This is a genomic window from Vibrio sp. ED002, assembly GCF_023277445.1.
Lineage (GTDB): Bacteria > Pseudomonadota > Gammaproteobacteria > Enterobacterales > Vibrionaceae > Vibrio > Vibrio jasicida.
Genome location: NZ_CP080238.1, coordinates 980,416 through 1,095,758 on the forward strand (window position 1 = coordinate 980,416; position 115,343 = coordinate 1,095,758).

Annotated in this window: 109 protein-coding genes, 1 pseudogene, 1 riboswitch and 1 other annotated feature (1 of these 112 running past the window's edge); of the genes and pseudogenes, 41 read left to right on the forward strand and 69 right to left on the reverse strand. The window is 44.7% G+C overall.

Annotated features, from left to right (window positions below):
* The 4 genes from cls to ITG12_RS04600 form a co-directional block, all read left to right on the forward strand.
* On the forward strand, positions 1–475 hold the end of the coding sequence (cls, locus tag ITG12_RS04585) for a cardiolipin synthase (RefSeq protein WP_038873594.1). Its footprint begins 986 nt before the window's first position; only the last 475 of its 1,461 coding nucleotides appear in the window; its start codon lies off the left edge, out of view; the stop codon is at positions 473–475.
* 194 nt (positions 476–669) lie between these two features.
* Positions 670–1,875, forward strand: coding sequence for a cystathionine beta-lyase (locus ITG12_RS04590; protein WP_038881407.1), 1,206 nt, complete (start codon positions 670–672; stop codon positions 1,873–1,875).
* A 280-nt stretch (positions 1,876–2,155) separates the two neighbouring features.
* On the forward strand, positions 2,156–3,058 hold the full coding sequence (locus ITG12_RS04595; protein ID WP_038881409.1) for a triacylglycerol lipase: 903 nt from the start codon (positions 2,156–2,158) through the stop codon (positions 3,056–3,058).
* Between the two features lie 13 nt (positions 3,059–3,071).
* Positions 3,072–3,929, forward strand: coding sequence for a lipase secretion chaperone (locus ITG12_RS04600; protein WP_038881411.1), 858 nt, complete (start codon positions 3,072–3,074; stop codon positions 3,927–3,929).
* 8 nt (positions 3,930–3,937) lie between these two features.
* On the opposite strand, the gene ITG12_RS04605 is transcribed toward ITG12_RS04600, so the two are convergent.
* From ITG12_RS04605 to pspA, 7 genes are all read right to left on the reverse strand, one after another.
* Positions 3,938–4,498: a DNA-3-methyladenine glycosylase I gene (locus ITG12_RS04605; protein ID WP_038881413.1), complete on the reverse strand. Its 561-nt coding sequence runs from the start codon at positions 4,496–4,498 to the stop codon at positions 3,938–3,940.
* A gap of 71 nt (positions 4,499–4,569) precedes the next feature.
* Entirely contained in the window at positions 4,570–7,674 is a 3,105-nt protein-coding gene (gene vmeI / locus ITG12_RS04610; protein WP_038881415.1) for an efflux RND transporter permease subunit VmeI, read from the reverse strand.
* Entirely contained in the window at positions 7,671–8,756 is a 1,086-nt protein-coding gene (locus tag ITG12_RS04615) for an efflux RND transporter periplasmic adaptor subunit (RefSeq protein ID WP_038881417.1), read from the reverse strand. Before ITG12_RS04615 ends, vmeI begins: the two co-directional genes overlap by 4 nt.
* Position 8,757: 1 nt before the next feature.
* Complete coding sequence (locus ITG12_RS04620; protein ID WP_038873611.1) at positions 8,758–9,789, reverse strand: efflux RND transporter periplasmic adaptor subunit; 1,032 nt, start codon at positions 9,787–9,789, stop codon at positions 8,758–8,760.
* Positions 9,790–9,945: 156 nt separating this feature from the next.
* On the reverse strand, positions 9,946–10,335 hold the full coding sequence (gene pspC, locus ITG12_RS04625; protein WP_038873614.1) for an envelope stress response membrane protein PspC: 390 nt from the start codon (positions 10,333–10,335) through the stop codon (positions 9,946–9,948).
* The gene (gene pspB / locus ITG12_RS04630) at positions 10,328–10,561 is read right to left on the reverse strand and encodes an envelope stress response membrane protein PspB (protein WP_038873617.1); all 234 of its coding nucleotides are present in this window, start codon (positions 10,559–10,561) and stop codon (positions 10,328–10,330) included. Before pspB ends, pspC begins: the two co-directional genes overlap by 8 nt.
* 14 nt (positions 10,562–10,575) lie before the next feature.
* A complete protein-coding gene (pspA, locus tag ITG12_RS04635; RefSeq protein ID WP_038873620.1) occupies positions 10,576–11,247 on the reverse strand; it encodes a phage shock protein PspA in 672 nt (223 codons plus the stop codon).
* A 233-nt stretch (positions 11,248–11,480) separates the two neighbouring features.
* Between pspA and pspF the strand changes: the two genes are divergently transcribed.
* The 6 genes from pspF to ITG12_RS04665 all read left to right on the forward strand — a co-directional run bounded on the left by pspF (position 11,481) and on the right by ITG12_RS04665 (position 18,028).
* On the forward strand, positions 11,481–12,491 hold the full coding sequence (gene pspF / locus ITG12_RS04640) for a phage shock protein operon transcriptional activator (RefSeq protein ID WP_038881419.1): 1,011 nt from the start codon (positions 11,481–11,483) through the stop codon (positions 12,489–12,491).
* 307 nt (positions 12,492–12,798) lie between these two features.
* The gene (gene sapA / locus ITG12_RS04645) at positions 12,799–14,418 is read left to right on the forward strand and encodes an ABC transporter substrate-binding protein SapA (RefSeq protein ID WP_038881421.1); all 1,620 of its coding nucleotides are present in this window, start codon (positions 12,799–12,801) and stop codon (positions 14,416–14,418) included.
* The gene (locus tag ITG12_RS04650; protein ID WP_038881423.1) at positions 14,418–15,380 is read left to right on the forward strand and encodes an ABC transporter permease subunit; all 963 of its coding nucleotides are present in this window, start codon (positions 14,418–14,420) and stop codon (positions 15,378–15,380) included. Before sapA ends, ITG12_RS04650 begins: the two co-directional genes overlap by 1 nt.
* The gene (locus tag ITG12_RS04655) at positions 15,367–16,254 is read left to right on the forward strand and encodes an ABC transporter permease subunit (protein WP_038873629.1); all 888 of its coding nucleotides are present in this window, start codon (positions 15,367–15,369) and stop codon (positions 16,252–16,254) included. Before ITG12_RS04650 ends, ITG12_RS04655 begins: the two co-directional genes overlap by 14 nt.
* A complete protein-coding gene (locus ITG12_RS04660) occupies positions 16,254–17,249 on the forward strand; it encodes an oligopeptide/dipeptide ABC transporter ATP-binding protein (RefSeq protein ID WP_038873632.1) in 996 nt (331 codons plus the stop codon). Before ITG12_RS04655 ends, ITG12_RS04660 begins: the two co-directional genes overlap by 1 nt.
* Entirely contained in the window at positions 17,246–18,028 is a 783-nt protein-coding gene (locus ITG12_RS04665) for an ABC transporter ATP-binding protein (RefSeq protein WP_038873635.1), read from the forward strand. Before ITG12_RS04660 ends, ITG12_RS04665 begins: the two co-directional genes overlap by 4 nt.
* 94 nt (positions 18,029–18,122) lie before the next feature.
* Here ITG12_RS04665 and ITG12_RS04670 read toward each other — a convergent pair whose 3' ends face one another.
* The 10 genes from ITG12_RS04670 to torE all read right to left on the reverse strand — a co-directional run bounded on the left by ITG12_RS04670 (position 18,123) and on the right by torE (position 29,280).
* Entirely contained in the window at positions 18,123–18,512 is a 390-nt protein-coding gene (locus tag ITG12_RS04670; protein WP_005437260.1) for a DUF2750 domain-containing protein, read from the reverse strand.
* Positions 18,513–18,589: 77 nt separating this feature from the next.
* Positions 18,590–19,495 carry a manganese-dependent inorganic pyrophosphatase gene (locus ITG12_RS04675; RefSeq protein ID WP_038873640.1) on the reverse strand — a complete coding sequence of 302 codons (906 nt, stop codon included), beginning with the start codon at positions 19,493–19,495 and terminating at the stop codon, positions 18,590–18,592.
* 263 nt (positions 19,496–19,758) lie between these two features.
* Positions 19,759–20,613 (reverse strand): metal ABC transporter permease, encoded by an 855-nt coding sequence (locus tag ITG12_RS04680; protein ID WP_038873643.1) that lies wholly within the window; start codon positions 20,611–20,613, stop codon positions 19,759–19,761.
* Entirely contained in the window at positions 20,606–21,514 is a 909-nt protein-coding gene (locus ITG12_RS04685) for a metal ABC transporter permease (protein WP_104027555.1), read from the reverse strand. The genes ITG12_RS04680 and ITG12_RS04685 overlap by 8 nt, the downstream gene beginning before the upstream one ends.
* A 12-nt stretch (positions 21,515–21,526) precedes the next feature.
* Positions 21,527–22,381, reverse strand: coding sequence for a manganese/iron ABC transporter ATP-binding protein (locus ITG12_RS04690; protein WP_042601838.1), 855 nt, complete (start codon positions 22,379–22,381; stop codon positions 21,527–21,529).
* The gene (locus ITG12_RS04695; protein WP_248873760.1) at positions 22,381–23,289 is read right to left on the reverse strand and encodes a metal ABC transporter substrate-binding protein; all 909 of its coding nucleotides are present in this window, start codon (positions 23,287–23,289) and stop codon (positions 22,381–22,383) included. The genes ITG12_RS04690 and ITG12_RS04695 overlap by 1 nt, the downstream gene beginning before the upstream one ends.
* 146 nt (positions 23,290–23,435) lie before the next feature.
* The gene (locus tag ITG12_RS04700) at positions 23,436–25,178 is read right to left on the reverse strand and encodes an alpha-galactosidase (protein WP_248873762.1); all 1,743 of its coding nucleotides are present in this window, start codon (positions 25,176–25,178) and stop codon (positions 23,436–23,438) included.
* Between the two features lie 199 nt (positions 25,179–25,377).
* Positions 25,378–27,840, reverse strand: coding sequence for a trimethylamine-N-oxide reductase TorA (torA, locus tag ITG12_RS04705; protein WP_038873657.1), 2,463 nt, complete (start codon positions 27,838–27,840; stop codon positions 25,378–25,380).
* A gap of 25 nt (positions 27,841–27,865) precedes the next feature.
* Complete coding sequence (gene torC / locus ITG12_RS04710) at positions 27,866–29,050, reverse strand: pentaheme c-type cytochrome TorC (protein ID WP_038873660.1); 1,185 nt, start codon at positions 29,048–29,050, stop codon at positions 27,866–27,868.
* A gap of 50 nt (positions 29,051–29,100) precedes the next feature.
* Positions 29,101–29,280, reverse strand: coding sequence for a trimethylamine N-oxide reductase system protein TorE (gene torE, locus ITG12_RS04715; protein ID WP_005450728.1), 180 nt, complete (start codon positions 29,278–29,280; stop codon positions 29,101–29,103).
* A gap of 464 nt (positions 29,281–29,744) precedes the next feature.
* On the opposite strand from torE, the gene ITG12_RS04720 reads away from it, so the two are divergent.
* The gene (locus ITG12_RS04720; RefSeq protein ID WP_038873662.1) at positions 29,745–30,539 is read left to right on the forward strand and encodes an ABC transporter permease; all 795 of its coding nucleotides are present in this window, start codon (positions 29,745–29,747) and stop codon (positions 30,537–30,539) included.
* 255 nt (positions 30,540–30,794) lie between these two features.
* Positions 30,795–30,932, forward strand: a complete 138-nt coding sequence (locus tag ITG12_RS04725; protein ID WP_095759865.1) for a hypothetical protein — start codon at positions 30,795–30,797, stop codon at positions 30,930–30,932.
* Positions 30,933–30,990: 58 nt separating this feature from the next.
* Here ITG12_RS04725 and focA read toward each other — a convergent pair whose 3' ends face one another.
* Positions 30,991–31,851: a formate transporter FocA gene (focA, locus tag ITG12_RS04730; protein WP_038873665.1), complete on the reverse strand. Its 861-nt coding sequence runs from the start codon at positions 31,849–31,851 to the stop codon at positions 30,991–30,993.
* Positions 31,852–32,151: 300 nt separating this feature from the next.
* Here focA and ITG12_RS04735 point away from each other — a divergent pair, with 300 nt between their 5' ends.
* Positions 32,152–32,388 carry a TIGR02647 family protein gene (locus tag ITG12_RS04735; RefSeq protein ID WP_038873668.1) on the forward strand — a complete coding sequence of 79 codons (237 nt, stop codon included), beginning with the start codon at positions 32,152–32,154 and terminating at the stop codon, positions 32,386–32,388.
* Positions 32,389–32,470: 82 nt separating this feature from the next.
* Here the strand turns inward: ITG12_RS04735 and ITG12_RS04740 are convergent, their stop codons facing one another.
* On the reverse strand, positions 32,471–32,896 hold the full coding sequence (locus ITG12_RS04740; protein ID WP_038867149.1) for a PACE efflux transporter: 426 nt from the start codon (positions 32,894–32,896) through the stop codon (positions 32,471–32,473).
* A gap of 89 nt (positions 32,897–32,985) precedes the next feature.
* Between ITG12_RS04740 and ITG12_RS04745 the strand changes: the two genes are divergently transcribed.
* From ITG12_RS04745 to ITG12_RS04755, 3 genes are read left to right on the forward strand one after another with little or no spacing between them, the layout of a single operon-like run.
* Positions 32,986–33,861: a LysR family transcriptional regulator gene (locus ITG12_RS04745; protein ID WP_248873764.1), complete on the forward strand. Its 876-nt coding sequence runs from the start codon at positions 32,986–32,988 to the stop codon at positions 33,859–33,861.
* A gap of 28 nt (positions 33,862–33,889) precedes the next feature.
* Positions 33,890–34,717 carry an NAD(P)H-binding protein gene (locus ITG12_RS04750; protein ID WP_248873766.1) on the forward strand — a complete coding sequence of 276 codons (828 nt, stop codon included), beginning with the start codon at positions 33,890–33,892 and terminating at the stop codon, positions 34,715–34,717.
* Positions 34,714–35,352, forward strand: a complete 639-nt coding sequence (locus tag ITG12_RS04755) for a YdcF family protein (RefSeq protein ID WP_104038465.1) — start codon at positions 34,714–34,716, stop codon at positions 35,350–35,352. The genes ITG12_RS04750 and ITG12_RS04755 overlap by 4 nt, the downstream gene beginning before the upstream one ends.
* A 75-nt stretch (positions 35,353–35,427) precedes the next feature.
* On the opposite strand, the gene ITG12_RS04760 is transcribed toward ITG12_RS04755, so the two are convergent.
* A complete protein-coding gene (locus tag ITG12_RS04760) occupies positions 35,428–36,006 on the reverse strand; it encodes a thymidine kinase (RefSeq protein WP_038867139.1) in 579 nt (192 codons plus the stop codon).
* A gap of 87 nt (positions 36,007–36,093) precedes the next feature.
* Positions 36,094–37,476: a cysteine--tRNA ligase gene (gene cysS, locus ITG12_RS04765; protein ID WP_038867137.1), complete on the reverse strand. Its 1,383-nt coding sequence runs from the start codon at positions 37,474–37,476 to the stop codon at positions 36,094–36,096.
* Positions 37,477–37,680: 204 nt separating this feature from the next.
* Between cysS and ITG12_RS04770 the strand changes: the two genes are divergently transcribed.
* The 4 genes from ITG12_RS04770 (at position 37,681) to ITG12_RS04785 (ending at position 40,882) form a co-directional block, all read left to right on the forward strand.
* A complete protein-coding gene (locus ITG12_RS04770; protein WP_038867134.1) occupies positions 37,681–38,175 on the forward strand; it encodes a peptidylprolyl isomerase in 495 nt (164 codons plus the stop codon).
* 58 nt (positions 38,176–38,233) lie between these two features.
* A complete protein-coding gene (lpxH, locus tag ITG12_RS04775; RefSeq protein WP_038881441.1) occupies positions 38,234–38,971 on the forward strand; it encodes a UDP-2,3-diacylglucosamine diphosphatase in 738 nt (245 codons plus the stop codon).
* Between the two features lie 99 nt (positions 38,972–39,070).
* A complete protein-coding gene (locus tag ITG12_RS04780) occupies positions 39,071–40,285 on the forward strand; it encodes an EAL domain-containing protein (RefSeq protein ID WP_038867130.1) in 1,215 nt (404 codons plus the stop codon).
* Between the two features lie 87 nt (positions 40,286–40,372).
* The gene (locus tag ITG12_RS04785) at positions 40,373–40,882 is read left to right on the forward strand and encodes a YchJ family protein (protein ID WP_063344748.1); all 510 of its coding nucleotides are present in this window, start codon (positions 40,373–40,375) and stop codon (positions 40,880–40,882) included.
* Between the two features lie 281 nt (positions 40,883–41,163).
* On the opposite strand, the gene hisIE is transcribed toward ITG12_RS04785, so the two are convergent.
* From hisIE to tet(35), 9 genes are all read right to left on the reverse strand, one after another.
* Positions 41,164–41,799 carry a bifunctional phosphoribosyl-AMP cyclohydrolase/phosphoribosyl-ATP diphosphatase HisIE gene (gene hisIE, locus ITG12_RS04790; RefSeq protein WP_038867126.1) on the reverse strand — a complete coding sequence of 212 codons (636 nt, stop codon included), beginning with the start codon at positions 41,797–41,799 and terminating at the stop codon, positions 41,164–41,166.
* Positions 41,796–42,569 (reverse strand): imidazole glycerol phosphate synthase subunit HisF, encoded by a 774-nt coding sequence (hisF, locus tag ITG12_RS04795; RefSeq protein WP_004749837.1) that lies wholly within the window; start codon positions 42,567–42,569, stop codon positions 41,796–41,798. Before hisF ends, hisIE begins: the two co-directional genes overlap by 4 nt.
* Positions 42,551–43,288 carry a 1-(5-phosphoribosyl)-5-[(5-phosphoribosylamino)methylideneamino]imidazole-4-carboxamide isomerase gene (hisA, locus tag ITG12_RS04800; protein ID WP_038881445.1) on the reverse strand — a complete coding sequence of 246 codons (738 nt, stop codon included), beginning with the start codon at positions 43,286–43,288 and terminating at the stop codon, positions 42,551–42,553. Before hisA ends, hisF begins: the two co-directional genes overlap by 19 nt.
* Positions 43,289–43,300: 12 nt before the next feature.
* A complete protein-coding gene (gene hisH, locus ITG12_RS04805; protein WP_038867122.1) occupies positions 43,301–43,915 on the reverse strand; it encodes an imidazole glycerol phosphate synthase subunit HisH in 615 nt (204 codons plus the stop codon).
* A gap of 26 nt (positions 43,916–43,941) precedes the next feature.
* Positions 43,942–45,015 (reverse strand): bifunctional histidinol-phosphatase/imidazoleglycerol-phosphate dehydratase HisB, encoded by a 1,074-nt coding sequence (hisB, locus tag ITG12_RS04810; protein WP_038881446.1) that lies wholly within the window; start codon positions 45,013–45,015, stop codon positions 43,942–43,944.
* Positions 45,016–45,086: 71 nt separating this feature from the next.
* Positions 45,087–46,127, reverse strand: coding sequence for a histidinol-phosphate transaminase (gene hisC / locus ITG12_RS04815; protein ID WP_038881448.1), 1,041 nt, complete (start codon positions 46,125–46,127; stop codon positions 45,087–45,089).
* Between the two features lie 12 nt (positions 46,128–46,139).
* Entirely contained in the window at positions 46,140–47,450 is a 1,311-nt protein-coding gene (gene hisD / locus ITG12_RS04820; RefSeq protein ID WP_038881450.1) for a histidinol dehydrogenase, read from the reverse strand.
* Between the two features lie 5 nt (positions 47,451–47,455).
* Complete coding sequence (gene hisG / locus ITG12_RS04825; RefSeq protein WP_038867112.1) at positions 47,456–48,352, reverse strand: ATP phosphoribosyltransferase; 897 nt, start codon at positions 48,350–48,352, stop codon at positions 47,456–47,458.
* Positions 48,353–48,405: 53 nt separating this feature from the next.
* Positions 48,406–48,544: a sequence feature (His leader region), on the reverse strand.
* Between the two features lie 180 nt (positions 48,545–48,724).
* Positions 48,725–50,326, reverse strand: a complete 1,602-nt coding sequence (tet(35), locus tag ITG12_RS04830) for a tetracycline efflux Na+/H+ antiporter family transporter Tet(35) (protein WP_038881452.1) — start codon at positions 50,324–50,326, stop codon at positions 48,725–48,727.
* Positions 50,327–50,435: 109 nt separating this feature from the next.
* A riboswitch (Lysine riboswitch) is annotated at positions 50,436–50,616 on the reverse strand.
* A 599-nt stretch (positions 50,617–51,215) separates the two neighbouring features.
* On the opposite strand from tet(35), the gene ITG12_RS04835 reads away from it, so the two are divergent.
* Entirely contained in the window at positions 51,216–51,623 is a 408-nt protein-coding gene (locus ITG12_RS04835) for an H-NS family nucleoid-associated regulatory protein (RefSeq protein ID WP_038867108.1), read from the forward strand.
* 133 nt (positions 51,624–51,756) lie between these two features.
* Here ITG12_RS04835 and ITG12_RS04840 read toward each other — a convergent pair whose 3' ends face one another.
* Together ITG12_RS04840 and ITG12_RS04845 are read right to left on the reverse strand one after the other, a co-directional pair.
* Positions 51,757–53,061, reverse strand: a complete 1,305-nt coding sequence (locus ITG12_RS04840; protein ID WP_038881454.1) for an inosine/guanosine kinase — start codon at positions 53,059–53,061, stop codon at positions 51,757–51,759.
* 116 nt (positions 53,062–53,177) lie between these two features.
* Complete coding sequence (locus ITG12_RS04845) at positions 53,178–53,447, reverse strand: hypothetical protein (protein ID WP_038867102.1); 270 nt, start codon at positions 53,445–53,447, stop codon at positions 53,178–53,180.
* A 190-nt stretch (positions 53,448–53,637) separates the two neighbouring features.
* Between ITG12_RS04845 and mnmA the strand changes: the two genes are divergently transcribed.
* From mnmA to purB, 3 genes are all read left to right on the forward strand, one after another.
* On the forward strand, positions 53,638–54,780 hold the full coding sequence (gene mnmA, locus ITG12_RS04850) for a tRNA 2-thiouridine(34) synthase MnmA (RefSeq protein ID WP_038867100.1): 1,143 nt from the start codon (positions 53,638–53,640) through the stop codon (positions 54,778–54,780).
* Between the two features lie 10 nt (positions 54,781–54,790).
* Positions 54,791–55,408 carry a high frequency lysogenization protein HflD gene (gene hflD, locus ITG12_RS04855; RefSeq protein WP_038867098.1) on the forward strand — a complete coding sequence of 206 codons (618 nt, stop codon included), beginning with the start codon at positions 54,791–54,793 and terminating at the stop codon, positions 55,406–55,408.
* 153 nt (positions 55,409–55,561) lie between these two features.
* A complete protein-coding gene (gene purB / locus ITG12_RS04860) occupies positions 55,562–56,932 on the forward strand; it encodes an adenylosuccinate lyase (protein WP_038867096.1) in 1,371 nt (456 codons plus the stop codon).
* 252 nt (positions 56,933–57,184) lie between these two features.
* Here purB and ITG12_RS04865 read toward each other — a convergent pair whose 3' ends face one another.
* The 9 genes from ITG12_RS04865 to htpX form a co-directional block, all read right to left on the reverse strand.
* Entirely contained in the window at positions 57,185–57,703 is a 519-nt protein-coding gene (locus ITG12_RS04865) for a DUF3833 domain-containing protein (protein WP_038867167.1), read from the reverse strand.
* 17 nt (positions 57,704–57,720) lie between these two features.
* Positions 57,721–58,305, reverse strand: coding sequence for a chalcone isomerase family protein (locus ITG12_RS04870; RefSeq protein WP_248873768.1), 585 nt, complete (start codon positions 58,303–58,305; stop codon positions 57,721–57,723).
* Entirely contained in the window at positions 58,265–58,777 is a 513-nt protein-coding gene (locus ITG12_RS04875; protein ID WP_045403484.1) for a DUF2878 domain-containing protein, read from the reverse strand. Before ITG12_RS04875 ends, ITG12_RS04870 begins: the two co-directional genes overlap by 41 nt.
* A 6-nt stretch (positions 58,778–58,783) precedes the next feature.
* Positions 58,784–60,040: a cyclopropane-fatty-acyl-phospholipid synthase family protein gene (locus ITG12_RS04880; protein WP_248873770.1), complete on the reverse strand. Its 1,257-nt coding sequence runs from the start codon at positions 60,038–60,040 to the stop codon at positions 58,784–58,786.
* Complete coding sequence (locus ITG12_RS04885) at positions 60,034–60,852, reverse strand: DUF1365 family protein (protein WP_038867076.1); 819 nt, start codon at positions 60,850–60,852, stop codon at positions 60,034–60,036. Before ITG12_RS04885 ends, ITG12_RS04880 begins: the two co-directional genes overlap by 7 nt.
* A 1-nt stretch (position 60,853) precedes the next feature.
* A complete protein-coding gene (locus ITG12_RS04890; protein ID WP_248873772.1) occupies positions 60,854–62,164 on the reverse strand; it encodes an NAD(P)/FAD-dependent oxidoreductase in 1,311 nt (436 codons plus the stop codon).
* Between the two features lie 12 nt (positions 62,165–62,176).
* Positions 62,177–62,902 carry an SDR family oxidoreductase gene (locus ITG12_RS04895; RefSeq protein WP_042601855.1) on the reverse strand — a complete coding sequence of 242 codons (726 nt, stop codon included), beginning with the start codon at positions 62,900–62,902 and terminating at the stop codon, positions 62,177–62,179.
* Positions 62,899–63,318 carry a nuclear transport factor 2 family protein gene (locus ITG12_RS04900; protein WP_038867072.1) on the reverse strand — a complete coding sequence of 140 codons (420 nt, stop codon included), beginning with the start codon at positions 63,316–63,318 and terminating at the stop codon, positions 62,899–62,901. Before ITG12_RS04900 ends, ITG12_RS04895 begins: the two co-directional genes overlap by 4 nt.
* A gap of 222 nt (positions 63,319–63,540) precedes the next feature.
* A complete protein-coding gene (gene htpX, locus ITG12_RS04905) occupies positions 63,541–64,410 on the reverse strand; it encodes a protease HtpX (protein ID WP_038867070.1) in 870 nt (289 codons plus the stop codon).
* A 389-nt stretch (positions 64,411–64,799) separates the two neighbouring features.
* Here htpX and ITG12_RS04910 point away from each other — a divergent pair, with 389 nt between their 5' ends.
* On the forward strand, positions 64,800–64,967 hold the full coding sequence (locus ITG12_RS04910; RefSeq protein ID WP_095759866.1) for a hypothetical protein: 168 nt from the start codon (positions 64,800–64,802) through the stop codon (positions 64,965–64,967).
* Positions 64,968–65,060: 93 nt separating this feature from the next.
* Here ITG12_RS04910 and bioD read toward each other — a convergent pair whose 3' ends face one another.
* The 4 genes from bioD to bioB are packed head-to-tail and all read right to left on the reverse strand — an operon-like array spanning position 65,061 to position 68,737.
* Positions 65,061–65,744, reverse strand: coding sequence for a dethiobiotin synthase (gene bioD, locus ITG12_RS04915; RefSeq protein WP_038867069.1), 684 nt, complete (start codon positions 65,742–65,744; stop codon positions 65,061–65,063).
* The gene (bioC, locus tag ITG12_RS04920; RefSeq protein WP_063345220.1) at positions 65,741–66,547 is read right to left on the reverse strand and encodes a malonyl-ACP O-methyltransferase BioC; all 807 of its coding nucleotides are present in this window, start codon (positions 66,545–66,547) and stop codon (positions 65,741–65,743) included. The genes bioD and bioC overlap by 4 nt, the downstream gene beginning before the upstream one ends.
* Entirely contained in the window at positions 66,547–67,698 is a 1,152-nt protein-coding gene (bioF, locus tag ITG12_RS04925; protein ID WP_063345221.1) for an 8-amino-7-oxononanoate synthase, read from the reverse strand. The genes bioC and bioF overlap by 1 nt, the downstream gene beginning before the upstream one ends.
* Positions 67,685–68,737, reverse strand: coding sequence for a biotin synthase BioB (bioB, locus tag ITG12_RS04930; protein ID WP_038867063.1), 1,053 nt, complete (start codon positions 68,735–68,737; stop codon positions 67,685–67,687). Before bioB ends, bioF begins: the two co-directional genes overlap by 14 nt.
* Before the next feature lie 130 nt (positions 68,738–68,867).
* Between bioB and bioA the strand changes: the two genes are divergently transcribed.
* A complete protein-coding gene (gene bioA, locus ITG12_RS04935; protein WP_248873774.1) occupies positions 68,868–70,145 on the forward strand; it encodes an adenosylmethionine--8-amino-7-oxononanoate transaminase in 1,278 nt (425 codons plus the stop codon).
* Positions 70,146–70,249: 104 nt separating this feature from the next.
* Here the strand turns inward: bioA and ITG12_RS04940 are convergent, their stop codons facing one another.
* From ITG12_RS04940 to lrp, 8 genes are all read right to left on the reverse strand, one after another.
* A complete protein-coding gene (locus ITG12_RS04940; protein WP_005437185.1) occupies positions 70,250–70,516 on the reverse strand; it encodes a DksA/TraR family C4-type zinc finger protein in 267 nt (88 codons plus the stop codon).
* A 122-nt stretch (positions 70,517–70,638) separates the two neighbouring features.
* The gene (locus tag ITG12_RS04945) at positions 70,639–71,079 is read right to left on the reverse strand and encodes a hypothetical protein (protein WP_248873775.1); all 441 of its coding nucleotides are present in this window, start codon (positions 71,077–71,079) and stop codon (positions 70,639–70,641) included.
* On the reverse strand, positions 71,073–71,645 hold the full coding sequence (locus tag ITG12_RS04950; protein ID WP_248873776.1) for an ATPase: 573 nt from the start codon (positions 71,643–71,645) through the stop codon (positions 71,073–71,075). Before ITG12_RS04950 ends, ITG12_RS04945 begins: the two co-directional genes overlap by 7 nt.
* A 366-nt stretch (positions 71,646–72,011) precedes the next feature.
* Positions 72,012–73,319, reverse strand: a complete 1,308-nt coding sequence (gene serS, locus ITG12_RS04955; RefSeq protein WP_042605009.1) for a serine--tRNA ligase — start codon at positions 73,317–73,319, stop codon at positions 72,012–72,014.
* A 91-nt stretch (positions 73,320–73,410) separates the two neighbouring features.
* A complete protein-coding gene (locus ITG12_RS04960) occupies positions 73,411–74,700 on the reverse strand; it encodes a replication-associated recombination protein A (RefSeq protein ID WP_216611227.1) in 1,290 nt (429 codons plus the stop codon).
* 66 nt (positions 74,701–74,766) lie between these two features.
* Positions 74,767–75,393 (reverse strand): outer membrane lipoprotein chaperone LolA, encoded by a 627-nt coding sequence (gene lolA / locus ITG12_RS04965; protein WP_039975081.1) that lies wholly within the window; start codon positions 75,391–75,393, stop codon positions 74,767–74,769.
* A 74-nt stretch (positions 75,394–75,467) separates the two neighbouring features.
* On the reverse strand, positions 75,468–78,737 hold the full coding sequence (locus ITG12_RS04970; protein WP_248873777.1) for a DNA translocase FtsK 4TM domain-containing protein: 3,270 nt from the start codon (positions 78,735–78,737) through the stop codon (positions 75,468–75,470).
* Between the two features lie 151 nt (positions 78,738–78,888).
* Positions 78,889–79,383, reverse strand: coding sequence for a leucine-responsive transcriptional regulator Lrp (lrp, locus tag ITG12_RS04975; protein WP_009842652.1), 495 nt, complete (start codon positions 79,381–79,383; stop codon positions 78,889–78,891).
* 156 nt (positions 79,384–79,539) lie between these two features.
* Here lrp and ald point away from each other — a divergent pair, with 156 nt between their 5' ends.
* A complete protein-coding gene (gene ald / locus ITG12_RS04980) occupies positions 79,540–80,664 on the forward strand; it encodes an alanine dehydrogenase (protein ID WP_038867050.1) in 1,125 nt (374 codons plus the stop codon).
* 93 nt (positions 80,665–80,757) lie between these two features.
* On the opposite strand, the gene ITG12_RS04985 is transcribed toward ald, so the two are convergent.
* Together ITG12_RS04985 and cysB are read right to left on the reverse strand one after the other, a co-directional pair.
* The gene (locus tag ITG12_RS04985) at positions 80,758–81,954 is read right to left on the reverse strand and encodes a methyltransferase (RefSeq protein WP_248873778.1); all 1,197 of its coding nucleotides are present in this window, start codon (positions 81,952–81,954) and stop codon (positions 80,758–80,760) included.
* Positions 81,955–82,007: 53 nt separating this feature from the next.
* Positions 82,008–82,982: an HTH-type transcriptional regulator CysB gene (gene cysB, locus ITG12_RS04990; RefSeq protein ID WP_038867045.1), complete on the reverse strand. Its 975-nt coding sequence runs from the start codon at positions 82,980–82,982 to the stop codon at positions 82,008–82,010.
* Between the two features lie 354 nt (positions 82,983–83,336).
* Here cysB and ITG12_RS04995 point away from each other — a divergent pair, with 354 nt between their 5' ends.
* Together ITG12_RS04995 and ITG12_RS05000 are read left to right on the forward strand one after the other, a co-directional pair.
* Entirely contained in the window at positions 83,337–84,101 is a 765-nt protein-coding gene (locus ITG12_RS04995) for a hypothetical protein (protein ID WP_038867041.1), read from the forward strand.
* 123 nt (positions 84,102–84,224) lie between these two features.
* Positions 84,225–85,004 (forward strand): tRNA isopentenyl-2-thiomethyl-A-37 hydroxylase MiaE, encoded by a 780-nt coding sequence (locus ITG12_RS05000; RefSeq protein WP_042605013.1) that lies wholly within the window; start codon positions 84,225–84,227, stop codon positions 85,002–85,004.
* A 70-nt stretch (positions 85,005–85,074) separates the two neighbouring features.
* Here ITG12_RS05000 and ITG12_RS05005 read toward each other — a convergent pair whose 3' ends face one another.
* From ITG12_RS05005 to ITG12_RS05020, 4 genes are all read right to left on the reverse strand, one after another.
* Positions 85,075–85,917 carry an IS3 family transposase gene (locus tag ITG12_RS05005; RefSeq protein ID WP_244179738.1) on the reverse strand — a complete coding sequence of 281 codons (843 nt, stop codon included), beginning with the start codon at positions 85,915–85,917 and terminating at the stop codon, positions 85,075–85,077.
* Positions 85,901–86,422 carry a transposase gene (locus tag ITG12_RS05010; protein ID WP_248873779.1) on the reverse strand — a complete coding sequence of 174 codons (522 nt, stop codon included), beginning with the start codon at positions 86,420–86,422 and terminating at the stop codon, positions 85,901–85,903. Before ITG12_RS05010 ends, ITG12_RS05005 begins: the two co-directional genes overlap by 17 nt.
* Positions 86,423–86,560: 138 nt before the next feature.
* Positions 86,561–87,589 carry a metal-dependent hydrolase gene (locus tag ITG12_RS05015; protein WP_104037290.1) on the reverse strand — a complete coding sequence of 343 codons (1,029 nt, stop codon included), beginning with the start codon at positions 87,587–87,589 and terminating at the stop codon, positions 86,561–86,563.
* Between the two features lie 158 nt (positions 87,590–87,747).
* Positions 87,748–88,005, reverse strand: a complete 258-nt coding sequence (locus tag ITG12_RS05020) for a hypothetical protein (protein ID WP_038867037.1) — start codon at positions 88,003–88,005, stop codon at positions 87,748–87,750.
* Positions 88,006–89,360: 1,355 nt separating this feature from the next.
* On the opposite strand from ITG12_RS05020, the gene ITG12_RS05025 reads away from it, so the two are divergent.
* From ITG12_RS05025 to guaD, 8 genes and pseudogenes are all read left to right on the forward strand, one after another.
* Positions 89,361–89,606, forward strand: a complete 246-nt coding sequence (locus tag ITG12_RS05025; protein ID WP_248873780.1) for a hypothetical protein — start codon at positions 89,361–89,363, stop codon at positions 89,604–89,606.
* A 282-nt stretch (positions 89,607–89,888) separates the two neighbouring features.
* Entirely contained in the window at positions 89,889–90,155 is a 267-nt protein-coding gene (locus ITG12_RS05030) for a hypothetical protein (RefSeq protein WP_248873781.1), read from the forward strand.
* Entirely contained in the window at positions 90,155–90,304 is a 150-nt protein-coding gene (locus ITG12_RS05035; RefSeq protein ID WP_248873782.1) for a hypothetical protein, read from the forward strand. Before ITG12_RS05030 ends, ITG12_RS05035 begins: the two co-directional genes overlap by 1 nt.
* A 125-nt stretch (positions 90,305–90,429) precedes the next feature.
* Complete coding sequence (locus ITG12_RS05040) at positions 90,430–90,780, forward strand: hypothetical protein (RefSeq protein WP_248873783.1); 351 nt, start codon at positions 90,430–90,432, stop codon at positions 90,778–90,780.
* A gap of 85 nt (positions 90,781–90,865) precedes the next feature.
* Positions 90,866–91,177: a hypothetical protein gene (locus ITG12_RS05045; RefSeq protein WP_248873784.1), complete on the forward strand. Its 312-nt coding sequence runs from the start codon at positions 90,866–90,868 to the stop codon at positions 91,175–91,177.
* Between the two features lie 115 nt (positions 91,178–91,292).
* A complete protein-coding gene (locus ITG12_RS05050; protein WP_248873785.1) occupies positions 91,293–91,442 on the forward strand; it encodes a hypothetical protein in 150 nt (49 codons plus the stop codon).
* Positions 91,429–91,956: a hypothetical protein gene (locus tag ITG12_RS05055; protein ID WP_248873786.1), complete on the forward strand. Its 528-nt coding sequence runs from the start codon at positions 91,429–91,431 to the stop codon at positions 91,954–91,956. The genes ITG12_RS05050 and ITG12_RS05055 overlap by 14 nt, the downstream gene beginning before the upstream one ends.
* Positions 91,957–92,610: 654 nt before the next feature.
* Positions 92,611–94,029: pseudogene (gene guaD, locus ITG12_RS05060) on the forward strand (guanine deaminase).
* Between the two features lie 94 nt (positions 94,030–94,123).
* Here guaD and ITG12_RS05065 read toward each other — a convergent pair.
* The 4 genes from ITG12_RS05065 to ITG12_RS05080 all read right to left on the reverse strand — a co-directional run bounded on the left by ITG12_RS05065 (position 94,124) and on the right by ITG12_RS05080 (position 100,588).
* Positions 94,124–96,562, reverse strand: a complete 2,439-nt coding sequence (locus ITG12_RS05065) for a M9 family metallopeptidase (protein WP_248873787.1) — start codon at positions 96,560–96,562, stop codon at positions 94,124–94,126.
* A gap of 260 nt (positions 96,563–96,822) precedes the next feature.
* The gene (locus ITG12_RS05070; RefSeq protein ID WP_248873788.1) at positions 96,823–98,496 is read right to left on the reverse strand and encodes an ATP-binding protein; all 1,674 of its coding nucleotides are present in this window, start codon (positions 98,494–98,496) and stop codon (positions 96,823–96,825) included.
* Positions 98,496–99,713 carry a DUF4297 family anti-phage-associated protein gene (locus tag ITG12_RS05075; RefSeq protein WP_248873789.1) on the reverse strand — a complete coding sequence of 406 codons (1,218 nt, stop codon included), beginning with the start codon at positions 99,711–99,713 and terminating at the stop codon, positions 98,496–98,498. The genes ITG12_RS05070 and ITG12_RS05075 overlap by 1 nt, the downstream gene beginning before the upstream one ends.
* A gap of 20 nt (positions 99,714–99,733) precedes the next feature.
* Entirely contained in the window at positions 99,734–100,588 is an 855-nt protein-coding gene (locus ITG12_RS05080; protein ID WP_248873790.1) for a YDG/SRA domain-containing protein, read from the reverse strand.
* Positions 100,589–100,928: 340 nt separating this feature from the next.
* Here ITG12_RS05080 and ITG12_RS05085 point away from each other — a divergent pair, with 340 nt between their 5' ends.
* The gene (locus ITG12_RS05085; RefSeq protein WP_248873791.1) at positions 100,929–102,257 is read left to right on the forward strand and encodes a sphingomyelin phosphodiesterase; all 1,329 of its coding nucleotides are present in this window, start codon (positions 100,929–100,931) and stop codon (positions 102,255–102,257) included.
* Positions 102,254–103,213, forward strand: coding sequence for a chromosome partitioning protein ParA (locus ITG12_RS05090; RefSeq protein WP_248873792.1), 960 nt, complete (start codon positions 102,254–102,256; stop codon positions 103,211–103,213). The genes ITG12_RS05085 and ITG12_RS05090 overlap by 4 nt, the downstream gene beginning before the upstream one ends.
* 514 nt (positions 103,214–103,727) lie before the next feature.
* Here ITG12_RS05090 and ITG12_RS05095 read toward each other — a convergent pair.
* Together ITG12_RS05095 and trpS are read right to left on the reverse strand one after the other, a co-directional pair.
* A complete protein-coding gene (locus tag ITG12_RS05095; RefSeq protein ID WP_248873793.1) occupies positions 103,728–104,282 on the reverse strand; it encodes a hypothetical protein in 555 nt (184 codons plus the stop codon).
* 194 nt (positions 104,283–104,476) lie between these two features.
* On the reverse strand, positions 104,477–105,499 hold the full coding sequence (gene trpS / locus ITG12_RS05100; protein ID WP_038875645.1) for a tryptophan--tRNA ligase: 1,023 nt from the start codon (positions 105,497–105,499) through the stop codon (positions 104,477–104,479).
* Positions 105,500–106,298: 799 nt separating this feature from the next.
* Between trpS and katG the strand changes: the two genes are divergently transcribed.
* On the forward strand, positions 106,299–108,479 hold the full coding sequence (gene katG, locus ITG12_RS05105) for a catalase/peroxidase HPI (RefSeq protein ID WP_038875647.1): 2,181 nt from the start codon (positions 106,299–106,301) through the stop codon (positions 108,477–108,479).
* 356 nt (positions 108,480–108,835) lie between these two features.
* The gene (locus ITG12_RS05110) at positions 108,836–109,726 is read left to right on the forward strand and encodes an NAD(P)-dependent oxidoreductase (RefSeq protein WP_258071118.1); all 891 of its coding nucleotides are present in this window, start codon (positions 108,836–108,838) and stop codon (positions 109,724–109,726) included.
* 1,052 nt (positions 109,727–110,778) lie between these two features.
* Here the strand turns inward: ITG12_RS05110 and ITG12_RS05120 are convergent.
* The 4 genes from ITG12_RS05120 to ITG12_RS05135 all read right to left on the reverse strand — a co-directional run bounded on the left by ITG12_RS05120 (position 110,779) and on the right by ITG12_RS05135 (position 115,261).
* On the reverse strand, positions 110,779–112,536 hold the full coding sequence (locus tag ITG12_RS05120; protein ID WP_038866999.1) for a sodium:solute symporter family protein: 1,758 nt from the start codon (positions 112,534–112,536) through the stop codon (positions 110,779–110,781).
* 720 nt (positions 112,537–113,256) lie between these two features.
* Positions 113,257–113,880: a bifunctional 4-hydroxy-2-oxoglutarate aldolase/2-dehydro-3-deoxy-phosphogluconate aldolase gene (locus tag ITG12_RS05125; RefSeq protein WP_038875652.1), complete on the reverse strand. Its 624-nt coding sequence runs from the start codon at positions 113,878–113,880 to the stop codon at positions 113,257–113,259.
* 78 nt (positions 113,881–113,958) lie between these two features.
* Positions 113,959–114,891: a sugar kinase gene (locus ITG12_RS05130; RefSeq protein ID WP_005437155.1), complete on the reverse strand. Its 933-nt coding sequence runs from the start codon at positions 114,889–114,891 to the stop codon at positions 113,959–113,961.
* A 34-nt stretch (positions 114,892–114,925) separates the two neighbouring features.
* On the reverse strand, positions 114,926–115,261 hold the full coding sequence (locus tag ITG12_RS05135) for a cupin domain-containing protein (RefSeq protein WP_005450851.1): 336 nt from the start codon (positions 115,259–115,261) through the stop codon (positions 114,926–114,928).
* Positions 115,262–115,343: the final 82 nt, after the last annotated feature.

A 115,343-nucleotide genomic window follows, 5' to 3' on the forward strand; every position in this document is an offset into this window, starting at 1 on the left:
CATCAACCAAGCGAATCGTTCCGTCAGAATCACCACGCCTTACTTCGTGCCAAGTGCCGATCTATTGGAGACTCTGAAAATGACCGCGCAGCGCGGCATCGAAGTAGAACTTATCATCCCACACAAGAATGACTCTATGATGGTTCAATGGGCTTCGCGGGCATTCTATGACGAGTTGCTCGTCGCTGGGGTGAAGATTTACGAATTCTATGGCGGGTTACTGCATACAAAATCAGTCGTGATTGACGAGCAATTCTGTTTGGTGGGTACCGTAAACATGGACATGCGCAGTTTGTGGCTTAACTTCGAAGTAACACTGGCTGTCGATGATGAAGAGTTCACAAAACAGATGTCGTGGCTGCAAGACAGCTATATCAAACAGTCCCATACCGTTGATAGAGATAAGTGGGAAAAACGCAGTATTTTCTCTCGCTTCTTAGAGCGTGTTTTCTACCTGTTTAATCCATTGCTGTAGCAAATACCCAAAATAACAAAACTTCCTCGAAAACCGACAGCCATAAACTGTCGGTTTTCTTTTTCTTATTCAATCAATGCTTCTGTTTTTCGACCTATCCTCGGAGGAGTCGTTTGAAGTTAAGTTTTCCCTTGCAAACCACCCATCGTCCATGTTTTAAATATTGAAAATCGTAAATTAGACAGGGAAATTTTATGTCAGAGGGCAAAAAGACCAAATTCGTTACTGCAGGCCGTGATAAGAAGTGGACGAATGGCGTGGTCAACCCACCAGTACAACGAGCTTCAACTATCGTGTTTGATACAGTTGCTGAAAAGAACCAAGCAATGATTAACCGAACCAACAAAACACTGTTTTACGGACGTCGTGGTACGAATACTCACTTTGCTTTCCAAGATGCGATGGTGGAAATCGAAGGTGGTGCTGGCTGTGCACTTTACCCTTGTGGCACGGCCGCAATCTCGAATGCGATTCTGTCTTTTATCGAAACCGGCGACCACATTTTGATGGTGGATACTTGTTACGAACCAACCCGCGATTTCTGCGATACCATTATGAAAAAAATGGGTGTCGAAACGACTTATTTTGATCCTATGATAGGCGAAGGTATCCGCGACCTAATTCAGCCAAACACCAAGGTACTTTTCCTTGAGTCTCCGGGTTCTATCACTATGGAAGTCATGGACGTTCCGACTTTAGCAAGCATTGCACACGAAAAAAACATCATCGTAATGCTTGATAACACTTGGGGTGCCGGTGTGAATTTCTCACCATTCGAGCACGGTGTTGATATCTCTATCCAAGCAGCAACCAAGTACATTGTTGGTCACTCAGATGTAATGCTGGGTACGGCGGTTGCGTCTGAGAAATACTGGGACCAGCTGCGTGAACAAAGCTACCTTATGGGACAATGCGTTTCTCCTGATGACGCATATCTTGGTCTGCGCGGTATTCGTACTTTGGATGTTCGCTTACGCCAGCATGCAGAGAACAGCCTGAAAGTTGCACAGTGGTTGGCAAGCCGCCCTGAAGTCGATCACGTTCGTCACCCTGCCCTAGAAACCTGCCCAGGTCATGAGTTCTTTAAACGCGACTTTACTGGTGGGAATGGCTTGTTCTCATTCATATTAAAAAGCTCGTACCCGAAAGCAACCACAGCATTGTTGGATGGCATGAAACACTTCAGCATGGGTTACTCATGGGGTGGCTTTGAGAGTTTGATTTTAGCTAACGAACCAAAGAGCTTTAACAGTTTGCGCACAGTGGCGAATCCAAACTTCGAAGGCACACTTGTCCGCCTGCACATCGGTCTTGAAGATGTTGAAGATCTCATTGCCGATCTTGAAGCAGGCTTCGAGCGATACAACGCACTCGTACTAGAAAAAGAAGCCTCTTTATAAGCATTCAGAACAATTATTAAATAGCCTCGTACTGCGAGGCTATTTTTTTGCCGCTCATTACAGAGTTACTAACCCATTGTCTTAATTAGAATTAACTAACATTCTAATATTCATAAATTCAATGTTAATCATATCTGTTGATTTTCTTTTGAGTAATCACAGATTAAAACAATGTGCCACAAACGAACTTCTCAACCGCAAAACTTATCTCCTATTTTATAAAACTCACAAGAGGTCATACCACAAGGAGATCGTTTTGAAACTCAGATTCATAACAACAATGCTTTTCGTTTTAAGCACCCTACCCTTTGCATCTGCCAACGCCAGTGGGTACACGGAGACTAAATATCCCATCGTTCTTGTTCATGGGTTGTTTGGCTTTGATACCTTAGCCGGTGTCGATTACTTCTATGGCATCCCACACTCTCTGACCAAAGATGGCGCAACGGTTTATGTTGCCCAAGTGTCTGCGACCAACAGCAGTGAAGCTCGCGGTGAGCAGCTATTAGCACAGGTTGAAACGCTGCTTGCTGCAACAGGCGCACAGAAGGTCAACTTGATTGGACACAGTCACGGTGGTCCAACAACACGTTATGTCGCCTCCATACGCCCAGACTTAGTAGCATCCGTTACCAGTATCGGAGGAGTAAATAAGGGCTCTAAAGTTGCAGATATTGTGCGCGGTACGGTACCTGAAGGCTCTATCAGTGAAGGCGTGGCTGTGAAGTTGGCAGAAGGGCTCGTGACATTGATTAACCTACTTTCTGGTGGTACAGACCTCGACCAAGATCCATTGGCCTCTTTAGAAGCTCTAACCACCGAAGGTTCTTTGGCGTTCAACCAATATTATCCGGAAGGTATCCCTACCAGTGAATGCGGAGATGGTGATTTGTTGGCATCGAATGGCGTGTATTACTACTCATGGACGGGCTCTTCGAACTTTACCAATCTATTTGACCCTACTGACGGCGCAATGGTCGTCTTAGGCTTAGCATTTGATGGTCCGAACGATGGCCTTGTCGGGGCATGCAATACTCACCTAGGTAAGGTGATTCGAGACAACTACAAGATGAATCATCTGGATGAAATCAACGGATTGCTTGGTATTCATCACTTGTTCGAAACTGACCCAGTCACACTGTATCGTCAGCATGCAAATCGCCTGAAACTGCAAGGTCTATAAAAAGGAACTTATCATGAAGAAAGCCGCTCTTGTCATTGTGTCCGTTGTATCACTCATTAGTGTAGGAGCGGTTTATTTGTATCAACATCAGTCAGCGCAGCCAATAAAGGCGCATTCACAACAAGACACTACAGTTGATCTTTCCTCCCAGAAAGACTTCTTTGAGTACTCATTGAGCAGTCTTGGGGAGCAAAGCCTTGAAGAAATCAAAGCCAACGTAAAAACCGGCGAATCACAATCAAATTCACTGGGTATCAACGCAGAACTGTTCGAAACTTACCTCGCCTACAAAGAAGCGTTATCCAAGCTAGAACCGTTTGAAGGAAATTCATTGTCATTGATGGAGTTGAAACAACTGAACAACGCCATCTTGTCGATGCAGAGCGAATTTTTTACTGACGAACAAATCGCTCAACTTTTCGATGAAGAAAATCGCTTACGTCAGTTAGCAATAGATAAACTCGCCATTCGGGAAACCCAATTAGACGCTGACTCTCAACAACAAATACTCGAAGAAAACCTCGCCTCTCAACCTGATTACATTCAACAAAGTGAACGCAACAACGCGCTAGTGATTGAACTAAATCAGACCTCAGAAATGACTGCACAGGAGAAGTATTTGGCTCGTATTGATTTGGTGGGCGAAGAAGGCGCCGAACGACTACAAGCTCTGGATGAACAACGAGCCTCGTTTAATGCATCACTCAACGAGTATTTAGAGAAACGAGCGGAGATCATCAACAATGATTTCCTCGGCGAAGAAGAAAAGAAAACAGAAATCGCCGGATTAAGAGAACAAAGCTTCGAGCAAAACCAATGGCGTCGCGTGGAAGCTTTAGAGAGAATTCATGATAGTGAAGCGAACAACTAGTTCGATGTCTAATTAGGCTTCTTAGGACAACCAACAATGTGGTCATCGACCATGCCTACGGCTTGCATAAAGGCATAGCAAATCGTCTCGCCCACAAACTTAAATCCTTTCTTTTTAAGGAATTTGCTCATCGCTTTGGACTGTTCTGTCGATACTGGCACTTGGCTCATATCTGTCCAGTGATTCACGATTGGCTTGCCATCAACAAATTGCCACAGCGCAGCGGAAAGGCTTCCGTATTCTTCAATCAATTGCTTTGCCGCTTTGGCATTGCTAAATACCGAGTTGATTTTACCGCGATGCTTGACCACATCGAAATTCTCAACGATGAACTCTGTACGCTCTTCATCGCGTTGAATCAACTTCTCTAAATCATAGCGCTCAAACGCTTCACGATAGCCTTCTCGCTTTTTCAGAATCGTAATCCAACTCAAGCCGGCTTGCGCGCCTTCTAGCGTAATGAACTCGAATAATACGTTGTCATCATGAACAGGCACTCCCCATTCCGCATCGTGATATTCACGTTCAAGTGGGTGGTTCATCGCCCATGCACACGTTCTATGTTCCATACTTTTATCCTTATAAAAACGCCCCTGACAATCGGTCAGAGGCGTTTTTCAAACTTAACTGAGTTAAGCGGTTACTTTGGTAATGCTACTCTGTGGAATAGACGATACAACACTGGTACAACAATTAGTGTCAGTACGGTCGCAAAACCCAAACCAAACATGATGGTTACTGCCATTGGTTTGAAGAAGATATCCGGTAGTAGAGGAATCATACCAAGAATGGTAGTGATTGCCGCCATACATACCGGGCGCACACGACTCACCGCGGCATCAACTACGGCATCGTACGCTTCTTTACCCGACTTCATCTCAATCTCGATCTGGTCAAGCAGTACAATACCATTCTTCAGAACCATACCAGACAAGCTCAAGAAGCCCAGCAGCGCCATAAAACCGAATGGTGTATTCAAGGCCAATAAACCTGTCGTCACACCAATCAATGCCAGAGGCACCGTTAACCAAACAATCAAAGGTTCTTTGATTGAGTTGAACAAGAAAATGGTGATCAAGAACATGAACAAGTAACCCATCGGCATCGTGGTGAACAACGATGCTTTAGCATCACCAGAAGACTCATATTCACCACCCCACTCTAGAGAGTAGCCTGGTGGCATTTCGATCGCTTCAATCTGAGGTTGTAGGCGTTTTTGCAATGTTGCCGCCGTCTCTTCACCCAAGATATCTGGATCTGCCATCACCGTTAGCATACGCTTGCGGTTCTTACGCACAATGATTGGATCTTCCCAACGCATATCGTAACCCATGGTCACTTGTTGCAATGGAATAAACTCACTCTGTGCTGGACTCCAAATCTTCATCCCTTCGATGTTGCGAATATCGATACGCTCATCTTCTGGTAGACGAGCAACAATTGGCATTAGCGTTGTACCATCTCGGTAAAGACCGATGCTCATGCCCGAAAACGACATTGAAAGGAAATCGTCCACATCTGATTTGGTGATACCGTAACGGCGTGCTTGGCTTTCATTAAACTGAGGCTCAAGTACCTGAGTACGTTCACGCCAATCATGACGAATGTTTGTTGCACCTGGGTCGGCGTACATCACATCCATCACTTGCGCAGCGATAGTACGTAGCACTGTTGGATCAGAACCGATAACACGTGCTTCAATTTTCGCACCGCCACCAGGGCCCAATTCAATTTGTTTCAGCTTGTAGTTGATCTCTGGGTAATCAGATTTCAAATGCTCTCTAAAACGTTCCATTAACGGGGCTAGTGCTTCGTAGTTATCAACTCGAGTAGTGATCTCACCATAAGCCGCGTAGCTTTTTTCTGGTGCGTAGGTCAGCATGAAACGTTGCAAACCTTTACCCGCCGTCGTCGTGATGTGGTCTACATGGTCCTGTTCTGCCAACCAACCTTCTAACTCCTGCAACGTATCGTCAGTCGCTCGAATATCGGTGCCTTCCGGTAACCAAACATCCAATTGGAAGATAGGTGTCGTTGAAGATGGGAAGAATGCTTGTTTCACGTGCGTAAAGCCGTAAACGCTCGCGGCCAAACCTGCCACCAAAACAACCACTGTGAACCAAGCTCGGCGCATACAGAAGCTGAGGAACTTCTTGTACATGACAAAAACAATACCGTTGTATGGGTCATTGTCTTCGCCTTCACCACTTTTGATTTTCTGCCCTTTAAAGAAGATATCAGCAAAAAATGGGGTTAACGAAATCGCCGTAAACCAACTTAACATCAGAGAGATAAGCAACACGGTAAACAGGGTGCCACAATATTCACCCGTCGAGTCTTCTGATAAACCGATTGGTGCAAACGCCGTCACCGCGATCACCGTTGCACCCAATAGCGGCCATTTAGTTTGCGTTACAATATCCGTTGCAGCTTGCAGTCTCGTTCTCCCTTTCTGGGTACCTATGAGTATCCCTTCCACGACAACGATGGCATTATCCACCAGCATACCTAGAGCAATAACCAAGGCACCTAACGAAATACGCTGCAAATCGATGGCCAGATACTTCATGAAGATGAAAGTGCCAAGCACGGTCAAAAGCAGAATTAGACCGATAAGCAGACCCGAGCGCAGCCCCATGAAAAACAGCAAAACGATAATTACGATACCAACCGCTTGAGCTAGGCTGATAACGAAGCCGCTCACTGACTTATCTACTTCTTTCGGCTGGTTGTAGATTTCTGAAATTTCAACACCAACGGGTTGTTGGTATTTCAGTTCTGCAACACGGCGATCAAATGCTTTACCCACTTCCACAACGTTCACACCTTGAGCGAATGAGACGCCCAAGTTCAACGCCAGTTCACCGTTGTAGTTGATGATGTTCGTCGGGACTTCCATGTAGCCACGTTTAATTTCAGCAACGTCTTTTAAGAAGATAAGACCTTGAGCACCTGATTCCGTGATCAACAAATCACCTAGCTCATCAACACTTTGGAACTCACCCGTCGGTTGAATACGAATGTACTCATTACCAATTCGAATTGCACCGGCATCGGAAACGACGTTTTGAGTCGAAAGTAAATTGAAAACCGTATTTGGTGATAGGCCAAGACTGCTCAACTTCTTCATCGAGATTTCAATGAAGACTTGCTCTTGTTGCTGGCCAGAAACCGAAACTTTGCTGACGCCGTCAACAAGTTCGAGTTCCCGCCTTAAATAATCAACATAGTCGAGCAACTCTTTGTAACTGTACCCATCACCAGTAACCGCGAGCAAAATACCGTATACGTCGCCAAAGTCATCGATAACCGATGGGTCATTTACACCCGGAGGCAGGGAGCCCTTTAAGTCATTTACTTTTCGACGCAGTTCATCCCATATCTGTGGTAAGTCATCTGGACCATAGTTGTTTTTCATGGACACGGTGATTTGCGACAAGCCTCGACTGGAGATGGAATTGACCTCATCAACATAAGTCAGCTGTTGAATCGCTTTTTCTATCGGATACGTTACCTCTTCCTCAACCTGTTGAGGCGTTGCGCCCGGATAAGAAGTAACAACCATTGCATCTTTGATAGTAAACGCAGGATCTTCTAAGCGTCCCAAGCCAAAGAATGCTGACACACCGCCGATCAAAAAGATCAGCGACACCATCCAACTGATAACACGGTTGCGAATAAAATAGGCCGCAATGCCAGTTACGTTATCATCATCTTGAGGCGCAGTATTTTTTTGTTCACTCATTGCGTTGCCTCCTGCTTAACCACTTCCACTTTTATGCCATCTCTTAATCGGGATACACCAGCAACAACGACTTTGTCATCAAGTTCTAGGCCATCAAGAATCTGAACTGAGGTTTGTGACGCTTTACCTGCACGCACTTGTTTGCGGCTCACGGTATTATCATCATTCAAAACCCAAACGAATTTATTTTCACGGCTCAGCTCATCTCCATCGGCATTAAAGATCGCTTCAATGGGAACGTTAATGCCAACGTTAAGCTCAAGACCCACCTTTTCATCTTTCGATGTCACGTCTACCGCCATACCATCAAGAATGTATTCGTTTTCCGGCATTGGCAGTGATAGCGTCACCGTAAAGGTGCCTGTATCAGGGTCAGGTTCTGTCGTGAACTCTTTGATTTTCGCCTTGTATTCATTGCCACTTGGCACACGAACGACAGCATTAATTGCCGTCAAACGCTCTTCAGTAGGAGGTTGGTTCACGTAAAGACGATCGGGGAGCTGAATAAGGACTTCAACGCGATCAACACTGTGAATGTTAACGATATATTGACCAACTTGAATATTTTCAAATTGATCGACATTAACACGGGAAATAATGCCGTCGACTGGCGCTTTAAGCTCGGTGAAAGACAAACGCAACTTGGCCAATTCAAGCTCAGCGAGCGCGATTTGGCGTTGTGCCGCAATTTCATCAAATTGAGACTTAGCTAATAAACCTTTTTTAACCAGCGGTGCGGAACGACGATATTGGCTGTCTACCACAGAAAAACGCGCAGATGCGTTATCTACGTCCAATTGATAATCGGTTGGGTCAAGCCTAGCAATGACATCACCTTTAATGACCTTATCGCCTTCTTTGACCAAAACACGGCTTACCTCGCCTGCCACACGGAAACTCAAATGTGAACGATCGGCAGCGTTGGCTATCGCAGGAAAATATAAGTTGTCATCAACGCGCTGCCCTTCTAAAGAAGCAACACGAACACGAGGGGTCTCCAATTCTCTTTCTGGGCCTTTTTCACCACAGCCTGCAAGTAACACGGCAGAGCAAAGCATGGTTAAAGCTATGATTCCTTTCATACTATAATCCTCGCTCCTTAACCCACTCACGAACCTTAATACCCGGCTCAATGACATTGACACCAGAGATAATGATTTGATCTCCATCCTCTAGCCCTTTTTCAACTTGCTGCTTGTCGTTCAAAGAAACCGAGACTTTTTCAACAATGCCTTGATCATTAACACGCCAAACGCAGGTTTTGCCATCTTCGGTAAACAGGGCTGAATCAGGAATTTTAGTCGCACCCGCGTTTTCAGACACAAGATGAACATTACCGGACATTCCTGGTAGGATGCCAACACCCTCAGGACGCTCCATTACCATTGTGACTTTGTAACTGCCGGTTTTAGGATCGGCTTCGGTATCAATTTCTTGGAATGTCACCTCAAAAGCGCGCTCAGGAAACGCATCAAATGTCATTGATGCATAAGCATTCGCACCCTGTGTGAATTTGCTGAGTAGATGATCAGGAAGCTGGAACAACACCTTCATGACTTGATTGGTTTGAATATTCATGACGCCTTCTTTTGCCGCCACATACTCATGATTTTCTGCTGGCAGATACGAAATCGTGCCATCGTAAGGCGCAACAAGCTTTGTGTACCTCAGGTTAGCTTTGGCCTGATTCCACTGAGCTTTCGCTGAATTGTGATTGGCTTTCGCCGCATCGAAGTCTTGTTCCGAAACCACTTGCTCTTTACGAAGCTTTTTCGAGCGTTCGTATTGAACATCAGCAAGGGTGTAATTTGCTCGAGCTTGTTTTTCGAGTAGCGAATATTCGTCAGGGTTGAGTACGGCAAGCACATCACCTTTATTCACCATTTGTCCGGCATTGACTTCGATCGATTGAAGCAAACCAGGCACTCGGAATGCGAGAACGGCTCGGTCTCCGGCTTCTGTAGTGGCAGGAAAGTGTCTTTCAAACTGTGCATTGCCTACAGTAACCGTAAAGAGTTTAGCGGGCCGAGATTCCGGTTCTGGGACTGGTGGTAGCTCTTTTCCACACCCAGAGAGAACCGTCATGACAGCGATTGGAATGAGCGCTTTTCTCATGTTAATTCATCCATTTAAGATCCATTCCTTTTAAGGTAGATGAATTTATGGTGTTCTTCTAGAGCATCGGAGCAAAAAAATTCTTTAAAAATAGCAATTTGAGACAAAAATAAAGCAGGCCGAAGCCTGCTTTATCAATAAAATCATAATTAATTATCAGAGTTTATTAAATTCTCTGTTTACGCGATATGCGTCGGAAGTGACATACGCTTCCATACTACGGATTTTTCCATCAAGGCGGCTAAAGTCACTTTCTAAAACACTCAACAGTTGGTCTGGGCTCTGGCCTTTCTGCCATGGTTTGCTCTTCAACGTATGCTCTTGGCGTGACTTGATATTCTCAGTATAAGTTACGGGCTGCTTTTCCAACATGAATGTCATTGCAATATAAGCCAGCAACACGAGAAAAGTACCACCAAGTAAGGCTGCCGATATCACGACGATCCGAATCAACCAAACTTCCGCACCAAAGTAGTTCGCGACTCCGGCACACACACCGGAGATTTTGCCATTAACAGGGTCGCGATACAGCTCTCGTTTAATCATACTTTCGTCTCCACGTTGGGGATTCTGCATCTAAGATACGCTCCAATGTTTCAACGCGAGATTGCATCGCCTCCGCTTTTTCAGACAGTACCTGAAGACGCTCTAGATCTTGGCCCGACAGTGCACTATCTGCTTTGCGTTTGCTGCGATAGTGTAAGAAGAGCCATAGTGGAGCGACAAAGATTAAAAAGACAATCAATGGTCCAGTAATAATAAATGTCGACATGAATGGCTCCTTTCTTATTTATCATTCGATGACATCTGTTCTTTCAGTTTTGCCAACTCTTTTTCAATTTCATCTTGTGCTTGCAGCTCTGCAAACTCTTGGTCTAACGATTTAGCATTACCAGTCTTTGCGTAAAGATCCGCTTCTGCTTCCATCTCATCAATTTTACGAGAGTATTGTTCAAACTTTGCCATCGCTTCGTTTGTACGACCTGCGTGCAATTGTTTTTGAACATCACGTCGGTTAGAAGCCGTTTGGTTACGAATCGCAAGCGCTTGTTGCTTCGCTCGAGTTTCTGTAATTTTGGCTTCCAACTTACCGATTTCACCTGTCAATTTTTCGATGGTTTCTTCAACGAGTGTTTGCTCAGTGTGAAGGCCTTTAATTACGTGCTCAAGTTTCTGCTTTTCAATCAAAGCGGCACGCGCTAAATCTTCACGCTCTTTTACTAGTGCAAGGCTCGCTTTTTGGCCCCACTCAGTAATTTGCTCTTCTAGTGCTTCCACTTTGCGAGCCAACTCTTTTTTGTCTGCAATCGCTTTAGCCGAGTTGGTACGCACTTCAACAAGTGTGTCTTCCATTTCTTGAATGATAAGACGGATCATTTTTTCAGGATCTTCCGCCTTGTCTAGCAATGCACTGATGTTTGAGTTAACGATATCTGCAAAACGAGAAAAAATACCCATAACGGAACTCCTCTTTCTTCCTATTTAAACTCGACAAGGTGGTCATTTACCTTGTGTCTCCCTTTACCTATATCAAGTAGCATGCCAACTTTATTTTCCTTTACTAAACAACGAGTTAATCATTTTGTTGTTGTAGCACACTGATATGCTATGATGTTTTTTACCAACAGTTGGTAAATTTCACCAACTTCAATACTGTAAATCATGGTCAGATAAAAAATAAGAAGGACTTTATGAAGCAGAACCTAATCGGTGAATCACCCGCCTTTCTCTCTGTGTTAGATAAAGTATCACAAATCGCGCCGATTGAACGACCGGTCCTCATAATCGGAGAACGAGGCACAGGTAAAGAACTCATAGCACAACGTTTACACTATTTATCAAGACGTTGGGATAAGCCACTGCTTTCTCTAAACTGTGCGACATTAAGCGAAGGCTTGATTGATTCTGAACTTTTTGGCCATGAATCTGGTTCATTTACTGGTTCGAAAGGGAAACACAAGGGACGCTTTGAGCGGGCTGAAGGGGGCACGCTTTTCCTCGATGAACTCGCGACAGCCCCGCTTTTGGTACAAGAAAAACTATTGCGAGTAATCGAATACGGCGAGTATGAGCGTGTAGGCGGCCATACCGCATTAACTGCAGACGTTCGTTTGGTTTGTGCTACCAACGCTGACCTTCCACAATTGGCAGAGCGCGGTGATTTTCGCGCGGACTTGCTCGACCGACTGGCCTTTGATGTGATCATGTTGCCACCCTTGCGAGAACGCAAAGAAGACATTCTTTCTCTCGCCGAGCACTACGCCATAAAAATGTGTCGTGAATTGCAACTGGAGTACTTTGTTGGCTTTACAGAAGAAGCACAACAGTCTCTATTAGATTACGCTTGGCCTGGTAATGTGCGTGAACTCAAGAACGTAATAGAGCGAGCTATTTATCGCCACGGACTCAATGCCGATCCAATCGAGTACTTGGTGTTTAATCCATTTGAAACCGGTTGGGAAAACGCACTTGGTCATTCTGCAGAGCAAGGAGAGCAGGAAACGGAGCAACCTCATGTTGGTCCAACAATTAACTTCCCGCTGGATTATAAGCAGTGGCAAGAAGAACAAGACATCACTCTTCTTAACCGCGCATTAGAAGAGGCCAAATTTAATCAACGACAAGCAGCGGACTTACTTGGACTCAGTTACCATCAACTTAGGGGGATGGTAAGAAAATACGGATTGGTTGGACAAAGCTAAGTCTTTGACGTGAATGGCATCATCCTTAAATCGCTCACTATACTAAAACACAGCCCCCTTTATCGAAGTAGGGGATTTGAGCGGAACTTCATGACGACTGGAATAATACATAGTAGCGAGCACTCAAGAGGCAAATTTGGTCATTATCAGTAAATGATGCGGTAATTTGATCTAACACCCTGCGACTCAACGATTTTGTATTTGGAGCGAGTTAGCAAAGGTGATAAATTAGCGGGATCATTTTCGCTTGTCACTCTTCGCCTTCAACCGCATAGAAACAAGCAAGATCCAATGACCATTTCATATTATGAAAGCTTTTATCAAACTATCGCTGAGCCTTATCGGGATTAGCTTACTCACCGCTTGTGGTGACGAAATCGATCACAATGATATTCGTGAGAATGGATTTGTGTTTTGTGGGCAGGGTAAGCCAACCACGTTTAACCCTCAGCTCATTGACAGCGGCATCACTGCCGAAGCACTTAGCCCTCAGCTATACGATACGCTGCTTACACTCGATCCTAAATCTCACCAACCAGTTGCAAACCTTGCAGAAAAGTGGTCTGTAAATGAGGAAGGTACGGAATACACCTTTAACTTAAAGCAGGACGTGCAATTTCAAAAAACTCCTTGGTTCTCCCCTTCTCGTCCATTTAATGCACAAGATGTGGTATTCAGCTTTAAGCGAATCATTGATGTAGACCATCCGTTTCACGACGTCGGTGGTGGTTTTTATCCATGGTTTGCAGGTTTAGACTTCCAAAATCTCGTGCAAGATGTGATTGCTCTTGATGACCACACCGTTAAGTTTGTTCTCTCTCAACCTAACTTTGCCTTTTTAGCCAATATTGCCACCAGTCACGCCGTGCTGCTGTCAGCAGAATATGGGCAACAACTTGCGGCCAAAGACGAAAAAGAACAAATTGACTTGTTACCTATCGGTACCGGTCCTTACCAGTTAAAAGAATACCAAGTGAATGATTTGATTCGTTTAGAGCGTCACCCTAAATACTGGAAAACGCCGGCGAAAATGGAACAGGTCGTGTTTGATATTTCACATCGTGGTACTGGCACGTTGGCAAAACTATTACGCAATGAATGTGATGTACTTGCTTCGCCAATCTCTAGCCAAATTCCAATCATACAAGAAACCGAGCACCTTGAATTAACCGCAACGCCTGCTAATAACGTCTCTTTTATCGCGATTAATACTGGTCATCCGGCACTGAAAGATGCACGAGTTCGTCAAGCTCTCAACCTTGCTATCAACCGCCAAAATATCCTTGATTCCGTATATTACGGCACGGGTACTCAAGCTTATACACTACTGCCGCCGAACTCATGGGCATACCAGAAAGACAGCGTGAAGATCCGTTATGATCGTAATTACGCATTGGCGTTGCTGCGAGAAGCTGGGTATGAGAAAGGTCTGCAATTAACCATGTGGGTGCCGCTAGAACCTAGAGCCTTCAATCCAAGTCCACGTAAAACCGCGGAGTTGATTCAGGCGAACTTTGCTGATATCGGCGTCGAAGTACGACTACTAACCGATGATCGCTTTGAACGGACTCAGCTCGAAAACATCAATAATGTTGACTTACTGCTAACAGGTTGGATTGGTGATACGGGCGATCCTGATAACTTCTTCCGCCCTCTGCTTTCTTGTGAATCTGAACGTGTTGGCCTTAACGTTTCCATGTGGTGTAACGACGACTTCGATTTCTTGTTGGATCTGGCATTAGAAACCGAGCAACAACGTTATCGTTTAAACTTGTATCGCCAAGCGCAGAATATTCTCAATGAAGAGTTTCCTGTCATTCCATTAGCTCACGGCGTTCAATTCCGTGTGCACGATAAATCGTTGAAAGGCTTTAAATCGAGCCCTTTCAATGCACAACCTTTTGATAAAGTTGAGAGAGTTCATTAATGTTTTGGTACGCCGTAAGACGTCTTAATCTCTTTGTCATCACTTTGATGATCCTCACTTTAGTGGGCTTCTCTTTGCTACGTCTTGATCCGACATCACACTGGGCAAACGTGGAGTTTTGGTCAGGCTGGCAAAGCTACCTTGTTGAGCTTTCACATCTTAATTTTGGTATCAGTAAGAATGGGAACCCAATCTATGCTGAGCTCGCGGTCGTATTCCCTGCGACGTTAGAGTTGTGTTTCTTCGCCTTCGTTGTTTCACTATTAATTGGTATTCCTTTGGGGACCGTAGCAGGCATGAAACAAGGCAAGTGGCTAGACACCAGCATCTCATTTGTCTCTATGTCAGGGTATTCGGCGCCAATCTTCTGGGTTGCCCTGATGCTGATTATGGTCTTCTCCCTGCAATACCACGTATTCCCTGTGGCGGGTCGTTATGACTTACTTTACGAAATTGACCACGTAACAGGCTTTGCAATTATTGATGCCTTTATGGCCAAAGGTGAATACCGTGCTCACGCGTTACAAAGCGTGATTGAGCATATGATCCTGCCTTGTTTGGTTCTCGCATTGACACCAACAACACAAGTCATTGGTTTGATGCGTGCATCAGTGGCAGAAGTGATGAGTCAAAACTACATTCGCGCCGCACGAATCAAAGGTTTATCCAACCGTGAGATCGTCACTCAACACGTTCTTCGGAATGCGATTCCGCCTATCATCCCAAAAGTTGGTGTTCAGCTTTCGAGCATGATTACCTTGGCGATCATCACAGAATCCATCTTTAACTGGCCGGGCATTGGACGTTGGTTATTGGATGCACTTGCAAATCAAGATTACGCTTCCATCCAAGCAGGTGTCATGGTGTTAGCGACGCTTGTTTTAACCGCCAATATCCTATCGGATCTGATTGGTGCCATGATTAACCCTCTGGTGAGAAAGGAATGGTATGCTAACAAATAACGTTTATCAGGAAGAGCGCATTCCAACCCAGTTTGAACGATTCTGGCGCAGTTACCGCGCAAACAGTTTGGCAATGTTTGGTCTTTGGTGCCTTGGCTTTATTGTCTTAATCACCATATTGGCCCCTATTTTAGCGCCTTACGATCCACAAGCTCAATCTGGCGAATTGTTAGTGCCGCCTTCGTGGGCGCCAGCCGGAACCGTCGATTACTTTTTAGGAACTGACGACCTAGGTCGCGATATCTTATCTCGTTTAATTATGGGCTCTCAGCTCACCTTTGGTGCTGCCGTAGCAATTACTGCTATTGCCGCATTCATCGGCTGTATTATTGGTGTGTTAGCGGGTATGACCAAAGGTCTGTTATCCAGTACGCTTAACCACTTGCTCGACACAGTCATGTCCATTCCATCATTACTGCTGGCGATTATCTTTGTGGCGTTTTTGGGCTTTGGTGAGTTCAATATCCTTTTGGCGATCTGTCTGGCTTTAATTCCACGCTTTATCCGCTCGGTTTACATCGCCGTGCACACCGAAGTCGAAAAAGACTACATCATGGCTGCCCGTTTGGATGGCGCTAACGACTTCTACTTGCTTTGGAACTCGATTCTACCGAACGTATTAACAGTCATCGCTGCAGAAATAACCCTGGCACTCTCGGTCGCCATTCTAGATATCACTGCGCTTGGTTTCCTAGGTTTAGGCGCACAAGCACCAAGTACGGAATGGGGTGCGATCTTGGGTGACTCTGTTGAACTGATATACATCGCACCTTGGACCGTTACCTTACCGGGTCTGACCATTATGTTTACCGTTGTTGTTCTAAACTTAGTGGGTGAAGGTGTACGCCAAGCCCTCAATGCGGGGATCGAATAATGCCATTATTAGATATTCGACATTTAACCATTGAAATTGAAACACCATCGGGCTTAGTCAAAGCCGTTGATCGCATGAGCATTACCTTGAATGAAGGTGAAATTCGTGGTCTGGTTGGTGAATCTGGTTCCGGTAAGAGTTTGGTTGCAAAGGCTATCGTGGGTGTTTGTAAAGACAACTGGAAAGTGACCGCAGACCGAATGCGTCTTGGCAATATTGATCTGCTTCAGCTAACGCCAAAAGAGCGCCGTCGTGTGATTGCACGTGACATTGCGATGATTTTCCAAGAGCCATCGACTTGTTTGGATCCGTCGGAAGAAGTCGGAAGACAGTTAATTGAATCCATCCCTTCTCGATCGTTTGAAGGTAAATGGTGGGAGCGCTTCAAGTGGCGCAGGAAACAAGCAGTTGCCCTACTCCATAAAGTGGGTATCAAAGATCACCGTCGTTTGATGGGCAGTTATCCTTATGAGTTGACCGATGGTGAATGTCAAAAAGTCATGATTGCGATGGCGATTGCAACCAAGCCAAAAATCTTGATTGCTGATGAGCCAACCAACGATCTAGACCCGATTACTCAATCTCAAATTCTGCGTTTGCTGAGTCGCATGAACCAACTCAACAACACAACGATTGTGCTGATTGGTCACGACTTAACCACTATTACTCAGTGGGCAAATCGCATTACGGTAATGTACTGTGGGCAGTCCGTTGAATCGGCTGATACAGAAAAGTTGGTCGCCGCTCCCAAGCACCCTTATACTGCGGCACTGCTTAAAGCCATGCCTGACTTTAACGACTGGATTCCGCACAAGCAAAAGCTGCAATCTCTACCGGGTTCTATCCCTCCACTTCAGCATCTGCCGATCGGTTGTCGCTTAGGACCTCGTTGCCCTTATGCTCAGAGGCAATGCGTCGAAATTCCACATACTAAACGTATCAAAAACCATAAATTTAGCTGTCACTTCCCACTGAATACGGAGAAACATTCATGAGTGCGTTGCTTGAAGTCGATAACCTATCGAAACAGTTCGTCACGCGCTCTGGTCTGTTTAAACGCACAGTCAAAGAAGCAGTTAAGCCGGTGAGCTTTTCCTTAGAGCCTGGACAAACTATCGGCTTTATTGGTCAAAATGGCTCTGGCAAGTCAACGTTAGCGCGCATGCTTGCTGGCGTTGTCGAACCAAGCTCTGGGGAGATTCGCGTTAATGGTGAGCGCTTAGAACACAAAGACTATTCGACGCGTTGTAAGCTGATCCGCATGATTTTTCAAGATCCAAATACCTCATTGAATCCGCGCATTCAGATTGGTCGAATCTTGGAAGGTCCGTTAAAGCGAAACACGAACATGCCACCAGACGCACGCATGAAACGTGTAAAAGAAACCTTACTTCGTGTGGGTTTGCTTCCGGAGCATGCTTACTTCTATCCTCAAATGCTAGCAGCAGGTCAGAAACAGCGTGTGTGTCTTGCTCGTGCTTTGATTCTACAACCTTCCATCATTGTTGCCGATGAGGCATTAAACGGTTTAGACATGGCGATGCGCTCGCAAATCATTAATCTCTTCCTAGAATTACAAGAAGAGATGGGCTTGTCTTTCGTTTACGTATCACAGCATATTGGCATAGTGAAGCACATTACTGATAAGGTCATGGTTATGCACGAAGGTGAAGTAGTAGAATTTGGTGAAACCAATCAAGTACTCACCAACCCAGAGCATGCGATTACCCAGCGTCTGGTGGAAAGCCACTTCTATAAAGCTCCAACTCACTAAAAGTCGACAAACACTGACAGTGATCAAAAAACAAAAAAGCCTGCTATCACAGCAGGCTTTAACGTATCTATACAGTTGAACATAAACGCGTCAATTAACGACGGCTCTCTTGTTTACGAAGCTCGAAATCAAACTCGTCAGGAAACAGCACGACGCCTTCTTCATTTTGGTTTGGGAACACCACAACAGACAGTTCGTCATCTTCTAGACCCGATGTCCAGCGACTGTGCCATTTGTTCAGCGAGATCGCTTCTGGCTCGCACTCTTCCCAATCACCCGTCGCCCATTGCTGTGCGAATTCTTCATTTGGCCATACTGGAACACAATCGTCGTCTTCGGTGTTCAGCATCACACAGCCGTGTTCATCCTTTAGAATCCACACTTTGCGGTTTGCGACAATCTCTTTCACACAGTATTTCAAACGCTGCTCTTCATTGTAGCGGTTGATGGTATCCATCTGCTCTTGGGTTAATGCTTCGGACATTTCTCGTCTCCTATTTTCCCATAGAAAAATGCCCACCTATAGGCGGGCATTTAAAGTATACGTTGGTAATAATGAAATTACACAAGCTCAGTTTGAAGCCAAGGCCAGCCTTGCTTCTTACGGCTTAGAGTGTTTTCCATCATTAGCATGCCGTCTTTCTCGTGCTTAACAAGCTTCTCAGCCCACTCACCTTTGTAAAGAAGACGAGTTTGCGCAGTAGTGATGTCTGTTAGCATAACAGCAGCAAATGCTAGGTTGTCGTTTGCACAACGTGCTTCTAGATCCGCTTCTAGTGCTTCGATCATGCCGTCAACTTGGTCTAGAGTCGCAAGTTCAACCTGACCTACTACTACATCACGACCGTTGAATGGGTAACCTTTCAGGTCTTTTTCAACAAGTTCAGCCGCAGATAGACCTTCGATGTTTGTCTTAGCGATTAGAAGATCTTTAGTGAATGCATCAACATCTTGTACGTCCGCAATAGCCGCTAGCTCAGCTACAGCATCTTTGTCTTTTTGAGTACAAGTTGGAGAAGCGAAACCTACTGTGTCAGAAAGAATAGCTGACATCATTAGTTTAGCGATTTGAGGCTTGATCTCGTGACCTTCAATCTTGAACATGTTGAACAGTACTGTGTTAGTACAACCAACAGGCCAGATCCATGCTTCCATTGGGTTTACTGTCATCACGTCACCTAGACGGTGGTGGTCAACAATACCTGCAACTTCTGCTTCAGCAATATCGTCTGGTGCTTGCGCTAGATCTGAGTAATCTACTAGCCAAACAGTTTCACCCGCGACTGAAGTACGAAGTTCAGGAACTTCTGCGCCAGCCACTTCAAGGATGTGCTGAGTTTCACGGTTAATTTCGCCTTGGCGGATTGGCATCGCTTCAGTACCACGTGCCTTTAGAAGTTCAGTTGCAACTAGTGCACTACAGATGCTGTCACTGTCTGGGTTCTTATGACCTACAACTAGAATCATGTTTCTTCCTATTCAAGTCAGTTTGATGCGCTTCCGAACGGGGGTGTATTGCATAGTGAATGACACCTTGGAAGCGGGTTTGCTCACAAAGGCCGATACTTTACCTGAAATTTTGCTTTTGTCCTAATTTCAAAACGTAAAAAAGGCTCAATAGCTTCGACCAACAAGCTGAGCAAGGATGAATTGCAGCACTGAGCCGCTTTAATCGTAACAAACGAAAAAGCCCAAGCAGTTTAACGCTTGGGCTTTAGAAGAGAGGTAGCTTAAAACTGCTTCACAGTATCACCGGAGCTCACTTCCACTTTTCGGTTCTTATAACTTGTGTAACAAAAAACACAGATAAACTTGAGCGTCATGATCAGGATAATGGTTGGCGCTGGCGCGCTATCAATAAAGAAACTCAGATAAACACCCAAAAATGCGCTGAGTAACGAGATACACAATGCTAATAACACCATGCTATGGAATCGGCGTGTTAGCAAAAATGCCGTGGCGCCTGGAGCAATAAGCATCGCAATCACTAAGATCATCCCCACCGCCTTTAAAGCTGCCACAATAGCCAGGGACAGAAGCGATAACAAACCATAGTGCAGGAACTTAACAGGCAAGCCAATTGCTTGGGCATGCTGGTGGTCAAAAACAAACACCAGAAGGTCTTTACCCTTGAACACGGCAAAAAGAACCACCAGCAAAGCAACAATCGCCGCTTCGATAATATCGGCCCAACTTACCCCTAAAGCATCACCAAACAAGATATGGTCTAAATGAACGCCAACCTCAACTTTGGTCATTAAAACAAGGCCCAACGCAAACATAGCGGAGAAGACAACACCCATGACAGTGTCTTCTTTAATACGGCTGTTTTCTTTCAAGTACCCCGTAGAAAGAGCACAGAAAATACCCGCAGCAAACGCACCAACTGTGTATGGGATCGCCAAGATATAAGCAATAACAACACCGGGTAAAATGGAGTGCGCGATGGCATCGCCCATCAATGACCATCCTTTCAATACAAGAAAGCACGAGAGCAAAGCCGTGGGAATAGCAACCAACAAGACGATTAAGAAAGCCTGCTGCATGAAGGTGAACGTAAATGGCATAACGAGAGTATCAAGCATTTTTGTGCTCCTTACTCATCATTGGAATGGTTGAAGATCCATCACGCTGTTTTCGTGTCAATTGTTGCTTACTTTTACGCCTGATGGCGATTTGTCCATGTTTAGGAGCAAAGACAAACGCAGTTAAGAAGCAAGCAGTTTGCAGTAGCACAATGATTCCTCCTGTCGCACCATCGATGTAGTAGCTAATATAAGCGCCTAAAAACGAGCTTAATGCACCAATGATAACGGCATAAACGATCACCCTAGAGAATCGGTCGGTCATTAGGTAAGCCGTAGCCCCTGGAATCACTACCATGGCAATCACCAAAAACGCCCCTACCGTTTGTAGCGCTGCAACCGTACAGGCACTAAGAAGTGTAAAGAATAATACTTTAAGCTTGGTTGGATTCAGGCCAACACTCTGTGCGTGATTTTCATCGAAGAAAACCACCATGAGATCCTTCCATTTGATAAGTAATATTGCGAGCGATATACCCCCGATTATGACTAGCTGAAGCGTATCCGTTGGTGTGATGGCCAATACGTTGCCTAAGACGATGGTTTGAATGTTAACCGCGGCAGGAAACAAAGAGACAAGAAATAAACCCAACCCAAAGAAGGAGGTAAAAATCAGGCCTATAATAGCATCTTCTTTTAATTTACTTCTTTGGCTTAAAAACAACATTCCTGCGGCTGCAAGACCGCCAGATAGAAACGCACCAAAGGCAAATGGCAGACCAAGCATGTAAGCTCCAGCAACACCGGGAACAATCGAGTGAGACAATGCATCACCAATCAATGACCAGCCCTTGAGCATCAGGTATGTCGATAAAAAGCCACAAACACCACCGATAAGCGCACTCACCCACATCGCATTTACCATGTAGCCATAGTGAAATGGTTCAAGTAAATAATCCATTAAATGAACTCCTTACTTCTCAACTCTAGAAACAGGTACCGCTTGCTGCTCGCCATACATCACGACCGGACGCTCGTGATCTGAAAGGACTGTCAGCTTACGTTCATCATCGTCTTCATGAAGATCTTTACCGCCAAGGATGAAATGACGAAGGACCCCACCAAAAGCAAGTTCGAGGTTTTCAGGTGTGAAAACATCACGAGTCATACCAGATGCCAATACCGTTCGATTGATCAATACGGTACGGTCACAAAAGTCTGGAACACTGCCGAGGTTATGGGTAGAAACCAGCATCACTTTGCCTTCGTCACGTAGGTCACGAAGCAATGCCATGATTTGATCTTCGGTTTGAACATCGACCCCAGTAAAAGGTTCGTCGAGTAAAATAACGTCGCTCTCTTGAGCCAGTGCCCTTGCCAGAAATACTCGCTTTTTCTGACCGCCGGAAAGTTCCCCAATTTGGCGTTTTCTAAAAGGCGTCATGTTCACGCGATCCAGCGCGGCCGTCACCATGTCATGATCTTTTTGCTTTGGAATTCGCAACAACCCCATATGACCGTAACGTCCCATCATGACAACGTCTTCGACCAATACGGGAAAATTCCAGTCGATTTCTTCACTCTGTGGAACGTAAGCCACCACATTTTGCTTAAGCGCTTTTTTAGCTGGGAGACCAAGGATCTCGACCGATCCTTGGCTCACCGGAACAAAACCCATGATCGATTTGAATAGCGTAGACTTACCACTTCCATTCACTCCAACAAGGGCCGTAATCGACCCTTTTGGAAGTGTAAAACTCGCGTCATACAGTGCGGTATGTCCGTTACGATAAGTGACGCTGATGTCCGATACTTTAATACCCGTCATTACTGCTCTAGACCCTCTGCAATTGTATTAGACGTCACTTGTAATAAATCCAAAAACGTAGGGACTGGACCATCTTGGCTACTTAGCGAGTCAACATAAAGGACACCTGCGTATGTCGCCCCCGTCTCTCGAGCAACTTGTTGCGCTGGCTTAGCAGAAACCGTACTTTCGCTAAAGACCGCTGGGATTTTATTGGAGAGAACTTCATCAATGACACGTTTAACTTGTTGTGGTGTGCCTTGTGAATCTGCATTGATTGGCCATAGGTACAGCTCTTTTAAACCAAAATCGCGAGCTAAGTAGCTGAACGCCCCCTCACTGGTCACTAACCAACGTTGGTCTTCTGGGATTTGAGCGACTTTTTCACGGATTGGCTGCACCATGTCCATGATCTGCTTTTTGTAGGCTTCTGCATTCTTCTGGTAAGTCTCCGCATTAACGCTGTCATATTTCACGAGAGCATCTCGAATATTGTCGACATAAATTAACGCGTCACTTGGGGACATCCAAGCATGTGGATTGGGCTTACCACTGTATGGGCCTTGCGCGATGCTCATTGGTTTGATGCCTTCCGTGACAATCACACTTGGAACATCGTGCAGGTTTTTGAAAAATTTCTTGAACCACAGTTCTAGGTTCAGTCCATTGTAAAGAATAAGGTCAGCGCCTTGAGCACGACGAATGTCTCCTGGCGTAGCTTGATAATTGTGGATTTCAGCGTCGGGCTTCGTAATGGATTCGACAACAGCAGCATCACCAGCAACATTTTTCGCGATGTCAGCGATAATGGTGAAGGTAGTCACGACTTTAAATTTCTCATCAGCCACCGCTGACGCACTCAATCCCAATGATAATAATGACAGAAGTACAGCTGCAAGTTTGGCTAAAGCACCAAGTTTCAATCTCATCCTTGTTTTCTCCAGAAGGCAAAGTTACTTTGAAAGTTAGAATGATTCTACATTCCAATAGCAACGCTGTAAATGATAATGGTTATCATTTACAGCATTTTTAACTCTTATCTTATGAAAAGTGTGAGATCGTTTTGAACAGCCCTTTACACAGCCGTCACAATTGCTTTCGCATTCAATCCTTTATCTAAGTTGATCAACAATAATTGGCACGGCTCTTGGTTGATTTTTTCTCCGGTCCAAAAATCGTACCAATCGGTAGGTTGGTCGGCTGTGAGAGTAAATTCCATAGGTTCATCATTGGTGTAGTTAAACAAGCAATGTAGGTCATTCTTGGAGGTCAGCGGCAAAAATGCGTGATTTAAACCTAGCGCAGTAAACTTGGCAGCCTCTTGATTTCGACGCTGGCGCAGCATTAGTTTAAAGAGTGTCTTACTCGCAAATGACGTAATCTCTGGCAAAGGGTCACCAGAAAGCAGTAAGCCACCACAAGCTAATAGAGCATTGCGATGAAATTGGTAGTCTTCTCGGGAAGCGGCTTGGTTTGGAAGTGAAGTAAACGTCGCACAATCAGGGTCGATTTGCCACAACTTACGATGTTGCCAACTGCGGAAGAAAGTCTCTTTAGCGATTTGCTCAAAGCGATGACTATGGCGCTCGACATCGTCAGACACACGCATTGCATCGACTAAGCCCAAAGAAGGCCACATTGGCGCGTTACAGCCTAATAGCCATGCATCCCCTGCCCCTTTGGCGATCGCTTCCATCCCCATGCGGTAGGCTTCTACACCGGTTACGCCCGATTGACTGCGCTTACCTTTTAAAGTGCCCCAGTAGTTTGCGTCTAATTTGAATAGCTCAACACCCCACTCTTCTCGCATGACAGATACGACGTAAGTTAAGTGATCTTGAACTTCAGGGTTTGAAGTATCGAGAATGTACCAAGGTGTACAGCGCCAACCACCATAGGTGACATCTTCAGCTTTCAGGAGGTCTCCGTCTTCGTGACGCACAAACCATTCAGGATGCTTTTTGAAGATTTCTGATTCTGGTTGGGCAATGAATGGTGCCATCCAGATCGCGGGCTTCTTGCCCTTCGCGCGAATGTTATGAATAAGCTCTTTTACACCACCAGAGAACTTATCAGAAGGCGTTAACCAATCGCCCATGAAAGCTTGGTAGCCATCATCCAACAATACCCATTCAAGCTCAGACAGCTTATCTTGCATGCATTCAACGTTTTCTAGGACGTTATTTTCAGTCACTTCCGCATAATACGCATACCAAGAACACCACCCAATTGGCGCATCTTGTAAAACACCATTACGCACGGAGTGATGTTCTGCAATCATCTCACTGTATTCAGCGTAGAGTTCAGACAGAGAATCACCACGTAAAACGGCAACAGATTCAAGGGTATTGTGCGCCCAATCGGCCACTTGTGTCATTTCACCATCGAGAGCAGCAGATAGAATCCAATGATCACCATGTTGAACAACATCAAAATAACCCGCAAAACGATGACATGAGGTGAAACCAAACAAGGTATAGCCTGCAGCATCTTCTACAACGAGATAGTTGTAGTAACGTTTTGGCGCATGTTCCGGATAGATTCGATACGACGCATTGTTATCAGGACAGCGGCCAATATCGACGGGGTGAGAAATGGTGCCCGAAGTTTGAGCGAGCATCTGGAAGCCGTCACCGATAACGGTCGCTCCTTGCTCATATAAGAAAGGCATTTCAAATAGTACTTCTCGTTCGCTGTAGGTTTTGTTGTGAATCCCCGCAAACGAAAAGTGCAGTTGGTTACCAACGACTTCGAACTGAAGATCGTTATCCATCACCGTTATTTCAGTGTGATTGGCCAATTGAATGGTTTGAGCCATAGAAAATCTACTCACTTGATTATTATTGTGTTGTTTCCTTCATTATCCTTTGCTTCTCTCCCCCAAATCGTTATCAACATCACGAATCGACATCGTTCCTAATTATATCAAATAAGTATTGAGAGAATGCTCACTGAAATTTTGGTTAAAAAAATACCAGCCCGAAGGCTGGTATTTCATTTAAAGCTTAGTGTTGTTATTAAGCAACTTCGATTGGACCACCGAATGAAGTCACTGGTGGAACTTTACCAGTGAATTTCTCGAAGTCTACGATACATGTGTTCGCAGAAGTCGCCTGTGCTAGCTCAGAAGAACCGATATCTTGAGTTAGTGTGTTAGGGTCACCGTAAGTACAGATTGCACCTACTTTCTCGTTTAGAGGACCGTACCATGCACCTTCTTCGATACGCACAACACCACGTGGGTAGCTGTCTGTTAGAACCGCACCAGCAAGAAGTTGACCACGGTCGTTAAATACACGTACCAAGTCACCGTCTTTAATGCCTTTTGCTTTCGCATCAGCTGGGTTTATGTATACAGGCTCGCGACCTTGAACAGCGTAAGTAGCACGGAAATCTTCAGATTCACACATCTGAGAGTGCAGACGCTTGTCCGGGTGGCAAGATTGCAGCCAGTACGGGTGTTTGTCAGAGCCAGGGCCACCGTGTGATCGTTCTGATTTCTCGAACCACATTGGGTGTTCTTGACAATGTTCGTAACCGTAACGACCGATCTTACGAGAAGTGATCTCGATGAAGCCAGAAGGCGTACCCAGTGGGTTGATTTCTGGATCTTTACGGAAGTCAGCGTGACGAACCCAAGGCTTACCTTCACCGAAGTCTAGTACGCTTTGTTCCCAGAACTCTTCAAATTCTGGCATCTCGAACTTACCGTCGTTCGCTTTCTTACAATCGTTGTACAGGCTACGGATCCATTCCATTTCGCTCATGCCACGAGTGTACTCGTCGCGACGACCAAAGCGTTGAGTCAACTCACTCATGATTTGGAAATCTGGCTTAGATTGGAACAATGGATCCACTAGGCGGTGCATAGCAACCAAACCTTTATTCGAGTATGAACCGTATACATCAATATCGTTACGTTCCCACTGAGTACATGCTGGTAGAACGATGTCAGAGAAACGACATGTTGCAGTCCACGCAAACTCAATAGTTACCACAGTCTGAAGCTTTTGGAATGCTTGCTTCATGCGGTTACGATCTTGGTGGTGGTGCCATGGGTTATTACCTGAGATCACCATCATCTTGAAGTCTGGAAGCTTAACTTTACCACCGTTGTAGTTGATTTCTTTACCTGGCTCTAGAAGACAGTCGATCCAACGTGCAACAGGGATAGTACGGCTGTAACCGTTAAAGTCGTTGTTATCCCACTTCGGTTTCATACCTGTGTCTAGGTTACGAGGGAAGCCACCAGGGCCCGCGAAACCAGTTGAAGGAACACCGATACTTGAGTAGTGGTGACCGTAAGAGATACCGCCACCTGGTAGACCGATTTGGCCAACCATTGCTGCCACAACTGCAGCTGCCCAGTATGGTTGTTCACCGTGCTCTTGACGCTGGATACACCAACCCATCAGGATTTGTGTACGGCCGTTTACTAACATGCGTGCGAATTCACGAATCTTGTCCGCTTTCACACCACAGATAGGTGCAGCCCACTCAGGCGTCTTAACAACTTTATCTTTCGTTTCACCTTGAACGTACTTGATGAAGTCTTCAAAACCTAGGCAGTAAGTCTCGATGAACTTCTTGTCGTATAGGTCTTCATTGTACAACACGTGCGCAACAGCAAGCATAAATGCTACGTCTGTTAGCGGGTTGATGTACAAGTGGTCATTTTCAAGGTAACGCTGAGTCTTGTTCTTCACTGGGTCTACAGATAGAACGTTGATCTCACCTTTCGCTACTTTTTCTTTCAGTTGCGCTAGGTACTTAAATGACTCGTGCGTTTCACAGTTCCAACCTACCTGTAGGTTTTTCACTGGGTCGTTTGCCCAAAGAACGATGTTGTCTGAGTTCTCTAGGATTTCAGACCAAGACGTACCTTGTGCGTATACTTCTGTAGAACCAAGTACGTAAGGCATGATGGTTTGACCCGCACCAGTAGAGTAGTCACCTACTTTAGTGATGAAGTTACCGTGCATACCTACCGCACGTTGCATGTGTGCAGTACAGTTGTTGAACGCACCAGTTTGGTTCCAACCTGTTTGACCTGCGTGTAGAGCCCATGGACCGTATTCTTTTTGAACACGCTCTAGCTCACGGTAGAACAGGTCTAGAGCTTCATCCCATGTAACACGGATGAAACGGTTGTTACCACGCGTTTCCGCGCTGTATTTGTGCTTTTTAAGCCAATCTAGACGAACCATTGGGTAACGAACACGTGATGGGCTGTAAATGATGCCCTTGATGCCGTTCAACATTTCTGTTGGGTTCTTATCTAGTTCTAGCGGTTTGATCTCTTGAACTTTACCCGCGTAGATGTGGGCGCGGAACGCGCCCCAGTGTGAACCTGTTACTTTCCAAGTACCCGTAGTCTCAGCTGCATTTGCAGATGCTGAAGCCAATAAGCTTGGACCGATAACTGACGCTGCACTTGTGGTTGCTACACCTTTAAGAAAACTTCTTCGTGTAATAGCCATTTAATTTACTCCAATCCGACGCTTATTAGTGGTGGCCTTCAGCATAATCTGAAGAGTGCTTCTGTAGGTACTTCAAGATCAGTGCTTCACTGTCTGTATCTAGGTTAACGAACGCTAGCATACCGTCAAACATACCTGGCCATGTATTCGCATCGAAGTGCGCTTCAGCTGGTTGTGTGTGACATACTGAACAGTTTGTTTTGTATGCTTCTGCTGATTTTTCCCATACAGGCGTGATGTCGTTCAGCATAGATTCTTTCTTGATCCATACTTTCGCAGCCACTTTTTCCCAAGGAAGACCTGTTAGCTCATCCACTTTCTTCTCACCAGCCGTTACAACGTCAGCGTCTGTTGCAGCGTCTTTAAGTAGAGAAGCTACTGCGATGTTTTTACCGAAGTCTTCTTGGATTACACGACCAAAGCCTTTCGCTTTACGCCAGCCGTCGATTTCGATTTCAACGTAGTCGCCTTTTTCTTCAAGAACTTTCACTGTTGATGCTGGGTTTAGAAGACCTGCTTCTTTCGCACCTTTATCGTCGAAGTAGATTGGTAAGTGACGAACACTTACTAGCTCCTGACCTACACCGTAATCTGTGTTAGATGCCATACCTTCTAGGTCACCAACAATACCACCGATGCTGTCCATACCTGCTGGAAGTTTGTGCGCGATGCCTTTGTGACAGTCAACACAGCTCTGATCTTTTTCAGCAGCTTGTTTCATTTGGATACGAGCTGTTGGAGACATTTGCTCGAAATCCATAGAGTCGTAGTTGTGACAGTTTTTACACTCTAGAGATTTGTTTGCAGAGAAACGATCCCATTCGTGTTTAGCAAGTTCGATACGGCGCTCTTCAAAAACACCTGGTTCATCGTAGTTACCAAATACTTGTGCAAATACTTCTTTAGACGCTTGCATTTTACGAGCGATCTTATCTGTCCAGTTATGAGGAACGTGACAGTCAGGACAAGTTGCACGAACACCAGAGTGGTTTTTCCAGTGAACAGTGTCTTGTAGTTCAACGTATACGTTGTCACGCATTGTGTGACAGCTGATACAGAATTCTTCTGTGTTGGTTGCTTCTAGGGCTGTGTTAAAGCCACCCCAGAAAATAACACCAGCGATGAAACCGCCCATAGTCAGCACACCAAGGCTGATATGAACTGCCGGGCGCGTCATAGTACGCCACAGTTTAATGATTAATGATTTCATTATTTGCTCTCTTAAAATCTTTTCTAAAGTGTGGTTATGAGCTCACTGGCTTACATGCCGTGCGCACCTGGGGGACCAAAGAAGAACACTTGAAGTGCCCAAACAATAAATCCGTAGCCACCTACGAAAGCCACACTCAGAATTGGGAAGAGAACAACTGCAATGAAGAGGAAAGACTTCCACTCCAGTGAGCGTTTTTCACCACTCTCAATTTTGTTAACATCACTCATACATTTGCCTATTTTGTATCTAGTGTTATTGGAAAGCCTGTGTTACCAAGCTTAAGTTTTTTACAATCTCTATTGGAAAATGTTAGACCATACTATCAGTAAGGTTCAATCAAATCTGACGCTTCATACCTTGTTATCCAACACTTTTTTGAGCTCATCCAGAGATGTGTTTGATTGATATTCTTTATTTAAAATTATTAACAGATGTGAAAAAATAAGTCTTTTGCAACCTTGTTAAAGATACAACATAACGATAACTTTGTTTACATTTAAATGGATTTTTTCGTGCTACTAAACCGCTATTTTTTCGACTAAAGACAATACCTTGTGAACGTTATGTTAAGAAAAACTCACAGAATCCGACTGACTTTTTTGTCGATAAGTTTGCAAAAAAACAGAGCTTAGCAATTCATAAACCCATACTACTTCGTTAGAATCAAAGCGTTGTTTTTGGGGGAACATTTATGAATCAAGTTGTAGATATTAATTGGTTTGAGCTCGCACTTTTTAGTTTGATCCTTATCGTTCCCTTTGCCATTAATACTCGATACAAATTAGGCATAGCCAAAGACACTGCCATCAGTATTGCCCGTATGACCGTACAACTGCTCTTAGTGGGTGTTTATCTTGAGTACCTATTTAAACTGAATAGCTTAACTGTGAATCTTGTCTGGTTGTTGGTCATGATTGTCGTTGGGGCGAGTTCGATTGTAGGCAAAGCGAACCTTCCCAAAAGACCGCTAATGCTCCCTCTCATCACAGGCTTAACGTGCAGCCTTTTTCCCCTACTCGCTGGCATAATCTTAGGTTTGGTAAAACCGGTCCCCTTCTACAACGCCCAGTACTTAATTCCTTTAGCTGGTATGCTGTTAGGGAACAGTTTGAGTAGTAATATTGTTGCTTTGCAAAACCTATTCACTGCGTTTGAACAACGAAAATCCGAGTACGAAGCCGCTATCTCACTTGGCGCTTCACCAAAATACGCGTCATTCCCTTTCCTTCAAGAAGCACTACGTAAGTCGCTTGCCCCAATCCTCGCCTCTATGGCAACAACGGGGTTAGTGACCCTTCCTGGGATGATGACAGGCCAAATCCTTGGTGGAGCTAGCCCAATGGTGGCAATTAAGTATCAATTGATAATCATGTTGGCGATTTTCGTCATGCTAAGTGTGTCTGTTGCGATTACATTGGAAATGACATTGAGCTGTGTACAAACAAGAGAAGGTCGCGTGAAAGTTAAGTTTATCAACAAGGATTAACTAGTCGAATGGCGAATACATGACCACATAAGCGTCTCATTTTATGAATTTTTCTTGTTCCAAAAAGATACACACGATCTTTAAGACAGGTTATCCACAGAAAATGTGGATAAACCACTAAAACCCATAAGCAACCAGAAACATAACATCAATTAGAGGCCATTATCTCCCACGCCCCCAAATGGTCATAAAGCAGTCATTCAACTGACATATGGAGACTCTAGAGTGCAGTTAACCACAAAGGGAGGAGTCACTATGGATAAGTTAATCATGCAGGAAAACGCAGACGAATTGCTGTCAGATTCACCAGTGGACTGGTTGGTACAAGAGCCGGGAGAAATAACGTCTCACTGGAATCCGAAGGAGTTTGGTATTAACGAAGAGTTAATCTAACCCTTTCAAACGGCAGATAAAAGAAAGGCAAGCCCAAGTTGGCTTGCCTTTTTCAATTCTATTTAAGATGCTTATCTTCATCGCGTAGATAAATCATCCAATACCACATGCCTACGAAGACACCGCCACCAATGATATTGCCAATCGTTACAGGAATAAGATTGTTCATGATAAAGCCAACCATATTCAAATCTGCATAATCTGCGATATTCGCGCCTGTCATTTGCCAGAACGATTCTGGAGCGAAGTATTTAATACCAATCGCCATCGGCACTTGGAACATATTTGCAATACAGTGTTCAAAACCTGCTGATACAAACATCGCTACAGGCAGAATCATAACGGCAATTTTGTCTGTTAGCGTACGACCACTGAAGGTCATCCAAACCGCGATACAAACTAAAACGTTACACATGATGCCCAGCGCAATCGCTTGGAAGAAGCCATGATGCAGTTTGTGCTGAGAAATAGCCATCGCATTCAGACCTACTTGGCCACCATCGAACATATATTGCTTAGTGATCAACATACATACCACCAGCAATATTGCGCCAACCATGTTACCGAAGTACACAACCAGCCAATTCTTCATTAAGGCTTTCCATGAAATCTTGCCGCTTGCGCGTGCAACCAGTGTGAGTACAGAACTGGTAAACAACTCACCACCTGTCACCACGACTAGAATAAGACCAAGACTAAAAGCCAAACCACCGATTAAGCGAGTAATACCCCAAGGCATATCGCCCGCACCAGTGGTAACGGTTGTATAGAAAATGAAAGCGATACCGATATGAAGACCTGCTGAAATAGCGAGCAGAAAAGACTTCATTGGGGCTTTAGTCGCTTTGCCAACACCTACTTCGGCGGCACGTTCAGCAGCCTGAGGTGGTAAGAGTGAGTCAAACTGATTGAAGTTCATGGAAGTGTAACATTTAGAAACAATTAACGAGGCGCGGATAATCGCTCCATTTCCAGAGTTTTTCAAGGGCTATTTTTTCATGTTTACTAAATTTGTTGTTGCTGAGAGAGTGATCGATAAAACTCAACTATGAGTTCTTGTCTTAACCATCATTAATATTTGGGAGCGATGTTTACCATCGAATAAAAATTCCGCGTTATATCAGGCCGATAGCGCCACACTTAACACTTCTCACGGTTTTCTATTGCTCAACCTAAGTTTTCAGACTAGCTTGGATAAAAAAGCACAAAGGAATTACCTATGAAATATTCAGCTGACCACATCGCCGAACTGAACCTACTTCTTCAATTCGACTTAACCAGTGCAGCTACGGGCATTAAAGTCCACAAAGAAGCTTCAGAAGACATGCAGGCAGCGGTTGCCCGCCTATACGAAAAACAACTATGCACTCAGCCTGATGGTGGTTATTTAACCGACGAAGGAATCGAAGTTGCAGAACATGCCGACAAGATCCTTCGAGTTCTTTCAGCAGAGTAATCTCACAAGTTTGTTCCAATCTTCTTAGTAAAAAGCCACCCTTTTCGGTGGCTTTTCTGTTTTTGTCATTCGTTCTGAATTCTTATTGGGCGATCAGCTTTTTCATTTTGCCGTAAGGTTTGACCTTGTCATAAACCCAATTAAAGCCAGTTGCATAAAACAAAAAGAAGATTAAGAATCCAGCTTCTAATGCGAGTGCTTGCAGCAATGTAATTTGTAAGAACCACGCAATGACCGGAATGGTGATAAATATCAACCCACCTTCAAATCCAACCGTGTGACCAATACGCACCATTAAACTTCTTTCTTCTCGGTTTGACCCAAACCATTTGTCAAAATACAAATTGTAAATGTAATTCCAGACTACCGTATACAAGCTTAACCCAATACCAACGACAGCCAAATCGCTTGAGCCTTTCCCTGTGACAAGTGAAGCCGCTGGGATAATCATCGCCAATGCAAACAGCTCAAATAGGATAGCGTGAAAGATACGTTCGTTACGTGCCATGTGTTTTTACCTAAATTGTTCTACTCAATGGCTGACATTTTATCTATCATCTAGATAAGTAAAAGTTAGATACCATCGGTAAAAACGATATGTTTACTATTGAACAACTACAGGCCTTTGTCGCAACTTCTGAAGCAGGATCTTTCTCTGCAGCTGCACGAAAACTTGGACGAGCTCAGTCCGTGGTAAGCCAACACGTGATGAACATGGAGCTCGATTGTGGCGTCGACCTGTTTGATAGAACAGGACGCTACCCAAAACTCACCGAAAAAGGCCATGAACTTTTGTCCTACGCGTTAGCCACCATCAGTCAACTCGACCGACTGAATAACAAAGCATCTCAATTGTTTTCACCACACGCGACGCAGTTTATTCTTGCGGTTGACGAAGGTATCCCTCTGACTAACCTACCCCAAGCACTCAAAAATCTAGAGCAACAATTCCCATATATCCAAGTTGAATGTTTAACAGGCTCCAGTCCAGATATCATCGAACTCGTTAAATCAGGTCGAGCAACCACAGGTATTATTCTCAGCGACTTACAAATGCCACAGAATATCGATTACTCAAACCTAGGTAATATCGGTTTTGACGTTTTTGTTTCTTCCCAGCATCCTTTAGCGAAACAAAAAGTGCGTCATATCGATGAGTTAAAGCAACATAGACAACTGGTTATACGTTCAAAAAATACCGATACGAGCGGACTCAATCAGGCGGTTAGCCCAGATATCTGGTACGCTGATAATTATTACATCTTATTAGAACTGGCAAATAAGGGATTTGGTTGGTGTTTTCTTCCAAACCATTTGGTGTCACATGCACCCAATACGCTGATCAAAATTGGCGAAGAATTCACAAAACTGGCATGGCAAGTCAACATCGATCTGATACAACATCAGAAATGGCACTCCGATCCTCTACACCAACAAGCCAGATTAGAATTACAAACCCTGTTTGAATCTTAATCAGGGATGAAGAAGTAGGAACTTACAGATGGCAAATACATTGATCGTCGGCGCAGGCTGGTTAGGCACACCACTTGCACAAACGCTTATTGACCAAGGACATCAAGTTATCGTCACTCGACGCAGCCAAACTCGATTGGATGAGTTTCCAATACCTTCCGTTCAAACTGCTCTGCTCGATCTCAATGAACCGAACTCTGAGCAGCGACTCATTGATATCATCAAACAGCACCATATCGAACGTATTGTCGGCGCTTTCCCTCCTGGCTTTCGTAAAGGAAATGGGCAAGAGTACGCACAGCAATGGCATCGCTTAAGTAAAGCGGTAAAAGTGAGTAGCGTTGCAAAGATTTTGATGGTCAGCTCAACGACGGTATACCCAAACCTAGCCGTCGATATGAAAGAAGAAGACGCCACATTGGCATTGGCCCAGACGAAAGAACACTTCTCTGACAACGCCCGCATTATGCTACAAGCTGAGCAATACGTGATTGATTCCGGTATCGATTACGCCATCGTCCGTTGTAGTGGTTTAATCGGCTCTGACCGCCACCCTTCTCGCTTTGCACTGCGATTGAAACAAGTGAGCCGTAAAGCCCCTGCGAATATGGTGCATCAAAACGATGCTGTGGCGGCAACGGCTTTCGCTCTCAATCAAATCAGCAATGAAGTTGTAAACGCCACAACGCCGAATACCGTCAGCAAAGCCGAATTTTACCAAGCGGCCATTACAAGAAGTGATTTAGATATTGCCCTCCCACCAGTCACTGAAACTGCCGATAAACGAATCCTTGCTGACAAGCTTATTGCGCTTGGCTACCAGTTCCAATTCAACTCAACGCTGGATGCACTATGAAACTCTATCAACACATCGAAACCTTGTGGGACTACATGCAGCTCAAACATGACTTAAAATCGGCTGACTGCTTGTTTGTTATGTGCAGTAATGACCTGCGTGTTGCTGAATACGCCGCTAAGCTTTACCACCAAAAACTTGCGCCCTTGATTGTGTTTTCTGGAGGTGAAGGGCGATTTACAGATGGCTTGTTTGAGAAAAGCGAAGCCGAAACCTTTGCTGAAATTGCGAGAAGCGCTGGCGTCCCAAGTGAGTCCATTGTTGTAGAGACAAAATCGAGCAACAGCGGCGAGAATGTTCGATTCACTGAACAGTTGTTGATAGAAAAAGGGATCTGCTGTGATTCTCTGATTCTAGTTCAGAAGCCATTTATGGAAAGACGCGCCATCGCCACTTTCGAAAAACAGTGGCAATCTTCATATTCACAACTACAAGTGACCTCAACCGCACATCCTTTCTTTGAATACATCAATGAAGACATGCCGTTGATGATGGTTTTAGCCGCGTTAATGGAAGATTTTTCTAGGATTAAAACCTACCCAGAAAAAGGCTTTCAAACCGAGCAAGAAATTCCTGCTCACGTTGAATCCTCTTATCAAGCACTGCAAGAAAAGTTTGAACTTGGTCTAGTGTAATTCTTCACTCAACCACCAGCTAACAAACAATAAAAAAGCCACCAAATCTGGTGGCTTTCTCTTATCAAGAGCCGTTTACTTGCCAAGTGCTTCTTTGTAGTGTTGGCGACAAACCGATACATAGCTGTCATTCCCACCAATAGCAACTTGATCGCCTTCTTTGATAGCAACGCCGCTTTCGTCAGTACGAATCACCATATTTGCTTTACGGCCACAGTGACAGATAGTTTTTAATTCGACCAATTTGTCAGCCCAAGACAATAGGTACTTGCTGCCTTCAAAAAGTTCGCCAAGAAAATCGGTACGAAGGCCATAACAAAGTACTGGAATATGAAGCTTATCAACTACCTCAGTTAGTTGGTAAACCTGTTCTTTTGACAAGAACTGACATTCATCAACCAAAATACAGTGGCGTTTTTCCACTTCATTCAGTGCAGCGATTTCTTGATATAGGTTGGAATCATGACGGAACAGCTGTGCGTCTGATTGCAAACCAATACGTGAACTTACCTTGCCAACACCGTAGCGATCATCAAGTGCCGCAGTGAAAATCACTGGCGTCATACCGCGCTCTTGGTAGTTGAAAGAAGATTGAAGAAGAGTCGTTGATTTACCCGCGTTCATCGCCGAGTAATAGAAATACATCTGAGCCACAGAGCACTACCTTCGTTAAAGTTTAGAATTTATAAAAGCTTGTAAAGAAAAGGGCTGAATCATCAGCCCCTTTTTAAGATTCAATCGTTATTTACGACGCCACGTTGTGCCTTCCGGCCCGTCTTCTAGAACGATACCCATTTCAGTCAGCTTGTCACGAGCCATATCTGCGTTAGCCCAGTCTTTCGCTGCACGAGAATCGTTACGTAGCTTAATTAGTGCTTCGATTTCAGCCACTTCATCGTCGTCACCTGCATCACCTTTTAGGAACGCTTCTGGATCTTGGTGAAGAATACCGATCACGTCAGCCAGTTCACGCATTAGCGCACCTAGCTCGCTCGCTTTCTCTAGATTTTCTGTCTTCAGACGGTTTACTTCACGCGCCATGTCAAACAGTACCGAGTAAGCTTCTGGCGTGTTGAAGTCATCATTCATCGCTGCTGTATAGCGAGTTACGTACTCTTCACCACCGGCTGGCGCAGCATTTAGATCCAGACCACGTAGAGATGTGTATAGACGCTCAAGAGACGCGCGTGCTTGGTTTAGGTTATCTTCGCTGTAGTTTAGCTGGCTACGGTAGTGACCAGACATTAGGAAGTAACGAACTGTCTCAGCATCGTAATGACCTAGAACGTCACGAATAGTAAAGAAGTTACCTAGAGACTTAGACATCTTCTCACGATCTACCATTACCATGCCGCTGTGCATCCATGTGTTCACGTATTGCGTGTCATGAGCGCAGCATGATTGCGCGATTTCGTTCTCGTGGTGTGGGAACTGAAGGTCAGAACCGCCGCCATGAATATCGAAATGGTTGCCTAGGATTGACGAGTTCATCGCAGAACATTCGATGTGCCAACCTGGACGACCCGCGCCCCATGGCGATTCCCATGTTGGTTCACCCGGTTTAGACATCTTCCAAAGTACGAAGTCTAACGGGCTGCGTTTTGCAGTTTCGATATCAACACGAGCACCAGCTTGAAGCTGATCAAGGTCTTGCTTAGACAGCTTGCCGTATTCGTTGAACTTACCTACTTCAAACATTACGTCGCCATTGTCTGCAACGTAAGCAAAACCACGCTCGATTAGTTTTTCAACCAGCTCGATGATTTCTGCGATAAATTCAGTTGCACGAGGCTCAACGTCCGGACGCTTCATGTTTAGTGCATCAAAGTCCGCATGCATTTCGCCGATTAAACGTTCAGTCAGAGAATCACAAGACTCACCATTTTCTGCCGCACGCTTGATAATTTTGTCATCAATATCAGTGATATTACGTACAAATGTTAGATCGTAACCTAGGTAACGAAGGTAGCGAGACACAACGTCAAAAGAAACAAACGTACGACCGTGACCAATGTGACAGAGATCGTAAATGGTAACTCCACAGACATACATGCCAACTTTGCCGGCTGTAATTGGTTTGAATTCCTCTTTCTGTCTTGTCAGTGTGTTATATATCTTTAACATGATCTCTATCTATGCTTGTGAATGAATTACGAGAAGAAGGAGTATATCAACTCCGACCTTATTAGGTAATAGCAATTAACGGATAAAACGATAATCGGCTAAACTTCAAGCACAAAGCGTATATTTTGATGATCCTGAGTTTTCCATGCGTATTAACTTAGGCTAGAATCCCTCTTTGAATACAACATAGTAAAGGAAAGTAGCATGATCACCCTTCACACTAATTTTGGTGACATCAAGATTCAACTAAACGAAGAGAAAGCGCCAGAAACAAGCGCAAACTTCCTTCAGTACTGCCGCGACGGTTTCTACGACAACACACTTTTCCACCGTGTTATTGATGGCTTCATGATCCAAGGTGGCGGTATGGAGTCTGGTCTACGTGAAAAAGCGTCACGTGCACCTATCAAGAACGAAGCAAACAACGGTCTTAGCAACAAAGTGGGTACACTTGCTATGGCACGTACTATGGAGCCGCATTCAGCAAGCTCTCAGTTCTTCATCAACGTAAACAACAACACGTTCCTAGACTTCCGTAGCGAAAGCCTTGATGGTTGGGGTTACTGTGTATTCGGTGAAGTAATCGAAGGCATGGACATCGTAAACAAGATCAAAGGCGTTAGCACTGGTTCTTACGGCATGCACCAAGACGTACCTCTAGAAGACGTAACGATCACTGGTACAACAATCGAAGAGTAATTCATACGAATTACCAAAGAGATAAGTTAGTGGGGAGGCATCGCCTCCCCTTATTTCTATGACGACATTATTTATATCTGATCTTCACCTCGCCCCTTCCCGTCCGGACATTACCGAATGCTTCGAGACTTTTATGCGAACAGAAGCCATCAAGGCTGAAGCCCTGTACGTACTTGGTGACTTATTCGAATTCTGGGTTGGCGATGATGATAACACCCCTTTTGCAGACCAAATCCGTGCGGAATTTAAAACACTAACGGATATGGGCGTCCCTGTTTATTTTATCCAAGGTAACCGAGACTTCTTATTGGGCAAACGCTTTTGTAAGGAAACGGGCATCACATTACTCGACGACGTGTGCACGATTGATCTTTACGGCCAAAAAGCCGTCATTTTGCACGGCGACACCCTTTGCATTGACGACATCAAATACCAAGAGTTTCGCAAGACGGTTCACAAACCTTGGTTACAATGGCTTTTTAATCGTATTCCATGGTTTGTTAAAAAAAGAATTGTCTCTAAAGTTCAATCGAATATTCGCGATGACAAAAAGACTAAGTCTCTCGATATCATGGATGTGAACCAAGGTGAAGTTGAACACGTGCTGTCTCAGAATTGCGTCAACCTGATGATTCATGGACACACTCATCGCCCAAATACACATTTTTTCGAGCTAAATGGTGTTAAAACCACTCGCATTGTCTTAGGTGATTGGTATACCCAAGGCTCAGTTTTACAAGTAAATTCTGGTGGTTTTGACCTTCAAACACGGCCGTTTCACACAGAAATGAAGTAAAGCCTGCCAAGCATGTAAAAGATTGACGCTCAAAGCATAGAAATTTTGCAGAAAATCGCTATCATCGTAATACTAAGTTAAACAGAACATAATACCGCATTGAAGTATTCATACGTAGCTCGCCAACCGATTCTGGATAGAGAAAAACGTACCATTGGGTACGAGCTTCTCTTTCGTGACGGTCCGAAAAATACCTTCCCAGAAGTAGAACCTGAGCTGGCTACTAGTCGACTTCTATCTGATCATTTCCTATCAACGCACTACAGCACGCTGGGCGATAAACTTGGCTTTGTTAACTTTCCCTACCAAAGCTTAGTTAACCTTGTGCCAACTTTATTCCCAAATGAATCCTTAGTGGTTGAAGTTCTCGAAGACTGTGAACCGACGGATGAGTTGTTGAATGCCATTAAACACCTTCATGCTTCTGGCTATCGCGTAGCGTTAGATGACTTTGTTCCAACCAAAGCTTGGAAACGCTTCTTACCTTACGTCGCTATCATCAAATTCGACATTCGCTTAGTGCCGATAGACAAGGCCGCCATTTATATTCAAGCCCTGTCTCATTTTGATATTGATTTCTTGGCCGAGAAAGTTGAAACCTATGAAGAATTCGAGCAAGCAATGGACGCGGGTTTTAACTATTTTCAAGGGTACTTTTTTAGCAAACCAGAAATGATTCAGAAGAAACGCCTCAATCCAGCGTTTCTAACGGTGATTCAGTTGTGTAAAGAAATTGCCGACAAGCCGATTAACTTTAACGAAGTCGAGCGTTTATTCTCTATCGACGTCACGCTGTCGTACAAGCTTCTGACTTATGTCAATTCTGGCTACACGCTCACCACTAAGATCAAATCTTTCCGTCAAGCATTGGTTTATCTAGGCGAAGAACGTTTAAGACGCTTTATTTCTCTTGTTGCAATTGCTTCGGTACATGAAGACAAGCCTGACTCTCTATACTCATTAGCGATTCAACGCGCACGTATGTGTGAGATTTTGTTGAGCCAAATGAAAACCAAATATGACCCAGGTCAGGCATTTCTTACTGGGATGTTTTCACTGTTAGGCTCTCTCCTCGACCAACCTCTTGAAGATGTCATCAGTGATATACCTGTCGATGAAGAAATTAAACATGCCTTAACTGGGCACAAAGGTGTTTTGGGTTACCTTCTCTCAATGATCATCGCTTACGAGAAAGCAGATTGGGAAATGACAGAGAAATACTGTACCGCCCTAAAACTCACTGAGCCACAATTAGCCAAAGCGTTTAGCCAATCCACGGCTTGGGCTCAAGAACTGCTGTCTCAAACGCCCTAAACGGCTATAATGCCCCAAAGAATACCTGCAACCTCACTTATGTGAGGTTGTTTGTTTTTACCGCTTAATTAATCGAGATTTCATTTTATGGCTTCTTCTTGTCCTTGCGGCTCTAACCGCACCTACCAACAGTGTTGTGAAATTGCCCACAATAACCATGCTGACGTCACCACTCCAGAGCAGTTAATGCGCTCTCGTTACAGTGCACATGTGTTAGGTCTAGTGGATTACGTGGTGAACACGTACCACCCAAGCTGTAATGCAGAAGAGCAACGTGAAGGCATTGCCCAATCCATCGAAAGCGATTGGTGCAAGCTTGAGGTAGTAAAAGCCGAAGCGAGTAGCAACGAGAATGAAGGTTTTGTTGAATTCAACGCTTACTTTGACGAAGACGGCAAACGCTACTGCATGACCGAGCGTTCTCGTTTCGTGAAAGAAGATGGGCTTTGGTACTACATTGACGGCACATTTCCAGAAGACGAGAAAGAGCCTGAACAAGATCCTCGCTTAAGCCAACCGGTAAGCAGCCTAAAGGTCGGTCGTAACGATCCGTGTATCTGTGGAAGCGGTAAGAAATTTAAGAAGTGTTGTGGGTAATCGCACCCACGCCTAGCTTATTAAGCCTGCTTTAATGAGATTCCTGATCTCGCCTAGGCTCGTCGGAATGACGTAAAGTGTTCTTCGATTTGAAATAAGTAACGCAGTCTCAAGTACCATTACAAAGTATATCGTCATTCTCAACAGCGAAGCACGAGCATGACTCAGAACCTAATCACCGTGGGTTCTGCTGTCAGGTTTCCCCACCGAATCAAGAATATTAGATTAAAAAAGCCCCTAGACTCTTGAGCCATAGGGGCTTTCATTTATTTATAACAGGCTTATTTATGACGCTCTTTCAGTTTATTCACTACGTCATTCATCGATAGACCTTGGTCTTGAAGCAATACCATTAAGTGGTAAATCAAGTCTGCCGATTCACACACTAACTCCGCCTTATCGCCCGACGTCGCCGCAAGCGCGACTTCAACGCCTTCTTCGCCCACTTTTTGCGAAATACGCTTGGTGCCACGGGCATAAAGACTGGCAGTATAAGAGGAATCTGGGTCGGCACTCTTGCGGGCAGCCAATAGCTGCTCAAGTTGATGAAGCCACACCATTTGTGACTCCTCTTGAGGGTCCACATCCCAGCAAGTTGTGTTACCCAAGTGACACGTAGGACCAATGGGATTCACTTTCACCAGTAGCGTATCGTTGTCACAATCGAGCTGAATGTTCACCAATTGCAATACGTTGCCAGAGGTTTCACCTTTCGTCCAAAGACGTTGCTTGGTACGAGAGAAAAACGTCACTTGACCCGTTTCGCCCGTTCTTGCCAACGCATCTTGGTTCATGTAACCCATCATCAGCACTTGGCTTGATTGGAAATCTTGTACGATGGCAGGTACCAGACCATCCACCTTTTCCCAGTTGATTCGCTCAGCTAGCGAACTTACTTCGGCGGCTTTCACACTCATAGTCGTACCTCAATGCCTTGTTGTTTCAAATACTGCTTTAGTTCACCAATATTGATGACTTGCTTGTGGAATACCGATGCGGCAAGCGCACCATCCACATTTGCTTTTTGGTAGGCTTCTGCGAAATGCTCCATGGCACCTGCACCGCCCGATGCAATCAATGGTACGTTACACACTTCACGCACCATATTAAGTTGTTCAATATCGTAGCCGTTACGCACGCCGTCTTGGTTCATCATGTTCAATACGATTTCACCAGCGCCACGCTTTTGTACTTCTTGCACCCAATCACGTGTTTCCCATTGAGTTGCTTTGGTGCGTTCTTCATCACCAGTAAACTGGTAAACCTGATACTTGCCCGTCTCTTTGTCGTAGTATGAATCGATGCCAACAACGATACATTGAACGCCAAATTTATCAGCTAGGTCAGTAATCAGCTGCGGATTTGCCAATGCAGGTGAGTTGATAGACACCTTGTCTGCACCAAACTCAAGAATGCGCGCTGCATCTTCCGCTGATTTAATACCACCAGCCACACAGAAAGGAATATCAATCACTTCAGCAACGCGAGCGACCCAACTTTTATCTACGACACGACCATCACTTGAAGCGGTAATATCGTAGAACACAAGCTCGTCAGCGCCCTCTTCAGCATAACGCTGTGCCAGAGGAACGATGTCGCCAATGATTTCGTGATTACGGAACTGAACGCCCTTTACCACTTGTCCATCACGAACATCAAGACATGGAATTATTCGCTTTGCCAACATGCAAACGCCTCCTCTGCTGTGAACTTACCATCTAACAATGCACGACCAACAATCACGCCAGCCACACCGCTGCCTTTTAGTGCTTCGATATCCGCTAATGAACCGATGCCGCCTGAAGATTGGAACTGCACTTGTGGGTACTGTTTACATAGGTCGATATAAAGCTCTACGTTTGAGCCTTCTAGCGTACCGTCACGAGAAATGTCAGTACAAAGCACGTGCTGCAAACCTACCGTTAAGTAATCGTTGATCAGAGCTTCGATGGTCACGCCTGAGTCTTCTTGCCAACCAGAGATCGCCACTTTACGCGTGCCATCTTGATCGATGTTGATGTCTAGCGCGAGAACGATTTTCTCTGCGCCGTATTTTTCCATCCAACCTTTCACAAGCTCTTGCTGTTTTACTGCTGTTGAGCCAACGACAACACGCTGCGCACCGGCTTCTAACAGATCAATCACGTCTTGCTCTGTACGCACACCACCACCGATTTGGATGTTCGCTGGTGTGCTTGCTAGTAGCTTTGCAATCAAATCAAGTTGGCGTGCTGTCGTGTCTTTCGCGCCAGTTAAATCCACCAAGTGCAGCCAGTTAGCACCCGCTTGGTGGTACAAGTTGAACTGCTCTGCTGGGTCGACTTTGTACTCGGTTACTTGGCCGTAATCACCTTGATAAAGGCGAACCACCTGTCCTTCAATTAAATCAAGAGCTGGAATAATCACACTAAATCCCTTTTATAATTCTAAGAAGTTTTGAATAAGCTTCGCGCCCGCTTTTGAAGAACGCTCAGGGTGGAATTGTACGCCGTAGTAGTTACCGCTTTGTACTGCTGCTGTGAACGGGTTACCGTATTCACATTGAGCAATCGTGTAATCTCCAACAGGCATTGCAAAGCTGTGCACGAAGTAGAAATACTCTCCTTCTTCAATACCTTTGAAAAGTGGATTACCTGCTTTTGCAGACACTGTATTCCAACCCATATGCGGCAGTGGCAAATCGCCAGTTTGTAGTAGCTTCACTTCGCCATCACAAAGTCCAAGACACTCAACCAACTCATCGGCTTTCTGCCCTTTCTCTTGAGACACTTTGCCCAACAGTTGCATGCCTAAACAGATACCTAACAGCGGCTTTTCTACCTGTTTTACCAAGCTGATCAGATCGCGCTCTTCTAGGTTTTTCATCGCTTCGCTAGCGGTTCCCACGCCCGGTAGGAATAGCTTATCTGCCGACAATACAACTTGCGGATCTTTTGAAATTGTTACGTCATAGCCTAGGCGTTCAATAGCAAACTTCACCGAAGAGACGTTGGCACAGCCAGTATCGATAATGACAACTTTCTGTTCTGTCACTGTTTTTCTCCTTGCTAAGGTTAGCCTTAAAGCACGCCTTTACTACTTGGTAGCTCAGTGCCTTCTACTTTGATTGCTTGGCGCAAAGTACGACCAAACGCTTTAAACAAGCTTTCAATGATGTGGTGATCATTGTTGCCCGCAGAAGACAGGTGCAGCGTACACGCTAATGTGTCAGTCAGAGAGCGGAAGAAGTGAACCACCATCTCTGTTGAAAGATCACCTACTTGCTCACGGCTAAACTGCGCGTCGAACTTGAGGTAAGGACGACCAGATAGGTCTAGTGCACATTGTGCTAAACACTCATCCATTGGAAGGCTAAAGCCAAAGCGACCAATACCACGTTTGTCACCCAGTGCTTCTTTCAACGCTTGACCCAACGCAAGAGCGGTATCTTCTACTGTGTGGTGATCATCAATGTGCAGGTCACCTTCCACTTTGCACACCATTTGGAATCCACCGTGCGTCGCGATTTGATCCAGCATGTGGTCAAAGAAGCCAAGACCTGTAGAAATATCGTTACCGCCTTGCTCATCAAGATTAACGAATACTTTGATGTCTGTTTCTTTTGTGGTGCGAACCACTTCAGCAACGCGAGCCTTCACTGTGAGATCTTTGAGGATCTGTTTCCAACCCATGGTTTCTGGGTTGTATTGAATGCCACGAATTGCCATGTTTTCTGCAAGTTGAAGATCGGTTTGACGATCGCCAATCACAACGGAGTTTTGGAAATCAACTTTGCCACCTTGAAGGTAATCTTTTACCAAGCCTAATTTAGGCTTACGGCAAGAGCAGTTATCTTCATCGAAGTGAGGACAAATCAGCACGTCATCAAACTTCACACCCTGAGATTCAAAAATCTCCATCATCATATTGTGTGGAGCATCAAAATCTTCTTGTGGGTAGCTGTCAGTACCTAAACCATCTTGGTTCGTTACCATCACTAGACGGTATCCAGCGTCCTGCAACGACAACAGGCTTGGGATAACAAATGGCTCTAGCTTTAGTTTGTCTAAACGGTCTACTTGAAAATCAATCGGCGGCTCAACAATTAAGGTGCCATCACGATCAATAAAAAGGATTTTTTGTTGTTTGCTCACTCGAGAACTTCCTTATTGCTATTCTTTTGGCGCTCCCGCTATTGAGCGAGAGCGATTAACTTTATCTCTACTTATGCGTAGTAGTTTCTAATAAATCCAAGCGTTTTTTCGCACTCGTCGCGGTTACCCACGCTGATACGCACACAGTCTTCGATTGGCGAGTTACGCAGGATAATCCCCGTATCCCAAGCTGCTTTGAAAACATCATCGCCATCTGGGAATTTCACCAATAGGTAGTTACCCCATCCTTCAAAAACTTCCAAACCCGGAATCATTGAAAGGCCAACTTGCAAGTAAGCACGGTTCGCGTTCAAATCGAGCACTTGGAACTTCGCTCGCGCTAAACCAGCTTCCGAAAGCGCCTGAGTCGCAATTTCTGCCACTGGTACTGGTACTGGATACGGTGCGATAACTTTAAGAAGTACATTAATCAGCTCTTCGTTCGCAAGCGTAAATCCACAACGCAGACCAGCAAGCGCGAAAGCTTTCGACAGAGTACGCAAAATCGCAAGGTTCGGGTATTGCGCCAGTAAGTCTACCGTTGAAGCTTCAGGGCAAAAATCAATGTACGCTTCGTCCATCACCACGATTGCACGGTCTTTTGTCATTTCTAGTAGAGAGACGATGTCTTCACGCTTGACCAAGTTACCTGTTGGGTTGTTTGGTGAACATACGAAAACCAATTTGACGTTATCCAGATTGGCTTCGATGCCTGCAAGGTCTAGTTGCCAATCTGACGTTAGCGGCACGGTTTTACGCTCGACACCAATGGTTTCTGCGCTGATAGCGTACATACCGTAAGTCGGTGGACAGTATAAAATCGCATCTTCACCCGGCTCACAGAATGCACGAATCAGTAATTCAATACCTTCATCTGCACCACGAGAAGTCAGCGTTTGTTCTGGTTTTACACCCGCATAGGCTGCGTAAGCAGAAATCAGTTCTTTAGGCTGACATTCGCTGTAACGATTAAGGCGAGCGAAGTCTGTTTTGTATTCATTGTTAAATGGCGATTCGTTGGCGTTCAGCCATACGTCACCTGTACCACCAATTCGACGAGCCGACATATAAGGGGTAAGTTGTTGGACTTGTTTGCGCGCTAGCTTTTCCATCTCAATATCCTCTTACTTAGCTGCCAGTTTTTCTGTGCGGGTTAGTTTCTCAGTACGGATTGTTACTGCACGTTTGTGCGCATCCAGACCTTCTGCTTCCGCCATCGTTACCACTGTTGGCGCAAGGTTCTTTAGACCATCAGCAGACAGTTCTTGAACCGTCATGCGCTTGGAGAAATCAGCCAAACCTAAGCTTGAATACGTGCGTGTGTAACCGTAAGTAGGAAGAACGTGGTTCGTGCCCGATGCGTAATCACCTGCTGATTCAGGCGACCAATCACCTAGGAAGATAGAACCTGCGTTATCTAATAGAGGTAGAAGCTCACGAGGGTTCTTAGTCTGAACAATTAAGTGCTCAGGACCGTAGTAATTTGAAATCGAAATAGATTGAGTGAGAGACTCAGCAATAATAATCAAGCTTGACGCCAATGCTTGCTCGGCGATCTCCGCACGAGATAGCTCCTTAAGCTGACGTTGAACCGCATCCGTCACTTGATCCGCAATAACAGGAGAAGGCGTAACAAGTACCACTTGAGAGTCAGGACCGTGCTCTGCTTGGCTCAAAAGATCCGCAGCGATAAAGTCTGCATCTGCGGTTTCATCGGCAATCACAAGCACTTCAGATGGGCCAGCAGGCATATCAATCGCAGCACCGCGGAAATCATTGCTAACCTGACGTTTTGCTTCCGTCACATAAGCGTTACCTGGACCAAAGATCTTATCAACTTTAGATACAGTCTCTGTGCCATAAGCCATTGCAGCGACGGCTTGGCCACCACCAACGTTGTACACTTCATCAATGCCGCACAGTTTAGCTACGTACAGAATCTCGTCAGCGATTGGCGGTGGAGAGCAAAGCACCACTTTACGACAACCTGCAATTTTTGCAGGAACACCGAGCATTAGAACAGTCGAAGGCAATGGCGCACTACCGCCAGGAATGTACAAACCCACTTTTTGAATTGGGCGCGTTACCTGCTCACAAAGGACACCCGGCTGAGTTTCTACTTTAATTGGTTGTGGCTTTTGTGCTTTATGAAACTTCGAGATGTTTGCATAAGCTTGCTCAAGCGCGCCTTTCATCTTTTCAGAAAGGCGAGCAGACGCCTCATCGATTTCTTGAGCTGATACACGAATGGATTCCGGCTTCACACGGTCAAACTTCTCAGTCAGCTCCAATAATGCAGCATCACCCTCTTTACGAACTTTTGCGATTACTTCAGAAACCGCAGCAGTGATGTTTGCGCCTTCTGCGATTGCCGGACGTTCTAGAATCGAGTCTTGTTGAGTTTCACTCAGCGATTGCCATACAACTGTTCTCATTGCGATTACTCCATCATTTTTTCAATTGGTAGTACCAGAATTGAGCTCGCACCCAGTTCCTTTAGCTGTTCCATGGTTTCCCAGAACAGGTTTTCAGTACTTACCAAATGAACCGCAACTTTTTGCTTGTCAGCAGATAGAGGCAATACCGTTGGGTCTTCTGCACCCGGTAATAGAGACTTAATTTGCTCAAGCTTCTCAGCAGGCGCATGTAGCATGATGTATTTTGATTCTTTTGCTTGCTGCACGCCTTGCATACGAGTCAATAGCTTATCGATAAGCGCAACTTTATCGGCGTCAAACTCACCTTTGCGTTGAATTAACGTTGCCTTCGACTTAAAGATAACTTCGGCTTCTTTTAGACCATTGGCTTCTAGCGTAGCGCCAGTAGAAACCAAGTCAGCGATAGCATCTGCTAGACCAGCTCGAGGCGCAACTTCTACAGAGCCAGTCAGCATACAAGTTGAGAACGGTACACCCGCTTCATCCATGTAAGCTTTTAGCAGTTGCGGGTACGTGGTTGCGATGCGTTTGCCTGCTAGATCTTGAGGACCGTTATATTCTTCGTCTTTGTCGATTGCGATAGACAAACGGCAGCCGCCAAAATCAAGACGACGAAGCTGAACAAAATCGTAAGGTTCGCCCAAAGCTTTACGGTCTAAACGAACTTCTTCTAATTCATTCTCACCAATAAAACCTAGGTCAACAACACCATCCATAATTAAACCTGGGATGTCATCATCGCGAACTAATAACAAATCAATGGGCATATTTTCAGAATGAACGACCAGACGCTCACCCATTACATTGAATTTCACACCACACTTTTTCAATAGAGCTTGGCTCTCTTTACTTAGGCGGCCTTTTTTCTGAATTGCGATTCTTAAGCGTTGTGTTTGCATTGCTTTATCCCTGTGCCAGATTCGATAATCTAAATATTTTATAAACCAGTAAAACTAAAAAACCCTCGAGAGATTTTGGTCTCCCGAGGGTTTGAAATCTGTTTACACTTTGATTTTCACCTCCGGGAGTATCCTGTCTCCCGGGTATGCGCGCATCTCCCGAAAGACTAAATTGGGTGATGATGGTGATGAATGTTCATTACAAAATTGCGCATACTTATTTCAAGGCTCGTCTTAGTTGCTTTGTTAGTAACCACACTAACCAAGCTGATTCTTTTTTTCAACCCTTAATTTTAAAAAAAATCGAATTGTATAATACAAATAAAAAAGGAGGCCGAAGCCCCCTTTTATTTTATTTTAATTATCAAGCAATTAAGCGTTCTGACATGATGCCATTTTTGACTTAGAAAGCCATGACAAAATTGCGCAAACGATAACAAAAGTAATCGACGCAGCAATGAAAGAGAATACGATAGACGCAGTCATACCAAGAGCGATAAAGCCCACGCATGAAACAAGCGCGACTGATAATGCATAAGGCAACTGAGTCGATACGTGATCAATGTGATTACAACGGGCACCTGTCGACGACAGAATGGTCGTATCAGAGATTGGTGAACAGTGGTCACCGAATACCGCACCTGCCAGTACTGCACTCAACATTGGCAGCATAAGCGCTACGTCTGTTGCACCTGCCATGTCGCCCGCGATAGGGAGCATGATACCAAACGTGCCCCACGACGTACCTGTCGAAAACGCCATTAGGCCAGATAGCAAGAATAGGATGACTGGTAGCCAATGCGGATTAATATTGCCCTGAGCCATAGTCGATAGGTAAGAACCTGTCTTCATGTCACCGATAACAGAGCCGATAGTCCAAGCAAACACAAGGATAAGGATCGCACCAAACATTGACTTCGCACCAATCCAAAGTGTGCGGCCAATTTCCGCCATTGGGATGCCTTGCTTAAGTACAGTAAATAGTGCAACCGCAAGGCCCAGCAAGCTACCGTAAACTAAAGAAGTACCTACATCAGTGTTCTCGAACGCACCAAGGAGCGCAAACTCTTTACCGTCAGCGGCTAGGGCCTGCCCACCGGTGTAAAGCATAGAAGCGATCGTAGCAATGATAAGCGTAACGATAGGGAGAACTAGGTCAGAAACTTTACCCTTCTCGCTTTCACGAATATCTAGCTCTTCGTTTAGTTCATGTGCTTCTTGCGTGTCGTTTTCTTTGTCTTTTTCAAAACCACGGCCCTGAGAGGCTGCAATTTCGTGCTCACGCATTTTACCGATATCAAGACCGAACCACGCTACTGCAAATACCATAAGTAGAGCAAATACAGCATAGAAGTTCATTGGAATAAGACGAACATACGCACCGAGTGCTGAGTATTCAGTGATTCCGTGTGACACCAAGATACCGCCGATGATCGTAATGATGTAAGCACCCCAGCTTGAAGCAGGCATAATCACACACATAGGAGCTGCGGTGGAGTCTAGAATGTACGCCAGTTTAGCGCGAGACACATAGAAACGGTCTGTTACTGGACGAGAAATCGCACCAACAGCAAGACTGTTAAAGTAATCGTCGACAAAAATGAACACGCCTAGGAAGGCAGCAAGAAGTTTAGAGCCACGTTTACTTTTAACTCGTGTTTGCGCCCATTCAGCGAAAGCGCGAGTACCACCAGATAGCGTCAATAGCGCCGTTGTCATACCTAAAAGAATTAGGAAACCGACAATACTCATGTTCCAAGTGTTAAGACCGCCGTCTTCAATAAAGACAGAAGAAACTTGAGAACTCACATAACCTATCGTGTTACCGATAGACCAATCATTAAGCAGAATCGCACCAAGTACGATACCTACACCAAGAGAAACTAATACGCGTCGAGTTAAAATCGCCAGTGTCAAAGCGACAATCGGCGGTAGTAACGAAACAGGAGAATGTGCAAAATCTATTAAATTCATGATCTTCAAAAACCAAAGTTTGGCTAGAGATCTACTGCAGACAAGTCACGTAGCATACGGTACGTGCTCATGTTGAACTTAGCGACAGGGAAGCGAACACTCCACCCAACCCTACAGTAGCGCTCCATAGTTTAATGTAAATATACTATGGCAGTGTTGTTCCTTTCAGAGACAACCCCAGCAAGTGGTTTTGATAGGCCACTTACTTCGGCAATCTTCGCCTTCCACTATTATTCATTGGCATCACCCCAATAATAGCTACTCTTCGAGACTGCACCTCTACGGCAACAACAAATAATTAACCATTAATTGTACAAATTAACAACAAATTATCTGCAATATTGCATCAGGTGACAGCCATTGTACTCATGAAGACCTCCAATGCAACACATCAAACTAAATTAAATGAATAAATAATCGCAATTTTGATTTATAAATAGAATGTGAGCCACCTATAGATTGAGCAACTGCAATCACGACAATGCTGTCTTTTATGAAACTTTATTACTACCATCAATTCTTCATGTTTTGTGTTCTAACAATAAATGAAAGAAATATGACATTCGGTTTTCCCTCTTTTCCTACTTTTCTGTCAGATTGAGAGAAATAGAATTCAACATATAAATAAAGAAACCACTAATCGAGAAAAACGCAGTATCTATAATGAAAAAACTGAGGTTAAACTCAATTAAGAATTCATATCTGTAAATTAATATTGCTTTATTACGAAAAAACCCAAGAAATTTAATCTAAATCATGAATTAGCATTTGCACATATGAGAAAGATAAAGTTAAATATAAGGACTCTATGTTTTATTTCTCGTTTAGCATTTAATTAATCGTATCGATAACTAGTGTTGAACCTTTTAACCTATTAATAGGAATCGTTATGTCAGAGCTGACTAAAACACTTCTAAATATCCGTAGCCTTCGTGCATTCTCTCGTGAGCTGACTCTAGAACAATTGGAAGAAGCTCTAGATAAATTAACTATCGTTGTTGAAGAGCGTAAAGAAGCTGAAGAAGCTGACCGCGCAGCACTTGCTGAGCAAGAAGCAAAACTTGCAGCTATCGCTGAGCAAATCGCTCAAGACGGTATCGACGTTGAAGCACTAATCAGTGCACTATCTGGCGAAACGAAGACTAAAGCGAAAGCTAAACGCGCTCCTCGTCCAGCTAAGTACAAGTACACTGACACTAACGGCGAAGAAAAAACTTGGACGGGTCAAGGTCGTACACCTTCATCAATCCAAGAGCAACTTGATGCAGGTAAATCTCTAGACGATTTCCTAATCTAATAAAAGATTTATGAAATTAAAAAAGGTTCCCAAATGGGAACCTTTTTATTTATCTGTAAATAGATACAAAAATGGCGCATTTGGAATGCGCCATTTTTCGTATGCTAGGAATTACCTAATTCAACGTGATTAATTAACGTTCCCAGTATGCTTCTTCCAAACTATCTTCACGCTCCGGCAGGCCGCGAGAAAGACGTGGAGAGTGTTGAACTAACACTTCATAACTTGCACGGTTTGCGTATTTACAAACTTGAGAGAATGAAGAGTAAGTTAAATACTCATTGCTGTGCTTGCTTGAGTTAGGCACATTTTCTTTGTGGTATTTATTTGCCGCCATATCGTGAAGAACTGCAGACAATGCTGCATCACCTGCGCCATTGGTGTTCTTAATTTTTTCTGGGCCACCCATGTATGGAGAGATATGTGAATATACTTTAATTGCATTCTCGCACGTATCTTTCTTCGCTGGGCGACTAAATTCGAAACGGTTAAATTCAGCAATAGAACCAGGAAGTAATGGCAAAGAAGTTTCACGTTTCGCGCTATCTTCAGTGTAACCAGCCATAAATAGGCCAACAGGGCCAGAAGTACAAAGCACTAGATCAGCCCAATCTAACGTTTTATCCGATGCTGCTAGAGGATCAGATTCGCCCGTTAATGCTTCCGCTTCATCTTCATTCATTGCAACAACAGAAACGTTATCGCGAATAAACTCTTGCCAGAATGTAGGGTCATCTTGAATAACGAATTTGGTACCTAGCGTTAATACAACAGGTACATCGTGTTTCTTCGCGTATTCAATCGCACGCATCGTTGCTTCCGGCATTGGGTCGCCTTCTTTACAACGAACAAGGTATGCAGTCAGTACTAAAGCCGACGCACTCTTGAAAATCTTTTCAGGGATATTGTCTGGGTGAAGTTGGTTCATTTGACCTTCGCTGATAGCGAAAGTACGTTCACCGTCTTCAGTAATAAGAGCAAAACAACGACCAATTGCACCCTCAACACCTTGTAGGTAGTTCAGATCCATGCGGCTTGATGTGTTACATAAGTAACGGTAACCGTAGCTGCCGATTTTGATATCTTGGCTCATTACACCCAGAAGCGTTGAGCGGTCATCTGCCAACACAGAATAATTGTGTAGCGTATTACCAATCGTGCCACCTGCATACTCATTGGTAATTAGGCATTCTTCTTTTAATTGTTGATAAAGCGCTTCTGCTGTTGCGTCATCAATTACCAACGAGTGTCCTTTACTCAAACCGTACTTTTCAATCACATCCGTTGTAACTTTCGCCTCAATATCAACCAGAGTCTGATCAATACCAATGATGTGAGTGCGCGTCATCTTTTTGCTTTCTTGTGCTTGGCTCACCAATGGGTCACGAGCATGAACAGGAAAATAGTGCTTCGATTTGCGTTGTCCAGGAAATTTCATATTGTTAGTCTGAGTAAGGGATGAAAAGGAGAACGGATTCTATACCGCTGACAATAAAGCAGCAATAAAAGCGATTATAGCAAACGTTTGCACCCTGCTTTTTATTTTCTAATGCTCTATTCGCCTTCCATGAAACCCAAATCAGGCAGCTGTTCGAGGTGTTCGGTATAGCGCTTTAGATTGAATTCACCTTCATTTTTCATCACATCGAAAATCTCGATAGACATAGCACACGCCATCATCGCAACCGCATCTTCACGTGGTGTGCCAGTCATCATCAAACGCATTAACGTCTCTTTGACTTTAATAGGGTTACCATCTTCAAGTTGATTCTCTACAATTTCAATCAACTCAGCTTCTTGCATAAATTGGTTTTCTTCAGTCATTTGATTTTTCCTCTTGGATTTTTGCCAACTATGCCATATATAACCCTTCTATACTTATCGAATTTAACGCTCACGTTCGTATTTGGATAAATTTAAGCCAAAATCGAAGTGTGATTTCGATCTCGGATCTGTCACCGGTCTGTGGATTCTGTTAGAATCTGCGTCCCGTTTATTTAAGTGGTGTTTAGTAATGTCTGATAACAGCCAAAAGAAAGTCATCGTCGGTATGTCCGGCGGCGTTGATTCATCTGTTTCTGCGTATCTTCTAAAGCAACAAGGCTACCAAGTAGAAGGCCTGTTCATGAAGAACTGGGAAGAAGATGACAACGAAGAATATTGTACAGCAGCAGAAGACCTTGCTGATGCTCAAGCAGTATGTGACAAGCTGGGCATTCACCTACACACCATCAACTTTGCTGCTGAGTACTGGGATAACGTATTTGAGTACTTCCTTGCAGAATACAAAGCTGGTCGTACACCAAATCCAGACATTCTTTGTAACAAAGAAATCAAGTTCAAAGCATTCCTAGAGTTCGCTGATGAAGTGCTTGATGCAGACTACATTGCAATGGGTCACTACGTACGTCGTTCATTCCCAGAGAACGCTTTATCTGGTGAAGAACAGGAAAAACCACAGATGCTACGTGGTCTCGATGGCAACAAAGATCAAAGCTACTTCCTGTACACATTAAGCAACGAGCAAATTGCACGTAGCCTATTCCCTGTTGGTGACCTAGAGAAGCCAGAAGTTCGCCGCATTGCGGAAGAGCAAGATCTAATCACCGCGAAGAAGAAAGACTCGACGGGTATTTGTTTCATCGGTGAGCGCAAGTTCACTGAGTTCCTCGGTAAATACCTACCTGCGCAACCTGGCAACATTGAAACACCAGAAGGCGAAGTGATTGGTCAACACCAAGGCCTGATGTACCACACGCTTGGTCAGCGTAAAGGTCTTCACATCGGTGGACGTAAAGGCGGCGGCGGTAACGAAGACCCATGGTTCGTTGGCGAGAAAGATCTAAAGCGTAATGTTTTGATTGCGGTACAAGGTAAAGACCACCCGATGCTAAAATCAGAAGGTCTACTTGCATCACAACTTCACTGGGTAGATCGTGAGCCAATTCGCGATGTTATGAAGTGCACAGTGAAAACACGTTACCGTCAGGAAGATATTCCTTGTACAATCATCCCTATCGATGATGAGAACATTAAGGTGATCTTTGACGAACCACAAATTGCCGTGACGCCAGGTCAATCGGCCGTGTTCTACAAAGATGACGTGTGCCTAGGTGGCGGCATCATCGAGCAACGCATTAAATATTCTCAAGCTTAGGAGTCGTTACGTGGCGAATACACTTTATGACCGTACTATCGCTTTCGCAGGCATTTGCCAAGCTGTTGCATTGGTTCAACAGGCAGCGAAAGACGGACATTGTGATCAAGATGCCTTTGAAACGTCAATTAACGCCATTATCAATACAAACCCAGCGAACACTATTGGTGTCTTTGGTCGTGAATCCGACTTAAAGCTGGGTCTTGAGTGCTTAGTGAAAGGGATTGATAGCACCCCGTCAGGGAGTGAAGTTACTCGCTACATCATTAGCCTAATGGCATTAGAGCGCAAGCTAACAGGCCGCAACGATGCAATGTCACAACTTGGTGACCGTATCCAAATGGCTCAGCGTCAAACGGAACATTTTGAATTGCTGGACGATCAAATGATCAGCAACCTAGCAAGCATTTACTTGGATGTTGTTAGCCCTATCGGCCCTCGCATTCAAGTTACCGGTACCCCATCCGTGCTGCAACAAACCTCTAACCAACACAAAGTTCGCGCGTTGTTGTTATCAGGTATCCGTAGTGCAGTACTCTGGCGCCAAGTTGGCGGTAAACGTCGCCACTTAATCTTTGGACGCAAAAAGATGGTCGAGCAAGCACAAATTCTTCTTGCTCGTATGTAATAAGGTAATAAATAAGCAGCTCGCGTTTATCGCGAGCTCATTTTTTTCTACCAAAACAAATCCCGCGCAAACGTTTGCGCAATATTCGTGACAATTGCCACAGTTATTGGTATAAAGCTCACGAAATTTAGAAACCCAATTCAGGAGAACATCATGGAACTGTCAGCATTGACTGCTGTTTCACCAGTAGACGGTCGTTACGGAAGCAAGACAATTGCGTTACGCGAAATTTTCAGTGAGTACGGTCTACTTAAGTACCGTACTATCGTTGAAATCCGCTGGCTACAAAAGCTTGCTGCTACTGCTGAAATTGCAGAAGTGCCAGCGTTTAGCACAGAAGCAAACCAATTCCTAGACGACCTTGCTGCAAACTTCTCTGAAGAAGATGCACGCCGTATCAAAGAGATCGAGCGTACAACTAACCACGACGTTAAAGCGGTTGAGTACTTCCTCAAAGAGAAAGTAGCAGACGTTCCTGAACTGCACGCAGTAAACGAGTTCTTCCACTTTGCATGTACTTCTGAAGACATCAACAACACATCACACGCTCTAATGCTTAAAGAAGCGCGTGAAACTGTGATTCTTCCAGAAATTCGCAACCTAATCGACGCAATCAAAGCGCTTGCTGTTGAATACCGCGACATCCCACTTCTGTCTCGTACACACGGCCAGCCAGCTTCTCCATCTACAATGGGTAAAGAAATGGCAAACGTGGCGTACCGTATGGAGCGTCAATTCAAGCAAATCGAAAACGTTGAGATCCTAGCAAAAATCAACGGTGCAGTAGGTAACTACAACGCACACCTTTCTGCTTACCCAGAGCTAGATTGGCACCAGTTCTCTGAAGAGTTCATCACTGAATCTCTAGGCGTAACTTGGAACCCTTACACAACTCAGATCGAGCCTCACGATTACATCGCAGAACTATTCGATGCGGTTGCACGTTTCAATACAATCCTGATTGATTTCGATCGTGACGTTTGGGGTTACATTGCACTAGGCCACTTCAAGCAAAAAACCATTGCTGGTGAGATCGGTTCTTCAACAATGCCTCACAAAGTTAACCCAATCGACTTTGAAAACTCTGAAGGTAACCTAGGCCTTGCGAACGCAGTGTTCGGTCACCTAGCACAGAAACTGCCTATCTCTCGTTGGCAACGTGACCTTACTGACTCTACGGTTCTACGTAACCTTGGCGTTGGTGTTGGCTACGCAATCATCGCTTACACTTCAACGCTAAAAGGCATCAGCAAGCTAGAAGTAAACCGTGAAGCGCTTCTTGCTGAACTCGACAAGAACTGGGAAGTACTAGCAGAGCCAGTGCAAACAGTAATGCGTCGTTACGGCATCGAGAAGCCATACGAGAAGCTAAAAGAGCTGACTCGAGGTAAACGTGTAGACGGCGAAGCAATGCGTAACTTCATTGACGGTCTTGAGCTTCCTGAGCACGAGAAAGCACGCCTGAAAGAGATGACACCAGCGAACTATATCGGTCAAGCAATCGAGCTGACAGACAAGCTGTAAGATTCGGAATTCCAAAAATCGTGAGGGTTGACGTGAAAGCGTCAACCCTTTCTTTATTTTAGGGGTAACAGGCTTCGCCCTACAGAACGCTACGCTTAGGGATAAGGGATAAGACTCGATTATATCCATTCAAAAGGCATCTTTGCCAACACATCCCAAACTTAACTTCCATTTACTGGAATAATAGCGCCCTACTCTCGACTCCCAGAACGAAGCGATCCCAAATCTCGAAGCGCAGCGTTCCTAACTGTTTTATTGCCTCTGGAAGAAAAGAGTAATCGTCCCTACCTCGACCCCGAACTTCTTAATCTTGGTGAGATTAAACACGTGCATTTCATCTTGGCGGTAAAGCCAGTCATCGAACGATACCGTGATAGTTGAATCATCCATTTTCAACTCGAAGTCATATTGCCATTGCAGCGCATTACCCATCTCTTTACCGGTCGCTACACCAATAATGTCGTCCGCTTTCCCTTGATAAGTACCATCTTCGAGTCTGGTAATAACCCATATACGCTGGTCAAGCTCGCCATCATCAAAGACAAAATCTTCCACCAGTGTTAGCTCATTGCCTTTCACTGTACCGACGATGTCAACCTCGAAGCGACGCGTTTGCTTATCGGTGTAATCCTGCACCATTCCCCATGCTTTGACATCACCTTCGAAATAGCCGAACAAATCGAAGGCTGGAGTAGCGGGTTGGTAATTGTCGATATCAGCAGAACACGCGCCAAGCAGTGTTACCGCTGCGACAATCGAAGTTTTTAGAATACGCTTTAGTACTTTCACTACCTTACCTGCCCAATAAGTTGTTTACGAAGTTTAGGAAATTCAGTTTTTGGTGATAACCAAATGGATAGAAACGCATCATTGAGTCGCTCATCCTTAACATAACCAACTATCTGATAAGGCTTGCTGCCCGCTTGTCGATAGATAAGTCGCCCTGTTTTTCCATCAGTGAGGTAGGTAAGCTCATCGCCTTTTTTGATGTTAGGGAACATGGTGTCAAATTTAGAGATCCAAGCCTGACGGTAAGCTTGCGTGAAACCAAGCTTTTGCCATTGTTCATCCGTCACATCAAGAAGTTGCTGCTTGCTAATGTCTCTTTGATAATTAATTTCGAGCGCAAATGGGTGAGGAGAAACGTCATTAGAGACGAGGTACTGTCCGTCTGGCGCTTTCAAGGTTGATTTATAAACATCAAAAACGAACCAAGTAAGTTGTGCTTCTCCAACCGTTTGCCACTGCTGCCACATCGGTAAAGCGCTTGTTCCTGTAATCGTCTGAGCTTGTGAAGGCATCACAAAAAGTAAAGCCGTCATCAACCAACTGTTAGTCAGGTTCTGTTTCCAATTTCTCTTCAAGCTTTTCATTTCCGTATACCCTGAGTATCAAAAGCATTACTAAACACCATTCGACAAACAAAATTGCGAGGGTAATGCTTGTGTTGAATCCAAATTCAACGGCCTGGAGCTTGTAACCAGCAAAGTAGCTCGCTGTTCCTCCGATGCCGCCTACTACTGATACGTAGTTTTTTGGGAAACGGTACAAAATTGACTTGAGTTGGTAGGCATACCAAGAAAATAAAACCCATAAACAGACAAGCCACATGGGCAACCAGACAGTTGGGAATAGGAGCACAGACAATTGCTTGTTCAGAGTGTCAAGTACCAAGCCCATGAACACGACTATGGCAACACTTTTGAGAGCGAAGGGCTCGACTCTCCAACAATACACCAACGTTAGTAACGTAAGCACTAACGTCAGCCATTGCCATTGATAGGTTCCAAGCACGGCGGCGAACCAGCAGAGTTGGAACCATGTTGATGCAATAAACAGTCTCATAAAGGGTTACGGACGTTGAAAAGTCATATGCACAGCACTGATGGTTCGAGCTAAAAAGCCCCCTTCACAGTAGCTCAAGTAGTAGCGCCACATTCGTACAAATCGGTCATCGTAGCCAAAGCTTCTGACTTCATGCTCTGCTTGATTGAATCGGAAATGCCATTCATTAAGCGTTTTCGCATAATCTAGACCGATATCGAACAAATCTCGAGTCACCAAATCACTGTGCTTGGTTGTCGCTTGTGTTAGCGATGTTACCGAAGGTAGAAAGCCCCCAGGGAAAATGTACTTTTGAATAAAATCGACGTTGTTGCTGTAGTAATCGTAACGCTGGTCAGCAATAGTTATCGCTTGAATGGCCATCAAACCACCTGACTTCAGCAAAGATTCACATTTCTTAATGTACGACGGCAAGAACTGTTTACCGACCGCTTCGATCATTTCAATAGAAACCAGCTTATCGTACGTTCCGGTTAAGTTTCTATAATCTTCTTTCAGCAGCGTTACTTTGTCTGTTAAGCCACGCTCTTTGATTTTCTGCTCAGCGTAAGCATGTTGCTCTTCAGAGATGGTTGTCGTCGTAACTTTACAATCGTATTGCTCAGCCATGTAGATCGCCATAGCGCCCCACCCTGTGCCAATCTCGATAACATGATCGCTAGGTTTGAGTTCGAGCTGTTGGCACAAACGATCCATCTTATTGATTTGTGCCTGTTCCAATGAGCCGCTCTCTTGGTTATACAGTGCTGATGAATACAGCATGTTGGTGTCAAGAAACGCTTCATAGAGGTTATTACCCAAATCGTAATGTGCGTGTATATTCTTGCGCGAATTCTCTTGAGAGTTTCGGTTTGTCCAGTGACTAAATTTATACAATATCTTAGTCAACCAACTGCCTTGCTCTTCAAGTCTATCGAGGGCTCGCATGTTGAGCGCCATTAGCTTCATCAGTGCAGTCAAATCTGGGCTATCCCACCAGCCGTCCATGTAAGCTTCACCCGCTGCAATGCTCCCGCCTTGCAAAATGCGGGAGTAAAAACCAGGATGCTTCACCTCTATCGTTGCGACGACGAGCGAACCTTTGTAATCACCATTTGGTGTAGAAAATCTCTCACTGCGCTCAGTTGTTTCTGTCTTGAAGCTTTCAATCACAGTTAAGCAGCCGATTTCCATTTTCTGTAGACACTGAAAAAGAACCCCACGAGCCGCTTTTTGTGTCGTCGTCAATTCTCGCGGCATCGCCATAGAAGTCGTGTTTAACATGCAGAGTTCTCCTTATGCTTATTATTTTTCTCGTCTTCACTCACTTGCTCAGGTACAGCTGTGTCTGGTTGAGCATACTTAGGGTGTGAGTAAAAAGGCGCGCCTTTAATCCAGAGTTTTAGTGCGTGCCAATAAATGCCAACCATTACTTTTACCGTTTGAATCGGTGTAACGATCAAGCACTTAAGTAAGCTTTTACTCAAAAAAGGTTGCCCTTTCATCGCCATCGTCGCGTCAAAGTGTTTTTCGCCTTTGTGACACTCGAGATGGATATTAAGTTTGTCGGTCAACGGCTTTATCTTCCAATGGTAACGCTGGTCGATAGGGTTAAATGGCGAGACGTGAAATGCTTTGTCTTGTTCCCAACCAAAGTGTTCATCATCCTTATCCGCAGCAACCGCGTAATAATGGCATTCATTCCAAGGGGTATTGCTCACTTCTGCGAGAAGGTACTGCCATTCGCCTTTATCATCGTAAACGTAGTAAAAGTTCACAGGGCTAAAATAAAGACCGAGATAGCGCAAGTGGCAAACAGCAATAACTTTCCCCGAACAACGAACACCGGTTAATGTTTCAACTTTGTTTTGTACTGCTGATTTAATGCAACCTTCACCAATGTAATCGCTGCGCTTGAAACGAGCCCAGTGCCACCAACGTGAACCAAAGCCCCATACATTCTTCTCTAACTCGACAAGCTCATCGACATCAATCGCAGGCATGAACAGAGAGTAGTTCAGTTCATGCTTAACTGGGGTAAATCGGCGATGACGAACATTGCCAATAAATAGTCTGCTGTTCATCTCGCTCCCCATATCATGCCGCGCCTTTTTCAAAAGGAACCACATTTTGATCGCGGTACTTTTCTTCCAAGCCTTTCACTACGTCAAGTGCACTACGTACACCATCTTCATGGAATCCGTTGTACCAATAAGCGCCACAGAACCAAGAGCTTTGCTTTCCTTGTATCTCATCTTTGCGCTGCTGCGCTGCTATCGACTCCGTGGTAAACACAGGGTGATGATAAGTGAATGAGCGTAGAATCTTGTTTGGGTTGATTTGATTGCTACTGTTCAACGTTACGCAAAACGTATGCTCTGATTGAACGTGCTGAAGAATGTTCATGTTATAAGTCAGCGAAGGTAGACGTTGCTGCTCGCCGTCACTGCCATCCAACAAATAGTTCCATGCCGCCCACGCCGCTTTGCGTTTTGGCAACAAACTAGTGTCCGTGTGTAAAACCACTTCATTCGCTTGATAAGTCATATTGCCCAAAATATCTTGTTCTAGAGGCGAGATTTCATTGAGCATTTTCATCGCTTGATCACTGTGACAGGCGAAGATAACGTCATCAAACCAATACGTCTCGCCATGTACATGAACACCCACACCGTTGTCACTTCTAACGACTTTCTCAACCGGGCTATTGAGTCGAATTTTATCTGCAAAGCCTTTGGTCAGTGGTGGGATGTAAGCGCGCGAACCCCCTTTTATTACATACCATTGCGGTCGGTTCGTCACATCTAACAAACCGTGGTTTAAGAAGAAACGTAAGAAGAACATGAGTGGAAACGCACGCATGTCCGCTAACGTCGACGACCAAATCGCAGCACCCATCGGCAATATATAATTGTCAGAAAAGAAAGGACTGAATTTGTGCTCGTCAAGAAACTCGCCCAGCGTCTGTGAATCTGTTGATTGCTCATTGGCAAAACGTTTTGCCAGCTTGTTGAAGCGAAGAATTTCGAAAATGAAACGATAAAATTTGGGGTTTGCCCAGTTACGCTTTTGCGCAAACAGCGTTGAAACCGTATGGCCGTTATACTCTAACCCGTTGCTGTCATTTCGTACGCTGAAACTCATTTGTGTTGGTAACCCTTTCACACCTATCTCGTTCATCATTTGGATGAAATTAGGGTAAGTACGGTCGTTGTAAACGATAAACCCAGTATCAATAGCGTAGTCTTTGCCAGCAACGTTCACATCGACAGTGGCGGTGTGTCCACCAATGTAGTCGTTGGCCTCAAATAACGTCACGTCATGTTCTTTGTGTAAGTAGTAACCGCAAGTCAGGCCAGAAATACCCGTTCCAATAATCGCGACTTTTTTTCTTCCTACCGTGTTCATGCTTCTTCCTTCTTATGATACGAGTTTTGCGGTGAGCCGAGCTTGCCAGCTGTATGGAAGCAACGAGATAAAACGTAGTATTCCGGTAAATCTCGCTGGGAAATAAATATAGCTTTTGCCTGCATCCAATTGTTTTCTGATGGCTTCAGAAGCCTGATTGACCGAGATAATCATCGGCATATCAAACGTGTTTTTATCTGTTAAAGGGGTTTCTACAAAGCCAGGAAATACGGTTACGACTTTGATGCCTTTCGCTTTCAAATCTACTGCAAGTGTGCGTGCGAAATAACTGACAGCAGCTTTCGATGCTCCGTAGGCTTCAGCGCGAGGCAGCGCGATTTCAGAGGCAATAGAGCCGACGATCACGACACGGTGGCCACGTTCGAATTGCGACTGGCACGCTTCGACACAATTCGCGACACCAACGACATTAACGTTCATAACACGCGCCATAAGTTGTGCATCTACCGAACCGTCATCCATATATTCACAGTTACCCGCATTAAACATCCATGTCTCGGGGGTAAACGGCAACGCATTGAGTGCGGTCTGTGTTTGTTCATAGTCAGTTATATCAAATCGCAATGTAGCGATATTTTGAGATGAAGCTTCTAGCTCTGACAGAACCGCTTGATTCCGACCACAAGCGATCACCTTCCATCCAGCTAGGGCGTAATCGAGTGCGAGTTGTTTGCCGATACCCGACGTTGCTCCAGTTATCAAAACCGACTCTGTCATTGCCCTAACCTCTGCTTAATGGTTCTCACTACTGACCCTAGCAAAGGTAAGTTTTCATAAAGCATCTCACCCAAATCGAAATAGTCTCGGTGATAAATAACCTGTCCCTCGCAAAATTTAAGATGCGATACGCCGTTAACAAGGATCGGGGCGCCTTTCTGCAACTTTGGATGCTGAAGATCCATCGTCCATGTCAAGAACCCAGTTTCTCCAACTTGTTGGTGATCATGAATAACAAAGTCGCACCGTATTACATTGGAATATAGCGACTGAAAATAATCAGAAAGCGCAGGCCATCCCTCTAGGCGATGAGCAGCATCTTCAAACACCACATCCTGGTGGTATACCCCTTCAAGCAAGTGCAAATTCGCTTTGCTCAACTTCTGATATATGTTGCCAACTGACTGAATGTCCATTTCTATACTCCTACGCTACTTCAACAGTTGTACAAAATTATTATATGTACAAGATAGACCAAACAAGAAAAGTTGTACAAAAATATTTTTGTATAACTTTGTTTCTGTAAAGTGATACGTGATGAAGTACGGTAGCGATCAACAGACACAAAAAAAGGCTTGGTTAAAAAACCAAGCCTTTTCATAGGATTAACTATTTATCTGCTGAATAATTACGAACAGTTAGTATTGTTGGCTACGAAGTGCAGCAATGCGCTTGTCTAGCGGTGGGTGGCTCATAAGAAGCTCTGTGATAGATTGCTTACCATTGATACCAAACGCCATCATTGTGCCATCTAGTTGAGATTCATGGCTCATCTTCAAGCGCTCAAGCGCAGCAATCATCTTCTCTTTACCGACCAATTGAGCAGCACCCGCATCAGCGTGGAATTCACGGTGACGGCTGTACCACATGGTTAGGAAGCTTGCTAGGAAACCGAATACCAGTTCTAGCACCATTGAAATACCAAAGTACACCATCATGTTAGTGCCTTGGCCTTCTTCATCATCATTAGATGCCACGATGTTTGCGATAAAGCGAGACAGGAAGATAACGAATGTATTCACCACGCCTTGCATCAATGTCATGGTTACCATGTCACCATTAGCAATGTGACTCACTTCGTGTGCCAATACTGCTTCAGCTTCATCACGCGTCATGTTGTGTAACAGACCAGTAGAAACCGCAACCAGAGAGTCATCGCGCTTTGCGCCTGTCGCAAATGCGTTGATATCTGCAGCATCGTAAATTGCCACCGTTGGCATACCAATGCCCGCTTGTTGAGCTTGACGACCAACAGTTTCCAATAACCAATGCTCAGTCTCATTACGTGGGCTCTCGATGACCATACCGCCAACAGAACGTAGCGCCATGCCCTTCGACATCATTAATGAGATAAACGCACCACCAAAGCCGAACACTGCGGCCATGACAAGTAGACCAGACAGACTGCCTGGTTGCATTCCAGTTACAGCGTAAACAATATTCAGAACAACACTAAGAACCAGCACAACGGCTAGGTTAGTTGCTAGGAATAACATAATTCGCTTCATTACTTTTCTCCGAGGAAGCTTATCGTTTTTTAGAACAGGTTGTTTTTCAAGACACCTATTTTTAAAACGGATTATTATAAGAACACCTTGTTATAAGAAACAGAACGCTACAAAAGGCATTTCTGCTTGGTTTTGTGTTCCGTTGCGTTATAGATATAGTCTATCCGCGATAAAAACAAGGTTAAGCAATAAATTGCAACATTTGTTTTCGAGACTGAAATAATACACACCTTTTTACACTCTTAAATCAGTACTTTATCGTCGGTATAGACTTTGGTCTTATTGTGCGACTTTCTGTACATGCTAAATTCGGGTCAGATGAACGAAACGGAGCATGCTCTAAAGGACAATAAAGCAGCTCTAAACTTCCATGTCTTGAGGGAAAAATCATGGTAGAAACTAACGACTATCAAATGGCTATCGATTTACTTTGCTGTCACCTAGGTATCTCAGAGGATGAGGCAAAACAGCAACTGGGTATTTCAACAGAAGCTCAAATGGCAAAACGTGTTTCTGAAACACAGTCGGCTTTGATGGGTCTGAGCCAAGAAAAATAACCAGAATCGTTATTTGTTATTCAGACACAAAAATTTACATGAAAAAAGGGCTGCATGATGCAGCCCTTTTGATTTCTGATAAAAAGTCAGCAGCTAAACGTTCAGTAGCGGGTCCACGTTGATGTATTTGCCCAACTCTTTACGTTTTGCACTCGGGATATAAGGGATCTCACCGAGTTTTGGTGCATCTAGGCGTTCTTCAAGCATATCAATGATTTCTGCGTAGTGCTCAGTGCCCGGATTTACTCGGTTTGCTACCCAACCTACGAGATTCAAACCATCCGCTTTGATGATCTCAGCAGTGAGCAAAGCATGGCTCAAACAGCCCAATTTAATACCGACAACCAATACAACGGGTAACTGCTCTTGCTGTACCCAAGTCGACAAGCTATCTGTATCAGACACAGGAACACGCCAACCACCAGCCCCTTCCACAAGAACAATGTCTGATTGCTCTTTGTGTTGAGCCAATTTATCACTCAATACTTCGTACTTAATTTCTACATGTTCATGCTTTGCGGCGATGTGAGGAGAAGCAGGTAATTCCAAAGCGTATGGGTTTACATCATCGTACGCGATATCTAGCGTTGCCGCTTTTTGCAAATGCAACGCATCAGAATTACGCCAACCTTGCTCAGTTTTATCGCTTCCTGCTGCCACTGGTTTATAACCAATGGTATTTAGCCCTTTTGCCGCTAATGCTTGCAGAATGGCTTTAGACGCTACGGTTTTGCCTACATCAGTATCCGTACCAGCAATAAAAAAAGCATCAATCATAGATGTATTACTCCAAAACAAACCTGATAACTTGCAGGTAGAAGACCTTGATCATTTCTAAATGCTTGGTACGCGCCCTCAACTTGCAACAAAGTGCGACGGCTCGTTAGGCCATGTGAGCGCCCGCTTACGTGATTTGCACCAATGCCTTTGAGATCACGCATGACAGAAAACGCTGAATCGTACCAAACTGTGATGGGGGTCAAGTCTAGATGATGGTTGTGGCACCAAGATTGCGCTAACGCAATTTTTACCTGATTGTGGGTAATAAAGTTATTCACGTGTTGATATGCATCAATTTTTGACCACGATTCGCGCAACTCATACAGAGAGCCATCCATTAGTGTCGAAAAGCAGCCAGTGCCTCCCTTTTTTAACACACGACGAATTTCTCTAAGTGGGTAACTGAGATCCGCACACCACTGCAATGCCAAGCTGGAGAAAACATAATCAAAACTATCGTCCTCAAAAGGCAAATTTTCAGCATCAGCTAACTGGTACTGCATTTTCTGTGTACCACAACGCTGCTTCGCTTTATCTAACATAGCTTGTGAGATATCACCACAAACCACTTCGGCGCCACGTTGTTGGAGCAGTTGAGAGAAGTAGCCCGTACCACACCCCAAGTCTAAGACTCGTTTATTGGTTAAGTCGTCAGGCAGTTTTTGTAATAGTCTTTGTCCCACATCACGTTGAAACGCGGCATGCCGGTCGTAGGTATCTGCTGCTTTGCCAAAAGACGACGCTATCGCCTCTTTATCTTGAAGGAAACTGTCTAACGCAATGTGCTCTGCATTATCCATTACTGCGCTCCTAATGCTTGCTTCAGTGCCATTGAAAGCGTTTGTATTTGTTCTTTAGTGTGATTGGCCGTCAGTGTAATTCGGAGTCGTGAGGTCCCTTTTGGAACCGTTGGTGGGCGAATCGCGCTCACCCAAATACCGTTTTGACGACAAGCGCTTGCAACCTGTAAGGCCAGTTCCGATTCACCAATCATAAATGGCTTAATCGAAGTTTGCGTTTCGACAAAACCGTCGAGATCGTTGAGGCTATCTCGATAAACTTCGCTAAGTTCTATAAGCTTTTCACGTCGCCAAGACTGCTCTTGAACCATCGAGACTGCATGTGTCAGCGCGTAGGCTTGTGCCGGAGGCATTGCTGTGGAATACACATGGTGACGAGCAAACTGAGTTAAAAAGTCTCCCGTTGCGTGATCACATAGAATGGCAGCGCCAGACATTCCAAATGCCTTGCCGAAGGTAACGATCAATATATCGGGCTTAACCATCGCTAATTCACAAGAGCCACCACCAGATTCACCAAGAACACCAATGCCATGAGCGTCGTCTACGGCAAGCCATGCATCATGGTTTCCAGTGACTTCAACAATATTCGCAAGCGGTGCACAATCGCCGTCCATGCTGAATACTCCTTCGGTCACCACAAGGTTGTTACCTTCACCGCTTATAAGTGATGAAAGGTGCTCGATATCGTTATGCTTGAAGCGCTTCATTTTAGCCGGAGATAACGCTCCAGCCTCCATCAAAGACGCGTGGTTCAAACGGTCTTGAATCAACACATCTGATTTTTCTAGCAGAGTAAAAAGCAACGCTTGGTTCGCACTAAACCCAGAGCCAAACAGAATTGCTCTGTCGTAGCCCAACCATTCGGTCAGTGCTGCTTCTAAATTGCTGTGTGCTGCACTAAAGCCAGTTACCAATGGCGATGCTCCACTGCCACTGCCGTATACGCTTAAACCTTGCTGCCATGCACGAACGAGCGCTTGGTCGTTTGCCAAGCCCAAATAATCATTACTTGAGAAATTAATGTAGCGTCTGCCTTCGTGTTCCAAAACGGACTGGTTACCGGCAAACACCACATTCATAGAACGATTTAACCCTTGCGTTTTACGCTCAACAAGGGCGGATTCGATACGAGATTTAAACGCTGGCATCGTAGAAAAGATCGCCTTTAGTCGGACGTGCAGCAACGCGCTCTACGACGCGATCCAGCAACTCGTTTTCTTCGATTTCATCAGGTTTTTGAGACACCTCTTGGCTGTTGATGCCGAGCTTGTTAAACAGCATCATGTCCTTGTCTTCAGAAGGGTTTGGCGTGGTCAGAAGTTTGCAGCCATAGAAGACGGAGTTTGCACCAGCCATAAAGCACAGCGCTTGCATCTGCTCGTTCATATCTTCACGGCCAGCCGATAAACGAACCGCAGACATAGGCATCATAATGCGGGCAATTGCTATCAAACGAATAAAGTCAAAGGGCTCAACGTCATCCACTTCTTCCAGTGGTGTGCCCTTCACCTTCACGAGCATGTTGATTGGCACGCTTTCCGGATGTGTTGGTAAGTTAGCCAGTTCCACAAACAAACCTGCTCGGTCATTGGCACTTTCGCCCATGCCGATAATGCCACCAGAACAGATCTTCATTCCGGCATCACGTACGTGAGACAGGGTATCTAAACGGTCTTGGTAAGTACGTGTGGTAATGATGTTGCCGTAAAACTCAGGTGAGGTATCAAGGTTGTGGTTGTAGTAATCCAGACCAGCGGTTGCCAGTTGCTTAGCTTGATCTGGCGTTAACATTCCAAGCGTCATACACGTTTCTAGACCCATGCCCTTCACACCTTTGATCATGTCGGTCAAATGCGGCATGTCACGCTCTTTCGGGTTTTTCCATGCTGCGCCCATACAAAATCGGGTTGAGCCAGCATTTTTCGCTTTTTGTGCAGCATCGAGTACACGTTCAACTTCCATCAGACGCTCTTTTTCGATGTCTGTGGTGTAACGAGCACTCTGAGGACAGTACTTACAATCTTCTGGACAAGCACCTGTCTTAATCGACAGAAGCGTGCTTACTTGAACATGGTTGGTTTGTTGATATTGACGATGTACAAGCTGCGCTTCGAATAGGAGATCCATGAATGGTTTTTCCATGAGATCGCGCACTTCAGCATGCGTCCAGTTATGACGAACTTCCACGTGTATTCCTTTAGTCACTTTTGTTGTTGTGTTGACAGTCTACTGAGTCTCGATAAACTGTCAACACAACACAAAAGAACAAAGTTTACATCTGTTTATTTTTTAATCTTAATTATTATTGGAATCGCACATGGATCTCGCCTTCGACCGCCAGCATATCTGGCATCCTTACACTTCGACATTGACACCTCTGACCTGCTACCCAGTAGAATCCGCAAATGGTGTTCACATTAAATTGGAAGACGGTACAGAGCTTGTAGATGGCATGTCTTCTTGGTGGTCGACGATCCACGGCTACAACCACCCGCACTTAAATCAGGTCGCTCACCAGCAAATCGACCAGGTCTCCCACGTGATGTTTGGTGGGATTACCCACCAGCCAGCAATCAGTTTGTGTAAGAAGTTGCTATCCCTCGCACCAAGTAACCTTGAACATGTATTCCTTGCCGACTCAGGCTCTGTTGCTGTAGAAGTCAGCTTAAAAATGGCGCTGCAATATTGGCATGCGAAGGGCGAACGCAGACCAAAGTTTCTTACTTTGCGACACGGTTATCACGGCGACACTTTCGCGGCAATGTCGGTTACCGACCCAGATAACTCGATGCACTCCCTCTATAAAGGCTTTTTACCTGAGCATATCTTTGCGGAGTCACCAACTTGTGGTTTTTGGGATGAGTGGAAATCAGAAGATCTTGCTGACTTTGAGCACAAGATTGAAACGCATCATCAAGAACTCGCTGCGGTGATCCTAGAGCCTATCGTTCAAGGCGCAGGCGGTATGCGTATCTACCATCCAGAATTTCTCAAAGGCGTGCGTAGGCTTTGTGATAAACACGGTTTGTTATTGATTGCAGATGAAATCGCAACCGGATTTGGGCGCACCGGTAAACTGTTTGCTTGCGAACACGCAGATATTCAACCAGACATTTTGTGTGTTGGTAAAGCACTCACCGGCGGCTACATGACCCTCTCTGCGACTCTGGCGAGCAAACACGTTGCGGATACCGTTTGTGGTGGTGACGCTGGTTGTTTTATGCACGGTCCAACCTTTATGGGTAACCCACTCGCCTGTGCTGTTGCAACTGCAAGTTTGGAATTGATTGAACAAGGTAACTGGCAACAACAAACTCAACAAATAGAAACGCTGTTTTCTGAGTTACTACCAAACCTTGAAGAATACGAGTTGGTGAAGAACACTCGTTGGTTAGGTGCCATTGGTGTTGTAGAAACGCATCGCCCAGTGAATATGGAAACCATCCAGGCTCTCTTTGTTGAACACTGTGTTTGGATTCGCCCATTTGGCAAGCTGATTTATATGATGCCTCCATTTATCAGCAAGCCGGAAGATATTGAGAAATTAGTTAGCGCGATTGATGCGGCGCTTCAACATCAAGATTGCTTCGCTTGATACGTTCTCGACTAATACAAAGAACAAGTTCAGTGAATAAATGCTAAAACGGTTTGAGTATACAACTCAAACCGTTTTCTCTATTCACGTGATAAAAAGTAAAGTTAGCGCAGTTGGCTGTCTTTACTCGCTCGTCGATTAAATAATGCTTGGCGTTGAGACACCAATTCGATTGTTGACTGACATTCGATACACAAACGAACACCTTTCATCGCAAGACGACGCGCTTCCGGAATCTCATCACCACACTCATCGCAATAATGGGCGCTTTCACCCTTTGTGATACTGCCACGAACACGGGAAATCTCGTCGTCTATTGTGTTTTGAATTTGTTGGCTGACGCTATCGTCGTTTGCCCACCCTACGGCCATAAGCCCTCCTCGTTACTTGAATGAGAAAATCTACTTACCGTGGTAAGGTGGATGATTATATCGATTACAAATAACAAGATAATTAGGGTAAATTCGAAAACACTATTACACTTTGGTAATAATCATTCTGTAATCTCTTGGAAAAGCAATGCAAGGTGACTCATACTCCCTTCCTCGCATTCAAAATACTGCGTTTGCTCAGGCTCTCTCAAAGTAACACTGAGTATCTTCTCTACCTCATCAAACTCCTCGCTGAAGTACTCACTGACTAATATGACGTGCTCACCAATACTAAATTCCAGAGACTTCTCATCTACCAACGCTCGATGGTAATGTTCGACACGATAATCTTGAGGTTTTATCCGCTGTAAAACTGGGCTTTGATTGGCAATAGACTTATTAAAGATAAGCTCGCCTTTGCCTTGCTCTATCGAAATACTAAAGTTCATAGTTTGACTTACCGCGCATTCAAAGACTTTTCTATGCGAGGTGCTAGCAACAGCAAACGTGCTCATCATAGCAATACTTAAACCCCAAGTGACCGCCAATCGTTTCATTACCATTCTGCCAACACTGTAAATAGCGATTGTTCAGACATACGGGTTAATACATATCCGTGTGAAGATGAATACGAGCCACTGAGTACGCTATTCTCTTTCGTAATAACGATATCCTCGATGCCGTCAGCGTTGTAATCACCTTTTGCTACAATCGTAATGACTTGAAAACCATCGGTCGCGTCGAAGTACTCTGCTCTCAATTGACTGGCTACCTGAGTTCTTTGGATATGGTCTGCTTCATCCCACGTTGATAGTGTCTTTGCTTTCTCAGCGCTTTCGTTAGAAATAACAAAAGCAAGCGCACTTGGAGCTAAACTAGGAAAGCTATCATCTAACTTAAATTTCGATATATATGAGCGCTTAGAGGCAGCTAACTTTGCCATCTCACTCCATGTTTGACACTGAGTTAAATACGCTTTAAACGCGCCGTATTCATAAGCTTTAGCCGCAGTAAAGCCCGCAGAGTTTGCAGTAGCTAAGTCTTTGCAATTAGACACCGATTCCGTGTCACCAGCCGCACTTGCCAACTCAAGCTCGTATCCCCAGTCGAGTGAATTACGAAGCTGCATATTTTCTTTTGAAGGTTGCGCTATTTCGCGCGCAAAAAAGCGATCGGTTCGCTCACTATCTAAGTATTGAGGTTGAATAAGTTTACTTGCGATAACACTCTCACTAACGAGTAAGGTAAGCGCAAAAGTTACGAGAAATGAAAGATGATTTACTGGCATAACGTTTAACAATAAGGGCAAATGAAGCTATTACCTTGTCACGTTGAAAACCGCTTAGAAAAATATCATTTGTTACGCACTATCAGATTCTGGGCGAACTCATCATTAAACGGTGCATTAATATACAAAACAGTACGTTTTCACTCGACGCAGATAACAAAAAACCCAGCACTAAGGCTGGGTTTTGTTGTTCTAGTGGTTAATGAATTAACCGATGTGCGTTGCGCCCGCCATGTACTTCTGAAGTACTGTAGGGATTGCAATACGACCGTCTGCTTCTTGGTTGTTTTCTAGAATAGCAACCATGGTACGACCTACAGCTAGACCAGAACCGTTTAGCGTGTGCACAAGTTCAGGTTTCTTCTCGCCTTTACGACGGAAACGAGCTTGCATACGACGAGCTTGGAAGTCCCACATGTTAGAACATGAAGAGATTTCACGGTAAGTTTCTTGAGCAGGAACCCAAACTTCTAGGTCGTAAGTTTTACGAGCGCCGAAGCCCATGTCACCTGTACATAGAACCACTTTACGGTAAGGAAGCTCTAGAAGTTGTAGAACTTTCTCAGCGTGACCTGTTAGTTCTTCTAGCGCGTTCATTGAATCTTCTGGCTTAGTAATTTGTACTAGCTCAACTTTGTCGAACTGGTGCATACGAATCAAACCACGTGTATCACGACCGTAAGAACCGGCTTCTGAACGGAAACATGGCGTGTGAGCTGTCATCTTAAGTGGTAGATCCGCTTCATCAGAAATCGTGTCACGAACTAGGTTCGTTACAGGTACTTCTGCTGTCGGGATTAGAGACAGTTTACGTGGTTCTTCGTCGTTTACTTTTTCTACTAGCGGCTCAGTGTGGAAAAGGTCTTTACCAAACTTAGGAAGCTGACCAGTACCGAATAGGCTGTCAGAGTTAACTAGGTAAGGTACGTACATTTCAGTGTAGCCGTGCTCTTCTGTGTGAAGGTCCAACATGAACTGAGCGATCGCACGGTGTAGACGAGCAAATTGCCCTTTCATCACGATGAAACGTGCACCAGTGATCTTAACTGCACTTGCGAAATCAAGACCGCCACCCATTTCACCTAGGTCAACGTGATCTTTCAGATCGAAGTCGTAAGTCTTTGGCTCACCCCAACGAGAGATTTCAACGTTGTCGTTTTCATCTTTGCCATCTGGCACTTCGTCTGCTGGGATGTTTGGTACAGAAAGCGTGAATTCGTCTAGTTGAGCCATTACTTGCTCAAGTTCAACTTTCTTCGCATCAAGATCGCTACCTAGCGTACCGATTTGTTTCTTGATCTCTTCTGCGCCTTCTTTGTCGCCAGCCGCCATTTTTTGGCCGATTTGCTTGGAGATGGAGTTACGCGTGGATTGTAAATTTTCTACTTCTACTTGAATGGACTTACGTTGTTCTTCAAGTTTACGAATAGTATCTACGTCTAGCTTAAAGCCACGACGCGCCAGTTTAGCAGCTGTTTCATCCAGCTCTGTACGAAGTAATTTAGAATCCAGCATTGTTAATCCTATGCTTTTTGTTGTGAAATCACGCGCACTTTCCAAGCGTACGCGTTAAAAAAATTTACTGAACAAATGTATCCAAAAACGCCTACTTTTCATAGCGCTTTTGTGGGCTATTTGCGTCTAAAGTAGCCAAGTAATCTAACTTTTCGCCGATTTTGGTCTCTAGACCACGATTTGTCGGCTGATAGTACCTACGATCGCCCATTTCAGGTGGCAAATATTGCTCACCCGCAGCGTAAGCGCCAGGCTCATCGTGAGCATAACGATACTCTGCCCCATAACCCATGTCTTTCATCAAACTGGTTGGTGCATTTCTAAGGTGATGCGGCACTTCATATTCAGGTAAGTTATGAGCGTCTGTGAGCGCTTGTTTCCACGCCACGTATACCGCATTACTTTTGGGCGCACACGCTAAGTACACGATCGCCTGTGCAATCGCACGTTCACCTTCTGCTGGACCAACACGGGTAAAGCAATCCCAAGCAGACAGTGCCACTTGCATTGCGCGAGGGTCAGCGTTGCCTACATCTTCAGAAGCAATCGCCAACAAACGTCGAGCAATGTACAAAGGATCACAGCCAGCAGCAATCATACGCGCAGACCAATACAACGCAGCATCCGGGTTTGAGCCACGAATCGACTTGTGGACCGCAGATATTAAGTCGTACCAGATATCGCCTTTGTTATCGAAGCGAGAGACCTTCTCCCCTGCTACTTCCGCAAGCAACTTAAGCGTGATCTCTTTTTCACCTTGCGCATTGTCCTCTGCCATATCGTAAAGCAGCTCAAGATAATTGAGAGACATGCGAGCATCACCGTTTACCAATTCTGCTAGGCGGTCTAATACGTTATCAGCAAAGTGTGCGGGCGTATTTCCCAAGCCGCGCTCTTTGTCACTGATCGCTTGGTTCAGCGCCAGTGAGATTTCATCTTTGTCGAGAGACGTCAGCTTGTACACGCGAGCACGAGACAACAATGCGTTATTCAGCTCAAACGATGGGTTTTCTGTCGTCGCTCCAATAAAGGTAACCGTGCCATCTTCAATATGAGGCAAAAACGCGTCTTGTTGAGATTTGTTGAAGCGATGCACCTCATCCACGAATAGGATGGTACGACGGCCCGCCATTTTGTTCTCACGTGCTTTCTCGATAGCTGCACGAATCTCTTTTACGCCTGAGGTCACAGCTGATACACGCTCTACTTCTGCGTTGGCGTAGTTTGCCGCCACTTCCGCTAGCGTCGTCTTACCTGTGCCCGGAGGCCCCCACAGAATCATGGAGTGAATATGCCCAGCCTCTAACGCACGGCGTAGCGGCTTACCAGGACCTAAAATGTGCTGCTGACCGATGTACTGTTCAATCGTTTCCGGTCTCATACGTGCAGCAAGGGGACGAAAATCTTCGTCCCCCGAGAAATCTAATGTGTAATTGCTCACTACCTATTAATTCCTTTGGTCATCCACTTCCACACCATCTGGAATTGTGAATGTAAATCTGTCTGCTTTGGGTTTACCAAGCTTCACATTGTTGAACGTGAACAAGCCTTTTTGCCCATCTTGTTCCACTACATTGAAGCCTTTTACCACACCTTTGGCATCAATATTAATCTGGAATTGACCTTGTGTGGAGTCTACCGCCGTAGGAATGAGGGTGAATTCGTCACCTTTTTGCGAAATCTTGTAGTTATCCCAATCACTTGCACGATTACGAGTTAACAAAACAAATGGCGTTTGCTCTGTTGCTTGCTCTTGCCAGTAGATACTCACTTGCTCGATGAATGGGCTGTAGTACCACAACGTTTTACCGTCAGAGACAAGCAAGTTCTCATCCGGGAATGTGGTGCTCCAACGGAACAGACTTGGACGAGAAATTTCAACCGTTCCTTCCCCTTCCATGACGGTTTCACCTTCAGGACTGATGACCTGTTGAGAAAAATCCGCACTGAAGCCTTCGTTCATCGCTAGGCGTTTGCTTAGTTCATCTTTTGGAGACGCTGCATGTGCAGTTGAAAAGAGAGAGAAGCTTAAAACAAGCGCAGAGAATAGTTTCGCTGAAAATAGTTTTTTCATTCAGATACCTATCAGAGGGTCAAAGACCTAGAGTTGCTCACCTCAGTTGGACTGAGGTGAGTAAGACAAGTTCATTAATCTTTTGGTGGCGCAGGAGCAAGGACTTCGCGGTTTCCGTTATGGCCAGGCGCACTCACGATGCCTTGTGCTTCCAGTTGCTCTACGATACGCGCAGCTCGGTTGTAACCAATCTTGAATCGACGTTGAACGCCCGATACAGAACCGCGACGAGACTGAACGACGTGTTCCACAACTTGATCGAACAGAGGATCTACTTCTTCGTCAGATTCCATTTGTTCACCCGGTAGCAAAGCTTCAGGACCTTGGTCACCACTGATGATTTCATCAATGTAGTTTGGCTTACCGCGCGCTTTCCAGTTATTTACAACCGCGTGAACATCATCATCCGATGCAAAAGCACCGTGAACACGTGTCGTATGGCTAGAACCAGGCGGTAAGTAAAGCATATCACCCATACCAAGTAGCGACTCTGCGCCACCTTGGTCAAGAATGGTACGTGAGTCGGTCTTCGTCGATACCGTAAACGCAACACGAGTTGGGATGTTCGCTTTAATGAGACCAGTAATTACATCAACCGATGGACGCTGAGTCGCAAGGATTAAGTGAATACCTGCTGCACGAGCTTTCTGAGCAAGACGCGCAATCAGTTCTTCAACTTTCTTACCCACAACCATCATAAGGTCGGCAAATTCATCGACAACCACAACGATGTAAGGCAGTTTTTCTAGCAACGGCGGCTCAGTATCCATACTGTCGCCTTCTTGCCAGAATGGGTCGTGAATTGGGTGGCCAGCATCTGCTGCCATCTTCAACTTCTCGTTAAAGCCTTTCACGTTACGCACACCCAATGCAGACATCAGTTTATAACGACGTTCCATCTCGCCCACACACCAACGTAGTGCGTTAGACGCGTCTTTCATGTCTGTTACTACTTCAGAAAGAAGATGAGGAATACCTTCGTAGATTGAAAGCTCCAACATTTTCGGGTCGATCATGATGAAACGCAGATCTTCTGGAGACGCTTTGTAAAGCATACTCAAGATCATCACGTTCACACCCACAGATTTACCAGAACCGGTTGTACCTGCTACCAGTACGTGAGGCATTTTCGCGATATCTGCAATCACCGCTTCACCCGCGATATCTTGACCAAGAACAACGGTCGTTGGTGACGTTGCTTGTTCAAACTGAGGGCTACTGATTACATCAGATAGAAATACCGTCTGACGACTCATGTTAGGAAGCTCTAGACCGATGTATGGTTTACCCGGAATTACTTCAACAACACGCACGGCCATAGCAGAAAGTGCACGCGCTAAGTCCATTGATAGACCAGAGATTCGACTTACTTTCACACCCGGAGCCAAATCTAGCTCAAAACGAGTGATAACCGGACCTGGGTAAATCCCAACAACGTCCGCTTTGATTTTGTAGTCTGCAAGCTTGGTTTCAACCAAACGAGCCACTTGTTCTAGCGCATCACGATCAATAAAGTTTTCACGTTTCTCAGGGTGGTACAACAATTCAAGAGTAGGCAGTGGCTCTTCTGGTACTGGCAAGTTTTGATCTTGCTGTACCAAGAACGGGTTTTGCTTCGCCGCGACCTTCGCTTGAGCACTCGAGACCAGATTTTGGAACGCTGCTACGTCTTGATCACCTTCTTGAACATCTTCTACCTCAACTTCTTGAGGAGCAGGATCAAACGTTGCCGAAGGTGCCTGCGGTTGAGGTTGAACGGCAACTTGCGGTTGGACATTCTGAGTTGGTGCTACCGTTGGTTGCTGTGGTTCAGCGTGAACAGGTTGAGCTTGATGAACAGTTTGCGGTGCTACGAATTCATCTTCTTCATCCAATACATCAAAGTTAGAAATCGTTGGTTCGATGTGTTGGTTCGGCTCTGTCTGTTCAGTGATGTTATCAAGAGAAGCCGAATCAATCATTGGCTCATCTTGCTGATGTACGGTGTCTTGAGCAACATAAGACTGCTGAATTTGCTCCGCTTCGAACTGCTCGTATTCAGAGTACATTGATTCATGCTCAACAGGCTCAGAAACAAACGGTTCACTTTGAGCGGTCTGATCAGGTTGCACATACGGTTCTGCCTGAACGTCAATTTGAGGTTGAACTGGCGCTTGGTATGAAGCTTGTTCTGATTGCGCAGCATAAGCAGGCTGAACAGGTGTCGGCTCAATAGGTTGCTGTATCGGCGCTGCGACATTTTCTTGTGCAACTGGCACTGGTTGAACTTCATCCGCCCAGTCATCCGCTTGTTGTGCCGCGGCTTCTAACTCTTCAATCGTGACATTAAGTTGCTTAGTGCGTTCAACCGTTGGGTCCACGTTGTCAGTGTTTACTGCTTGAACGGGCTCAACAGGCTGTGCTTGAACAGGTGCCGCTTGAGCAGCAGTTTGAGCAATAGAGGCAGGGATAACAACTGACTGCGGAGCAGGCTCGGCCGGTTTCGGTGAAACAGACTGAGGTGTAGCTTGTTCTGCCGCCGCGGATTGAGGCATGTAGATTGGGTACTCATGCACAGGGACCGACTCTTTTGGTTCATCCACTTCGTACGTGGTTAAGTGCGGTAGCGGCTCATCTTCCAGATCGTCACCACGACGTTTCGTCATAACACGATCGTCAACAAACTCATCCAATTGTGGTTCTAGTGTTTCTTGCTCTGAGCCACGTGCCTTATTAGTGACTGCAGCAATCAGACCCAAAGCGCGATCGCCAAGCCACTCGACAATTTTTAACCAAGAGATACCACTAAATAGCGTAAAGCCTGCGCCCCACAAGAACAGTAATACCAAGGTTGTGCCAAGCACATTCAACGTTGGTAACGCGAGACTCGTCAGCACATCACCAACAACACCACCAGAAGAGAAATACCAAATGTCGTCAAAGTTAATGTCTGCAAGACCACAGCTGGTAAGAATAAGGATAACTAAACCTAATAGACGGGTTCCCCACAGCATTAGGTCAATTGGATCGTCCTCTGAGCGTTTACGACAGATCACCCATGCTCCTGCAGTAAGCAAGAATGGCAGTGGGTACGCGAGGGAACCAAATGTGAAAAATAGCGTGTCGGCAAGCCAAGCGCCGAACAAACCACCAGCGTTATCGATCTCTCCGCCCCAAGCAGTTTGGGACCAAGACGGATCGGCTGGGCTAAACGTAAATAGTGCAACGGCCAACAATACCGAACTAAGAACGCCAACGATAAAGCAGCACTCTTTTAAGCGTTGGAAGCCATTAAGACGCGAAGACTGAGGCTCTTCACTGGTTTTGATGATGGTTTCGACTTTCTTTGCGTTCTCTTTGAACATAAATCAACTTGAATATGGAAATGAATTAGGAATAAGCAAAACATTCCGAGCGGCAAAAGCCGCTCGGTAAATTGATTTAACCATATCAAAGAGAAAAACCCAATTACTCTATCGAGAAAGCGGAAGCATTTACCGCTTTCTTTGCAAGAATTTAACGAGTTTTAATCACAAGCTGGTTACTTTGCTTCACTTCTTCCATAACTACGTAGGTGCGAGTGTCATTTACGCCTGGTAGACGTAGTAACGTATCGCCAAGTAGTCGACGGTAAGCACCCATATCAGATACACGGGTTTTTAGAAGATAGTCGAAATCACCTGATACTAGATGACACTCTTGAATGTCGTCTAGCTTTTGAACAGCTGCGTTAAACTGTTCGAATACATCTGGCGCACCACGGTTAAGCGTAATTTCTACGAATACCAATAGTGATGCATCTAGGAACTGCGGGTTTAATAGCGCAGTGTAACCTGTGATGTAACCTTGACGCTCTAAGCGACGCACACGCTCCAAACACGGCGTTGGAGAAAGTCCTACACGTTTTGAAAGTTCAACGTTCGAAATACGACCGTCTTTCTGCAGTTCATTAAGAATGTTGCGGTCGATACGGTCTAGTTCCTTGGACGGCTTCTTATAGTTCTCTGCCATTTTTTATTCCACCTTATTACTTCCTTGCAAAAAAATATACTACAACTTTTTAATATTTGGTGCCAAATATTACAAATCAACATCTATACTAGATATTAATTCGACAATAACACCCTACAAACAGTTAATACAACCATTTTAGAAAGAGGACACAGGATGATCATTGGCGTACCTAAGGAAATCAAAAACCACGAATACCGTGTGGGAATGATCCCAGCTAGCGTGAGAGAACTTATCTCACATGGTCACCAAGTTTTAGTTGAGACCAATGCAGGTGCCGGCATTGGTTTTTCAGACGATGATTACATCGCTGTAGGCGCATCCATTCTTCCTACTGCTGCAGACGTCTTTGCGAAAGCAGACATGATTGTAAAAGTAAAAGAACCACAAGCCGTCGAGAGAGCAATGCTCCGCGAAGGGCAGATTTTATTTACTTATTTACACCTAGCACCAGATTTTCCACAAACTGATGAGCTAATCAAGAGCAAAGCTGTCTGTATAGCGTATGAGACTGTAACAGATAATATGGGTCGTTTGCCACTGTTAGCACCAATGTCAGAAGTAGCAGGTCGGATGTCTATCCAAGCTGGTGCACAAACGCTGGAAAAATCACACGGTGGCCGTGGTTTACTACTAGGTGGTGTACCTGGTGTTGAGCCTGCGAAAGTCGTTGTTGTTGGCGGTGGTGTCGTTGGTGCGAACGCAGCTCGTATGGCTGTTGGTCTTCGTGCTGACGTAACAATCCTAGACCGCAACGTAGATACACTGCGTAAACTAGACGAAGAATTCCAAGGCCGCGCGAAAGTGGTTTATTCTACAGAAGACGCGATTGAGAAGCATGTTCTAGAAGCTGACCTAGTGATTGGTGCAGTTCTAATCCCTGGTGCTGCCGCTCCTAAACTAGTAACAAAAGAGCACATCGCTAAGATGAAGCCAGGCGCAGCGGTCGTTGACGTAGCAATCGACCAAGGTGGCTGTTTTGAAACTTCTCACGCAACGACACACGCAGAGCCAACTTACATCGTTGACGAAGTTGTTCACTACTGTGTGGCTAACATGCCGGGTGCCGTTGCTCGCACATCAACATTTGCACTGAACAACGCAACACTGCCTTACATCGTAAAACTCGCGAATAAAGGCTACCGTGAAGCGCTTCTAGCAGATAACGGTTTCCTAGAAGGCTTGAACGTTATCCACGGTAAAGTGACTTGTAAAGAGGTTGCTGAGAGCTTTGACCTAGAATACGTTGAACCAGCGCAAGCTATCGCAATGTTCAACTAATGACAAAATAACGCACAAATTGTCACGTTTTGTTTACAAAAGCCCACTGAGAAGTGGGCTTTTTTGTATAGAGCATTTAATTATAAAAAAGATCTAAAACTTATAAGCGCAAATTAAAATGTTTCGAGGTGTAACTGATTTAGCGCAAAATTCTGCCAATCTAACACGGTAACCACGTTCTTCAAGATAAAGTGCTTTATCTAAAGCAAGCCAAATCTCCAATGGTCGTTGAAATACCAACTGAACCAAACTCAAACGCTCCATCTGCCAAAAACGCTGCTCAGCCAAATATTCGAACTTCGAGAAGTCAATATCTTGAGTCAACTCGATATCCTTTCGCTCTGCGGCCCAATGGCACAAAGATTCAAAACCATCACTTAATTGCGACTTACGAATACTCGGCACTCGTTGATATTCGGTCAACCCTAACGCTTGTCGCGTGATCAAATCAAACCCTAAGCGAAACACCATTTCTTGCTGACGATGACGGCGTACACGCTCACCTCCAGTCACAGTCTGTTGTAAAGGAATACGAAGCTCTTGCTTGGACAAAGAAAGAGAAGAAGCTCTGCCCTGCTCCGACATTGGCTGATATTGCTCAGACTGAATCAAATGGTAACAGCAAGGCGAGATTGTCATCGCGGCGATGCCGTTTTCGCTGCCGTACTGCATTAATCGAACATGGAGATCACCACATGCGTGTAACGCCACCGCATGTTGTGTCGGCTTGAACACGGCTTTTGCCGCAGAATCAAACGCGTCACCTTGAATAAACGTCATGTTCCAGTGATGTTCATTCGCCGCTTGTTGCCCTGAATCACACAGCGCTTGTTGGAATTCGAAGCTCGTCACTGGCTGGTTCGTTTGTGTGGTAAGAATTCGCCCTAAATAGCCTTTTCCTGAACACCACTCTAACCATTCTTTGCCGTGATGATGTTGAATAGCCGCTTCGCCCATCGAACTTATTTGCTCCAACTTGCGGCCAGGAATACCACTGTCTAAACCGCGAGCAAGCTCCAATCCATTTAATGAAAGGGTTTCTAAGCGAGTAAGAGCGGCGAGCGGTTCAAGATCAGGTAAACAAGTTCCGATCGCTTTAAATAAAAGCTCAGGTTCTGATTTGTATTCTTCGATCTGAGAAGGAGTAAGAGACGCTAACCATTGACACAGCTGAGGGTGTTGCTCTTGCCAAGGTAATGATGCGTGAATGCTGCTTTTAAAGGGCTCAAATCGCCACAACGATTGATTCTCGATTAAGCAGTCATTAATAAATTGAAATTGCGTTTTCATAGCTCCCCCTACAACGAGCGCATTGTAGAGGGAATCGAAACTTGAATGAAGTGTTATCTGACCGGAAGCTCGATGTCTTTAAACATCTCTTCGATTTCCGTATTGGATTTAAGCGAGATCGCCTGTTCCACAACCGGACGAGTCAAGTGCGGCGCAAAGCGCTCCATAAAGTCGAACATGTAAGAGCGTAAGAACGTACCGCGACGGAAGCCAATGCTGGTCGTACTCGCACCAAACAAGTGGCTCGCATCAATCGCCACCAAATCGCCATCTTGGTCGTGATCGACTGCCATGCTCGCAATCACACCAACACCAACCCCCATACGAACGTAAGTCTTAATGACATCTGCGTCCGTAGCGGTAAATACTACTCGTGGTGTTAGACCTTCTCGGTTGAATGCGGTATCAAGCTCCGAGCGACCCGTAAAGCCAAACACGTAAGTCACCAGCGGATACGCCGCCAAATCGTGGATCGTTACTTTATCTTTCTTCGCTAGTGGGTGGTCTTTTGGTACCACGATAGAGCGATTCCAGTGGTAACAAGGCAGCATGATCGCATCTTGATAAAGGTGAAGCGCTTCCGTTGCAATCGCAAAATTCGCCGTGCCTTTCGCGATAGCCTCAGACATTTGGGATGGTGTGCCTTGGTGCATGTGAAGTGACACTTTCGGGTAACGCGCTGTAAAGCCTTTAATCACATCAGGCAACGCATAACGTGCTTGGGTATGTGTAGTAGAAATGTTCAGCGTACCCATTTCAGGGTGGGTGTGCTCCCCTGCGACCGCTTTAATGCTTTCAACGCGAGCGAGGATCTCTTGAGAAATTCGCACGATTTCTTCACCAGCGGGTGTCACCTGCGTTAAGTGTTTACCACTTCGTTCGAAGATCTGAATACCCAATTCATCTTCCAGCAAACGTACCTGTTTACTGATACCCGGTTGGGATGTGTATAGGCTCTCTGCCGTCGCAGAAACATTCAGATTATGGTTCACAACCTCAACAATGTACTTCAGTTGTTGCAGCTTCATCGTAATCCCTTACTCATTTATCGAGATAATAACGTCATACCCATCGTGGCCGCCCTCCCGAGCATATGAATGCACACGATATAATGTTTAGTTATAACGTGTTAGCAACTAAATGAACAGTAATTTCTAACTTATACCCGAAGCTCATAGCAAGGTCGTTCAACGCTGCCAATATGCAAAGGGTTGAATCATTAAAAATAGGTTTTTTCAGGAGCTCACCGCATTCCCTGCTGATTTCCACAGGAAAACGTGTTTGGAGCAAAATAATCAGATAAATAGGGTGCCGAGAAAGATAAGATTCATGTATTCTTGAACGCTGGACACAGAAAAGTAACAAGTAGTAGAAGCAAAGATATGAATTTGACTTTAATAATCGCTTTGGTTGCCATCCTACTGGTATTGATCCTTGGCTATAACATCATGTTGCAGTACAAGGTAAAAGTAGAGACCGCGAAAAGACAGGAGTCTGCTCGCTATGTGGCGCTGATTGACGGTACTGAAGAGCTCATCGGGCACGCTCATCATATTCCTTTCAGCAAGGACTTACTGCTGTGTCTTAACAACCGTATTCTCGATGCGCTCGAAAGCATGCGCGACCTTGATCCAAAGAACAAGCAGCTCGTTCAGCGCATCGAAAACATGAAGCAGCAAATTTCTCAATTGAATGAGAGCAGCGCAAACGGCGAAAGCACCACATTCAAGATGCCGAGCAGCGATAAACAAGCCATTGTCATGTTAAAGCTCGTCAAACGCCTTCGTGATGCAGTTCGTAATGAGCACAACAAAGGCCGTTTAGATACGCAAACTTACGTAACAGAGAACGCGCGTCTGGAAACTATGCAGATTCGTATTAACATCGAAAACGTTATCAAGCGAGCGAACGATTCTATTGCTCGTGGCCAACCTGGCACCGCATTGCAACTGCTTCGTAAAGGCATTGATGCCCTAAGTACAAAGAACGATGCGTACTCGATTCAAGCAAAACAAAAGCTGGAAGAAATGCTTGGTGACCTAGACAAGAAACGCCAAGACAAGAATGAAGCAGAAATGCAGCAGCTTGCCGATAAAGAACGCGACAGTGATATGGATGCGCTCTTCGGCGAAAAGAAAAAGTGGTAAACTCTCCACAAGCTTTTCGCACTGCTCGATTAAAGGCTGCGTTTGCGGCCTTTTTTGTATCTTGTATTTGCTCAAGATGCCGATGGTTACACCAAAACAGAATACAACGTACTAAGAACTAAAATGATTAATCTCGACGCCTATCAGGACCTTCTTGCTCCCATTAACCAATTCTTGCAATGCAGCACCCCAGATAAATGGGTTGAGGAAGCAAAGAAACCCGAAAACCTGCCAACGATTTTAGTAGATCACCTACTGTGTGAACTCAAAGCAGGTCAGTCTGCTATGCTATTAATCCGCAAATACGCAGTAGACGACGCAAGCTCACTTGCCCTACTTGATTGGTTCAAACCTTATGAGGACTTCGCTTACCGAAAAACTGGCTCACTCGAGACTTTAAAAGGTAAGAGCAACATTTCCAAAGCGATCATTGCTAAGTCGGATTCACCATACAGCCAAGATCTTATTGATAAGATGGTGCTGCTGATCAAAGAAGAGTTACACCACTTCTACCAAGTTCTAGAAATCATGGAAAGCCGTGGTGTGGAATACAAAAACATTCCGGCAAGCCGCTATGCCAAAACGCTGATTTCGCACATGAAGACATACGAGCCAGAAACGTTGATTGATAAGCTCATCATCGGTGCCTACATCGAAGCTCGTTCGTGTGAACGTTTCGCCAAACTGGCTCCGCACATGGATGACGATATCGCGAAGTTCTATGTTTCTCTATTGCGCTCAGAAGCGCGTCACTATCAAGATTACTTGATTCTGGCAGAGCAAATAGCGGGTAAAGACATCAGCGAGCGTGTGGCGGAATTCGGTCGCATTGAAGCAGCACTGATTTCAACACCAGATGAAGATTTCAAATTCCACAGTGGCGTTCCAGTGTTAACGGCATAGGCTGCAGCCTAACGTTAAATAGCAAAAAGCCGGACATCATGAAGTGACCCCGTAAAGTTGGACATTTCTGTTAAGCGGCTTTCAAGGCCTGAGTTCGATACTCTATCGGAGTCAGGCCTTTTAGCTTCACCTTTATACGTTTGGTATTGTAGTACTCGATGTATTCTTTAATTTGCTCTATCAGAGTATCTGCATCTTCAAAGCTCTGGTTGTGATACATCTCTGTTTTAAGTAAAGCAAAAAAGTTTTCTGCAACAGCATTATCCAAGCAGTTACCTCTTCTCGACATACTTTGTATTAACCCACTCTCTTCGATTTTTTGCTGATATTGTCGATGCCGATATTGCCAACCTTGATCGCTATGTATAATTGGCTTTGAGTTCGGTCTAAGCTTTGATATCGCTTCCGTCAACATATCAATGACAAGCGGCAAACAGGCATTTTTAGCTACTCTATAAGCAACCACCTCTTGAGTAAACAAGTCGACAACCGGAGACAAGTACACTTTCTGCTCTTTGACTTTGAACTCCGTAACGTCAGTTACCCACTTTTCATCTGGCTGGGACGCACTAAAATCTCTTTCAAGTATGTTGGGAGCCGTTCTTCCAGACTCACCTCGATATGAACGGTACTTTTTAATCCTGACCGTTGATTTAAGGTTTAGCTGAGCCATAAGCCTTTGAACCGTCTTGTGATTCAACATGAAGCCTCGCTTTTTTAGTTCCAAGTGAATACGGCGGTAGCCGTATCGCCCCTTATGCTCATGATAAATTGACTTTATCAACCGCAGTTCACTTTCGTAACTATCAGTACGCTTGCTCGCTTGAGCCTGATAATAAAAGACACTTTTCGCCAGTTGCAGAGTTTGCAGCAGGTGCTTCAGTGGGTACTTACCTTTAAGAGTTAGAGCTATGACCGCTTTTTCTTTGTTCGACGGTTCTTTTCTTGCTCCAACTCTTCCAACTTTTTAGAACAGCATTCTCGGTTCGTAAGTAGATCAACTCCTCTCTTAGCTCCTCAAGTGTCATTTCATTATCTGGTTTAGTGGTACGTTGAGGCTGCTGTTTCATTGAAGGTCTTCCTTTCTGGCGAATTTTGAGCCCTTTGATACCGAGCTCGTTAAATCTTTTGAGCCAGACAGAAAGTATCCCAGGGGACGAGAGGTTAAATACTGCGCTAGTGTGCGAGAGAGACCAGTCATTCGTCCACATTAAATTTAATGCTTTTAGCTTTGTTTGAGCAGAAACAGCATGTTTAGTTGGTAAAAATGAAGCTGCACCATGGATAGCAAAAACTTGGGCCCAATACCGAATCTGTCTCGAAGAAACTGAATATTGCTTTTCTAAATAACTAGATGACGTACCATTTAAGCATTGTTTAGCAATGACACATTTTAGCTCGCGGCTATATTTGGACATAAAAAGACCCCCAATAATTAGTGTCCAACTATTGGGGGTCAGTTCATCACGTCCGGCTTTTCTGTATCTAATCCAGTATCTCGTATCTTCATCCTCAAGAGCGAGGCACGTGCGAGTTGGGGATCTCATACACGCAAACTAAGAACGCGCACTCAACTCAGTACGTTGTAAATTTGCATCAATACTCTGGTCACCTTTCAGCCTTTCCCAAAGCTGGCCAAGTAAATCCAAACTACGTTCACTTGGGTAACGCTCCGTCGATTCCAACAACTGCCATTGTCCATCTTTCCCCTTCTCCGCAAAGATAAACTCGAACGATAAGTTGTTGGACATACCCAAACGTAAGTCAGTCACAATCAACGCATCGTCTTCAATACGGTAGTTTAGGTAGTCGTGAGAGAAAGCCTTAAGCCCTTTCAATGTGTCTGGCTTGTCTTCCAATGGCCAACTCCCAAGCGGATGCGAGACAAAATCAATGTGGTCACTACCATCGAGGACTGACGCCAAACCTTCATAGTATTGGCCGTCATCCATTACGACGACGCGCCACAAAACGGTATTGAACGGTGTTGGGGTGATCAGTACTTGTTGATTAGGTAAGTTCTGCGCACTCAAGTTTTGTTCCACGCGAGACGCGATCATTTGCTGCGATGCGTAACCCCAACCAAGATAAAGCGTCGAAATCAACACCACGCTCTGACACCAGCGTCCGCCGCGAGTTTTGGAAAACAGAGCCACACCAATCGCCAGCAATAAAGGCAGCGTGTAAAGCGGATCGATAATAAACACGTTCCGCAGCTCAAAATAGCCCTCAAATGGCCAAATCAACTGCGTGCCATACGTTGTCATTGCATCCAGCAAAGTGTGGGTAACGAACACGCTCACGGTTAAAAAGAACACACGAGAAAGTGTCCAAAACGTATCTGGTCGCCAGCGGCAATAGAGCCAAGAAATCAGCAAAGCGAAAGGAGGCAAAACAAGTAAAGAGTGACTAAAACCACGATGCTTAATTGTGTTTTGCACGGCATCGCCATAGTCCAGAATCACATCCAGATCTGGCAAGGTTCCGAGGGCAGCCCCCATTAGTAGCACCTTCGCGTTACAGCGTTTACCTGCGATTGCGCCAGCGACGGTCGCTCCTAGTGCAGCTTGTGTGATTGAATCCATATCCCGCTATCTATACTCATTCATGACAAAGATTGATTGGTTCGAAAACTAAAACGCATTTCCATATGTGTCAAACCAGTCACCCACTTTATGTCTCTTATTTACTTACTTTTACACACTAAGGGGCGATCAAATGTCTTTGATAGTTTGAAGGCGCTTTACTTAAAAAAAGCAGTCTCTTGGCGGGAGATTTTCTTGATTAACGCTTCACGTCGAAGATCTAAAATCTCATCAATCAATTTCTCTTTCGCACTAATGCCAAAGTGTTGAGCGTAATTTTTCACTTTTTCGATTTCACTCGGGTGTAAACGGTACACGTCTTTCTTTAATCGCGCTTCAGCTTCGCTTTTAATAAGGCCTTGGCTCTGCAACAATTTGATGATGGCTTCATCGGTTTGATTTACTGCTCGTGTCATGGGGTTCCAATCTAAAAGTTTGCGTTGCCCGCCATGCAGTTGGGCTTTCAAGTCGCACAACTTATAGACCAAACATGACAACGTTATTGCAGCCTAAAGTCATTTATTAGCAAAACATGAAACGCACCACATCGGTTCAACTGTCTGTTTTTCCTCACCATCATGGTTAGCGAATACCTACTTATTGTCTCGTGAATTCGCTCTCAAGCCTTGTCCTGCTTACCATTAACCGCTTTGTCGTTGATTGGCATACATCTCGCAATAGTCACTGCGCTTTTAATGGTTTTCGGTTGTTACACTCTATTGACAAGGGCTTGCTCGAATAAGTCAAAAGCCATGGATTTTCAAACGATTCAATGGAGTGACTTATGAGAAAACGCGATCCTTCTATCTTTACGCTGTTTTGGAAAGCAAGCGTAAGATTCTTAACCTACTAACCTGAAAGATTTAATGCTCAAGTCAGCGTGGGAAACGCAATCACAACTGTCGTAAAGGTGTAAAAATCAACATTTGGGATGCTAGGACAAGTATCTATACTGACCGCAAGCGTCCTACATTAACACTCACAAGCGTAGGCCTATTCTTATCTTTTGAAACACTTAGCCAAGCCCCCCTTGACGCCCAGTCTCACTACTTGGATTCGATGTCAATCGAACCTGAAAATCGCCAGAAATAACCCTCAAGTAAATGCAGCTTTATAAACATTCTTTATAATTGCGACAAATGTTTTCTATCGAAGGTAAATAGAAGACTCTCAACCTATAGGTGTTATGGATTGACATCTTTCTGAAAAGGACTTCTCAAGAACACTGGAAGAAGCATGAAAAAAGACAGCATTAGCAATCGCTGTAGCAACCACATAACTAACTGGCTGCCAAATCCCCCCTAATACAGAAGCCACATTAGACATTGGCGAAACAAACTACACAGCACGGCTTGAGGCACTCAAGTCGTATCTGAATTTCGATTTGAGTCTATTGAGCAACACATCATCGAAGTAAAGCAGCAGGCAGAAAACAATCTTTGGAGCGAAGGCAAGCTGACAAAGAGCATCGACGCAGAGAAGAAAATGCGCGGTGCATGCACTTTCGTTGTTACTGGATACGGCACAACCGTTGGAACCGCCTCACACGGCTAAATCTGCGCAATACTAATTAAGAAAAACAAAAAGGTGAAGAGAGCTGCATGGATGATATTGCCAACGTTTTTAGCGGTCACGGATACACCAAAGATATGCGGTGGACACACTAGAGACTCAGTTAAAGCAGGCTCGTGAAAATTCGATTGGAGCTTGGAAGGCTTACCCGATAACTATCGAGGTCGACTACTAACACCAAAAAACAACAAGGTTAAATATGATCAACATTATTTGGCTACTCGTTTCAGTTGCATTCGGAGTTCTCTGGGGAAGACAAGTCAGTGAAAAAGACGACGAAATTTCGCGTCTCAACCATGAACTCTATAGGAAGTTGTTGGGGTGCGACAGCTTAATGGGAGATGTGTCGTCCAAGCGTGAAGAGATCGGAATTCGTGAGTCAATAATCAAAGAAGCCGGCTTGAACCGAGATTACTTGGTTGCTCAGAAGTTTAAAGAGAAGTGAGAAGTAGAGATGAAAGACAGAGAGGTTCAGGCTTGATTTATCTCAAAGTTAGGGGTTGATGGCAAACAAAGCCCATCGAAGGCAATTAACCAAAGCTTTCGTTCTGCGGAGATAACAGCAGAGGTCAGAAATAAGGGAGCTATCCATCGGATCATGTTTAGCAAGGAACACAGGGATTGGAGAAAAAAATTAAATAGAGCACTCAATGGTCAGTTATTCGCACTGACTCAGTTGAAGTCACCAGAACACCATTAGAGCGTAGGCGAACTAATTAGAGACAACATGAAAGCTAACCAACCTAAACGCAAGTTTAATAAATTCCTTGTGACTATGCCCTCTTTCCTAGATGTGGAAGTAAAGAAAAAAGCCGAGCAAGTAGTATTAGAGGCAGCGAGAGAAAAAGGGATCTTCGCAACCCTATCTAGCCTTGGCGTGGTGTGCAAAACCTATCGTCCTTACATCGATTGTTATTACATGCAGACAGAGGTTAGTAAAGAGCACCCGGAGTTTTACGTAGGAATCCAATACCTAGTGGACGGAGAAGACTAATGGCTAACTTCCTTGCAGCAGCAATCCTGATTCTTTTATCACTTGGTGATCTTTGCGCCGATCACATCCATTGTTGGTGCTTGGAGCTTGGTGTTCGACGTTCCCTATTGGATTTACTCGTACTTTGGGTGATGAAGATGAAGAAATAGTTTCTAGCTTTGATTTTCGTGCTTAGTGCCTTGAGCATCTTGAGCCGTGGAAATGACGTAACAACACTTGAATGCCAGAACGCCGCACTCCCATTCGTAGAACAAGCAATTGAAGAGCAGACAAAATGAAAAAATTAGCACTATTACTGGCACTTTTCGCCACAACAGCAAGCGCAGAGAATACGCTTTTCCCTTTCTCACAGAGTCAGCGCTATATAAACCAGACTCTTTGCCACACAGCAACGGTGATAGTCACAAGAGATATTCACTCAAAAGAGTACGAGCGGTTTTTGAAAATCACCGCAGATATACAAAGAGAAAATAACCTATCAGACGTCGATACGGTTGGCGGAATGATGTGGGCGTTAGGCTATGCAAAAGGGACGTTTGTTTCAGCTTCGGGAATGATCGGCATTACAGAGATAGAGTACGCCAAAAAGGTAATAAATGACGTTTGTTCCAAGGCTTCCAAATGAAAAGAGTAGCAATCGCCTTTGAGGTTTGCCCGTTGATTATCGAATTACCTTTTTAACACTGAATTACAACTAACAAATAGAAACCATGAATAACGAATTAAGCACATTTAAACGCGCACTTGCGGTGATCACCGGAGTGCTAACAATTCCGCTTGGCGGCGCGGTTCTTATCTCAATAGCTCGCGTATTTGGAGCGCCTAACGGGGTGTTAGCCGCATATTTCGTGATTTACTCAGCATCAATATTCATGGCGCACGATCGCCTGTTTAATGACTATAAATTCACAAACTCAGGAAGTACGCCATTTGAGCGCAGATACCGAAAAGCCATGAGCGGATATGCAATTTACAACGTGATCATGCTTACGCTTCAACTGGTGGTCATGTGGGCTCGCTAGAAGTAAGGGGGGCAACGTGGTAGGCGCGTGGATAATTGTAATCTGCATTCTAGTCTGCATCTGGATCTTCTTCTCTCACACCGTATCGAGAGAAGAAAGACTTCTTAACGATTTGATGGCAAGAACAGAGCCGAACCAGAAAGAGCTAGAAGACCAAGAAACGCATCCAGATTGGTCTTGTGTTGAAATACCAGAACCTGACGCTGACTTTGATTACACAGAGTTTGACTATGAAGACGAAGGGCGAAGCAATGAAACTAAATAAAGCACTACTACTAACGGCAGCTATTGTCGCAACAAGCGCGAACGCTTTTGAGCGAAGCTATGGCATCATTTCAGAAAGCGTATATGAGGGGATGGCGAGCACGTGGTCAGTATCACCAGACCGAAACGAGATGGTCAACAACAACAACACACTAGATGATTTCATTGGGCTTACATCTCAGAAGGAAGACGAGGAGTTTGCCTACATCGACTTCAGGAATCAGCATGGCTCACTGGTGGGTATGATTCGAATCGCCTATCCAGATATTGAAAACTGCGCTTATGACGAGATTGTCGGCACAGTGAATGGTCAGAAAGTCAACTTTATGTGCGTAGTCAATGCTTACGGGATTAAGAACTTCGCACCAAGGACGGAGGTGGGATCTAAATTCTTTACTAATGAGTTTCGAAAAAAACACAAAGTTGAGGTTAGATTCCCAAGGTATCACTTTGTCTTTGTGGCAAATGGGTTCGCAGAGAACAGCAAGAAACTAAAAGACTCAACAGCACTGTAAGAAATAAGTAGCATTGATATACTTAACATGCACGGCTAGGGTAGATCCTGAATCGTTGGAAACTGTAGCCAACTTGCCGTGTAGCCCCTTACTACAGAAAAAATACGCAAGTTTACATGCGTCTAGAGCTGACGTTTACCTAGCTCAGAAGGCACTAGAGCAAAAAATTGAATAAATACGGTCACTATCCTTGCCGTCGCTATGGCGTTCCTTGGGTTGTTAATTGCCTGTAAGTAACAGACGAATCACGAAAGCCTCGTCTTGTGGACTTATCTAAAAGCGGGAAGGCAATGAGCTATTTAAACTCAGATTAGCGCCCTTGAAAAATTATCGGAATACCTTTGAGTTCAGCCGCCTTGCCGAGTGCCACAGTTGCAGCCCAAGGTCATTTATTAGCAAAGCATGAAATGCACCACATCGGTTCAACTGTCTGTTTTTCCTCACCATCATGGGTAGTGAATATCTACTTATTGTCTTTTGAATTCGCCATCAAACCTTGTACTGCTTAGCATTAACCACTTTGTCGTCGATTGGCATACATCTCGCAATAGTCACTTCGCTTTTAATGGTTTTCGGTTGTTACACTCTATTGACAAGGGCTTGCTCGAATAAGTCAAAAACCATGGATTTTTAAACGATTCAATGGAGTGACTTATGAACAAAAACGCGATCCTTCTATCTTTACTCGGTACGGCTTTCTTCTCTTCTCAAGCGGCGGCGGACATCACCGCAATCCGCTCTAGCCTATTACATTTCATCAACGATCCAGCCAAAGTTGAACACCTTCCCGATGCCTATCAGTATTTTGAAGACGGTTTATTAGTGATTGAAGATGGTCATATCAAAGCCATCAAAGCGTTCAGTGAAAGCGATTCGACACAGTACCAAGAGATTGTCGATCACAGGGGAAAACTCATCGTGCCGGGCTTTATCGACACACACATCCACTACCCACAAACTCAGATGATTGCCGCGTATGGTGAGCAGCTGCTGGAATGGTTAGAAACCTACACCTTCCCAACGGAAAAACAGTTTGAGGACAAAGCCCACGCCAAAGCCATCTCTCAGTTCTTTATCAATGAACTGCTGAAAAATGGCACCACCAGCGCATTAGTGTTTGGCACTGTTCATCCACAATCGGTGGAAGCGCTTTTTGAGGAAGCGTTAGATAAGAACATGCGTCTTATTGCGGGGAAGGTCATGATGGATCGCAACGCGCCAGACTACCTACTCGACACACCTGAAACGGGCTATCAAGAAAGCAAAAGCCTGATCAAAAAATGGCACAACCAAGGACGATTGCAATACGCCATTACTCCACGCTTTGCCCCTACCTCGACGCCCGAACAATTAACGGCTGCTGGGAAACTCAAAGCTGAGTATCCAGATGTCTATGTGCATACCCACTTGTCAGAAAACAAAAATGAAATCGAATGGGTGAAGTCGCTCTTCCCCGACCGTGAGGGCTACTTCGATGTTTACGAACATTAAGGATTAGCTGGCAAGCGTTCTATCTTCGCCCATGCCGTTCACCTGACCGACAAAGAATGGAGTGCATTTCAGCGTACCGATTCCGTCATTTCCTTTTGCCCTACCTCCAACCTATTCCTCGGTAGTGGCCTATTCGATTTAGAAAAAGCGGAACAGAAAGATGTACGCGTTGGCTTGGGCACCGATGTAGGCGCAGGCACTAGTTTTTCTCAGTTAGAGTCCTTAAATGAGGCTTATAAAATCATGCAGTTACGAGGTAAGAAACTGTCCGCATTTAAAGGCTTGTACTTAGCTACATTGGGCGGGGCGACATCACTCAGCCTCGAAGACAAGATAGGCAATTTTGAAGCAGGAAAAGAAGCTGATTTCGTTGTCCTCAACTGGGCAGCAACAGACTTGCAGAAGCTGCGTTACCAGCACTCTAAAAGCTTAGAAGACAAGCTGTTTGCTTTGATGATGTTAGGCGATGAGAGAAACGTCGAAGCAACCTACATAGCTGGCAAACTGGCCTATTCTGCCGATGGCGAAGTCATCAAACAGGCGAAAGTCACTAAAAAGACAAAAATCGAGAGCCCAATCTAAACAGACCAAAGTCTTGAGCATCGAGACATCTAAACTCGAAAGCCGGACGCAGTGTCCGGCTTTGTTTTACATCGATACTGGTTCAGAGTAACGGTCAGTGAAAGTAAACCATCATCTCAACTTCATCCCCTTGTTGCGGCGCATCCAACGTGAAGTGCAAATAGCCCGCCTCTGTCACTGGAATTTGCAGAAACTCATTACTGCCCCTGTAGTTAGATACGTATTCATGCTGATCTGCGGTTGGCCAGTAAGCTTGGCTCGCGTACAAGTCCACATCGCCATTGTCAGCATTGCCGTTTGTATCCATTAGCCATACACGCACTTCTTGAACACCTTGCGGTACATAAACCGCTGCATAACGTCGTTCGAGTACCGTGAGCGTCTGCGGTTTACCCGATTCTAATACCACAGGCGTTAAATCATCTCGCTCCGGCTTTGTTGGTGTTGACGCCTCAGTTTCCAATGAGGCCTTTAGCGTCACCGCATTAAATTCAGAACGACCTGTGATGCTCAGGTAATAACGGCCCGGCTTGATGTAGCCCGATGGCTCTGGCTCAAACGTCACGATCTCATTGCTGCCCGCGCCATATTGGCTGAATTCGAAATCGTAGTAATGCGCTTCTTGCTCAAAGCTCATGTACAAATCCGCATCACCTTGAGCGTCGCCTTGGATCTCGACTTCAAAGTGAGTCGTGTATTCAGGCACATCAACGTAGAACAACTGCTCACTGTAAGCCGCACCGCTCAGCACCACGCTCTGGTTCGCGGTAAGCTTAATAACTTGGTCAGAAGGTTCTGTCGGCTCGCCCGGATTTGGATCAGGATTCGGCTCAGGTGGCTCTGACTCATTAGAGACAGAATCTAACCAGCGTTCAAACTCACCATCGTATTGCTCACCCAGCAATCGGACCTGCCTAGCCCACTCAGAAAACTGACCAGAACGAGAAAGCGTAAGCAAACTTTCTACCTCTTGCGGATGTTCTTCCAACATAAAGCGCACCGCGAGATAGCCCCAGCGATAAACGCGATTAGTATCGTGAGAGTAAGTGGTCGCAAACACCTTAGACAGGCTCATCTTGCCCTCTGCAATCAAGCCAATCGCCGCATCGTAGCCTTGCTTGTAATGCATGTATTCAGCAAAACCTTCTAGCCACCATACAATGTAACCGTGCTCCAAGTTATCGCCGAACGAGCCATATTGGTTGAATCGCGCATCGAGGTAATGCGTGTACTCATGCTCTAAGTTAAGAATAGAAAGCTCGTCACCATTGTTGTAACGGTAAGCCACAAAGCGCGCCACGTTGCCTGTTTCAGCTGGGTTGCCTTCCAGATACTGACCGCCGTTGTCGGTGGTATTGCCAAACAAGAACGATGAGTAGTCCGCATAACTCGCCTTGCTAGCAAACACCGCTACTTCTACTCGTTCATTGTTGTCGTCTGCTACGGGTTGATGACCTGTATTCGCCACTTTATGGAAGTCCACCTCTTTCGCTGCTAAAACCTCACACGCTTCCACGGCCTGAGCTTGAGTCAAGTCTTGCGAACGAATGATTGCCGGGCCGTCACACTCATACCTATTCGGCAGTACACGCGCTGCCAGATCGCGCTTGGCTTGGTCTAAGTCCAGACCGTTTAAACCTTCTGGTGCGTAGTACCCCATCATCTCAACCGCGGCTAGCCATAGCTTGTCATGCTTGCTACCCAGCGGGTATTGCTCCATCACTCGTTGCATCTCTCTCAATGCCGCAGTACGAGTTGAAGAATAAGGACTGGCAAGCATACGCCCCACTTCACGCACCGCGTTATACACCAGAAAACTTGCGTCGGTATCCAGTGCCCACTCATTTTGCTGAGCGAATTTTATCAGTACTTCTATATGCTGATTATGGTCTGCCATGTAGCGATAAAAATCGTCTCGTACCGCATGGCCAGACATAGCACGAAAGAGGTTATTCAACCCATCGACCCACTGTGTATCTTGTGCCGTTTCGCGATTGAAGTGACGCAGTGCCGCAAGTTGTGCTTCCATCGTTAGAGGAAGTTGCTTCACATTGTCGACCATCAACGTCAGGCTTTTCATCGCTCCTACTTGCTCGCGTCCTTGGTCTAGCGCGTGTGGATTCGCTAAGAACGCATTAATCGACTGAGCAAAACGTTGGCCTAATGTCTCAGAGAAATCCGGCAGTTGCGCGTTATAGCGAACGTAATAAGCCGCACGCACAAACTCACCAAGGTTTTCGAGTTTGCGCGCTTGCTCCGCCTCACCGCGGTAACTTGCAATGGCTTGGTTTAACGCGATTTGAATACGGCTTAAACTCGCTTCACTGTAGATCTCGTTTAGTGAATCTGCAGGTGCAGAGAACCAAGCAACATAGCAATGATGAGTCGCTTCAGAAACGGCCAAGGCAAGATCAGACGCTTTTTGAAGATCAGGAATATCGCACTGCTCTTGTGCGAATGAGAAACTGGAAACACTGGCAAGCATGCAAGCTAGCGCCAAGCGATGACGTGGGAATAGACGGGTATGAGACATAACGACACTCATTGATTAGTTATATATTTGAGGGCACTGTTATATTCCTTACAATCAATACGGAGAACTGAGTTGCATAAAATTTATGAAGCCAGTTCAGGAAATAGAATTTATACTCTAATTTATAAACCAATTGCCAGATTTTCAGATTACCTCTCTCCGAAAACGTTACACAACTGATTGAAATATCAAAGATAAAGTCTGTTAATTAGAAAGAAAAAAGCCAGACATGTGTCTGGCTTTTTGCACAAAACCTATCTCTACTTAACCCATTCTGCTTTAATTTTTTCGATATCTAGCTCTTTCCATTCTTCTTTCCATATTTCCCAGTAAGGGATATCGTTTGAAGATGGCTGTTTATCCTCATCACAAGGGTCTATTTGCACAATAGAAGGCAGCACTATCGATTCACCAATTAGTAGCGCTTCTCCAGCTTTTAATGAAGGCATTGTATCAATTAGCGTTCCTAAAGTATCAGGAAGCAACCTTTTTACATATGATTGATCGCTTGGATTCGTGAGTCTCATTGCAACAAAATTATTACATTGAGAGAAAATAGTTTCTGATATCTCTGATGGTCTCTGACTTGCTAAAAGCAAAGTTACACCGTATTTTCGACCTTCTTTTGCTATTCTTTCGATTGATCTTTTTGAGGCTCGATACTTTATTAAATCACTATTAGGGACATATTTATGAGCTTCTTCGTAAACTAATAAAACAGGAATATCATTATTAATTTTTTCATTCTTATTTGATTCACATCTAATCTTTTTGTAATAGTAGCCATATTCAAACATTAGTCTTGAAATCAAAGAAACTGTAATACTCAAAACTTCGAAAGGAACGCCACTTAAATCAATTATCGTAACATTGTGATTCTCTTTGTCTTTATAACCAAGTAAATTAGTTATAGTTTCTTCAAATGAAATATTTTTTGATTTTTCTCCTAAAAGAAAGCTTAATCGGCTATCATTTATTTTATTCTCTAATCGATTAACAAAGTTAGTTAGTTTACCATATAAACTGCCTTGAACTGTTTTAGCTTGCCCCTTCTTAGCACCAGAGGCGTAAGTTTCTCCAGTATCGATCAGTTCTTGATTTTTACTTCTAGCCCTCTCCAAAACTTTATCTAAATCAAAGAAAAGTGGCGAATCAAAATGTACTTTAGCTTTATCTACTTCACTACCAGATAGGTTATCTTTTCTTTCTTTTACTACAGACTCTCTAAAAATAAATCGTTGATTGTGATCATTCGAATCGGAGTCTAAAAACAACTCTTCTAACTCTTCACTTGTTAGTAGCCAGTATGGCAATACTAAGTTAGAAACATCAATAAAATTTGCGTCAGGAAATGCCGTTTGATATTCGGAGTGTATATCAAATATAACGACATGTGAGTTATTTAAAGCAAACTCACCATCTTTTTCTTCAGTTGCTGTTTGAATAATTTTTGTTAAAGTATGAGATTTACCAGATCCAGTTGACCCAACAATTGCTATATGTTTATTAAAAAACTTATTCCCATTTATAGGAACCCTGATATTTTTATTATTGGAAAGGGACGAGAACTCTAGCTTTTCTGACTCTTTTATAGAACCCTTGTAAATATTGTTTATTTCACTTTCTGTTGCTGGTTCAGCTTCTTTTGGTGGCAAAGCAATTGAATCTCCTCCTCGAATAAAAACTCCATCTTGAATAATACCTAACGGATTTGCATCAATTAGATGTTTACGAGGTTTATCCTGATGCGACTCAATGGAAAAGCTTTCAATTACAGCGATCAACACAGTTTCGCCATCATCTGATGGCACCCTGATATAAGAACCAACTTTCAATGACTCACCTGCTTTAAAGTCATTTAGATCATCAACTGCAATTCTAACTTTATTTGGAAAAACAGAGATTACCTCTGCATTTATGCTTTTCTCTGACATTAACATATCTCCATAATATCCTTGATACATGAAACTTGAATATCAATCTTTCTAATTGATTTATCATCTATTTTTAAATATGGCGAGTCATTATAAAATTGATAGACTTCTTTTGTCTTAATTATCTTATTTAGTGATTCATATAAATTACTTTCACTATTAAAGAATTTTATTTTTATCTCATTATTAAAAGTTGCTTTTTGGGTGATGGATGATACATTAAAATCATCCCCGTAAAAATCAAACCCATCTATTAATTTAAAACCTTCGTTTCTCAATACTTTTTTCAATTTAATTAAATATTGTTCTTTAGCATTATGAATATATATGTAAGGACAATACGAGTTATCTGTATCTCTTTTCGAAAGCTTAGACCATTTATGTTGTATTTTTAATATTAGCGTCTTAACTTCATAAAAATCTTCGTTATCCTTAATTGAGAATGAAAATACTCGCTCATATGGAGATGTATTCAATCCATTTGACGTAAAATACTGTTTTCTTATACGTTTAAAGTACGCGTCTTGACCTATTTTATTTATAAAACAAGTATTATAAAGCATTTCCTTTTTATTTATTGACGATAAGAACTCTCTTTTAGTTATTCTTCTCTTTTCTTCGTCATCAAGGATAGAGATTTCTCTTATTTTATTAAGAGCATTATTATAATAGTAGTGTTCGGCTTCAAAATTTGAACAAGAAAAAATTTTAGATAATAACTTTATTATATTACAGTATTGTTCATCATAGCTGCTTGCTTTTATGTCAATATGAACACGATTAATAAATTCGTCTATTTCACTATCTGACAACTCTATTTCTTCATGGAATCGTATTTTCTTCTTTTTCTCAGTAAAGGTTAAAAAGTTTTCTTTAAATTCATCTACACTTAAAGGCCAATTCAATTTGTCTTGACCTGAACGATAATAACCATATAGTTTGTACTTTATTGTTTTTTTATCGTTTACTATCGAATCTTTATAGTGAGAAATCATCTGCCTTATAGGCTTAGATATAACTGAATGATTATATTCAGTTTTAGAATAGTATTTACATTGCACTGCAATTTTTTCTGAAGATTCTGTTACATCAAGATCTTCTATCCTCTCTATATCAATATAACTATCTTCATCGTCTAGCTTGAGTAATTGGTCGATAGATAAATCAAATTGATAGAAATACCCTTTTATTGTATCTGTAGCACTTCTATTAGACATATAAAGTTTACCTTTGTATCTTATTTAAAATAATGCTCACGATGATACTGAAGAAACTTCTGTTCTATCTTGTGTTTCTTGTTCAGCGTTAAGTGTCCGTCTAGGCCAATCAAACTGAAATTCTCCGCAATTGAGAACACTCCGTTATCAAACATCACGTGATGATTTGGACATAAGCACAGGATATTTTCGACCACATCAGGTCCACGATGCGGCTCACCCAGCGGTTGAATGTGTGCAGCTTCTGCGTAGTACCCTGCTCCAGTATCAATGGCCAAACCGCATACTTGGCATTGGTATTGATGCCAGTCTTTTACCTGCTTTGCCTTTTTGTAGTCTCGGACGATCTTGTTGACCGTAACGGCTTGGCGGGACGTTACCTCATAACGTGCTTTGGTTGTGTCTTGCACCTCTGCCGCAGGTTCCGAATCAATTTGGACAAGTTTATAGCGCCATACTTTGAAGCCAGACAATCCACGCTCGCACCAATAGTCTTCAACGCGGTATAAACCCGCATATTGGTAACCTTTGGTTGGAGAATAATGGCTTTGGTGTTTATGACTTCGAGTAACGCGGACGGGTAACTCCTCCAGCTTGTTTCTAGCCAGAGCGAGGTTGGTGCGTTCTAATTTTTGATCGGCAATTTGCTTGTTGCTGTTTTCGTCACGACCCCCAGCTCCGGTATAGATGATGACGTTGCCAAAATCTTCGTCGTCTTCATAACCACCGGAAAGTACGATTGAGTCAGCGCCTTCTTTAGCGCCGCCACTGATACCAGCCTGCGTTGGTGGATGGATGCCAGATTTGGCTAACGCGGCTCGATTTTCGAACATGTCACCGACTTCGGTATCGGGTATGTGTCCAAAAACTCTCATAGTAAACCCTTGTATGTGTACTACTCAGTGGGAAAACGTGTCGAGAAAAGTGACGAATTTCCAACTGATACATACGCTAACGGTATCACAGTCAATCAGGTTTATATGCGTGAAACCTTCTCATTTTTCACAAGAAGTTTTTATGGTGACAATCGTTTATTTTCATATACATAGCGAACAGCACCGGGTAAACAACATGGTCAATTTTGCATCTCAAACAAAACAAAGATCACAACTTATTATCAAAGTCCGACGTGCGGTTTTCTGTCATCCATATTTAACGTGCTAGTCATAATTATCAATAAGAATAATCACTCTAATTCGACTTATGGACAGACAGATGAAATTGACACAATGGATTGTTGGGCTAAGTGGCTTACTCACATTACCGAGCTTGGCAGACACAGATGTATACCTTACGAATAACTCAGACCAACCGTTAACCATTCAGGTAAAACATGAAGGCAGCGATTTACTGGAATACGGTGAAGAATGGCAGCAACATGTGCAATTACTTGGTCCTTGGGAAACCAAATCGATACTGAGCTTTAATCGCTGGGAAGGCGTGAAAACCGGCCAGAACTATCGCTTTGAAACCGTGGTGTCTAACCCACAAGGTGAGAGTGTCACACTCAACCAAGTGGTGGAGGGCCATTGGTATAACTCGACAATGGAATATGGCCTATCGGCTGCTGATGTCGGTTTAGCATTGAAAGATGACCGTAACGTCCACCGTTCTTATACGGGATCTTTTGGTATTCGCAATACAGAGCTCGCATTCAAATCGAGCAAGACAGCCCGGTACGACGATTTGCACTACACCATCACCCCTAACAAGGTAGATGAAGCAACGGATAATAATGAGCAAAACCTGAAGCTGATGACTTATAACATCTGGGCTCTGCCTGCGATTGCTTCACATATTGGCGATCGTTACGCGCTAATTCCTGATTACGTCAAAGGTTACGACGTACTGGCACTACAAGAGGTGTTTGCCAATGGTCGTGATGCGTTCTTACGAGAACTTGCAAAAGAATATCCTTACCAGACTAAAATGCTGGATAAAGAGGGTTTCAACATTTATGACGGCGGTGTGATCATCGTGAGCCGCTACCCTATCGTGAATCAGGCGCAATATGTGTTCCCTGATTGCACCGGCACCGACTGTTTTGCCGACAAGGGCGTGAATTATGCGGAGATAGTCAAAGGTGGTCAGGCTTACCATGTGTTTGCCACGCATACCGCCTCTTTTGATACGGACACGGCACGAGACTATCGCCAACGCCAATTTAAACAGATGCGTTCGATGGCTCAGTCTTTGAATATCCCAACGAGTGAAACTGTGGTTTACACTGGCGACTTCAATGTGAATAAGTTGAAGTTCCCTGATGACTATCAACAGATGATTGCGAACTTAAGTGCGATAGAGCCCCAGTACTCTGGTTATACCGCTTCGACTTTCGATCCTCGAATCAATAACTTTGCCGGAGAGGCTTTATCTGGTGGTGAGAATGTGGAGTACCTCGACTACGTGATGGTGAGCAATGAGTATGGCGTGAAGTCGTTTAACGATAACCGTGTCGACGTTCCGCGCTCTACCGCAGAGAGTTTGTGGAAGCATTACAATCTGTCGGATCACTTCCCTGTTAGCGCTGTGATAAAACCATGAAGCGTGTTGCGTTAATTACTGTGTCCGCCGTTGTGGCGGGCACGATTTGGTTCTCAATAGCGAGTGATAAGCGTGAAAGCTTGTTGCCGTTTTCTTCTGTGATTGAAGGACGTGCTGAGCAAGATACTAGTGGTCATTCTTCTTCATCAGCAAATCAAACTGCCAGTAAAAAAGTCGTACCCAAAGCCAAAGATACCCCTTCTCCAATTAAAGCCATTGCTGGACGTTTGAATGACGCCAAAGGTCGTGCATTAAAAGCCGAGATAGAGACCTTCTGGCACACGTGTATGTCTGACCATAACTGCGAATCTAAGCTGGCCGAACTGGAAAGCTATATGTCGGGTGAGCGGTTTGCTTTACTGGCGAACTACCATCAACTAAACAGTTTGTGGCAGCAAAGTGTGGGTGATTTGTTGTTTGATGAGCAGCAATCGCTCGCCTCTCGTGTTGCTCTTCTCAAAGCGGAAGCAAGAAAGATATGGGGTGAGTTGGCCGAAGTTATTTTTGCTGATGAGTTTGCCCTTTACGATTTTAGTTTGCAGGCAGAGCAGTTGAATTCGACTCCTGCTCAAGACTACGTGCAAGCCTTTGGGGATTTAGTTCAAGAGTGGCAAAGCAATGAGGAAACGTTAGGATTAGCCAGCGCGCAAGCAAAGTACGAACGCGCAGTGGCGTTAATTCCGGATAGCGTCAGCCAAACCGAGCGCGAGGCTTTGATTGAAGAGCTTCAACAAACTTACCTTTCTAAACAAGAAAGTGAAGAGATACACGCTCGCGAACAACAAGTCGCCGAGCAACAACAGCAAGTGCGCGATTATCAGAGTGAGTTGCAGCAACTTGAATCCAAGCTGGCAACACAAAGAGCCACCAGCCATGCAGGTTTGTCGGACTCGGAGTGGCAACGTTATTACCAACAAGAGGTGGCGGATTTTCGTCGCGAGTTCTTCGCTGGCTAACGGCTCGTTTGTCTGCGCAATTGGAAGTGAGAGATTCCCTGCTCGCTCATTCTTCGCTCTAAGCAATGACGATGTTTGAGTGTAAGCGTAAAGACAACAAATACCTCCCCCACTAACCCAAAACTTAAGCTGGGTCATTCCAGCAAGCCGAAGCGCGACTAGAAATCTAGTTTCAACAAGCTGTGGATTTGCGAGAACACCAAGATTCAACAGCACTTGATGAGTAGATTCTGAATTACACTCGTCCCTCGTTTTTCAGAATGACGGTATTTAAAACATGTGTGTGTAATGAGATTCCGTACTCATTCTTCTTCGCTCTAGACAATGACAATGTTTGAGTGCGTGGTCATCGACAACAAATAAGCCTTCTACTAACTCAAAGCTTAAACTGGGTCATTCCAGCAAGCCTAGGCGCGACTAGGAATCTAGGTTCCCGCGAATGCTTGATACAAGAAGGTCGCTCAATTAAAAGCGAGCGACCTTTTGTTATTCATTCTTTGCTGCAACTCAAGGGTTACAACACTCGTAAGCACTCTTCCGGAGGCAAGCTCAAGAGCGTATTAGCAAAGTTGACCTTCTCATCGCGCCATTTCAATGCTGCTTCTCGGCTGTCTTGCGAATGTCGGTCGGCCTCAAAGTAGCTTTTTCTTGGTAGTCCGTTCGCTGGCGTCATCACCATAGATTGTTCATTCAAACGAATCGTAAATAGGAACTGGCCACGTTGCCCGGTTTGCGCTGCTGGGTGGTGCAATGTGGTATCGCAACAATAACGTTTATCACGTAGAGCGCGGCATGTGTATTCAGAGACATCTTGAGCACCACGACCAGGGAACGCGGTATAAATACTGATGCCATCTCGTTGCAAAGACTGATCACCCGCCGCCAGTTGCACCGCGTATTGGATCATCCTAAAGCCTAGAATCACGCCACCAATGCTGTTCAATCCACTGTATTGAATTGCGCCTTCTAAGCTCAGACGAAGTTTGTCTTCCCCTTCATAAAGAAAAAGATCAGGCGATGCCCAATCACTCTTTGGAATAAGCAGTTGAGTAATATCCGAGTGTTCCATGTTGGTCTCCGCAACAATAAGTGTATTTGAGACCACAAACATAACGTAATGATAATTATTATCAATAAGTTTAAAGGAAAACTGAGAGCATAAAAAGGCACTGCTCACTACAATAGATCGTGCCTATATCAGAAATGCCAATCCGTTGAATTCAAATTGAACTCCTTGAGCCAAGCCGGATTTCGATCGTAACTTCAGAACAGGTTCAAGCCAAACACACCTTTCACATCAAATAGCACTTGCTCGGTTTTCTCACGTGAACGTTGGCTGCCTTGTTTAAGGATTTCGATCAGTTGTGCTTTGTCATCTAAAAACATGGCGCGTTTTTCTCGGATTGGACGAAGCATCTCTTGCAGACACTCTTCCAACACTTTCTTGGTTGTTCCGTCACCCAGCCCGCCACGGCGATAATTCGCTTTTAACTCTTCCACATAAGCTTTGTCAGTATGGAACGCATCAAGGTAAGTGAACACGATGTTACCTTCCACTTGGCCTGGGTCTTCAATACGTAAGTGGTTTGGATCGGTGTACATGGATTTCACCGCTGCGCTGATCTCTTTCTCTGTCGCTCCAAGATTGATTGCGTTACCCATGCTTTTCGACATTTTGTTTTTGCCATCTGTGCTTGGCAATCGCGGCGCGTCACTGAGTAGTGGACGACACTCTTTCAAAATGGTTTTCCCGCCAAGATGGTTTATCTTTCTCACGATTTCATTGGTTTGCTCTAGCATTGGCAATTGGTCATCACCAACGGGAACAAGTGTCGCGTGAAAGCCGGTAATGTCAGCCGCTTGAGAGATTGGGTAAGTCAAAAATCCAGCCGGAATGGAACGCTCAAACCCTTTGCTTTGGATTTCGTTTTTCACCGTCGGATTACGCTCCAAACGTGCGATAGAAACCAAGTTGCTGTAGTACATGGTCAGCTCAGCCAGCGCCGGAACTTGGGACTGTAAGCAGATGGTGGTTTGAATCGGGTCGATGCCAACGGCAAGGTAATCCGCCACGACGTTCAAGATATTGGAAGATACCTTGGAAGGATTGTGCGCATTGTCGGTTAGACCCTGCATATCGGCAACGAGAATGGTTTGATCGTGCTGAGTTTGTAGCGCAACTCGCTGCTGTAGTGAGCCGACGTAATGACCTAAATGCAGAGGGCCAGTGGCTCGGTCGCCAGTGAGAATGATTTCGCGCTGTTGAGTGTTTTGTGTGGTGTTCATAACTTATCTCCGAATAAAAATAGATCGCTACTGGAGATAAAAAGACATGACACTCTTAGCTACCGTCCAGCAGCGTAAGAATGTAAAGATTCCGCGCCGCTCTAATTAGAGCGCCACCAGAAGAAGTTTGATGAAGGTGTGAATGTCGTTTTCATACTTTTAAAACTAACAAGGAGCAGAGCTAAAAACAACCCTACTCCTTGTACAATTTGATTTTTCAGTTTTGGTACGGCTTGCCAGCACGGCATCAAATCTGGATATACATGGCGATGACCAGTGCAGCGCCAAATAGGCTACCCGATACAAACGCACACAATACCGCTTTATTCTGTTTGCTTCTCATCCTTTACTTCTCGACTTTAGAGCACGTAGAGCAACGCTGATTGCTCCGCTCTGATACTAAGTTGAACAGTGATAAATCCTTTCCGGTGAATCGATACGCCAAACAATCTTCGGTTCACTCTGTTGCACACAGCGTTACGATTTTTGGCGAAAACTTAAACCACTTAGTCCAAGAAGTGTGATGACGTTAGAACAAGTTCAATGAAAGCCGACAAGGTTTACAGAGACGTGTCTATTAAAAATAACGTAGTTTAGCGTCTTCGGTTAGAAACCCATTATTTCGATTTTTAATAGATACGAGCTGCACTTATTTGGCATTAAATACTGTTAAATTAGATAAGAATGACACTGATCATCTTTTGGACAAAATCCCGAAATATAACGTAAAACCGCAAGGGCGAAATACGCAACCTGTAACTAAACTTTGGGAACACTAACCCCAGTTAGGGAGCAAGAGATGAGCGACAAAAACAATCACTCCAAATGTCCTGTCATGCATGGAGCGAATACCAACCAACAGGCAGCTGAATTCAATTGGTGGCCGAAAACCCTCAACCTCGACATTCTTCATCAACATGACCAAAAAACCGACCCGATGGGCGCGGATTTTAACTATGCCGATGCTTTTAACTCTCTCGATTTAGAGGAAGTGAAAAAAGACCTAAAAGATCTGATGACCGACAGCCAAGATTGGTGGCCAGCGGACTGGGGTCATTACGGTGGCTTGATGATTCGTATGGCGTGGCACTCTGCGGGTACTTATAGAATTGCAGATGGTCGTGGTGGTGCCAGCCGAGGTAATCAACGTTTTGCTCCACTCAACAGTTGGCCAGATAACGGCAACCTAGACAAAGCACGTCGTCTACTTTGGCCAATCAAAAGAAAATACGGCAACAAATTGTCTTGGGCCGATTTGATGATTCTTGCTGGTAACATGGCTTATGAATCCATGGGCTTTAAAACGTTTGGTTTTGCTGGCGGTCGTGAAGACATTTGGCATCCTGAAAAAGACATCTACTGGGGCGCAGAAAAAGAGTGGTTGCAACCAAGTGGCGGCGAGAACAATCGTTACTCTGGTGAACGCGATCTAGAAAACCCGCTTGCAGCGGTAATGATGGGTTTGATTTACGTAAACCCTGAAGGGGTCGATGGCAAACCTGACCCAATCAAAACCGCACACGATATGCGAGTCACCTTTGCGCGCATGGCAATGAACGATGAAGAAACCGTAGCGCTCACCGCGGGTGGTCACACTGTGGGTAAAGCACACGGTAATGGCGATGCTTCCCTACTCGGCCCTGAACCCGAAGGCGCAGAAATCGAAGACCAAGGCTTTGGTTGGCTGAACAAAACCTCTCGCGGCATAGGACGTGATACCGTCACCAGTGGTGTGGAAGGTGCGTGGACCACTAACCCAACCAAATGGGATAACGGCTACTTCCACTTGTTGTTTACTTACGACTGGTGGGTTACTAAGAGCCCTGCGGGTGCTGCTCAGTGGGAGCCGGTGAACATCAAAGAAGAAGACATGCCAGTGGATGTGGAAGACCCAAGCATCCGCCGTAATCCTATGATGACCGATGCGGATATGGCGCTTAAGTTTGATCCGGAATACCGCAAGATTGCAGAGCGTTTCCGTGATGATCCTAAGTACTTCGAAGATTGTTTCGCTCGCGCTTGGTTTAAGCTGACTCACCGCGATCTAGGCCCTAAATCTCGTTACCTCGGCCCTGATGTGCCAGCAGAGGATTTAATTTGGCAAGATCCCGTGCCACCTGTTTCTTACCATCTATCTGAAGAGAACATCGACGCGCTCAAGATGGCGATTCTCAATAGCGAATTGAGCATTGCTGAGCTAGTTTCTACCGCATGGGACAGCGCTCGTACTTACCGTGGTTCTGACCGTCGCGGTGGTGCCAATGGCGCACGACTTCGTCTTGCTCCGCAAAAAGATTGGGTGGGTAACGAGCCAGAAAGATTGCAGAAAGTGTTGAGCGTACTCGACGATATTCGCACCACACACAACTCGCCAATTAGTATGGCGGATTTGATTGTGCTCGCGGGTGGTGTAGGTATTGAGAAAGCAGCATCTAACGCGGGTATGAATATCTCCGTGCCATTTAGTCAAGGACGTGGGGATGCGACAGACGCAATGACCGATGCCGATTCGTTCGATGTGCTTGAACCAATTCACGATGGCTTCCGCAACTGGCTGAAATCCGATTACATCGTAACGGCTGAAGAGCTCTTACTGGAAAGAAGCCAATTGATGCAACTGACCGCTATCGAGATGACGGTGCTCATTGGTGGTATGCGTGTTCTTGGCACCAATTATGGTGGTACAAGCCAAGGTGTCTTCACCGATAACGTCGGCGCACTGACCAACGATTTCTTCGTTAACCTCACTGATATGAGCTACACATGGCATCCAACCGGTGATAACGAGTACGAAATCCGCGAACGCGCTTCTGGTCAAACTAAATGGACTGCGTCACGTGTCGACTTAGTATTCGGCTCTAACTCGGTACTACGCTCTTACGCTGAAGTTTACGCTCAGGACGACAACAAAGAGAAATTTGTCCAAGACTTTGTCGCAGCTTGGGTGAAAGTGATGAACAACGATCGCTTCGACTTATAAAGAGCGCGCTTTTATCCATTATCTTCCAAAAGAGCTGATGACCTCAGCTCTTATTTTTTCATCCTAACTGTCACTGATTCCTTCCTCTCCCCTAGATAAATTGTAATACAATTGACATTATTCACTGAACAAACATTTGCGTAGTTAAAGCGAATCTCTTGGTTATATTTGGCATAGATACACTTATTACTTGAGACACTAAAACCCGCCAGAAACCAAGAGAAGTCGAGCCAATAGCCAAACCAACCTCTCACTTTTGCCAAAAAACATCGATAAAACCTTATTCATTGCATTTTCCGATTGCAAAATCCAACTGAGGACTTAAGATAAAGACATATAATCATACAATACGATATTTGGAGTCTAATATGACAAAACCTGTCATTGGTTTCATCGGCCTTGGTCTGATGGGTGGAAACATGGTTGAGAACCTACAAAACCGTGGTTACGAATTAAACGTAATGGATTTGAATAAAGACGCTGTGGCAGCTTGTGTTGCTCGCGGTGCTAAAGCGGCAAACACACCTAAAGAACTTGCTGAAGCAAGTGACATCGTAATGCTGTGTCTAACGACTTCTGAAGTTGTAGAAAAGATCGTTTACGGTGAAGAAGGTATTCTAGCGGGTATCAAAGAAGGCGCGACTCTGATCGACTTCGGTACTTCTATCCCTGCTTCGACTCGTAAGATCGGTGCTGATCTTGCTGCGAAAGGCGCAGGCATGATTGATGCGCCTCTTGGCCGTACTCCAGCTCACGCGAAAGATGGTCTACTAAACATCATGGCTGCTGGCGACATCGAAACGTTCAACAAAGTTAAGCCAGTGCTTGATGAACAAGGCGAAAACGTATTCCACCTTGGTGCTTTAGGTTCTGGTCACGTAACTAAGCTCGTGAACAACTTCATGGGCATGACAACAGTAGCAACTATGTCTCAGGCGTTCGCTGTTGCTAAGCGTGCTGGCGTTGATGGCCAACAGCTATTCGACATCATGTCTGCTGGCCCATCAAACTCACCATTTATGCAGTTCTGTAAGTTCTACGCTGTAGACGGCGAAGAGAAGCTAGGTTTCTCAATCGCAAACGCAAACAAAGATCTAGGTTACTTCCTAGAAATGGTTAAAGACCTAGGTACTGAGTCTCTTATTGCTGAAGGTACTTCTAAGAGCCTACAAGCAGCAGTAGACCAAGGCCTTGGTCAAAACGACGTTCCAGTTATCTTTGACTACTTTGCTGAACTAGAAGGTTAATAACCCTTTCTAAACCAAATTTTCTAAGCCTTGCTCACCTAGTAGCAAGGCTTTTTTTGTTCTTCTTCTTCCATTCTTTATTTTTCTGCGCTCTAACGGTGGCATCAAAGAGCTAGTCGACGCATTCCAAACAAATCGTAAGCCCAGCCTTTAAAAACAAGCCGTCGCCGAACGTCGCGCGGGTTATATTGGCGCTAATGTTTTAGCAGGCGAGAGCCAACATTGCGTAGCAAATGCCTAGATGTGAGGAATAGCATTGAAGTTAAAATTTACAAGCCGCCCTTCTTTCCAATGCAATTGTTATCTGCATTAAATATCAGCGGCACCTGAACATACCTATCCTAGGGCACATGATGATATTTATCAGGCGGGGCTTGGCATGAAAGAAGATGACCATAAATATGGTGGCGATACCAAACAAGTCGTGCTGCGCTTTAGGCCAATTGGCGTTAGCGACAACGCTTAGGCTCAAGTGCTTGCGACATTGGTTGCCGAGCCAACAAATTATCCACCCAATTTTAGCTCCTAAGGCCTCTCACAAAGCGACGCAGAAAACGGGCCCGACTGTGTGGTATTACCGCCAAGATGCTTCTTTCTGGTTTCGATTTATACACACACGGAAAATTCAGAACCACAACCAAACAGGATCTTAACCTTTTAAGGAGTGACTTCGGTGAACTACCCTAAACACGCTCATCACCGCTGAGTTTGATCCGCTACATAACGAAGGCGAACAGCTCTACAAGCTCATGCTCTCTTATGGTGTCGAAGTCTGAAGGGAACGTTACTTGGGGCCATTCATGGCTTCTCTCAACTTTCTGAAGTAAGTGGTTCAGCAAGACGCGGCATCACTGCGGTTCCAAACCAAATCGAGCATTCCCCATTACTACTGATTTGAAATGAAGTACTTCCCAATGCCTAATGACAACTGGGCGAATTGGGCAAAGAATCAAAAAGCAGGATCTGTGTAGAGAGGCAAGCTGACAAATAGAAAAAATCCCACAGTGATGACACCGTGGGATTTTTATTAGAAAGAGTGAGTTAAGTGGGACTTAGCTTTTCGCGTTAGCTAACTTTGGGCTTTTAGGCCCTCGTGCTGCGTTCACCAATAGAACACCCACCGAGAGAACAATCGCACCACACAAGATAAACAGTAGTCGACCTGATGGTTCGTTTGGAATCAGAGCCATCGCTAGGATACCGAAGCCCGCTACGCTGATAAGCTTACCAAGCATGCCGCGCTGTTTTGTATCTAGGTTCTGCTGCTCTTCGCTGTCAGCCACAAGAGGCGTGTTCCAGTTTTCGAACAATTGATCCACTTCTTTCTCACGTTCAGGCGATAAGCCTTTGTAGAAACGTGTTGTCAGTAGGAAGAATCCACCAGTGAAGACAACGTGTGCTGCTAGGCTCAAGCCAACTTTCAGGTCAGCCCACTCACGTGCTGTAAACGCTTGCTCTAGACCGAATAGGCGCTCCACGTCTTCTGCTTGTAGTGAGATACCGAAGATGTAAGAAACAAAGCCACCAACAACCAGTGTTGCCCAACCAGCCCAGTCCGGCGTCTTACGAATCCACATACCAAGTAGTACAGGAATCAACATTGGGAAGCCAATCAATGCGCCCACGTTCAGTACGATATCGAACAGGCTCAAGTGACGTAGTGAGTTAATGAATAGACCAATACCAATGATGATGAAACCCATCACGATAGTCGTTGCTTTACTCACGATAACCAGCTCTTTTTGCGACGCTTGTGGACGTACAATCGGGCTGTAGAAGTTCATCACAAAGATACCCGCGTTACGGTTAAGACCAGAGTCCATTGAAGACATGGTCGCCGCAAACATTGCTGACATCAGAAGACCCACCATACCTGCTGGCATTACGTTTTGTACGAATGCTAGGTAAGCTGCATCACCACCTACTGAGCCGTATTGCTCTGCGAAATCAGGCATAAATGCCGCAACGTACCAAGGTGGTAGGAACCAAATGATAGGACCAACAATCATCAGCACACATGCAAGACCTGCTGCTTTACGTGCGTTTTCACTGTCTTTTGCACATAGGTAGCGGTAAGCGTTGATGCTGTTGTTCATTACACCGAACTGTTTAACAAAGATGAACACTACCCAAAGGATAAAGATACTGACGTAGTTCAGGTTGTTACCCAGCATGAAGTCGCCGTGGAAGTTAGACACGATGTTGCCAATACCGCCACCGTGGAAGTATGCCGCCACCGCACAAGTGATCGTCACTGCCATGATAACCAACATCTGCATAAAGTCAGATGCAACAACCGCCCAAGAGCCGCCCGTTACCGCCATTAGCATTAGCACTAAACCCGTAACAATGATGGTCGCTTCCATAGGAATGTTGAAGACCGCTGCCACGAAAATCGCAAGACCATTCAACCAAATACCGGCTGAGATCAAGCTGTCTGGCATACCAGCCCAAGTGAAGAACTGCTCTGAAGTCTTACCGAAACGTTGACGAATTGCTTCAATCGCCGTCACTACACGTAGTTGGCGGAACTTTGGAGCAAAGTAGAGGTAGTTCATGAAGTAGCCAAATGCGTTGGCTAAGAATAGGATTACAACAACGAAACCGTCGTTGAACGCGCGTCCTGCGGCACCTGTAAACGTCCATGCTGAAAATTGCGTCATGAAGGCGGTAGCACCTACCATCCACCATAACATCTTACCGCCCCCTCGGAAGTAGTCACTGGTTGAGGTAGTGAACTTACGGAACATCCAACCAATTGCAACTAAGAAGAAGAAGTAGGCAAGAACAACAAGAGTATCAATAGTCATTTTTTCAGCCTTTCAAGTTTGATCATTTTCTAACGCCTAGACTACTCTGTTCATTATTTTATTTGTACTACAATAAGCTTTAATTGTGATCTGGAACATAAGTTATTTCATTGAAAAATTGGCGACAAAGCCTTTATTTTATAGGGATACTGGCATTCAAAGTCAGAATAACCATCACTCAACAAGTAATTATATTGTAATACAAATAATCTATTGCAAATTCATTAAAGTATGGAATATTTTTCTTCTTCACGCTTTGTCTGAAGATCAAAAATGCGTGTCATTTATTTGTAGGAAACGTAATGAGATGTTTCGAAGGCATAGGATAGAAAGTGGAATTTATATGAATGCAACCAGCAAAATTCCCTATTCCTTCTCGTCATTTCCTAAATGGAGGAACGACTGAGTAGGAAATCTCCTTTCACCAACAAATACCAAGTCGTTACTTTGATGGGTCAAATCACTGTCGAAGCTACGTGTAGATTCGGTTATCCAAGATTCCCACCCCCCTCCTTCGCCGCTATCGAGAACGATGCAAGGACGGTTCAGCGCTTTCCGTTTTCGCTTCTCAAATCTCGTTTCTCGATTCTAATCTCTTGTTTGCTTTTCTCGCATCTCGATTCTCCCATCTCGCCTCTTTCAAACTTTCAAACACAAAAAAAGCGAGCACTGAGGCTCGCTTTTCGTTCTTTCGCTAGTTTTATCGGGGTGTTACGACACTTATGCTACGTGAGCTACTGCGTCGCGAACCAGTGTACCTAGTTCATCCCATTTACCTTCATCGATAAGTTTTGTTGGCACCATCCAAGTACCGCCACATGCCAGCACTGAAGGGATAGACAAGTACTCGTCTACGTTACCTAGGCTCACACCACCTGTTGGCATGAATTTCACTGGGTAAACCGCCGTAAGTGCTTTAAGCATACCCACACCGCCAGATGGCTCAGCAGGGAAGAACTTAAGTGTACGCAGACCCATTTCCATCGCTTGCTCAACTAGGCTTGGGTTGTTTACGCCAGGTACGATAGCCACGCCTTTGTCTAGGCAGTATTGAACCGTGCGAGGGTTAAAACCTGGGCTTACGATAAAGTCCACACCAGCTTCGATCGCTTGGTCAACTTGCTCGTTAGTTAGGATCGTACCTGCACCGATCAGCATTTCTGGGAACTCAGCGCGCATAGCACGAATCGCTTCTGCAGCACACTCTGTGCGGAACGTGATTTCTGCGCAAGGCATACCGTTTTCAACCAAAGTGCGACCTAGAGGAATCGCATCTTCTGTTTTGTTGATGGCAATAACAGGAATTACTTTTAGGTTTGCTAATTGTTCGTTTAATGTCGTCATAAGAGTGTACTCGTCGTCGTTAACTTGAGTTCAATAAATCACTGCGGAGCGCCGATTACTCAACGCTCCGCAAAAGAATTATAAAGGAAGATCTGGCATCACTTCACGTGGAATGATGGCACCTTTATGTTGAATTACCGCGCCAGCCATACAGTGACCAGAGTAAGCCGATTCAGCTGCATTGCCGCCAGTCAAACGCTTCGCCAAGAAGCCTGCACTGAAAGAATCACCAGCCGCTGTTGTATCAATCACGTTGTCGACTTTGTTTGGCGCCACGTATTGCGCTTCGCCATTCGCCACAACCAAGCAATCTTTGCTGCCACGTTTAATGATGATTTCATCCACGCCCAGTGCAGAGGTTCTCTCGATGCACTGCTCTAGATGCTCGTCACCGTAAAGCATTTGCTCATCTTCAAATGTGAGCAGTGCGATATCCGTGTGCTTAAGGATCTTAAGGTACCAAGACATGGCATTCTCGCGGCTTTCCCACAATTTAGGGCGGTAGTTGTTATCGAAAATAACCTTACCACCTTGTGCCTTGAAGCGCTCAAGGAAGCCAAACAGTTGCGTCTTACCTTCTTCAGTAAGAATCGCTAATGTAATACCGCTCAAGTAAACCGCATCGTACGAGTAAAGTTTGTCGACTAATAGCGGAGACTCGTTTTGTTCGAATAGGAACTTAGCGGCCGCTTCGTTACGCCAGTAGTGGAAGTAACGTTCGCCAGTTTCATCGGTTTCGATATAGTAGATACCTGGTTGCTTTTCTTTAACAGAAAGAACCAGACTAGTATCGATGCCCTCTTCTTGCCATGCTGATAGCATTTCTTGGCTAAAAGGATCGTTACCCAAAGCCGTTACATAGCTGGTTTTAATATCGTGAGCTTTGGTCAAACGAGATAAATACAGTGCGGTATTCAACGTATCACCACCGAATGACTGCTTTAGCTGACCTTCCTTCTTCTGTAGCTCAACCATACATTCGCCAATGACCGCGATGTTTAATGATTTCATGTTGTCACCTTAGCAACTGAGGTTGCGCTATAGATTATTTTAAGAAGTCTTCACGAGCTGGGTTGAAGATATCTAGAAGAATGCTGTCTTGCTCTAGTGCAACCGCACCGTGCATCATGTGCTTACGAGCAAAGTATGCGTCGCCTTCTTTTAGTACTTTCTTCTCACCTTCGATTTCCGCTTCAAAGCTGCCACGTACTACGTAACCGATTTGATCGTGGATTTCGTGAGTATGCGGAGCGCCAATCGCACCTTTATCAAAACATAGGTGAACCGCCATTAGGTCATCTGTGTAAGCAACAATTTTACGTTTGATACCGCCGCCTAGCTCTTCCCACGGGTTCTCATCTAATACAAAGAAAGAATTCATCGTCATACTCCTAAAAAGTCTCTATTAAAGCGAACCCTACGGCACTTCATTCTTAACCATGCTTTTATTAAAAGGTTCTCTT

Bases quoted from the DNA above. Each gene is read 5' to 3' on its own strand.
- ITG12_RS04590 (WP_038881407.1), top strand. From the start codon at position 670: ATGTCAGAGGGCAAAAAGACCAAATTCGTTACTGCAGGCCGTGATAAG.
- ITG12_RS04595 (WP_038881409.1), top strand. From the start codon at position 2,156: ATGCTTTTCGTTTTAAGCACCCTACCCTTTGCATCTGCCAACGCCAGT.
- ITG12_RS04600 (WP_038881411.1), top strand. From the start codon at position 3,072: ATGAAGAAAGCCGCTCTTGTCATTGTGTCCGTTGTATCACTCATTAGT.
- ITG12_RS04605 (WP_038881413.1), bottom strand. From the start codon at position 4,498: ATGGAACATAGAACGTGTGCATGGGCGATGAACCACCCACTTGAACGT.
- vmeI (WP_038881415.1), bottom strand. From the start codon at position 7,674: ATGAGTGAACAAAAAAATACTGCGCCTCAAGATGATGATAACGTAACT.
- ITG12_RS04615 (WP_038881417.1), bottom strand. From the start codon at position 8,756: ATGAAAGGAATCATAGCTTTAACCATGCTTTGCTCTGCCGTGTTACTT.
- ITG12_RS04620 (WP_038873611.1), bottom strand. From the start codon at position 9,789: ATGAGAAAAGCGCTCATTCCAATCGCTGTCATGACGGTTCTCTCTGGG.
- pspC (WP_038873614.1), bottom strand. From the start codon at position 10,335: ATGATTAAACGAGAGCTGTATCGCGACCCTGTTAATGGCAAAATCTCC.
- pspB (WP_038873617.1), bottom strand. From the start codon at position 10,561: ATGTCGACATTTATTATTACTGGACCATTGATTGTCTTTTTAATCTTT.
- pspA (WP_038873620.1), bottom strand. From the start codon at position 11,247: ATGGGTATTTTTTCTCGTTTTGCAGATATCGTTAACTCAAACATCAGT.
- pspF (WP_038881419.1), top strand. From the start codon at position 11,481: ATGAAGCAGAACCTAATCGGTGAATCACCCGCCTTTCTCTCTGTGTTA.
- sapA (WP_038881421.1), top strand. From the start codon at position 12,799: ATGAAAGCTTTTATCAAACTATCGCTGAGCCTTATCGGGATTAGCTTA.
- ITG12_RS04650 (WP_038881423.1), top strand. From the start codon at position 14,418: ATGTTTTGGTACGCCGTAAGACGTCTTAATCTCTTTGTCATCACTTTG.
- ITG12_RS04655 (WP_038873629.1), top strand. From the start codon at position 15,367: ATGCTAACAAATAACGTTTATCAGGAAGAGCGCATTCCAACCCAGTTT.
- ITG12_RS04660 (WP_038873632.1), top strand. From the start codon at position 16,254: ATGCCATTATTAGATATTCGACATTTAACCATTGAAATTGAAACACCA.
- ITG12_RS04665 (WP_038873635.1), top strand. From the start codon at position 17,246: ATGAGTGCGTTGCTTGAAGTCGATAACCTATCGAAACAGTTCGTCACG.
- ITG12_RS04670 (WP_005437260.1), bottom strand. From the start codon at position 18,512: ATGTCCGAAGCATTAACCCAAGAGCAGATGGATACCATCAACCGCTAC.
- ITG12_RS04675 (WP_038873640.1), bottom strand. From the start codon at position 19,495: ATGATTCTAGTTGTAGGTCATAAGAACCCAGACAGTGACAGCATCTGT.
- ITG12_RS04680 (WP_038873643.1), bottom strand. From the start codon at position 20,613: ATGCTTGATACTCTCGTTATGCCATTTACGTTCACCTTCATGCAGCAG.
- ITG12_RS04685 (WP_104027555.1), bottom strand. From the start codon at position 21,514: ATGGATTATTTACTTGAACCATTTCACTATGGCTACATGGTAAATGCG.
- ITG12_RS04690 (WP_042601838.1), bottom strand. From the start codon at position 22,381: ATGACGGGTATTAAAGTATCGGACATCAGCGTCACTTATCGTAACGGA.
- ITG12_RS04695 (WP_248873760.1), bottom strand. From the start codon at position 23,289: ATGAGATTGAAACTTGGTGCTTTAGCCAAACTTGCAGCTGTACTTCTG.
- ITG12_RS04700 (WP_248873762.1), bottom strand. From the start codon at position 25,178: ATGGCTCAAACCATTCAATTGGCCAATCACACTGAAATAACGGTGATG.
- torA (WP_038873657.1), bottom strand. From the start codon at position 27,840: ATGGCTATTACACGAAGAAGTTTTCTTAAAGGTGTAGCAACCACAAGT.
- torC (WP_038873660.1), bottom strand. From the start codon at position 29,050: ATGAAATCATTAATCATTAAACTGTGGCGTACTATGACGCGCCCGGCA.
- torE (WP_005450728.1), bottom strand. From the start codon at position 29,280: ATGAGTGATGTTAACAAAATTGAGAGTGGTGAAAAACGCTCACTGGAG.
- ITG12_RS04720 (WP_038873662.1), top strand. From the start codon at position 29,745: ATGAATCAAGTTGTAGATATTAATTGGTTTGAGCTCGCACTTTTTAGT.
- ITG12_RS04725 (WP_095759865.1), top strand. From the start codon at position 30,795: ATGGATAAGTTAATCATGCAGGAAAACGCAGACGAATTGCTGTCAGAT.
- focA (WP_038873665.1), bottom strand. From the start codon at position 31,851: ATGAACTTCAATCAGTTTGACTCACTCTTACCACCTCAGGCTGCTGAA.
- ITG12_RS04735 (WP_038873668.1), top strand. From the start codon at position 32,152: ATGAAATATTCAGCTGACCACATCGCCGAACTGAACCTACTTCTTCAA.
- ITG12_RS04740 (WP_038867149.1), bottom strand. From the start codon at position 32,896: ATGGCACGTAACGAACGTATCTTTCACGCTATCCTATTTGAGCTGTTT.
- ITG12_RS04745 (WP_248873764.1), top strand. From the start codon at position 32,986: ATGTTTACTATTGAACAACTACAGGCCTTTGTCGCAACTTCTGAAGCA.
- ITG12_RS04750 (WP_248873766.1), top strand. From the start codon at position 33,890: ATGGCAAATACATTGATCGTCGGCGCAGGCTGGTTAGGCACACCACTT.
- ITG12_RS04755 (WP_104038465.1), top strand. From the start codon at position 34,714: ATGAAACTCTATCAACACATCGAAACCTTGTGGGACTACATGCAGCTC.
- cysS (WP_038867137.1), bottom strand. From the start codon at position 37,476: ATGTTAAAGATATATAACACACTGACAAGACAGAAAGAGGAATTCAAA.
- ITG12_RS04770 (WP_038867134.1), top strand. From the start codon at position 37,681: ATGATCACCCTTCACACTAATTTTGGTGACATCAAGATTCAACTAAAC.
- lpxH (WP_038881441.1), top strand. From the start codon at position 38,234: ATGACGACATTATTTATATCTGATCTTCACCTCGCCCCTTCCCGTCCG.
- ITG12_RS04785 (WP_063344748.1), top strand. From the start codon at position 40,373: ATGGCTTCTTCTTGTCCTTGCGGCTCTAACCGCACCTACCAACAGTGT.
- hisIE (WP_038867126.1), bottom strand. From the start codon at position 41,799: ATGAGTGTGAAAGCCGCCGAAGTAAGTTCGCTAGCTGAGCGAATCAAC.
- hisF (WP_004749837.1), bottom strand. From the start codon at position 42,569: ATGTTGGCAAAGCGAATAATTCCATGTCTTGATGTTCGTGATGGACAA.
- hisC (WP_038881448.1), bottom strand. From the start codon at position 46,127: ATGGAAAAGCTAGCGCGCAAACAAGTCCAACAACTTACCCCTTATATG.
- hisD (WP_038881450.1), bottom strand. From the start codon at position 47,450: ATGAGAACAGTTGTATGGCAATCGCTGAGTGAAACTCAACAAGACTCG.
- hisG (WP_038867112.1), bottom strand. From the start codon at position 48,352: ATGCAAACACAACGCTTAAGAATCGCAATTCAGAAAAAAGGCCGCCTA.
- ITG12_RS04835 (WP_038867108.1), top strand. From the start codon at position 51,216: ATGTCAGAGCTGACTAAAACACTTCTAAATATCCGTAGCCTTCGTGCA.
- ITG12_RS04840 (WP_038881454.1), bottom strand. From the start codon at position 53,061: ATGAAATTTCCTGGACAACGCAAATCGAAGCACTATTTTCCTGTTCAT.
- ITG12_RS04845 (WP_038867102.1), bottom strand. From the start codon at position 53,447: ATGACTGAAGAAAACCAATTTATGCAAGAAGCTGAGTTGATTGAAATT.
- mnmA (WP_038867100.1), top strand. From the start codon at position 53,638: ATGTCTGATAACAGCCAAAAGAAAGTCATCGTCGGTATGTCCGGCGGC.
- purB (WP_038867096.1), top strand. From the start codon at position 55,562: ATGGAACTGTCAGCATTGACTGCTGTTTCACCAGTAGACGGTCGTTAC.
- ITG12_RS04870 (WP_248873768.1), bottom strand. From the start codon at position 58,305: ATGAAAAGCTTGAAGAGAAATTGGAAACAGAACCTGACTAACAGTTGG.
- ITG12_RS04875 (WP_045403484.1), bottom strand. From the start codon at position 58,777: ATGAGACTGTTTATTGCATCAACATGGTTCCAACTCTGCTGGTTCGCC.
- ITG12_RS04880 (WP_248873770.1), bottom strand. From the start codon at position 60,040: ATGTTAAACACGACTTCTATGGCGATGCCGCGAGAATTGACGACGACA.
- ITG12_RS04885 (WP_038867076.1), bottom strand. From the start codon at position 60,852: ATGGGGAGCGAGATGAACAGCAGACTATTTATTGGCAATGTTCGTCAT.
- ITG12_RS04890 (WP_248873772.1), bottom strand. From the start codon at position 62,164: ATGAACACGGTAGGAAGAAAAAAAGTCGCGATTATTGGAACGGGTATT.
- ITG12_RS04895 (WP_042601855.1), bottom strand. From the start codon at position 62,902: ATGACAGAGTCGGTTTTGATAACTGGAGCAACGTCGGGTATCGGCAAA.
- ITG12_RS04900 (WP_038867072.1), bottom strand. From the start codon at position 63,318: ATGGACATTCAGTCAGTTGGCAACATATATCAGAAGTTGAGCAAAGCG.
- htpX (WP_038867070.1), bottom strand. From the start codon at position 64,410: ATGAAGCGAATTATGTTATTCCTAGCAACTAACCTAGCCGTTGTGCTG.
- ITG12_RS04910 (WP_095759866.1), top strand. From the start codon at position 64,800: ATGGTAGAAACTAACGACTATCAAATGGCTATCGATTTACTTTGCTGT.
- bioD (WP_038867069.1), bottom strand. From the start codon at position 65,744: ATGATTGATGCTTTTTTTATTGCTGGTACGGATACTGATGTAGGCAAA.
- bioC (WP_063345220.1), bottom strand. From the start codon at position 66,547: ATGGATAATGCAGAGCACATTGCGTTAGACAGTTTCCTTCAAGATAAA.
- bioF (WP_063345221.1), bottom strand. From the start codon at position 67,698: ATGCCAGCGTTTAAATCTCGTATCGAATCCGCCCTTGTTGAGCGTAAA.
- bioA (WP_248873774.1), top strand. From the start codon at position 68,868: ATGGATCTCGCCTTCGACCGCCAGCATATCTGGCATCCTTACACTTCG.
- ITG12_RS04940 (WP_005437185.1), bottom strand. From the start codon at position 70,516: ATGGCCGTAGGGTGGGCAAACGACGATAGCGTCAGCCAACAAATTCAA.
- ITG12_RS04945 (WP_248873775.1), bottom strand. From the start codon at position 71,079: ATGGTAATGAAACGATTGGCGGTCACTTGGGGTTTAAGTATTGCTATG.
- ITG12_RS04950 (WP_248873776.1), bottom strand. From the start codon at position 71,645: ATGCAGCTTCGTAATTCACTCGACTGGGGATACGAGCTTGAGTTGGCA.
- serS (WP_042605009.1), bottom strand. From the start codon at position 73,319: ATGCTGGATTCTAAATTACTTCGTACAGAGCTGGATGAAACAGCTGCT.
- ITG12_RS04960 (WP_216611227.1), bottom strand. From the start codon at position 74,700: ATGAGACCGGAAACGATTGAACAGTACATCGGTCAGCAGCACATTTTA.
- lolA (WP_039975081.1), bottom strand. From the start codon at position 75,393: ATGAAAAAACTATTTTCAGCGAAACTATTCTCTGCGCTTGTTTTAAGC.
- ITG12_RS04970 (WP_248873777.1), bottom strand. From the start codon at position 78,737: ATGTTCAAAGAGAACGCAAAGAAAGTCGAAACCATCATCAAAACCAGT.
- lrp (WP_009842652.1), bottom strand. From the start codon at position 79,383: ATGGCAGAGAACTATAAGAAGCCGTCCAAGGAACTAGACCGTATCGAC.
- ald (WP_038867050.1), top strand. From the start codon at position 79,540: ATGATCATTGGCGTACCTAAGGAAATCAAAAACCACGAATACCGTGTG.
- ITG12_RS04985 (WP_248873778.1), bottom strand. From the start codon at position 81,954: ATGAAAACGCAATTTCAATTTATTAATGACTGCTTAATCGAGAATCAA.
- cysB (WP_038867045.1), bottom strand. From the start codon at position 82,982: ATGAAGCTGCAACAACTGAAGTACATTGTTGAGGTTGTGAACCATAAT.
- ITG12_RS04995 (WP_038867041.1), top strand. From the start codon at position 83,337: ATGAATTTGACTTTAATAATCGCTTTGGTTGCCATCCTACTGGTATTG.
- ITG12_RS05000 (WP_042605013.1), top strand. From the start codon at position 84,225: ATGATTAATCTCGACGCCTATCAGGACCTTCTTGCTCCCATTAACCAA.
- ITG12_RS05010 (WP_248873779.1), bottom strand. From the start codon at position 86,422: ATGTCCAAATATAGCCGCGAGCTAAAATGTGTCATTGCTAAACAATGC.
- ITG12_RS05015 (WP_104037290.1), bottom strand. From the start codon at position 87,589: ATGGATTCAATCACACAAGCTGCACTAGGAGCGACCGTCGCTGGCGCA.
- ITG12_RS05020 (WP_038867037.1), bottom strand. From the start codon at position 88,005: ATGACACGAGCAGTAAATCAAACCGATGAAGCCATCATCAAATTGTTG.
- ITG12_RS05025 (WP_248873780.1), top strand. From the start codon at position 89,361: ATGATCAACATTATTTGGCTACTCGTTTCAGTTGCATTCGGAGTTCTC.
- ITG12_RS05030 (WP_248873781.1), top strand. From the start codon at position 89,889: ATGAAAGCTAACCAACCTAAACGCAAGTTTAATAAATTCCTTGTGACT.
- ITG12_RS05035 (WP_248873782.1), top strand. From the start codon at position 90,155: ATGGCTAACTTCCTTGCAGCAGCAATCCTGATTCTTTTATCACTTGGT.
- ITG12_RS05040 (WP_248873783.1), top strand. From the start codon at position 90,430: ATGAAAAAATTAGCACTATTACTGGCACTTTTCGCCACAACAGCAAGC.
- ITG12_RS05045 (WP_248873784.1), top strand. From the start codon at position 90,866: ATGAATAACGAATTAAGCACATTTAAACGCGCACTTGCGGTGATCACC.
- ITG12_RS05050 (WP_248873785.1), top strand. From the start codon at position 91,293: ATGGCAAGAACAGAGCCGAACCAGAAAGAGCTAGAAGACCAAGAAACG.
- ITG12_RS05055 (WP_248873786.1), top strand. From the start codon at position 91,429: ATGAAACTAAATAAAGCACTACTACTAACGGCAGCTATTGTCGCAACA.
- ITG12_RS05065 (WP_248873787.1), bottom strand. From the start codon at position 96,562: ATGTCTCATACCCGTCTATTCCCACGTCATCGCTTGGCGCTAGCTTGC.
- ITG12_RS05070 (WP_248873788.1), bottom strand. From the start codon at position 98,496: ATGTCAGAGAAAAGCATAAATGCAGAGGTAATCTCTGTTTTTCCAAAT.
- ITG12_RS05075 (WP_248873789.1), bottom strand. From the start codon at position 99,713: ATGTCTAATAGAAGTGCTACAGATACAATAAAAGGGTATTTCTATCAA.
- ITG12_RS05080 (WP_248873790.1), bottom strand. From the start codon at position 100,588: ATGAGAGTTTTTGGACACATACCCGATACCGAAGTCGGTGACATGTTC.
- ITG12_RS05085 (WP_248873791.1), top strand. From the start codon at position 100,929: ATGAAATTGACACAATGGATTGTTGGGCTAAGTGGCTTACTCACATTA.
- ITG12_RS05090 (WP_248873792.1), top strand. From the start codon at position 102,254: ATGAAGCGTGTTGCGTTAATTACTGTGTCCGCCGTTGTGGCGGGCACG.
- ITG12_RS05095 (WP_248873793.1), bottom strand. From the start codon at position 104,282: ATGGAACACTCGGATATTACTCAACTGCTTATTCCAAAGAGTGATTGG.
- trpS (WP_038875645.1), bottom strand. From the start codon at position 105,499: ATGAACACCACACAAAACACTCAACAGCGCGAAATCATTCTCACTGGC.
- katG (WP_038875647.1), top strand. From the start codon at position 106,299: ATGAGCGACAAAAACAATCACTCCAAATGTCCTGTCATGCATGGAGCG.
- ITG12_RS05120 (WP_038866999.1), bottom strand. From the start codon at position 112,536: ATGACTATTGATACTCTTGTTGTTCTTGCCTACTTCTTCTTCTTAGTT.
- ITG12_RS05125 (WP_038875652.1), bottom strand. From the start codon at position 113,880: ATGACGACATTAAACGAACAATTAGCAAACCTAAAAGTAATTCCTGTT.
- ITG12_RS05130 (WP_005437155.1), bottom strand. From the start codon at position 114,891: ATGAAATCATTAAACATCGCGGTCATTGGCGAATGTATGGTTGAGCTA.
- ITG12_RS05135 (WP_005450851.1), bottom strand. From the start codon at position 115,261: ATGAATTCTTTCTTTGTATTAGATGAGAACCCGTGGGAAGAGCTAGGC.